The sequence below is a fragment of the Cytobacillus sp. Bva_UNVM-123 genome, from assembly GCF_046351715.2.
GTDB lineage: Bacteria > Bacillota > Bacilli > Bacillales > Cytobacillaceae > Cytobacillus.
The window spans coordinates 344,910-460,252 of the sequence record NZ_CM177772.1; the positions used below are offsets into that span (position 1 = coordinate 344,910).

The window sequence follows — 115,343 nt, forward strand, 5'->3', positions numbered from 1 at the left end:
AAACATTTTTGAGGTTTCGCTGGACTATCTGTTAAAGAATTCTGTGGAACCTAACAATGATAAGGAAGCGGGATATTATGTTAGCAAAGAAATGGCAGAAGGGTACTTGCTGTCTGCACATAGAATTTCTAAGTATCTCGCATTAGGGATTTTCCTAATTGCTTTATCCTTTATCCCTTATTCCATCTTTAAACAAAATCTAGGGATATTTATGATCCCGACCATCATTTTTGCTACATTAGGAATGGGGATGTTTGTGTCAGCGACATTTTTAGAAGAAGATCAATATAAAATACTAAAGACAGAGCCTTTGCTATTTGATGAAAAATATCTCAAAGAATTAACCATAAGTTACGAAAATATGAAAAAAAAATATTTCATTATAAATTTAATAGGTTCTTGTTTATTTGCTGTCGGGCTTTTAGCATTGGGAATAGAAAGAAAGTTTATTACTTCCGAATTTTTAGTGCCCTATTATCCAGTCTGTATTGGGTTGATCGCAATTGGTGTCTACATTTTAACGCGAACGTCATTTCCGCTTGAAGCATATAAACTATTGGTAAGAAATGAAGAGCATATTAATAAGCTAGGTTTTAAACTAAAGAAGAAAATGATGAAAAAGTTGAATGATCTTTAATAAATATGTTTCGCTTTTCTAAATCTTCCTCAAAATGACACACTAATGTCCTAAAATGGTTACAAGTAACAGTAGGAGTAATGATACAATGGACGCTGTTGGGGATTATTGGTGTAAATGCCAATTTGCTTCCTTTGCTTCATAAGTGGATTGATAGATAACAGTTCTTTATTATACCACTCAGTGCTTGAAGACGAGTCGGGCCCCCATCTAACTTAATAATGATCATACGTTATGATATGGGAGTGGTAAGATGTCTGTTGATTCTTTATTAGTTATTAGTAGTTCATCCCTATACTTTTCATTTATTGTGTACTTAATCGCAATTGTTCCGTTTGGGGCAGCTGTAAAGTCTAAGAAAAGCATTTATACTAAATTAGCCATGTCTTTGACGGCTATTGGGTTTTTGGCTCAGTTAAATTACTTTATTTTAAGATGGATTGCCGCTGGCCACGCACCGGTGAGCAACTTATACGAATTTTTGACATTCTTTGGAATAATGCTAGTGGGCAGCTTTTTTGTTATTTTTTATTTATATCGTCAAGCGATAATAGGATTATTTCTATTACCGATTTCGGTATTAATTATTGCATATGCAAGCATGTTCTCTAGGGAAGTATCTCCACTTATCCCGGCATTACAAAGTCATTGGCTGACGATTCATGTGTTAACGGTTGCAATAGCGAGCGCCGTATTATCAGTATCATTTGTCACGGGCTTAATTTATTTACTCAAGTCTGTAGATCCGAATAAAAAGGATAGCAGATCTTTCTTTTTAGAACTCATCATGTATTTCGTCATTGTCGTGATTGGATTTATTACGATTACCTTAACATTTAGAATCATGGATTATCAGGCAAGCTATCATTTTGAAAATAAAGATGGTCAAGCTCAAGTATATAACTATCATTTACCTGCTATTGTGATCCCGAGTGGGGCAACACCAGTCAATTTAGCTGATAAAAATACGAATACATATGAACCAGCCGATCATTATGAAGGCATGATTACCGTTCCTCCTATAATTGAAGCTGCTAAATTAAATACGGTCATTTGGTCATTCTTAATCGGTTCTATTATGTATAGTTTAATTCGTTTAATAGCTAGGAGAAAAATTTCTCAATTATTGCGTCCGTTGACTAATAAAGTAGACTTAACTTTAATGGATGAAATTTCCTACCGTTCAGTTGTCATTGGATTTCCTTTATTTGCATTAGGCGGGCTTTTCTTCGCCATGATTTGGGCGCAAATTGCATGGACTCGTTTCTGGGGCTGGGACCCTAAAGAAGTGTGGGCACTAATTACATTCCTATTCTATGCTGTGTTCCTCCATCTGCGGATTGGAAAAGGGTGGGATGGAGAAAAAACAGCTTGGCTAGCTATTATTGGCTTTGGGACAATTATTTTTAACCAAGTATTTGTGAACTTAGTCATTGCCGGGCTGCATTCATATGCTTAGATTTAGTTAATTTATTTGTGATATAAAAATTGATGTGAAGCTGACTAAAAAGGTCGTTAATAACAATTTTATTTGGCAAAGTTCATCCTAATTTTTGCGCTGAGTTGATTGGAGTGGAAGACGCGAAGACTCCTGCGGGAAAAGCTGACAGGTGAGACCCCGCAGGAGCGTGAGCGACGAGGAGGCTTACCGCTTGCTCCAAGGAAAGCGAAGCGTCTGGAACGGAAATCAACGGACAAGTTAAGAGAGTGCCCCTAAAAGTTATACTTTTGGGACACCCTCTTTTTCTATTAACCTTTTAATAATAAACGATCTTTCTTTCCGTGTAAGAAAAAGTAAAGAATCATGATAATAAACATAAAAATTCCTAACCAAACATATAGCTGGCTATAACCGAGAGAGGGAACTAAATATCCTAAGAAATAAGGACTGAAGCCAAGACCTACATCTAATCCGATAAAATATGTGGACGTAGCTAATCCCATATTTTCAAACGTCGTTACTTTAATGGCAAGGGCTTGAAGAGTAGAAGAAATATTCCCATAGCCAATCCCGATAATAGCCCCAGATAGTAATAGAAGGAAGGTGCTATGCGAACTACTTAAAAGCAGTAAACCTACTCCAAATAAAAGGGCACATGGATAAATAATATAGTTGGCTCCTTTTGTGTCGATAATGCGACCAGTAAATGGACGTGTCAGAAGAATTGCGATTGCGTATATAAAGAAGAAAAAGCTTGATGCGCGAACTAAATCACGTTCTTCCGCGAAGAAGTTAAGAAATGAGATAATGCTTGCATAACCTAGAGCAAATAATAACATGATGATGGCAATTGGGAGTGCTCGTCTATCAATAAACTGTGAAAAATGGAAGCCTTTCTGATCTTGTACTTTACTTACTTCACTTTTCGGTATTTTGGTAAAGAAGGCACTGATAAGAGCAATGATGGCCAAAAGCATACATAACATGAAAATAACATAATAAGTAGTATATTGACTTAACATGAGTCCGAAGAAAGGCCCGATCGCTGTACCAAGTGTTGTACTCATACTATAGTAACCAATTCCTTCACCTCGACGAGTGTTCGGTAAAATTTGTGCTACGACCGTACTTGTAGCTGTCGAGGCAACCCCAACAGCAATTCCATTTACTAGTCTGCTTATTAATAACACGGTAATCCCAGCTTGAATGAAGTAAAAGGACATAGTTAAGGCAAATAAAATTAAGCCGACCATTAAGATTTTTTTCGTGCCTACTTTTTGAATAATTCGACCTGTCACGACCCGTCCAATTAATGCTCCGACAATATAAATACCTGAAACGAGTCCGGCTTGTGAAACGGAAGCGTGATATTCTTTCACAGCGAAGGAAGCCATTGTCACCATTAATAAATAAAAAATAAGCATAAGATTAAAGTTAATGACGGACATGATAATAAAATCCTTCGTCCATAATTTTTCTCTTGTATTAGTATTACTCACTTAATTGTTCGCCTGCTCTCTTAATTAAATTTTGTTGAATTGTTTTTAATGTACTGTACATGCTGCGCTGTTCTTCTTCTGAAACTCCCTCTAACAGCTCTAATTCAAAGACGTTAATAGACGCTCGTAATGTGTGAAATAAGGTATATCCTTTTTCCGTGACTTTAATATTTTTTTTACGCCCATCACTTTGAGAGGGGGATAGTTCGATGTAATCTAACTCAACAAGACGTTTTATCGTACGTGTAACATTCGGTTTATCCATCCCTAATAGTCTGCCAATTTCAACTAAACGAATATGTTCATCAAGCATAAGGTAATACAAGATGGCCCACTCGGTACGATGTATATGATATTCCATTAGTTGTTCATTTAACTGTGTTTCAAATGGCCGAGTTGTTAAAGTCAACTGATGAAACATTTCTTGATATAACGGTCTCATAATTAACCTCCTATTTAGTTATCTTTGATAACTATTTTTGCACAAGGGTTATTATACGCTTATTTTTAAAAATAGCAAATGGATAAGTTTTATATGTTACATTAACAGTATTAATCTTTATTAGCGGGGGGAAAAATGAACGAGGAAGTTTTAAAAAAATTAGAAAAGAAGCTAAAAAAAGTAAAAATCGAAGGCTTCATTATTAATCAAGGGAACGAGAGAATATTCGAGTACTTTAAAAGTAAGAAAATAAAAGAAAAGCCGACCAAGGTTTTACTCGATTACAAAAAGTATTATTTCGATGTTAATCGAGGATTTTAGTGGAAAAGAAGCAACTAAACATTCACACTCCTATCCATCATTATTTCCCTGAAATGGGTAATAGTGTTGCGATTCAGAAAAAGGATATAACATTATTTCACCTTCTTACGATGACTTCCGGTTTAAAGGTAGTTAATTTCCAAGCGTCAAAAAACTGGGTTACGTCAATATTGAATCAACCTGTTATCAATGAACCGGGTTCAACATTTGAATATAATTCGGGAAATTCACATCTCCTTAGTGCCATAATCCAAAAAGTTTCCGGAGAGACGACCGCTTCTTTTGCAGTGGAAAATTTATTCAAGCCACTTGGGATTCATAAATATATTTGGGTTGCTGATCCTCAAGGTATACATGGTGGCGGCTTTAGTCTATCCATTCATATTGAAGATATGATGAAAATCGGAAAAGTTTTGCTTGATGAAGGTGTATATATGGGGAAAAGAGTTATTTCACCGAATTGGATTAGCGAGTCACAAACCCTTTATAAACAAGTAAGCGAATCAGAATATGGAACTTATGGATACGGTTATCAATTTTGGATAGCTAAGAGTAGTAACCATCCTAATTACTTTTATGCAAACGGTATATATGGACAAAATATATTCATCGTCCCAAAGTTAAATTTAGTGGCAGCTGTCAAAGGCCAGCTAGATAGCAAAAATCAATCACTACCCAACAGCTATTTTGAGGCATTTTTACGGGAGTATGTAACGAAGAATTAAAGGTAAACAAAACAGGTGGGTTGACCTATCAGCCTGAAATTACCGCAAAGGAATCATTTCGATTGTCGGAAGAGCTTACGCACTCCTATTGGAAGACGTAAGAGCGACATGGTATAAGAACTGATGGGGAAATTGATAATACTTTTTCACCTTCATGGCGAATTTATTCTGCCCTAGATGCTATAAAAAAGCATTTAGGGCTTTTTAATTTAAAATAAACGTTGAATATGGGTGTAAACAATGATAGACAGTGTATTGCGTACTTACACATGTTCATATAATCAAAACGCACAAAACATAACTTAATCATACAAAACATAACTATATTTAATTAAATCAAACTAAATATAACTTTTATCACAGATGTGAAAATAATATTCTTTTATAATGAAAATCGTAGAATTTCAATTGGGTAATTTTACATAACTTAGTGAGTATTTAGGATTTGATTGCTCCTTACACCGCTATAACAATGCTGGTGAACCTACAATCATGGGAAAGGATAAGATTTTGGAAAATACGGTTTTAATCACAACATGAAGGAAAGAGTGAAGCTTATGGGTAGAAAAGGAATGTTCTTTTCAAACGCTAGAATACTCCTTTTCATCTTAATTTTGTTTAGCCTCTCTATTGGGCAAATTGCTTCTGCTGAGGGTGGTACAGGTGGCGGAAAAAATGAGCCGCTAACTTTGAGTTCATCTTCTATCAGCGATGGTGCTACAGGGGTTTCGCTAAAACCAGAAATCGTACTTACCTTTAGTAAAAATATCGTCAATATGAAAGTAGTTGAAAATAATAAGAAATGTTTTTCGTTGCAAACGGAAGACGGAGTAAAAGTCCCTATCAACCTATTTCTTGCAGATGATCAAATTGAATTCGAAAAAAGAAATGATGCCATCATTACTCCCGTTGATAATCTTACTCAAGGCACCACTTATTTTATTGTCGTTAGCGGATCGCTCACTTCGAAAAGTGGAATATCAACAGGGAAGGAAACGAGGATTAGTTTTACAACTAAAGGAGAAAAACCAGAACCTAACAATGATGGTCTTCAAGAGGCTACACCGCAATCCGAACCATCTACTCCAGTGAATAAAGATACACCGAAAAGTGAACCGGTTGTTTCTAAAGATTCTCAGACAACTAAACGAGAAAGTAAAAATAAAACTGAAAACAAAAACACTGCAAGTACAACAAGTAAGGTAGATGAGAAGCCAGCTGCTGAACAGGCACCATCCGAAGAAGCTGAGGAAAATGTATCAGATGACGATAAACTAGATGCTAATCAACAGCTAGATGAAGATAGTGCTGAAAGCGAGCCGACTATTGCATCTGAGATAGAGGCGGCGAAATCAGTGCCATACGAAAAAGCTTCAGCACCAATTGTTGAGGCTGCTGAGACTCCATCAAGTAATAAAAATACATATATATATTTGCTTGTAATAATCGGGGTAGCTATGATTGCCTCCGTTATGATTTATTTTTATAAAAGAAAAAAACATGTAAAGCAGTAAACTTCTCTTCTATGTAAGCAGGTGAAGGAAATTAAGAAAAAGTTAATTTATAGTAGCTTAATCGCTGGGCCGTTCATTTGTATTTTTGTCTCCCTTTTATTAGGGAGATATCCATTGGATGTGGCTACTGTTTTTGCTGTCATTTTAAATAAGCTTGGCGTCACTAGCTATAGTACTGGGGAAATGGCTGCTTCAATTGTTTGGGATATTCGTCTACCCCGTGCATTATTAGGCGTTTTTGTAGGTGCAAGTCTGGCTGTAAGTGGCGCTGCTTTCCAAGGGGTATTTCGCAATCCATTAGTCAGCTCTAGTATTTTGGGTGTAAGCTCGGGCGCAGGATTTGGTGCAGCACTGGCGATTTTATTCTTTAATCAGACGATCATGATTTATTTGTTTGCCTTTGGTTTTGGTATTTTAGCCGTTATTTTAAGTTATTTTATTGGCAGAACCTATAATACTACTCCTACTGTCATGCTCGTTTTGGGTGGAACGATTGTATCAAGCGTATTTTCATCACTTATTTCATTACTTAAATATATGGCAGATCCGTATGATCAATTGCCAAAAATTACATTTTGGTTAATGGGAAGCTTAGCTTCTGCTAGCTATAAGGATATTATGATTGCTGGAATGCCCATGTTAATAGGGATTATCGGGTTAGTTTTGATAAGATGGCGAATTAATATACTCTCAATGGGTGATAAAGAGGCACGTGCATTAGGGGTTAATCTTCGCCTATTGAAAGGAATATTAATTATCTCCGCTACTTTAGCTACTGCAGGGGCTGTTTGTGTAAGCGGTGTTATTGGCTGGGTTGGCTTGATTATCCCACACATAAGCAGGATGCTCGTAGGAAATGACAATCGTTTACTAATCCCAACTAGTATTTCAATTGGGGCCTGTTATTTAGTCATGGTCGATAATCTATCAAGAAGTTTAACAGGGTCGGAAATTCCCCTAGGTATTCTAACGGCAATCATTGGTGCTCCATTCTTTGTTTACCTATTAAAAAGAAAAGCAGGGGGATGGTCATAATTAATCCAGTCCTTAAAATAGAAGATCTAAGCTTCGAGCATGGAAAAACCACAGTTTTTAAACAGATTAGCTTTGAACTGACAACAGGAGGAATTTTCTGTTTGTTTGGCCCAAACGGCTGTGGAAAATCGACGTTAATCGAATGTATCCTCGGCTATTTAAAGCCTTCAGGTGGACATATTCTTTTAAACGATAAACAAATTAGTAAAATCAAACCGGCTGATTTAGCAAAAAGCATAGGCTACGTTCCACAAAGTCATACGAAGAATTTCCCTTACAAAGTAATTGATATCGTTTTAATGGGGAGAGCAGCATACTCTCGTACGTTTTCTTCTCCTTCTGCCGATGACTTGGCAATTGCAGAATCGGCGTTAGAAACTCTAGGTTTAATTCATTTAAGGGATAAACCTTATACACAATTAAGTGGGGGGCAAACCCAGCTAGTAATGCTAGCAAGAGCACTAACGCAGGAAACCCCTGTCATACTAATGGACGAACCGACTGCGCATTTAGATTTTAGACATGAGTTAATTATTTTAGAAACAATCGTTAAGTTAATAAAAGAGAAAAACATTTCTATTATTATGGCAACCCATTTTCCTAATCATGCCTTCTATTTTGAAAATAGTGGTGTTAATACACAGGTTGCCTTAATGAATAATCATGTTTTTGAGGAGATGGGAAATCCAACAGACGTATTAACCGAAGCGAATATGCTAAGTACCTTTAGTATTTATTCGAAATTAATCTCCTCTATAACGATGAACAATGAACAGATTAGAGGGCTTATCCCTATTGAAGTCGCAAAATGATATACATGGAAAAGGTGATTAACATAGCATGAAGCTAAAAAAATATTACGTACCTTTTTTCATTTTATTGTGTGTCATAGTTTTAACAGCTTGTGATGATAAAAGTCGAATTCAAACGACCGCAAAGAATGAAAACAGCGACGAATTAATAGTCATTGATTACTTGAGTAGAGAAGTAGCTATTCCTAAAAAGATCGATCGCATTGCTTGCTTGTATGCGTATACTGGGCATGTTGTGACCATGTTAGGAGATGGAAATAAAATTGTTGCAGTCAATAATGGACTAAAACTCGATCGATTATTACATAAAATAAATCCTGTGATTAAGGATGCGGTTGTTCCAAATCAACAGACCAAAATCAATATTGAGGAGCTTGCTAATGCAAATCCTGATCTCATATTAATTCAAGAGGCTATCGCACAAGACGAAGGAGAAGTGAGAAAGCTTGAAGAAATGAAGATTCCCTATCTTGTCGTGAACTTCAATTCGATGAAAGAGCAACAACAATCCATTGCCATGATCGGTAAAGTACTTGGGAAATCCGAGAAGGCTAAACAGTTCAATGATTTTTATAATGAAATGATAGCTTTAGTGACTGAAAGAGTGAAGGATATTCCTGATGAGGATAAAGTGAGAGTTTATCATTCTGTCATGGAAGCTACGAGGACTGACCCTGCTGGCTCTTTACCAGCTGAATGGATGAAAGTCGCTGGTGCCATCAATGTTTCGGTTGGAGAGGACTTAAAGCTAGTTGAGAAAAAATACTTTGCAAGTATAGAGCAAATATTATTATGGGATCCCGATGTCATTCTTGTTAACCAAGATGGTGTTGCAGATTACATTCTTGATAGTCCACAATGGCAAACATTAAAGGCAGTCAAAGCGAATAAGGTGTTCCAGTTACCAAACGGTGTCTCTCGTTGGGGGCATCCAGGTGGATTAGAAACTCCGCTTGCTATTATTTGGACGGCTAAAACCTTGTATCCAGATCGATTTGCCAATGTTGATTTAGCTGAAATAACGGCAGAATTCTATGAAAACTTCTTTGATTATACATTACAACCAGATGAAATGAAGCAAATCCTATCTGGTAAAGATATGCGCGCACCGAAGGGAAATTAATTTAGGAATGAGGAATGGCAATGAAAGTTTTTATATGCATTGATGATACAGACAATATTGATAGCAAAGGAACTGGGGAAATTGCGGTTGAAATTGCAAAATCAATCGAATCCAATTATGGGGGGACATGCCAAGGTGTTACTCGCCATCAGTTGTTTATCCATCCGGATATCCCTTATACGTCACATAATAGTTCTATGTGCTTTGAGGCGGATATTAATAGCAACGACCTTGAAAAAGTCATAGATGAAGCAATCCATATTTTACATACAGAAAGTGCAGAAGGTTCTGATCCAGGACTTTGTGTATTCGTTCCAGAACGATTAACTCAGCACCAGCATCAAGAAATTGTTTATTTTGGACTTAAAGCAAAGCAAGAGGTTTTAACGAAAGAAGACACATACAAGTTAGCTAACTCTCTTTCTATTCATCTATCAGAGCATGGTGGTACTGGACAGGGTGTAATTGGAGCATTAGCAGGTGTGGGTCTACGATTAACAGGAAATGATGGACGCTTTAAAGGGAAACACAAGGTGAATTCTAACAAGAAAATAGCTACAGTCAAGGAAATACTTGAGGATACAACGATCGATATCGTTAGAACTGAGGCTGGGTTTATTCTAGATGACAATGAGTATATAACGTTAGGAGACAAGCTAAAAAGTGTGTTCCTCGATCATAAGTCTGTGCTTCTAGTTGAGTCAGTTAATGTGGATGGAAATGATAATTGGGTGCCTTGTGCAGGTAGTACGCTTAAAAAATATTAATCATGTTAGAAAAATAATCGAGGTATGTATGAAAAATACTTATTTGAGAGTACACAACGGAGTTGCAACGTTTTCTGGAAATGCGGATTGTAAGGAAGTATTTAAGGCAACGGTAGAAATGGCAGAAAGCTGCCAATTTTTTCAAATGGATGTAGAAGATGAGATTGTTTATGACAATCAGACGACTTGCTACAATTGTCGCTATCGTCGCTGGACTGCGGAAGGCTTCAGCTGTTACAAAGATTTCCAAGATATTTTATAACTGGGAGGAAAATGAACATGAACAAAAAGTTATTTAAATTTTTATTTACAGGAATATTAACAATCGGGCTTTTATTCGGTAATATTGCCATAACACTTGCCGCTGGTGGCGGGGGTGGTGGAGGCGGTGGAGGCGGAAAAGGTGGCGGTTCTGGTTCCGGTGGTGCTTTTGTAGGCGCCTATTTAACGACTATTTCCGACAATGCCTCAACAACAGGAAAAGATATTAAGGATAGCCAAGATGTAGATACGAATCCTATAATTAAACTAATCTTTAACAAAAATGTAGTGAGCTCAATAGTATGGGAAACGAATAAACAAGCTATTACTTTAGCTGATTCAGAAGGAAGCTCAATTGCTATTCAAGTAGATAGAATTCCTGATGAAGGAGAAAATGCTAACGAAGATGAGAAACGTCATATTTTTATTCGTCCTATTGCGCCTTTAACAGACGGAAAAACATATACATTAGTGATTAAAAGTAAGCTAACGGCAAACAATGGCACGGCATTAGGGAAAGAAGAAACGATTATGTTTACTGTAGCAGCGGCAAAAAAATCTCAAGATGCGGTAAAGGTTGTCGAAGACTTAATTACTAATCTACCAGCAGTTTCAGCTTTGAAAATTGAAGATAAAGCAGCGGTAGAAAAGGCTAGAAAAGAATACGGAAGCTTAGCTAAAGACCAACAAAGCTTAGTAGCAAACATTGAGAAGCTAGTAGAATTAGAATCTAAGCTTGCCGAATTAGCGCAAGCAGGGGCAGAACTTGAAGCTGTGAAAAAGGTTGAATCCTTGATTACGAATCTTCCAAAGGCTCAAGCACTTACAATGGCTGATAAAGCATTGGTAGAGGAGGCACAGAAGGCGTATGATGGTTTAACAGCTACTCAGAAGAAATTAGTTAAAAATGACAAGAAATTAGCTGAATTAGGGATAAACCTTAATGAATTAGAAGCTCAACCTATTGTTAAGGGTAATCAGGATAAAACAGTTCAAAATACAGAGCAAAAGACAGAACAAAACACTACAGGTCCAACAGATGACTCAGCTAAAGGTGATTCTAATAAACTCCCTAAAACTGGGGACTCATCTACAGTTTGGACAAGTCTATTCGGTTTAGTATTATTAGGAATGGGACTAGCCATGCTGAGAACAAAGAAAAGAGAACAAACAGATATTTAATCTAAAGAATGAGGGAGAATGGCTTCGGTTCTCCCTTTTTTAAAACTTGTGAGAGATGGTGAAGAAATGAAAAAGCGAATTTTGCCTATATGTTTAATAGTGATAGGGCTTATCTTTCTAATTACTCCAGCTATTAAAAACTATATGGTTTCTTCTCTATCTGAAAAATCCTATGAAAATCTTACAATCGAGCCCAAACAGGAATCAATCATAGAGCAAAGCAAGTCCATTGCAGATATCGATTTTGCAAATGATCAGGATGTATTAAAAGCCATGTTTTCTGATACTAAAAATAATGTCGGCATTGGCCTACTAGCGATTCCATCCGTAAATTTAAAGCTACCCATTTTTCGTGAGGCTACAAATACAAATCTATTAAAGGGTGCTGGGATGATGAATGAAGTATTTCAAGGATTTGATGTTGGGAATGTTATTTTGGCTGGACATCATATGAAAAAAGAAGGTCTTCTTTTTCAACCGCTTACGAAATTAACGGAAGGCGGAAGTGTCTATATAATGAATCATGAAAAAGTGTACGAATACCAAATGGAAAAGCCGTACATCGTGAATGAAGAAGATACTTCTGTTTTAACTGAACCGTTTGATGGATTAACGCTTATCACTTGCGATGTTCCAACACCAACAAAAAAGAGACTGATTTATCAAGGAAAACTGGTGAATATAGTAGAGAAGCATGAAATGGAGGAAATATTCCATTAAGAAAATGCTTTTCTAGATTTTGTAACTAATAAAACAAGGATTGATAATTAATAATATGGTGTGCATAAAAAACCTCTTTGGGTAGACGACCGTAAGAGGTCTTTTTGTGTTTTTTGGAAAAAGTTGTTTTCTTTGCGTATTGATGAAGATTTTTTTAAAGTGGGTGAAACAATGTACGAAGATACCCTAAATAGGCAAGCGTCGAAATAATCGGCACTTTTCTTACTGGTTCGTTCAATATTCACATTAAAATGACCCTTTTTGATATAATAATTGAAAACTAAAATATGAAAATATAATAGGTAGCATGGTGACAAAATGGAATACACAGCAACTTTCCAAAAAGTGATTGATTACATTGATGAACATATTCAAGAAGCCATATCAATAGACGACTTAGCAAAGCATATTAGCTATTCTCCGTTTCATTTCTTGCGGATTTTTAAAAACGTGGTTGGGGAAACACCTAGAGAGTATGTGACGAAACGAAAGCTGCAATTTGCTTTAAGAGATATGAGTCAACAGGCAAGCATCAATGATATTGCCTTTCATTATGGCTATGAATCGTATGCAGGTTTTTCAAAAGCATTCAAAAAAGTGTTTGGTGTATCACCAGCTACTTATCGCATGCATTGTCCAAATGCAGAACCACCTGTTATCAATTTAGAAGAGCTAAAGGTAAACAAAACAGGTGGAATGATCTATCAGCCAAAAATTATCACGAAGGATTCATTTGCAATAGTGGGAAGATCCTATGAAATCCAATTGGAAGATGTCAGAACGACAAGAGATGCACCAACCTATTGGTTTTATAGCGGATTAACGGATGGTGAAATTGAAAAGACCCTTTATGATACGTTCTCACCTTCGATCCATGGTGAATTTTGTTTAAATCGAGCGAATGAAAAGGATTGGTCCACGTTCACTTATTTTTTCGGAGTGCTTGATGACATGATTGATCGGCCGATAGGAGACAGCTTCCAAAGAATCATCATTCCTGCTTCTACCTTTGCTGTTTTCAGCACGCCTCCCGTTCAACCAGATGACTTTGTTGATTCAGTTAAAGGTACTTGGAATTATATCTTAAACTATTGGTTTCCGATGTCGGGCTATGAGATTGATGAGACAAGCTATGATTTTGAATATTACGATGAAAGATGTCATCCATGGGAATATGAAATGGTGATGATGGAAATTTATATTCCGATTAAGAAAAGCGCAAGCGCCTTGTTCAGCGACGTATAAACTGGACTGACCTCGACTGAGAAAAAGGAAACACGACGAGTGATAAGATTCGCAGGCTAAGATCGCCACGTCCTGTGGCAACGCCTGCATCTTTGGGCTTTAGCCCTTAGAAAACACAATCAGGCTTAGCGTGACTAGCATGTCCTTATGCGTCGGAAGTTTACTAGTCGCTAGTCGCTGGAGCTAGACACTCATCTAACTCCAAAGATATAAATTCTTGTATTATCAAAAAAGACGAGAGACTAATTTGTCTCTCGTCTTTAATCAGTAAGCGAGTAATCTTTTATCGATTAATTTCTAATCAGATAATCAAATGCGCCTAACGCTGCATTTGCACCTGATCCCATTGAAATAATGATTTGTTTATACGGGCTGTTTGTACAGTCGCCTGCTGCAAAGACGCCCGGTATGCTCGTTGCTCCACGACTGTCGACAACGATTTCACCCATTCTTGTGCGTTCAACATTGTCACCTAGCCAATCTGTATTAGGGACAAGACCGATTTGGATAAAGACGCCAGAGATGTCAATCTGCTTCACTTCTTCCGTATCACGCTCCATGTAAGTGAGTCCGCTGACTTTATCAGTGCCAGTGATTTCTTGTGTCTGCACATTCGTAAGGACTGTTACATTTGGCAAGCTGTACAGACGATCTTGGAGGACAGAATCTGCTTTAAGCTCAGGACTGAATTCAAGCACGGTTACATGCTTAACAATACCAGCGAGATCAATTGCTGCCTCGATGCCTGAGTTACCTCCACCAACAACAGCAACATTTTTTCCAACAAATAACGGACCATCACAGTGAGGGCAGTAGGCAACACCTTTATTTTTAAACTCTGCTTCGCCAGGCACTCCTATATTGCGCCAACGAGCACCAGTTGAGAGGATGACAGATTTACTCTTTAGAACAGCACCGTTTTCTAGTTCAATTTCAATCAGGTCCTTCTTCTCTAAACGCTTGGCACGCTGTAAGTTCATCACGTCGATATCGTACTCTTTCACATGTTCCTCAAGGCTTGCTGCTAGCTTTGGACCTTCAGTGGACTTCACACTAATAAAGTTTTCAATGCTCATCGTGTCCATAATTTGACCGCCAAAGCGCTCAGCGATAATACCTGTACGAATGCCTTTACGTGCAGCGTAGATGGCCGCACTTGCACCGGCAGGTCCGCCTCCAACAACAAGGACATCAAATGGATCCTTATTGGCGAATTCGGACGCATCTGGGGCACTGCCCATTTTTGCAAGGATCTCTTCTAGTGACATGCGACCGCCGCCGAATGATTCTCCATTTAGGAATACTGTTGGTACAGCCAAAATATTTTTGCTCTCCACTTCCGCTTTAAAGGCTGCCCCATCAATCATCGTATGTGAAATGTTAGGGTTAAGAACGCTCATCACGTTGAGTGCTTGAACGACATCCGGACAGTTGTGGCAGCTTAGGCTAACATATGTGTCGAAATGATATTCGCCCTTAATGCTTTTCACTTGGTCAATCACCTTTTGATCGACCTTTGGAGCCCTTCCACTTACTTGCAGTAAAGCCAATACTAATGAGGTGAATTCATGGCCAAGAGGGACACCAGCAAAAGTGATCCCAGTGTCTTCACCGATACGATTAACACTAAAGCTTGGAGTTCTCTGTAATTGTGTGTTTTCTACTTTAATTCTTGGTGACATTGTAGCTATTTCATCAACTAGAGCAAGCATATCACGAGAAACTTCATCGGATCCTGCGCTAACTTTGAGCAGCACATCGCCCTCCATCATTTGAAGGTATTGGGCTAATTGTGCTTTAATATCTGCATCTAGTACCATTGGTTCTTCTCCTTAAATCTTGCCTACAAGATCAAGGCTTGGTTTAAGTGTAGAAGCCCCTTCTTGCCATTTTGCTGGGCAAACTTCACCTGGATTGTTGCGCACATATTGTGCAGCCTTAATTTTGTTAACAAGAATGCTAGCATCACGACCGATGCCACCTGCGTTAATTTCAACAGCTTGCACAACGCCATCTGGATCAATGATGAATGTTCCGCGATCTGCAAGTCCTTCTTCTTCGTCCAGTACATCAAAGTTGCGAGTAAGTTTTTGTGAAGGGTCGCCAATCATAATATATTCGATTTTGCTTATAGCTTCTGAATGATCATGCCATGCTTTATGTGTAAAATGTGTATCTGTTGAAACAGAGAATACTTCTACTCCAAGGCTCTTTAGTTCAGCATATTGGTTTTGAAGGTCCTCAAGCTCAGTTGGGCAAACGAATGTAAAATCTGCAGGATAGAAGCAAACAACACTCCATTGTCCTTTCATGCTTTGTTCAGTAATTTCGATAAAATCACCGCTGCCAGCATCATAAGCTGATGCTTTAAATGGTAAAATTTCTTTTCCGATTAGAGACATAATTAATCTTCCTCCTAATATGGTTAATAAATGATAAACAATTTTTAGTTTGGACAGAAATCCAAACGATAATTAACAAAAAAATAATTCCTCTGTTAATTATAATAATTCTAATACGATATAAATTATTATATACAATTAATTTTTTGTCAAACAATATACTCTTTATTTTTATAATTAATTTTTTAATCGAATTGTATAATCTTAAATGTAATAAATTAACTGAATAGCCATGAGCTGATTAGGTAATTCGTTATTTTACTATAAAAGAGGCTATAATAACATTTTCAATTACGAATAAATTTTATCACTTAATAGGTAAAGGTGAAGCTTCTAGTGCTTCCAAAAAAATAGGAGATTCCAATTTAAAAAAGACGGGAGACAAACTAGTCTCTCGTCTTTGATAATTTTTGAAAGATAAATAAAACAGGTGTTAATAGGAAAGCACTTACAGCCAATCCAATCTTTATCGACGAAAATTGGCTGATAAACCCCGGTACTGGCCCACCCGCAATTTGGCCAATGGCATCCACTTGCCCTTTAAACGAGAAGAATGTGGCCCGTTTTGAAGAATCTGTGATTAATTGATTTAACCATATCGTTTCAAAAGTAGACGTTACATGCCGTATGACTTGAATGATTAAGAAAAAGATGATGAATCCGATTAAATTTGTTGAAAAGGCAAAACCGATTAACGCGATAATCAGAATGAAATAACTTAACCGCAACACTCTATATAAGCTAGTAAAATCAATCTTCTCCGACATTCGATTTAAAAATTGAAAAACGATAATCGTTACAAAAGATGTAGCAAATTGGAGACCTCCGACAAGGAAAATCATATTTTTTTCGGATAAAGCTCCCTCGATGCTATTCGTTATATGCGAAATCCAAAGCCGATCAAACCCTTCACTGTAAATCCCAACGATCAAGGCAATTAATAGGACATAACGTAATATTTGGTTCACTTTGAATGAAGAAAATACGCTAGTCAGCATTGATTTCATATCATGGATAAAAGATAGTGATTCTTTTTCCTCGCGTTTTACTACCTTGGTTTCAGTCATCGATTTCCGTAAGTAAAAAGATAAAAGGAAAAATCCAATCCCGCCAACAACGATGGAAGCTTGTAATGCAAGATAGCCAATTCCAATGGCAAGTAAAATGCCGAATAAAGTACCTACATTTTCATACTTTGCACTATTAATAAAAACCTTATCTACTTTGTTTAATCCAACTTCATCTGTAATCCATGCTTGCAATGCCCCACTAATACATGTATAACCAATTCCCCAAATGACTTGTGCAATCAAAATCATTGTGAATAGAGGGAATAAACCTTCTATAAGAAACCCTATTCCGATTAAAAAATAACCAAGTACAATGGAGAATTTCCTCCCCTTATAATCAGCAATAAGGCCAGTTGGGATCTCACAAATAAAAATGGTTAGTTCCAAAACTGTACCCGCTAGTACAAGTTGCAAGGCATTCATGCCGACAATTTGAACCTGGTATAAAAGGTTGACAGCGAAAACAGTCCAAAACAATAATTGTGCTAAAAAAGCTTGCGATAAATACAGGGAAGCAGGCCCCTTCTGTCTAATCATGTAGAACAACTCCTCTCATACATAAGCTTAATCAAAAAAGGAAAGAGATACCTATTCCAAAATTGCTATAGTTTACAATGTGAGAGAAGATTGGATAAAATCGGATATTCACTAAACGTTTGTTTCGGATTGCGATATGATAGTTATATAAAGTGAAACCCAATCATTGAGGGGTCTTACAGCCTGTTAATACAGGATAAATAAGTAGGTGGTGTTTAGGAAAATGGGCTTGATTCAACTAACCAAAAAGACGATTGAACATGAACACATATGCTGCGCCTTAGGTGCAAAACAATATGAAGAAGCAGTGAACGCGAAGAAAAAATGGTTGACGGAGCGAATGGATGAGGGATTAGTTTTCTATCGTTTAAACGAACGTGCAAAAGTATTTATTGAATATTTGCCTGCCGAAATGGCTTGGCTCCCTATTCATGCACCTAATTATATGTATATTAATTGTTTATGGATTTCAGGAAAATATAAAAACAATGGATATGGAAAACAACTGCTCGATAAGTGTATAGAAGATGCTAAAGCTCGAGGGATGGATGGAATCGTTCATATTGTCGGAAAGAAAAAATATCCTTATTTGAGTGAGAAACGTTTTTTTGAATATATGGGATTTGAACTCTCTGATCAAATGGCCCCTTATTTTGAGCTAGTTACATTATCGTGGAATGACCAAGCTATTAGACCATCGTTTAAACGGAACGGAAAATCTCCGGTTCCACAAAAAGGAATCGTTATTTATTATACAGCTCAATGTCCCTTTGCAGTAGGTGTCCTGGAAGACTTAAGGGCAATAGCAGTGAATCATGGTGTTCCCTTTACTATACATCAGTTGACAACGAAAGAAGAAGCCCAGAACGCCCCTGCGGTTTGGACAACCTTTAGTCTGTTTTATAATGGAGACTTTATTACACACGAGATACTGAGTGCTAATAAATTCGAAAAAGTATTAACGAATTTACTGCAAAACTAGTAAACTCCTTTAGAAATGAAGGACATTTTCTAGCAATCCATCTGGGAAATGTCCTTCGCCATCACCATGAAGGACAATTTTCAGCAATTCCTATGGGAATGTCCTTCATCATCGCTATGAAGGACAAATTCCAGCAATTCCTCTGAGAAATGTCCTTCATCACCACTATGAAGGACAAAGCAATCCCTCTGGGAAAAGTCCTTCATCATCGCTATGAACGACAAATTCTAGCAATTCCTCTGAGAAAAGTCCATCATTTATTCAGTTGGGGACGGGGCAGTCGAAAAACGCGGCGTCCTGTCGGAACGTTTGCACTAGCACGACCTGTGCATCGAAAAACCCCACTGAATGAAGTTTCTCTTTATTTATGAAACAAGTGAGCTAATTTGCTTTTTTTTAGTGACTCTACACCTTTCAGTTTCCCATCGACAACAATAGGAGGTATAGATTGAATACCATAGGCAGAAGCTTTTTCTTCGCATCCAGGGGGAACACTTTGTTTATTTAAATCATAAACAATTACCTCAGCCCTTTTACATACAGCTCCATTTACTTGATTAATAACGCCCTCACATAAATACGTTCCAGCCGTAAAAATCTCTATTTTCTTAGCTATTTTCTTCCACCCTTTCAGATAATATTTTTAGCAAAGGACATGATTCTTTAGGAGGTGGCAGTTCGGAAACTGGATAATCCATGGCATTCTCTAATAGTGATTTCAAATTGTTTAATTGGTTAATTTTTCCATCAATTTCTAGCATTTTCATTTTGTCAAATTGATACATTTCCTCTGTTGGAAAATAATCCTCAATCTTATAAATTAATATAAGTTTTTTGATTTCCTCAAGCGTAAATCCTAAATCTTGTGCATGTTTAATCATTTTAATATCTGCAACAGATTCTTGAGAAAACATTCGGTATCCAGATTCAGTTCGAGAAGGCTTCGCGATTAGCCCTCTTTTTTCATAATATCTAACGGTTGCAACCTTAACATTAGATGCCTTTGCCAATTCACTAATTGTTAAATGATTCATTTCCTGCCCCCCCTCATTTTATTATGAACCCTTAACTAAGGTACGGAGTCAATAGATTAAGTGAGGTTATTTCAATAATGTAAAATAATTCAATTCAAAGCTTATTTTCAGTTTTCCTTTATCTAAGTCGAGGTCAGTCCAGTTTATACACCGCTGAGCAAGGCGCTTCCGCTATTCTTATCTTTCTAGATTCCAGATACTTTAACAGGACCCAAAATAACGGTTTGCGATAAAATCCGTGCCACTTCCTCTGGTGGCCGATCCATCCCGCATTCGAGCCAATGTTGAATAAGACCTAGATGAGCAGAGCTGACATAAGCTAATAAATAATCAGAGGGAACCATCATATTTTCTTCTTTTAATAAATGGGAAAATCGGTGGAGGAGATTCTTTTTTATGACCTCTTTTAAACGATTCTGAAAAGAAGGATTTCCGTTTGGTCCTAAAATAACTTTCATAAAGATAAAATTCTCTCCCATAAATTCATATAACTTTATTGTTAAAGGTAGTAGATCATCAATTTTTATCACTTTTTGAGAATCATAATTTGCATTGTTCCAGAAATTAATGACGATTTTTTCCAGTCCGTCAAAAATTTCATTTTCGCTTTGCTCCAGCAAATCATATTTATCTTTGTAATGTTGATAGAATGTTCCTCTATTAATGTCAGCCTTTTCGGTGAGATCACTGACTGTTATTGCTTCAAATCCTTTTTCCTCTAACAATTGTGTAAAAGCATCCATGATCATCCGTCTTGTTCGCAGAATTCGGCGGTCTGTTTTCTTCAAAGTCATTTTGACACCTCTAATTTTTATGTTATTAAACATAATTATTCTATTTGTTGAGTACTGAACAACTTCATTACGATTGATTATTGATATTTATAGTCTGCTTATTATTATAATGAACATAAAGATTGATAATCAACAAAGTGTTCGTTATTTTTTGGATAATTGGAGGGAACTAAATGGAGCAGCCAGAAGCTTTAAGTCGGATTGCATTTGAATTAGGACCAATAACTGTTTATTGGTATGGCCTCATTATTATTACGGGGGTCATAATCGGTTTATGGATAGCTAATAAAGAAGCGATAAGAAAAAATTTGCGTAATGAAACAATATCAGATTTGGTTTTGTGGGCTTTGCCGATAACGATTATTACTGCAAGAATCTATTATGTCATTTTTAAATGGGACTACTACTCACAAAATGTGGGCGAGATTATTAAAATATGGGAGGGCGGAATTGCGCTTCATGGTGCTTTAATTGGAGGAGTAGCAACCATTATCGTCTACTCTAAGAAAAAAAATCTATCATTCTGGTTGCTTGCCGATATACTTGCTCCCAGCATAATCTTGGCTCAAGCAATTGGAAGATGGGGAAATTTTATGAATCAGGAAGTACATGGGGGACCAGTCTCTAGGGAATTCTTAGAGGGGTTAAAACTCCCTGAGTTCATCATCAATCAAATGTATATAGATGGCCGCCACTATCATCCCACCTTTTTATATGAGTCCGTATGGAATGTCATTGGTTTTATCATTTTAGTTTTCCTTAGAAGAGCCAATTTAAAAACCGGAGAATTATTTTTAACTTACTTAATTTGGTACTCCTTTGGTCGATTCTTTATTGAGGGGTTAAGGACAGATAATTTAATGTTAACAGACACGATTCGTATGGCACAGGTCATTTCAGTTCTAATTATCTTGATAGCCATCGGTTTCATTTGGTTTCGACGTGTAGCGAAACCTGAAAAGGTAAGGGCCTAAAAGAAAGTGCCCGTAGCTTGTATTGTTTAAAAGAACACTAGCAAACGATGTTGACAAAAGTCGGAGGGATTATATTGGAACAGAATCAGAAAATCGCTATTATCGGTGGTACAGGAAAGGTTGGGAAGCATATAGCTAAAATAGCAGTAGAACACGGCTATAACGTTCGTTTACTCATTCGAAATCCAGAAAAAGTGACCTTTCGTGATGATCGCATAGAGATTGTACAGGGAGATGCAAAGGACAATGCTGCTATTAAAGCTTTACTAGAAGGGTGCCAAATCGTTATCAATACATTTGGTCAACCTGTGAAAGCGGAACAGCTTTATAGCCGTGTAACTGAACAGATCCTAAGTGTGATGAATGAATTTGGCATCAGTAGATATATAGGAGTTACAGGTGGTTCACTCACTGTAGCAGGGGATCAGAAAAGTATCATCAATAAATTAGGGGCAAAACTATTTGAAGTACTCTTCTCTAAGATGATGATAGATAAGAAAAAGGAACTACATGCATTGGAAAAAAGTAAGGTGGAATGGACGCTTGTACGTCTGCCTTTTGTTGTTGAAGGTATGGAAAAGGGGATTATAAAAGAAAATTTATTCGATATGCCAGGCAGTACGATTACGAATACAGATATCGCTCGTTTCTTAATTCGGCAAATAGACGATAAAAAATACTTGCGAAAAATCCCTTTTATCGCGGGTTAGCAGCTTACGTTTACTAGAATTAGCGATCGGACAATTTAAGGAGGATTGGCTTGCCTAGATTTTTATTAACCGAAAGATTATTACATTCCAAAGTGGTCTTTCACATGTTAATCGCCATAGTCGGACTTATCAGTGTGCTATTACATATTCTTTTTTCTCCTGCACCATTCGTATCCATGACGAAATTCACGATTCATTCGAATATCATCGTCTCCTTGACTTTTACGGCTAGCGCACTTTTTATATTAATCAAGAAAAAAGAAAATCAGTTGCTTGATCTTAGTAAAAATGCAGCACTTATCTATATGTTTGTTACTTTTTTTACTTACCATTTTCTGCTCTCTAGTGGTGGAGAATATAGTGGTTTACGAATCATGACAAACTTTAACCTGCATTATTTAATCCCATTGTTTTAATGAACTGGCTGATTTTTGAAGAGAAAAAGGTATACAGTTATAAATCTGTTGTCTATTGGTTAATTTATCCGATTTGTTACTGTGTCGTTTCTTTAATAAGGGGAGCTTACGATGGTTTCTATCCGTATTTTTTTCTAAATCCAAATGGTTCTATTCCTGTTGGAGTTGGCAGCTATACAAATGTAGCTTTATTTATAGCAGCCTATACTCTTGTGTTTTCCATACTTGGATTTTTGCTAATCTTAGTGAATCGAGTGATTGTTAGCTATAAAAAGGCAGGCTTATTAAAAGATGATATAACTAATAAATGGGGGATGTTTTGAATAAGAAAATCGTAGGTTTGGTTAAGTAAATTATTAAAGGGAAGAATACCCATTCCCGAAAAGAGTGAACGTCCACTATTTCGGGAACCAAACCGGCTAACCAGTTCCCGAAAAGAGCAGGTCCCCACTGTTTCGGGAAACAAACAGTCCAACCCATTCCCGAAAAGAGCAATCTCCCGCCGTTTCGGGAACCAAACAGCCTAACCAGTTCCCGAAAAGAGTAAGCCTCCACCGTTTCGGGAACCAAACCGGCTAACTAGTTCCCGAAAAGAGCAATTCCCCACTGTTTCGGGAATCAAACCGGCTAACTAGTTCCCGAAAAGAGTAAGTCTCCACCGTTTCGGAAACCAAACCGGCTAACCAGTTCCCGAAAAGAGCAGGTCCCCGCTGTTTCGGGAATCAAACCGTCCAACTGATTCCCGAAAAGAGCAAGCTCCTCACCGTTTCGGGAATCAAACCGGCTAACCAGTTCCCGAAAAGAGCAATCCCCCGCTGTTTCGGGAATCAAACCGGCTAACCAGTTCCCGAAAAGAGCAATCCCCCGCTGTTTCGGGAAACAAACAGCCTAACCAGTTCCCGAAAAGAGCGAGTGTCCACTATTTCGGGAATCAAACAGCCTAACCAGTTCCCGAAAAGAGCAAGTCCCCACTGTTTCGGGAAACAAACAGCCCAACCCATTCCCGAAAAGAGCAATCCCCCGCCGTTACAGGAATCAAACAGGCTAACCCATTCCCGAACCGAGCAAGCAATCACCATTTCGGTAATCAAACGAGTAGAACAAACGTGAACAAAGTATTCGCGAATCCCTCTACGGTAGTCTCGTTCCAGAGATGAAAGCAAAATGCACAAGCTTGTTTTTACAAGCAAACCAAATATTGACACGCCTATTGTTTTACATTCAAGACTTGCTCATAAACAGGTCTTCTTTATTTTGAAAATTTCCCTTGACCTTCAAGTTACTTGAAGGTTTAACATTGAATCAAGGGGGTGAGTTCGTTTGAAGAAGTTCATGACGATACAGGATTTTTCGGAAAGAACGGGTATATCCAAAAGTACATTACGATACTATGAATCCATAAATTTATTATTACCAGCAGAAAGAAGTTCAAATGGGTATCGAGTTTATTCGGATAGTCAAATAGCAACAGTGAAGTTAATATCAACTTTACGTTTAGCTGATGTTTCGATAAACGAGATTCAAAAATATTTGCAGGAAAATGATGAGGCTGCTCGCCAAAAAATGATGGAAGTATGGATTCGAGATATAAAAGAGAAGCGTGATCTCTTAGATGTCAGCTTACGTTATTTAGAAAGTAATTCTATTCAGAATCAAGTTTATTTAATTGATAAAAGTGATGAGAAAATTATTTGGTTTCTGGCTGAATCCCAAACAGGGAAATTTGGAGAGCATTTTATGAAAAAGGCAAATGAGTTAAGGAAGTTAAACATGCGGATTACAAGTTATTATTTACATTATTTATCAGGTCAAGATTTAATCAAAGCACGAATAGGGTTCGGTGTGCCAGCTTCTATACACATTCATGATTTAGCTGAAATTGACGCTATAGAGCATATGCCTCCTTGTATATGCTTAGCATTACCATTTAAAGAACCTGTGACAAAAATTAAAGACGGCTATCAAAAATTACTACGATACGCAATTGAGCACCAATGGGTTCCGATCCGATCAATATTAGAATGGTATCGCGGAGAGGATTTTACAGAACTAGATCTATTGTTGCCAGTTATCCAAATGGAGAAAAGGAGTGAATGATAGATGAACGAAGAGTTAGTTGTCAAACTGGTAGATTTAAAAGGTAGTCATTATCAATTTGGTTTAAAACAAAGCAAAGAAATCCTATCATCAGCGCTTTCTAAGCAAATGGATTTTCTTAATGAGTTAACGATTGCCTCCAATTCGCAAATAGCTCAGCAAGTACTGCAGGAGGTTTCCCCAAACATATTGCAAGAACTGGAAGGTTTGGCGTTTGGTCTAAACATGCCGCTTCATAAAATTATTCAATTATTTAGTGGGTACGATATTATGTTTCCTGAAATGGGCTGCACAGCCCTTGTTCATGATGGATATTATGTGCGCAATTACGATTTTAGTCCGGATATGTATGATGCCAGACTTGTATTTTCGAATCCGCTTGATGGCTATGCAAGTGTCGGATTTAGTCAAAGCGTTCTAGGAAGATTAGACGGAATGAATGAAAAAGGGTTAGTTGTTGGATTGCATTTTGTAAATAATGAGCATAGAGGTGAGGGTTTTATCGCCCCAGCGATCGTTAGAATGGTGTTAGAGCAGTGTGAAAATATTGAAGAAGCCATCGAATTCATGACAAAGCTCCCTCATGGCTATTGCTACAATTATTCTCTTACTGATCGAAGTGGCAAGGGGATAGTAGTGGAAGCTACTCCTCGGAAGCAAGTGATCCATTCTGATTATCCACAAGTTTGTACGAATCATTTTGAAGCAAAAGAGTTAGTAGAAAAGAATAGGGCATTTATCGAGGGCTCAATGAAACGGAAAGAGTATGTTAACAGTTTATTATTGGAGAACCTATCTGCTCTATCTGCCTATCACCACTTTAATAATGGAGAATCCCCCGTTTTTTTCAAACATTATAAAGAATACTTCGGTACGCTGCATACCGTTCTCTATTCCCCAAAAGACTTAGAGATGATCGTTGGAATTGGAGAAAATTGCGAACCAATGAAATTTTCGCTTAAGAAATATATCAAAGGTACACTCATTCTTCCAGAATATATAATGGGACGAATAAATCAGCCAACATAAATTTCTTTCATTCCGACCTCCATTTTATGAGCCTCCAACATTTAGTGCTATATTAATAGTAGGACTAGTTTAGTATTTTGTTTGAAATCAGCCAAATAATCGTTTTCAACTGCATATACATTAATTGATTAGCCAAATGAATAATCATCGCTTTTTTTTCTTTTACTAAAAAATTGAAATCGAGGCATCGTATAAAAAATTAATGAGAAGGAGTAAATAGGATGGGGGATAGAAGAAAGGCGTATATCGCAGCGATTGTATATGCATTCATTATTGGGCTTTCATTTATGTTTGTCAAAATAACGTTAACTGCTGCAAGTCCATTAGATGTACTTGCACATCGGTTTACGGTTGCATGGATCGTTGCTACCATTTATGTACTGTTGAACAAAGGCAAAGTAAAGATTAGGTGGAAGGATGTACGACAAATTTTTCCTTTAGCACTCTTATATCCGATTCTTTTTTTTGCTTTTCAAGTGTTTGGATTAGCACGTACGACGTCTTCAGAGGCTGGAATGATTCAAGCGACTGTTCCTATTTTTACATTACTATTTGCCAGTCTAATTTTGAAAGAGAAAGCAACTCGCGGTCAGTTTGTTTTTGTCACTTTATCGGTGTTTGGGGTCATTTATTTACTCGTGATGAATAGTGCGGGAGCTAGCTCGACGAACTTAATAGGGAGTGGGCTCATATTACTTTCTGCTTTAGCAGCCGCACTTTATAATATTTTTGCAAGAAGGCTCACACAGCAATATTCCTTATTGACATTAACGTATGTAATGACATTATTTGGTTTTGTTATATTTAATATTATGGCGATTAGCAGTCATATAATCGATGGAACAACGAGACAATTTTTCCAGCCCTTCATGCAAGTTGATTTCATTCTTTCCATTTTGTATTTAAGTATTCTTTCATCCCTTTTGACTTCATTTCTAGCCAACTATGTGTTATCCAAAATAGAGGCAGCAAAAATGAGTGTTTTCAGTAATTTGGCTACGCTCATTACGATCCTTGCAGGAGTTATCTTTTTACGAGAGGAATTTCATCTCTATCATCTAATTGGAGCAATTATCATTATTATAGGGGTTGTTGGAACCAATTATTACGGCAGTCGGAGTATACAACGTAAAAAAATATAGTTGGATACGTAAAACGTTTATAAGCTAGAAAGAATGTCATAGAGTGCAAGTCAAAGTATATTCAGATTGGATGCTCTATTTTTGAATTCCTGACTTGCACTAGACATTTTTAGCTTTATTATTGATTTTATATTTTCCGATGTTTAACCATGATAATACTCTGCTAATGCATTTGCGGCTATAATTGCTTGATACACATCATCAGGGGTTACGGGATGTGGCATATTCCCCATTGTGTCGCCTTCAGCACATGCGTCCTCCGCAACTTTTCGCCATTCTTCTTCTTTAAATTCATCAAGACCTAGATCTTTTAATGTTAATGGTAGACCAACTTCTTTGATAAAATGAATGACGGTTTCAATTTCCTCTTTTGGTGCACTTTCTAAAACAAGTTGTGTTAATAATCCAAAGACTACTTTTTCACCGTGTTGTGCATGGTGGAGTGATGGAACGGCAGTCATTCCATTATGAATAGCATGGGCAGCAGCTAGACCACCAGCTTCAGCACCAACACCACTTAAGTAAATAGTCGCTTCAATTGTATTTTCAACAGCTGGAGTAGATATTCCATTATCAACAGCTATTTTTGCTTGAAGGCCATATTCTAAAATGGTGTCATAGCACATTTTGGCTAAACCTAATCCTGAAAGAGATGGTTTCAAATTGACTAAATTGTCTCCGTTTTTGCGGTAACATGCGCGCGCCTCGAAATAAGTAGCAAGAGCATCCCCGATTCCAGCTACAAAAAAGCGAGTTGGAGCAGCTGCTAAAATTTTCGTATCAGCTAATACAATATCTGGATTTGTTGGTAAGAATAAATAACGATCAAATGAACCGTCTGTATTATAAATAACAGCAAGTGCTGTACATGGTGCATCTGTTGAAGCAATGGTTGGGAAAATCACAACAGGTACATGTTCATAATAGGCAGTTGCTTTAGCTGTATCTAATGTTTTTCCACCACCAATGCCGACAATAACATTCGCCCCAGATTGTTTAACTGCTTCACGGTGCCTGTCGATTTCTTCTTGCGTAATTTGTAAATTAAATTTAGCAAATTCACTTTTATGTCCAGCATCATCGAATGATTTACCAGCTTCATTTTTTGCGCGTTCAAGAATGAACTCATCACAAATAACATAAGCGTGGTCGCCATATGTATTGGTATAAGTAGACAAGTCCTTTAATAAGTTTTGGCCGACAATGAATCTTTTCGGTGTTGTGATAGACTTTACAGATTTTGTCATTTTATATAAGCTCCTTTTATTGATCTACCTCCTTTAGTATCTACACGAAGCAACTTGTTATGTAATGATAGTGAGTAACTAAATTTTCAATAAAAGGTTTTAATGTAACATAGTAAGTTATCAAGTAGCTTCGGCTGCTTTTTTATTTTTGGAAAATAATCAGTAGGGCTCTTGTTGACGGGGATTGTAGGTATATTTCCCAAGTGGAAACCTCGTTCATCTGTAACAATGATTGCTTTAAAATGAAAAGATGACTAATAAAAAATAAAAAGGTATTATTCTAGGGTAGAGCGAAATTAGTTGTTGGAAATAAACCAAATTGTTTTAAAAAAAGTTGTGAGTAAGTAGGTTATAAAGAGAGATAGGAAGCTAGTATTTGTTGTTTAACTAGAACTTACGTAGAAAGGGGATTAATATGAAAATTCGTTCAGTAAAAGGTTCAGACTATTATACAGTATCTCCACTAATCAATGAGTGGTGGGGAGGAAGGAATATGTCTGATATGTTACCAAAGCTGTTTTTTGACCATTTTACGAATACAAGTTTTATTGCCGAAAAGGAAGGAGAACTGATAGGGTTTCTAATTGGATTTTTATCTCAATCTAAACCGAATGAAGCTTATATTCATTTTGTAGGAGTTCACCCCGACTACAGAAAACATAATATTGGAAAACAGTTGTACGACCAATTTTTTGAGGTAGTTAGTCAAAATGGGCGTAATATTGTACGCTGTGTAACGTCTCCTGTGAATAAAGCTTCTATAGTTTTCCATACAAAAATGGGATTTGAAATTGAAGAGGGAAATAAAAATAAAAATGGTATCCAAGTTAAAACTGATTATGACGGAGAAAATCAAGATAGAGTACTATTTGTGAAACATTTATTTTGATGGCTCTAACCATTCCGATTTTATAATAAAACTCCATGTCTTAAATAACCTTTACTTCTTTTCATTCCATTAGATTCTAATAGTAATGGTTCATTTAAGCATGGAGAAGAGAAATGCTTATCCACATTTCAGTAATCTATTACTTATAAATTAGTCATTGTTAAGGATTTTTTCTAAAATAAAGGAGACCGTCACAATTTATTCATTATCGTTATTGTTTATATTTACTATAATTAATCATGTGAAGAGATAAACAAAAGGAGCTAAAGTATAAAATATGAAATCGAAAAATAAACGTAGTTCTAATAAGGGTAGAATTATTGCCATAGCTTTAGGTCTTGTCACGTTAATCGGAATAATATTGGTGTTTACTTACACCCCTGAACCTGATAAGGAAAATGCTAAAACACTTAACATAGAGGGGCAGCCAACCATAGGTGAAAAGGATGCAAAGGTGCAGATTGTTGAAATGGGAGATATAATGTGTCCGGCGTGTAAGGCTTGGAGCATGAATTACTTTCCGTATATTAAAGAAAAATACGTTGACACAGGAAAGGTGAGCTTTTCATTTACAAATGTTTTATTTCATGGAGATGAGTCTAAGCTAGGAGCTCAAGCATTTGAGGCTGTTTATGCTTTATATCCTGATTATTTTTGGGATTATCTACACAATCTTTATGAAGTGCAGCCGGAAAATACTAACCATGACGAAGTATGGTTAAATGAGGATGTAATTATTGATGTTGCGATTAAAACGATTCCTAATTTCAATCAAGCTGAATTTATTGAAAAAATGAACAGTGAGGAAGTTTTAGAGCAAATAAATATTGATCAAGCATTAGTCGAGGAAACAGGTCTACAATTAACACCAGGTATTTTTATTAATGGTGTTGAATTAACAGACCCATTCGATGGAGACAAAATCATCGAATTAATTGAAGAGGGGTTAAAGTAATGAAGACGTCAACGTCAAATTACAATGTATATTATTATGCAGCTGCCCTAGTTGTAGCGATTGCTGCAACACTCGGAAGTTTATATTACAGTGAAGTGAAGAATTTTGTTCCGTGCAGCTTATGCTGGTATCAAAGAATATTTATGTACCCATTGCCGGTTATTTTAGGAATTGCGGTTTATTATAATGAAGCTGTCATAAAAAAATATATTTTATCCATCGCATTTATTGGATGGTTCATTGCTCTTTATCATGTTTTACTTCAAAAGATCCCAGCCATGAAGGCAATTGAACCATGTAAGCAAGGGATTCCGTGTTCTGTCGATTATGTAAACTATTTAGGATTCATCACGATCCCAATGCTGTCTTTAACGGCATTTACCTTAATTATCATATTTGTATGGCGTGTAAAAAAGTAGCTTCGGCTGCTTTTTTTTATTTAGAAGAACAGTGCTTGTCATCGCCTGTTTTTTTGAGTGTAAGAAAGTAAAGAATTGATAATCAATCTTTCCTTTAAAGAAGATAATTTTCTCTTCTCTCATTTTTATATCATGTATAATCAAACTATACTGTATTTTCCACGAAAGGGGTTTTGTTTGGCAAATTAGTCGCCAAACAACAATATGAAAAAACGCTATCTTTTTTTGTCACTCATCTTATTTTTGGTCTTTTTATCAAGTGTAAGGCTTTTTTGGATGGACACATTTTGGAATGAGAAACAACTGAAGATTGAACAAGGGAAACTAGATTTACGTCATTGGGATACTGAAGCTGGTGATATTCTTGTACTTGATGGAGAATGGGAATTTTTCCCGCATCAATTTCTGAATAATGGAAAAGGGAGAGAATTAACGAAGGAGAATCCGCAGTTTATTCAAGTTCCTGGACAATGGAACCATGAACTGCATCCTGAAGAGCCAGATCCATTTGGCTTTGCTTCGTATCGCCTGCGCCTTTATGTTCATCCCGACAAGGATTTAACATATAGTATCCGCATTTCAAGCATCCGAAGTTCTTCTGAGATATACGTAAATGGGCGATTACTAGCAAAGTCAGGACAAGTAGCAGAGACAAAGGACGAATATTCTGCGAAAAATTTACCGTATTCTGCGTCGTTTACCGCTGATGAAAACGGGGTTATAGAAATTGTCGTTCAAGCGGCGAATTATGTTGATGTACGAAGTAGCGGTATTATTCGTTCTATTAAATTCGGTACAGAAGCAACGATTATGAAAGATATAAAGCTATCTTCTTTCATGCAGCTGTCAGCCGTAATCATTTATTTGTTACATTCTGTTTATGCACTCATTTTGTTTATTCTAGGGAGTCGTGAGAAGAAACTACTCTATTTTTCTTTGCTTACATTCTGTATTACCATTACAAGCATATTGAGTAATGATGAGAAATTATTCCATGAATTATTTTATATCGGGTATGAGTGGGATTTCCGCCTAACAAACGCAATGCTTATTATTGGCTCTTATGCTTTATTGCAGTGTATAAATCACTGGGAGCTACAGTACTGGCGGAGATTCATTCCTTTTTATACAGTTGTCAATTTAGGTACTGCTGGGATTACGTTGTTTTTGCCCCCTCACCAGATAATTGCAATTTTTCCTGTTTATTATCTTTTAGTCGCTATTGCAATGGTTATTACAGTAATAGCAATTTATAAAAAAATCATCAAAAATATTCAAGACCATCCTTTACTGCTTTTTTCACTAGTAGCCTTTATCCATCATTATCTTTGGGTTGTCGCTTGGAGAGAGATGGGTGTTAGTGTTATTCACTATCCTTTCGATCTAATTATTTCACTCGGATGCTTTGCATCTGTTGCGTTCAAAGATTATTTCGACATGCATGCGGAGACAAAGAGGCTTGCTGCTACATTGCAGCGTATAAATGAGACGAAGGATCAATTCTTGGCAAACACTTCGCATGAGTTTAAAAATCCGCTTCATGGTATGTTGAATATGTCACAATCTGTTTTACAAAGAGAACGGCATTTGATCGAAAAGAAAAGTATTAAAGAGCTCGAAACAGTTTTATCTGTTGGACGGCAGATGACATTAATATTAGATGATTTGCTTGATGTTATGAGCTTACGTGAGGGTAATCCCCGCCTTCAAAAACGTGCTATTCTCATCCAGCCGATTGTCACAGGAGTAATCGATATGCTACAGTTTAGTATTGAAGCGAAGCCTGTGGATATCGAGATGAAAATTTCTGAAGATTTTCCTCCTGTTAATGCTGATGAAAATCGCTTAATTCAAATCGTGTTTAATCTTCTTCATAATGCTGTGAAATATACAAATGAAGGAGAAATAACCATCAAAGCTTTTATAAAAGAAGGCAGAGCATATATCGTGATAGCCGATACAGGAATTGGGATGGATGAAGATATGCGAAAGCGTCTCTTTCTTCCGTATGAACAAGCGAATGATCGTGAAACGATGATTGAAGGCGGCTTTGGTCTTGGGTTAAGTATTACGAAGCAGTTAGTGGAACTTCATGGTGGAACGTTGGAGGCATCCTCTGTATTAGGGGAAGGGTCACAGTTTACATTTTCGCTAGAGCTTGCCGATGATGGAATGAAGGAAGAAAAGATTTTAAACAGAAATGAAATGGTTCGTACGAGCTCCCGAATACGGATAGAAAATGAAGCACGATCATTTTTAACTTCTTTTGAGCAGATGTCATTGCAGACAATGACACGTGCAGAAAAAGCTGATAGTAAGGACGAGCTACTTTCAGAGATGATAAGGAATCCTATTTTTATAGATGGCAAGCGTGAATGTCCACGTATATTAGTAGTGGATGATGATCCTGTGAACTTGCACGTGCTTGAAGCCATCCTCCCACCGGACGAATATGAGGTTACGACAGTAACGAGCGGAAAAGAAGTACTCACTTTGATTGATAAGTCGGAATGGGATTTGGTTATTTCTGATGTGATGATGCCGCAAATGTCTGGCTATGAGTTAACAAGACAAATTCGTAAACGATTTACCTTAACAGAGCTGCCAATCTTACTCCTTACGGCAAGAAGTCAGCCGAAAGATATTCAAAGTGGTTTTTTAGCAGGAGCGAACGACTATGTAACAAAGCCAGTAGAACCAATTGAAATTAGGTCCCGGATTGAGGCATTAACATTGACTAAACAGATGGTTCAAGAACAGCTTCGATTAGAAGCTGCGTGGCTGCAAGCGCAAATTCAACCTCATTTTATCTTTAATACGTTAAATGCCGTTATTGCCCTAAGTGAAATTGATGTAGAGAAAATGCAACAGTTACTAGAAGAGTTTAGTCATTTTTTAAGACATAAATTCGAATTTCAAAATATGGATGAACTTATTCCGATCGAAGAGGAGCTAAGTATCGTGCGTTCTTATCTTTATATTGAAAAGGTTCGATTTGATGAACGGCTTCACGTTGATTGGGATCTTGATGAGTGTGATGAACTGAGAGTGCCATTTCTCTCCATCCAGCCTTTAGTCGAAAATGCAATTCGGCATGGCATTATGAAGCGAGCTCGGGGCGGTACGATTACGATTCGTATTTCTGTTGTTGATACAATTGCAACAATAGCTATTGAGGATGACGGAGTTGGAATCGATCCTGTCAAATTGCAAAACATTCTGGAAAGAAAGTCGAATAGTAGAGTAGGAGTTGGACTGATCAATACTGATCAACGGCTGAATCGTCACTTCGGCACAGGACTGCATATTCAAAGTGCAGAAGGGAAAGGAACAAAGATATCGTTCACAGTAAGACTAGAAGAAAATGCAAAAGTAAAATCAGATATGAAAGCTGATGATTTGGAGAATGGTGAAGTAAAAATGGTATAGCCTCATTTCTAGCAAAATGAGAGATTTACCAAAACAACAAGCACATTTAGTAGGAATACCAATGGTTCTAAGGCAAAAATTCCTTGTTCAATTAAAGGTAAATAAATCCATTGACATTGCACAAAGATGTTTTTATAATTTAATGGAATTTGATTATTTAATAAAACCTTTTTAGGACGTGGATTTTTCTAGAGAATACTCTATTTTCGCCACACAATTGCTGATGACAATTGTGTGGCTTTTTTATTTGCCCGCATTAACGGGTTTCACTTTAAGAAAGGGGTTAAACAGCATGAAAACTTGGCATTATGCATTCATTGTTTTTCTAGGTGGATGCTGTTACGGATTATTATCGACATTTGTTAAATTTGCTTACCAAGCAGGTTATACGGTGACAGAGGTCGCAGGCAGTCAATATTTATTTGGAACATTGCTTACTTGGGTACTGGTTTTGTTTACAAAAAAGCAAAAGTTATCTATAAATCAGACTATTAAATTACTATTATCGGGAATTCCATTTGGCTTGACAGGTGTGTTATATTATCAAGCATTACAAACACTAAATGCTTCACTGGCCATCATATTCTTATTTCAATTTGTTTGGATTGGTACACTTTTTGAGTGGATATTTAATAAGAAAAAACCAACAAAAGGGAAGTTGATTTCGATAGCCATTCTTCTTATTGGTTCTGTTTTAGCTGCAGGTGTTGTTTCGGAAGGTGGAGTCGCACTATCATGGGAAGGCATGGCTTGGGGTCTACTTTCAGCCTTTACATTTACAACCTCTATTTTTCTTAGCGGCTCAGTTGGGAAAGATACGCCGCCTGTACTGAAAAGCGCCCTTTTTACCACTGGTGGTTTGACAGTTGTCTTTTTATTATTGCCTCCCATGTTTCTATTCGATCTACCTGTATTAATGGGAGTTGCGCCGTATGGATTACTTCTAGGTTTGTTGGGTGTATTATTGCCACCACTTTTGTTTTCGATTGGCATGCCACATATCGGACCAGGACTTGGAACAATCTTAACAGCTTCTGAGCTTCCGGTTGCCGTTTCAATGTCAGCATTCGTTTTAGCAGAACATGTAGGCTTGCCGCAATGGATTGGTGTTGTTCTTATATTAATCGGGATTGTAGTTGGGAATGTATCGCGTTCAAAAGGTAAAATCAATTCCTTACATGCGCAAAAAAAGTATGTTTCGTAATGATTTTTGTATGAACAAATTATTTTTGCTACCTCAAAGTAGCTTGCTTAGTAAAATAACAAGCTGCTTTGTTTTTCTATTTTCAGCTTATCCAATATCAAACAAATGCCAAATTAATCTTCCAAACCCTCTTAGGAACCAAAAAGCTAATCTAAAAGGCAATAAAATCAATTCTGGTAACCAGAGTAGCAGATCTAAAACGAAGTCCCAAAATGTATAATTCTCGGTTCCCTTCTTGCTTTTTCTCGTTTTTTCTTTTTTTCTAATCCACCATTCTTTCATGTTTTATTCACCCTTTTTTAATGAAATAAGCTTCCGTTTACTAATCTCTGACAACCGCATATTTTATAACTTTATTACTATCATCGAAGTTGATAACTAGCCATTCACTATCAATCGAAATCAGTCCTCGTTCGTTACCGAGATAGTAGACAATATTATCATCATGTTTAAAATAGCTTGTTTCAGTTGGTTCACCTAATAATGTCGTCACTTCATCTATTGTCATTCCGTTTAAATTATATTTTTTAAATAAATCATCAACTATATAGACTCTTTCTGTCTGATTGCTCAACCATTTTTCAACAGAGAAATATGATTTGTATTCATTCATCCCTAAAAGGACTGTACAGTATAAAGGCGGTACGATACTAAGAATGGTAATAGCTCTAAACTTTCTTTTTACCTTCCGTTCGCTTTTTAATTGAACTGTTGTGTTTTTCCATAAAATGAGTTGAAACAATAGCAAAAGAAAATAAGGTAATAAAATAGCTGGAACACTAATAACACTAAACGAAGAATGTAAAACATGAATGATTAGGTTATAACAGAGATATAGAAATATATACATAAAAGCATAAATCCAGAAGATGCTCCATAATAGCTTTTGGTTAGAATTCAAAATTATTTGCTCCTTTAGAGTTATAAATCAGGCTTAGTGTGACTAATACGACCTGTATGTTGTAAGATCCCGCTGATTGAATTTCGCTTTATATTAATAACGTGGCTAATTGCAAAAGGTTTCAAATAATCCTAATTTTACCTGTATCTGGATATTGTTTTTTTATGAGCACCCTTAAACCCTTGCAAAAAAATGATTTTTTCCCAATATAATTAAAGAGGATCCTTTAAAATGCATAGAAAAGGATGCGGAGCTTCCTCTCTTTAGATATGATAGTTTTAAAGATGTTGTATGTTCAAAAGAACGTTTGAAAAACCAAATTAAAGTTCGAGGTATAGAGTATGAATTCGATTTTAGTTGTTGAGGATAACGAGGACTTAAATCATGTTTTGGCAGAAGCATTAACGGAGTCGGGGTTTAAGGTAACATCCGTCTATACGGGAACGGATTGTCTCGTAGAAATAAAAAAACAATCGTATGATCTAATATTGCTTGATATTATGCTGCCTTATAAAAGTGGCGACGAAATTCTTAAAGAGCTAAGATTATTTTATGATGCACCTGTAATCATCATATCTGCCAAAGATTTGGTTAGCACAAAAATTGATTTGTTGAAGATTGGTGCAGATGATTACATAACAAAGCCATTTGATTTGAACGAGGTTGTGGCGCGGGTGGAGTCTAATTTGCGGCGATCCAAAAAATATACCGAAGAAAGAAAATTATATCGGTATAAGAGTTTAGTATTAGATGATCAGTCAAAAAGTGTGGCGGTTGGCGGGGTCGATCTCGAACTAACGGCAAAAGAATATATGATATTAGAATTATTACTTAAATCAAGTGGGAAGGTTTTTACAAAAGCAAATGTATTTGAATCTGTTTGGAAAGAGGATTATCTTGGGGACGATAATGCGGTCAAGACGCATATTAGTAATTTGCGAAACAAGCTGAAAAAGGCTAGTCCACAAGAAGAATATATTGAAACGGTATGGGGGATAGGCTATCGCCTGTACAAAGATAAATTATCACTTTCTTGACACTTTTCGCTGAAATCTTAACCTTTTCTAAACCTTTAGTCATTACGATAAGTGATGAAAGGAAAGGTGAACAAACATGATAGCTCCTGTTTTGAAAACAAATCAATTAACAAAAAGCTATAAAAAAGTGAAATCTGTAAATAATGTATCCATCACACTAGATGTAGGCAAGATTTACGGTTTAGTTGGCCGAAATGGCGCTGGAAAAAGTACTTTAATGAAGTTAATTTCTGGACTAAGTTATCCGACGAGCGGAGCGATTGAGCTTTTTGGGCAGCAAGGTGATAAAGCTTTGCAGGCTGAAAGAAAAAGAGTCGGCTCCATGATAGAAACGCCTAGTATTAATCTCAATTTGACTGCAAGTGAAAATATGAAAATGCATCGGATTTTAAGAGGCATCCCAAATAAAGAAGTGGAGAATGAATTGTTAGAGCTTGTCGGTCTTAAAGATACCGGCAAAAAGAAAGCGAAAAATTTTTCATTAGGGATGAAACAGCGTTTAGGTATTGCGATAGCTCTATTAAATAATCCGGAATTTTTGATTTTAGATGAGCCTATAAACGGGCTAGATCCACTAGGTGTGATTGATGTACGAAATCTTCTTAAAAAGCTTTGTGAAGAAAAACAAATAACTATCCTCATTTCGAGCCATAATTTACCCGAACTATATCATGTGGCTACTAATTATATTTTTATCGGAGATGGCAAGATTAAGGAAACACTTACTCGTGAAGAGTTAGATGAGCGCTGCAGCCAGAGTATTCTCATTAGCTGTGATCAACCAGAGAAATTAGTCAGCATTTTGGAAATGAAATTAAATACAAAAAAATTCAAAGTTTTACCTGATAAATCAGTTAAGTTGTTTGACTACCTGAATGAGAAAGAAAAAGTAGCAAGGGCCATATTTGAAAGTGGAATTATGGTTACAAATCTTTCAAATGAAGGGGATACTCTTGAAGATTACTTTATTTCTATTGTAGGAGGTAGTCGGAATGTATAATTTGATTTTAGCTGATTTATATAGTTTAAGAAAATCATTAACTTTGAAGGTATTATTTGTTGCTTCGCTCCTGTGTGCTAGTGTCATGACCTATATTTCGAATCTTGTTACACAGGGAAAGATCGGGATCGAAATAAGTGGAATTGGTTCTTTTTTTACCGACGTTCATATGACGGCACTTCTAGGCTCAGTAGTAGCAGCTGTTTATATTGTAAATGACTTTGAAACGAAAACGATACATGATGCGATTTCGTCTGGTTCCAGCCGAAGTATGCTCGTTATTAGTAAGACCTTCGTCTATTTCTTCATAATCGCGCTCATCGTATTGCCTTATTCAATCGTCATAAATATGGCTATTATCACAGATAATATGCTTTCACCTGTATTGCCGTCAGCGTTTCTAAATATTATGGCGAATGAACCTCATTTAACATATACTGCAGCTCTATTTGTTAAGATGATGGTCATTACGTTAACCATTATGATTGTTTACGCATCCCAGTTAAGTTTCTGTGTGCTGATTGCATTCGTCTTAAGGAAAAAAGTGCTTGTTATCATGATTGGTTATGCCATCATGTTCATAAGTGGTCAATTAATAGCATTGCGTGATAAATATTCTATTTTAGATACCATTCTTTCTTATACACCATATGGGGTGAGCTTTTCTCAGTTCGTCATTGATGCTGAAGCAGGGGTATTTATAAAGGCGATTGTCATTAGTGTCCTATTTAGTGTCCTAATGATAGCTATCACATATGTTTCTTTTAGAAAATCAGAAATTAAGTAAGAGTAGGTTGGTGTTATTCATGTTAATGGTTGTTGTCGTTTTGACTAGTATCGTTATTTTATTCATTGTGTATCATGTCATCCTTCAGCGACAATTACATAATATGAATAAACAGCTTGATAAGAGGCTGGCGAAAAATACGCGTCAGCCTCTTAGTATTGAATTGTTTAACAAGGAATTAAGCAATTTGGCGATTAATATGAATAAATGCTTGAAGGTAGAGGAAAACCTTCGCCTAAATAGCATTCGTGAAGAAAAGCGTTTTAAAGAACTGATTGCCTATATTTCTCATGATTTGCGAACACCTCTCGCTGCGATTAAAGGCTATCAGCAGCTAATTGAAAAAGAGGGGCTTTCAGAAGAGCAGCATAAAAAAATGAAAACGGCCCAAAAACACGCTGATGAGCTTGAACGCTTGATTCATCAATTTTTTGAGTATTCCTACCTCTTAAACTCAGAATCAAAACCGAATCGAGAGCGAATAAATATAACTAATTTTCTAATGGAATGTCTTGTCACATCAATAGCAGTGTTTGAAGAAAGGAAGCTATCCGTCAAGTTTGAAGAGCAAAAACCAATTTTTGCTTTTGCCGATAAAGAAATGCTGACAAGGATTATTCAAAATTTAATCAGCAATTGTACAGCACATTCTAGTGGTGATATTGTCGTACAGGTCATTGCTGAAGAAACCGCAGTTATTTCATTTCGTAATCCGCTAAGTAACCCTTCCGAAGTTGATATTGGACATTTGTTTGATTGTTTCTATACAGCAGATAAAGCACGGAGTAAAACGACAGGGCTCGGGCTTACAATCGTAAAAGAACTTGCTGAGCAAATGGGTGGTCAGGCAAAAGCGATCTTACAAGAAAATATGCTGGAAATTCGAGTGGAACTTCCATTGTATGGTCATCATCATTAATTTTTATTGTACTCCCCGATTTTCATCATACTCGCCAATTACAATCCCTCTGTAAAGTTGTGATAAATATTATTGTTTATAATATGGATATGACCAGCATATTTTTAAAATATGTGTTCACGTGCGAAAACTTTCCTTAAATACAATTAAGAGGTGTCAAATGTTAATATCTAAATTAGAAAGTGCAAAACTGACAGATCATCAGATGACTAGCCTATTATTTAAAGGAATTGAAGATAATAAAAAAGATGGCGATTGTATCTTCGTTGCTGGCAGCAGTGCGGCAGTTCTTTACCGTTTGCCGAAAGCAGTGCAGCTTTATCAAGAAGGCAGGGCGAAGAAAATATTATTTTCAGGTGGAGTTAAATGGGAGGGAAGCCATGATCCAGAAGCGATCACATTAAAGAATGAAGCAATTGTACAAGGTATACCGGAGAAAGATATATTAGTTGAAGATATATCCTTACATACAAAGGAAAATGTACTAGCCTCTCTTTTAGTATTGGATCGGGCATTTTACTTACATAATATTAAAAGGCTATTAGTTGTAACGACTTATTATCATATGAGGAGATTACATTTAACTTTAAAAACATATATGCCTCATTGGATTGACTTTACCTTATGTCCTGTTAATGACAAGGTGACAAGAGAAGATAATTGGTTTCTTAGCGAAATAGGCAGAAAACGAATTGAAACAGAATCCAAAAAACTTATTAACTATGTTAAAATGGGCGTTCTCATTGATGAAGATATTGATATGTAAACGAAATAAACAAGTTCAAGTTTTGAAGTAAAAAAACTTAAATTCACACGAGCAAAATGGAATTTATCATTCAATTTTTGCTCGTGATTTTTTTTCAATGAAGAAGAAACTAGATAAGCACTTCTTTAATATCTATTCATTTTCTTTATTAATTTCCAGGTTATAAGTAAAACGTAATGTTAGTGCCCAAAATAAAAGAGCAAAAGCGCTGACAGAAGCACCTAATACACAGACACCATACCATCCAAAAATAGCATAAATATTTGTTGATGCAATGGATCCTACTGCACTTCCAATGGAATAAAAGGACATATAAGCAGCCGTAAGTCGACTTCGCGCTTCAGGGCGTACGGTAAAAATCATACTTTGGTTTGTGACATGCACGGCTTGCACAGCAAGGTCAAGAAGAACAATCCCAATGATTAATATGAATAGAGAGTAATTGATAAAGCTAATAAAGAACCATGAGACTAACAGTAAAGCAAGAGCTATACCTGTTGTTCGCTGCCCTAATCCTTGATCAGCTAATCGACCTGCTCGAGCAGCAGCCAATGCTCCCGCAAGACCGGCAAGACCGAATGCTCCAATAGCAGTATGTGAAAGGGAATGTGGTGCTGCACTTAGAGGCAATACCAATGAAGTCCACAAAATACTAAAGGAAATAAAAATAAGCATTGCCAATATTCCTCGAATTAGTAAAAGCCTTTCTTGTATGAATAATAAGAGGACAGATTGTAATAGCTTTGGATAGGACATAGATGTTTGTTTTTGCTCAAGATTTGGTAATTTCCTGAATAATAAACAAATGATGAAAAGCATGAGTACTGCAGAGGTAAGATAGACAAATCGCCAACCACCTATATCTGTTACAATGCCCGCAAATGTTCGTGCTAGAAGAATCCCTATTACAATGCCACTAGTTACAAATCCTACGATACGTCCTCGCTCTGCCGGTGCAGACAATGTCGCAGCATATGCGACTAGTGTTTGGGTAACGGTAGCCACCATTCCAACCATTGTCATCCCAATAAAAAGTACAGTACTTGAGGGAGCTAAACTAATCACAACGAGAGCAGTAACTGATAACAGCATTTGGCCAATAATTAGTCGCCGTTTGTTCAATAAATCACCAAGTGGAACGGAAGGAGTAATCCTAGCGCATAGCTGACTTGAGTAACAGTAATAATAAGGCCAATTGTTGAGTGGGTGATCTTGAACTCATCAGATAGAGAATCAAGCAATGGGTGGGCGAAGTATATATTAGCAACAGCCATCCCACAGGAGATTGCAAACAATAATGCCATAAAGCGAGACATCGTTGTGCTTGTTCTTGATTGCAACGGATCATTGCTCTGCTCAGCAATAATTACGTCTTTTTCTTTTAATATCACCATCATTTATCCTCCTTTGTGTACTTAATAGTATAATATACCGAACGGTACGAAATGATTATTATAAAATATAACGAATAAAAAGTTATGATGTCAAGTAATATTTGCCAACTTTTTTAGTTAGGGTTTTGAAAAATATTAAGATTTGACAAAACAATATGAATTAAATCATACTAAATGGTACATAAAGAATAGTGATTTAAATTTGGAAAAATGGAGGGATGTAATATGGTTCGACAGCGTGAATTTGATGAGGACAGGGCTTTGGATGATGCTATGCAGATTTTTTGGGAGAAGGGGTATAAAGCTACTTCATTAAGCGATTTGACAGCTACGATGGGAATACAAAGACCAAGTTTATATTCAGCTTTTGGAGATAAAGAGAAATTATTTGAAGCCGCATTACGCAAATACACAAAGATGCATGCTACCTATATACGAACAAAACTTCAAAACAATCAATCTGTTAAAGAAGCATTTCGCACTTTTTTTGAAGAGTTGGTGGAAGACGAGTATAAAGAAAGTCCGAGCAAGGGATGTTTTTGCATTAATACAATGGTTGAACTTGCCCCACACGATGAAAAATTTGAAATTCTTACAAGGGAACATCAGATGTATCTTTCAGTCATATTTCAAGAAACGATTGCCACAGGGATTAGCTCAGGTGAGCTAGACAGCAGCCTAAATGCAAAAATGTTAGCACAGACACTAGTCGTTTCATTAATCGGACTCACAGTGTTATTGAAATCTCGTCCGGATCGTTCATTTGTAGATCATTCTGTTTCGATGACATTATCATTATTAAAATAAATTCTTTTTTACAAGACCCTATATATCGAGGCGGCTGAGTGCTTCGCTCAATAAAGTGCAAACCTTTTCTCATGAGCGTCGTCAAATGAGTAGAGGGGAGGAACGAAAGTGGATGAATTGACGGTAGAATGGATTGCTGCCGAGAAATTAGATGAAACAATTCATGAAATTATCGGTCGTTATGGTCAGGGAGTTTTGCAGCTTGTCTATTCATATGTCGGAAACAAAGCGATTGCTGAGGACTTGACGCAAGAGATTTTTATTAAATGCTATCGCTCCTTACATACGTATAAAGGTCAAGCACAGTTGAAAACATGGTTGTGGAGAATTGCGATTAATCATTGTAAGGATTTTTTGAAAAGCTGGTACAACCGAAATGTGATCTCTACGGATAATCATTCGGTATTAGATTCTTCTCAGAAGAGAACGGTAGAGCAATCAATCATTCAAAAGGATGATGATGCGAAGTTAGCATTTGCTGTGATGAATCTGCCTATTATCTATCGTGAAGTAATCCTTCTCCATTATTACGAAGAACTAGCAATTAAGGAAATTTCCACAATTTTAGATGTGAAGGTAAATACGATTAAGACAAGATTGCGGAAAGCGAAAGCACTTCTGAAAGAAAGCTTGGAGGAATAAACCGATGGAAGAGCGTTTAAAACGATTACGGCAAGCAATGAATAACAATCCCTTTCACAGCCTTAGCTTTACAGAAACACATGAAAAACAAATTTTGAAAAAAATAAATGACATGGAAAAGGATGAGGAGCTCCTTTCTGCAGTTTTGCAGCTCCTCGTAAATGAGAGGACTGGTTATGAGTTAGCTAAGCTTTTGCGTGCTCGAGGATTGAAAAGCTTTGAGAGCAATGAGGGCTTTTTGTATACATTCGTTCATCAATTAGAGCAAAAAACATACTTGCAATCTCGTTGGGACGATTCAGGGGCTAAGTTGTATAAGTTAAATAATAATGGGAAAAAGCTTTTGCAATCTCTGTCATGTGAATATGGAAAAAAGCCGCTTCCATTCAAGGAATTGCTGGGAGGTTGGAGGCAATATGAAGGACAGAAACTTTAATCAGCATGAAAATGGACAGGTAAATGTACGATGCTGAGCAAGGGACAATCTTACATAACAGAAGTGCTCGAACAAATTAAATCAAAGGAAGCGAAGAAGTATGTTGCTGCTGAACTAGGCTATCATTTAAAGGAGACGAAGCATGCCCTTATGAAGGGTGGATTAACAGAGGAAGAAGCAGATGAGAAAGCGACTGTCCAAATGGGGAGCCCGACGAAATTAGGGATGGAGCTTAACCGGCTTCACCGTCCGCTAGTTGATTGGTTCATGCTCACAATTCTGTTCGCTACGTTCATCTTTAGCTATCTCCCAATGCTGACAATTCCAGCCGTCATGAATGGCGGTATTATTGTTGGCAATTATTATATTGTCAATAAAGCCATTATCATCTTCCTCGGAATGGGTGTAGTCATTAGCCTTATGTTCTTTGATTATCGGAAGCTGAGAAATTTGCAATGGGTATTCTTCGGACTTGCTATTGTTGTCTTACTATTACCTGTTTTCATGCCAACTACTTATATGCTTGGGGTTCCAAGGCTTAAAATCAGCCAAGTGACGAATCAACTAACGATTGAAAGCTCAATGGTCTTACCATTCCTTTATCTTTTTTGGGCAGCATTTTTGAAAAATAAGCATGTGAAATTGTGGCAAGCAGGATTGATTTTTACTGTATCCTTTTTTCTTTTGCAATTTTTAGGCTCCCCTACGACATTGCTTATATACGTCTTGATGGTTATTTCGATGGTTGTGTGGAGGCTGAGGAAAGCAGCTGGACCGTTGATCGGTATAGTAGTATTTGTTAGTTTACTAGGGATTGTCCAACTATTTTCTACTCGTGGTTACTGGCTAGAAAGGGTGGTATCCTTCATGCATCCAGAACGAAATAAGGACAATATGTATGAGCAAGTGAAAGAGTTAATGAACAATGCAGGCTTGTTTGGCAATGCTGCTAAGATTGATTTTTTGCCAGAGCCACATACGGATTTTGTGTTTGTTAATTTTACTTACCATTATGGCTGGGTTTTAGCAGGCTTGCTTGTGCTCCTATTAGCATTGTTATTAGTACGTATGGTTATGAATTTAGGGAAAATTACCGATCCGTTCGGAAGCATACTGATTATTGGTGGGGCAGTCATTTTTTCTGTACAATTCATTTTCAATATCGCGATGACAATCGGTCTATTGCCAATGACAGCTATGTCACTGCCGTTTATTAGCTATGGACTAATGCCAACACTCTTAAATTCGCTTATCGTCGGACTTTTCCTTAGCATTTATCGCCGGAAAGATATTGTACTTAAGGAGGAGTATGGCAATACTTCTGTGTAGTTTTCCATTTTATGGGCGGGTTGGCTGATAAAAGACCAAATTCGGCTGATAAACAGACGAACTTGGCTGATAAATGATCGAATATGGCTGACAAACGAGCTAGTCCGGCTGATATGGCTCATTTGTTAGCTTTTTTCGCGGAAAATTAGAAATGATTTTCCTTTTGTTTTCCATAAAGTTAGATATTCTTATACGTAAGGGTGTTCAAATTATTAATCTAGGGGTGATGAGATGTTCCTAGCCTTTTTTGGCTAATAGGAAAGTTAAAGTTTATTAACGTGCTAATGTAATATTAGATTCAAATAAATTACTACTAATAATACCGCATAAGAAAAGCTAAGGCATTCGCTGAAAGACTTGGCGAATGCCAAGCTTTTCTAATCACTTTTATATATGTATTTGCATTAGCTCTGTTCTAAATATCCTTTTTAAGATGACGAAAAAGACAGATTGGCTTATGACGCTTGCCATTAGTATTATTTTTTCAATGATCATACCGGCTCTATTTTAAAAAATAATGGACGACTATCAAAAATGGAACCATTTATAGAGAAATATGGCAAATGAACGGGACTTATCCATCCAAAGGGATCGAGTGTATGGGCTACAAGGAAGAGATCTTTGATGAAGGTAAAATGCAGGAGAAATTCGGTTTATCGGAGAATTGAAATAATAATAATAATAAAATGGTGCCAGGTACCGAAAGGGTTTTCGCTGAATCAAATTAAATAAAAAGGTGGCAGAATGGGCATGAAAACAATCGGTCTAATTGGTGGAATGAGCTGGGAATCTTCCGCCGAATATTATCGTATTATTAACGAAGAAATCAAGTCGGTGTTAGGGGGCCTGCATTCTGCTAAATGTATTTTATCTAGTGTCGACTTTAGTGAGATTGAACATTACCAATCGATGGGAAATTGGGAGATGGCAGGTCAGCTATTAACAAATGTCGCGATAGGTTTAGAAAAAGCAGGTGCTGATTTTATCGTTATTTGTACGAATACAATGCATAAGGTCGTTCCAATTATTGAGAAATTCATTTCCATTCCTATCCTTCATATTGCAGATGCGACTGCTGCTGAAATTAATAAGCAACATATCCAGAAAGTCGGTTTATTAGGTACGAAATATACGATGGAGCTAGATTTTTATAAAAATAAATTGATCGAACAAGAAATTGCAGTCATCACGCCATCAGAACAAGAACGAAATGAAGTAAATCGAATCATTTTTGAGGAATTATGTTTAGGCGATTTACAAGTACAGTCTAAGGAATATTATAAACAAGTCATTACTGGCTTGATTGAAAAAGGCGCACAAGGAATTATTTTAGGCTGCACAGAAATTGGACTATTAATTAAAGAACAGGATGTTTCCATCCCTATTTTTGATACAGCTATTATCCATGCGAAAAAAGCTGCCACTATCGCGGTAACAAATAGCTGAAACGAACTATTTTTAAATAACTAACTCGCTGTTGTTAATGGGAATATCTTTTAGTGCAATTGGAGTAGTAGCATCTTTAAAATTGAAATAAGCCCTATTTTTGTGTATGCTTGTTTAGAAGTATTTATCTTGTCATTTACAAGAAAGGAGTATTCAACCATCATGAAAAAAAGAACGTTAAAATTTTTATCTAGTGGAATTGGATACTCGACTGCTGTTTTTTTCTAATATTCATTTTTACGGGTGAAGTGTGTCTAAAAATGAATAAAATAACAGCAGAATATTAAAGTGGCGAGGTAAAGAAAATGGAAAGAATAACGAGGAAAAATCCTGTAGGAATTCCTGAACCAGTCGGAAACTACACACATATTACGAAAATTCCGCGGAATGCTGAGCTTTATGTTACATCTGGTCAGATTGGAATAGATCAAGAAGGCATATTCCCAGAAAATATGAATGAACAAATTAGCAATACGTTTCAAAATATTAAATCAGTATTAGCTTCTGAAGAATTAACTGCTGAAAATATTATTAAAGTAAATATTTGGGCAACTGAAAAAATAGATTGGGATTACTTGGATATGAAATGGGAAGAATTATTCGGTCATGAATATCCAGCAATGACGATAGGCTATATTTCTGAATTAGGACTCCCAGAAATTAAAATCGAAATGGAACTATGGGCGGCTAAAATCTAAAATCACTCACTTCATCCATATCCCCACAAAAGTCATAAGCTGTTTGGCTTTTGTGGGGATTTATATTTAGTAATTTCAATTGGGAATGTTGATTGAAGCGAAGATCGACAACTAAATTAAATAAAGCCATTATTAAAAAAACGTTATAAGGATTCGTATTAATAATTTTTTATTAATATGGGTTTTTTATTTTTGTAAGGAAAGCAGTCATTCCATTTGTAAATTAATCTGTTACGACGACTATCCAAAGTGATTATATCAAAATATCAACAAACTGGATTCCAGTATATATGGAGAAGGCTGCTTTAATATTCCTAGATGATCAGCTAACAGTAGATTTTTGTTCAAGTGGATTTTTGATTAAAAGCACAAACCAAATATATGGTTATTCAATGCGAATAGAAAATGAACAAGACCATTTTGTTTAATGAGATTGAAAACAATAACGCAGTTTTAAAATGAGAAATGTACATCTATTGAATGGCTATCCTTTCATTAAGGAGATGTTAAAGCGATCAGGTTATGAAAACGCTCATCATTAGGTTCCTCATCTGTAATTTTTATATCGATAAGACTTCCTGGTGTAGCTGTAATAGAAATGAATACATTCTCAAGCTCTAAAACAATGGAGACTAAATATTCACTTTGATTATCCATAAACCCGTATCCCTTCACTTTTTTAATTAATTTATCTTTATGAACTAAAAAACTTGAGCCCATTACAATGTGTTTTTGATAGGGGTGATCTATTAATTTGTAATCAAGTGGGTCAGGTGTTTCTTGTTCTTTAAATATAAGTAAATCATCTCCTAAGTCATCTTCTACCGACTCTAATTTCCAATACTTCTCTTCGGCTGAATTTGGTTTTCTTATTTCTATAATAGGTTCGGTAGAGAGAAGGAGAAGGTCTTTATTCTTTTGTAGTATAGTAAATCTATTGGAGTAAATACCTATTAACAAACATCCTTGAGCTTCCTTTAAAATATCCCATTCTTTTTTCATAGTAAGTGCTGATCCTTTTCATATTATTGACGTACATTATATTCAATAAAAAGAGCATTAATCCTTTCGTAGATTAATGCTCTTTATCGTCATACATAAATACTCGCCCCTTAGAATATGTAAGTAAATTACTATTTTAACAGGAGGCTTTAGCTTTCGATTAAACTCGTTCCAATTTTTTATATGGCTTTGATGGGAATGTAATACGAATTGAATCACTAGGTTTTACTTCTCCACTTTGTAAGACGATACCCATTATTCCTGCTTTTCTGATGAGATTCCCTTTAGCATCCTTGTCTAATACAGCCTTTAAAAGACCAGGTTTAAAATGATCGATTTGCGCACAAGGATTTCGCAAACCTGTTATTTTGACGATTGCTGTTGTACCAATGTACATTAATGTGTCAGTAGGTAAATCTAGAAGGTTTATTCCAAAGGTTGTAATATTTTCGCCCATTTGTCCAGGTTCAATCGTAAATGCGTCTTTTAACTCATCGAACAACTCACTATGAATCAAATGCACTTGTCTTAAATTAGGCTGATTAGGGTTTTGTGCGACTCTTGAACGATGTTTAACAGTAGACCCGAAATGAGCATCACCTTCAACCCCAAACCCTTCAACTAAGTTAATACTTTGTTTATTTTCTTTACTAAATAAGTGTTTGCTACTCGAACTAACGGCTACAACTTTTCCTAAAATAGCATTTTCTTCATTCATTTTTCCTCACCTCGGAATTTATCATAGCACTTATTTTTGCGTTTTTATCAAAGCTGACTTATTTAAATAAAAAGAGATCCCACAGCAACTTAGCGCTTAATATCTTGTTTAATCACTTCATAAAAAGAAATAATATTGTCTTCGATTCCATTCATTAACCTTTTACGAACTTTATCAATTGGGGAAATTCTATTTTCGCCATCTTTAAGATGAATGATTTCTCCATCACCAAATACATCCTCTTCAACCCAGCATAATGCAGGATTCACTGTTTTTTTAACAGTTGACCTAAATAGCTTCCCCATATTAAAGACAAGGAATAAATTTGATTTTCAGTTGGCATGGTTTTATTTTCAAGGGCACTATCCTTTAAATCATTTGAATAATAATCTAGTATCTCATCTAAATGTTTAATATCTTCCTCTGAGTAGTTAAAAACCTTACTGAAAGATTTAGCCTATTCAACTGCTCTGCTGCTCATATGTTGTGTGATTTCTTCAATCGTTTCTTGCATCGTTTTCTCCTTTAGAAAATACATTTATATTTTGGATGATTTTTTCCACAAGCATAATCCGTTTTTTTAATACTTGTTTATCTCGTAAGCTTATAAGAAAATCTAGGAAATTCGCTTGTGTTGGAAAATCTACTATTATATGAGGAGGTTTACTTGAATTCTTCTCGTCTGTATAGATTTCTAAAGCATGTATGACTGTTACTTCATGCTTTTCATCTAGCAGGGTCCACCTTTTTAAGTCAGCCCATGAAAAGTTTGATTTGACGAAGAGCTCGTCCCAGCCTTCTGTCACAGGAAATGTAAGATGATTTTCCATCCATGGGATGACATCTCTTGAATGAAAATCCATGAGATGGACGAGAGCTTCATAGCCATTTATCTTTTTAGTAGATACTTGCTTAAGATAATCAAATACTAAACGTAATCCCTCATCCTTACTCATACACATTGATGTGAGGAAGGAACGTAATCTAGCATCCATAGCATTTTGTTTATTTTTCCATAGACTTCTAACCCAAGTCTCTGCGTCTTTTCCAAAAATTCTTCCGATTATCTCACATATAATCTTTTGTTCACTAAATGCTTCCTTTTTGCTTAATTCTTCTAAACAGAAGTCAAACAACTCTTTTCGATTAAACTTCTGGAGAAGACTGAGTGTTTCGCCATCCAGACTATTACGATAAACAACAAAAGCTATTAGTTGTTCCATATTATTTTTCACATCATTTAATGTAGTCTCTGAAAATGATGTAAACCAATGTTTCCACTTTATTGCTGCAGGACTTGACGTTACTAAGCCTACGTTACTTAGAAAGTATTCAAATTGCCATTTCTCACTGCCAATACACCCTAGTTCTGTGATCTTTAATAAATAATCAATAAATGAATCTGCAATATATGTAACGGTATCTTCTTCATGATCCCAATAAATTACTGGTTTCTCTTCGCTCTCAACAGACATATCAAATGCATACACATCGCCATTTCCAGCATGAGAAAACTCTAATTTCCCTCTAAGTGTCTTTCCATAATCTTCGCCATCTTCCATCAGATCGTCTGCTAATGCTTCTAAATTTTGAAGGTAATCTATATCCCAATTAATCTCTCCAGAAAATATTTCATTAAATTCTCTTGGAATCATCGTATCTTCAGAAAAGGAGTAATAAAATGAAAGTGATTTTCCGATGTTTTGTAATATGTATTTATACGAAGGTGGTAATGAATATCCTAACTCTTTTTCTTTAGCTTCTATCTCCTGTATCGTTGCTTTTTTTCCTATTTTAATTGGATAGACACTACCGTGATTGTTCTGTAATTTTTGGAGAATTTCCTCCCAGCTTGTTAAAAGAAATTGACAATCCACCATATTTTTCTTCACCTCTACTTATTGTTACTCTGATTAATTTGTCTAGCTATCTTTCTAATTTATACTTAATAGACAATGAATGAGATCTCGATTTTCTACCCATAAGGGAAACTCTTACTTATCAAATTACCGATAAATAACCTTTAGTATGATTAAATGGCATTGATAAAATGGTCTTTATGCAAAATTGGAACTGTTTGATAAACGTTTAAGCGGCTGCAATGTTTTACATCATCTTCAAATCCTCGTTCACGTAATTCCCGTCCACTTCCACAGTCCCAAATGAATTCATTTAATTTTTGTTTCGCACTTTGAAATGCACCAATACATACTTCTACTTCAGGTGATTTTTCACCCTCTAAGTTAGAAAGGATAGCACCAGCACCTAGATAATCTTCAATGGAAGGACGAAGAATATCTTCATATTCTCTTACATCACTCCATTGTTCTCCACAGGGGACAACCGTAATATTTACTTTCATTTTTAATCTTAATTGATTTACATAGGAAGCAATTGATGAAGCATTAAGAAAAGAACCAATGAGGAGAGCAGGGACTTTAGCTGCGATCCAAGTACAAAATGCACCATTAAGTGAAGTAAGAACATACTTCTTTTTATAGTGTTCTTGATTAAAAGAAACAGGGGATAACGTCGGTTTTCCTATTTTAGCAGCTTCGGCTCTTCCTAAGATATATTCAGCACCAATTTTTTCTGCAAAATCTTTCCCATTTAAATGGGGAGGGGAAGGATATATGATTGCTCCGTAGTTTAAAGCTGATATGACAGTTGATGAAAAACTAAGGACATCAACAATTATGATAATGTCCCCACGTTCAGCAGCTTCTCTTGCCCCGCGCTTTCCCCATTCTACTCGACAAACATAAGGAGATTGATTTAACATAAAATCACCAAGCCTCTATAAATTTTTTACATACTATTTCCATCTCTTAAAGGATAAATCCTTCTATGATTTGACTTCACTGTGAATGGAATAATATAGTTGTAGCTTGTTTTATGATAGAAATACTTGTTTATCCATTTTATGGGGGCTTTGGCTGATAAAAGGCCGAATTCGGCTGATAAATAACCTAACTTGGCTGATAAATGAATGAGGATGGCTGATAAACTAGCTAAATTGGCTGATAAAACGATTAATATGTATTTCAATCAAAATTTGCCTATTAACGGTTTCAATTTGTGATGTTGGCCCTCCTATTATTTAGTACAATACAATTAGGATATTGATTAGAAATGATAAAGGACGGTGTTACTTATTAGTAATCGATGTGCATGGGTAAAAACTAGTGAGCCCCTCTATATGGAGTATCATGATAAAGAATGGGGAGTACCTGTTTACGATGATAGGCTCCTGTTTGAAATGCTAATCTTGGAAGGGGCACAAGCGGGGCTTAGCTGGTGGACGATTTTACAAAAAAGAGGAAATTATCAAGAAGCATTTGATCAATTTGACGCAGAGAAAATTGTTACGTACACAGAAGAAAAATTACAGTCATTACTAGAAAATGAAGGTATTGTGCGTAATAAATTGAAAATCCATAGTGTTGTTGCGAATGCAAAGGCATTCTTAAAAATTCAAAAAGAATATCAGTCATTTTCTGCTTATATATGGAGTTTTGTCGACCATAAACCAATAGTGAACAATTGGAAAACTATACAGGATGTACCGGTATCAAACGAAATCAGTCTTAATATGAGCAAGCAGTTAAAAAAAGATGGATTTAAATTTGTCGGCAGTACAATCTGTTATTCTTATATGCAAGCGGTAGGGATGGTAAATGACCACACGTTAGATTGCTTCTGCCATCCTTCTAATCATAGTGAGTCCCAGGCATCCAATCAATCTTGATGCCACAAAGAAGAAAAGTGATCCGCAACAAGCCCAAATTTTTTAATGGCGTGCTGCGGATGTCACTTACTCAATTGATTAACTCGAATGGTAATTTTTAGAGCAATATGTGTGTCAGCGCAAATGTTGTTGAGGCTCTATAGACAATTGATAGCTACTAACGGTTATTAGCGAGTTGATTATGTTTAGCAGTTCGCTCAAAAGCAAATAATATCATCGCCATTAGTAAAGCAAGAACGATAATACCAGCTCCCATCCAACTAAGATTTAATATAGATGAATGGTTTATAACTAGACCTCCTAAACTTGAGCCTAAGGCGAATCCAAATTGGATGAAAGATGTGTTCACACTTAAGGCAATATCAGGAGATTTCGGTACGAGAGTGACTAAATAGAGCTGCTGGGCTGGAGATGTACTCCATGTAGCCAACATCCAAATCATGATGACGGTAATAATGCCAACTAAACTCCCACCAATACTCGTTAGAAAAAGTAAGGTTAAAACTTGTATGGTTAGCCCTGTATAAATTGTAAACTTAGGACCTTTTTTGTCCGCTGCAAGTCCCCCGACCCTTGAGCCTATAAAACTGCAAATACCCGCCAACAGCAATATGGCGCTAATTTCCGTTATTGTAAGGCTTGATGAAGCTTGTAAAAAGGGTGTTAAATAAGTGAATAACGTGGAGTAGCCTCCTACGTATAAAAGTGTCACAATAACCGCAATTACAATTCTTTTGTCTCTTAAAATGAGAAGTTGCCTACTAATCGTGACAGGTTCTTGCTCCTTAATCGTAGGAACGCTTTTATAAACAACGATAAGTGGAATAAGTGTTAATAAGCTAATTAAGATAAATAAGAATTTCCATCCGATGATATCACTAAGAAATGTTCCGATCGGTACGCCAAAAACGAGGGAACTGCTTAGGCCCATTAAGATAATCCCAATAGCATTTCCTCTTTTTTCTTCCTCAACTAGTCGAGTAGCGACAGCCATTGCTACAACGGTGGCAACTCCTCCGCTTAATCCCTGTAGGATTCGTGTAAAAAGGATCATGTCATAAGAGTTACTAAAATAGGTAATCATATTGCTCAGGATAAAAAGGGTAAGCATCAATAGCAATACTTTTTTGCGATCAAAGTTAATAGTCAGAGCGATGACAATAGGGGATCCTATTGCTGCCGAAAGAGCAAATGAAGTAACAAGAAGACCAGCAACAGATGTAGATACACTTAAATCTGTTGCTATCATCTGAATGATTCCTGTAATAATATATTCAATCGTTCCGATTAAAAAAACGGCAAGGGCAAGTAAATAAACAATCGTTTTGTTTTTCAATGAAACATCTCTCCTCAAGTGTAATGGCAACGAATTGGAGGAATGTAACCAAAAAAGTGAGTCTCGTTTTATTACAGATTAATCGGAAGTAAGAAGCCCACTTCAAGAAATTAGCTTACTTTATGGCTCAATCGGAATTTGAATTTCGATCACGCTGCCTTCTTGCTCCTCAGACAAAGGTAAATATACTTCTCTGCCAGGTTGATCTGCTTTTATCCGATAGCCATTTTTTTCAATCCATGTGGCTAAATCGATGCAGGCTGTTTGAGCAAAGGTTGAATCAGAACGAAAGAGAAGCGTGGCCATTGCTGCTTCGGCCGGCAAATCACGCAGATGAAGTTCTTTTGGAAGGGAAGAAATATCTCGCTTGATTGAGTATCCGACTTCAAATTCAAAGTCTCCCTCTTTTTCAATTGATTCTCTCCATAAAACGATTTGAGGCCCTGTTATCAATGTGCGGTTATGTTTCTCTAGCAATTGATCAAGCATCTGAAAGAGAGAAGGGATGTCTTCTACTGCACCATGAGAAGCAAAAGAAATGAGTTGCTTGCTTTCAACTGATTTAATAATAATTTCTTGTTCTCTTTCTACACAGCCTTCTCTTTCAATTAGCTGCATGCGTTCTTTAATGCGAGTCAGTTTTGCTTGCTCTCTATTTAGTAACTGCTGAATCTCACTTTCTTTAAGTCTAAACATTCCCCGAATCTGCTCTGAAGATATTTCTTCACGAAGGAGCTGAGAAATTTGTTGTAAAGTAAAACCTAATTCTTTGTATAGAAAGATTCGGTTTATTTCAAGAAGCTGTTCTGCAGAATAATAACGATATCCAGTATCCTTGTCGGTATTCACTGGCTTTAATATTCCAATTAGATCGTAATAGCGTAAAGTTTTTACAGGAACCTTACTTAGCATAGAAAATTCACTGATTTTGAACAACTGAACCCCTCCAATTCGTTTGCTTGCTTGAGTATAGACCCTCCAGTATACGGGAAAGTCAAGATGTTGCATTTCATAAAATAGAATAACCTTGAGGTGCTTCATTTCCTCAAGGTTATAGTCATGTCCAAGTTTATCAATTTGTCTTTTAATAAAAAGGCTATGTTAAACATTGCTGTTGATTTCCGCTGCAGGCATTCGCTTTCCGCGGGCGATCCGGGAGCCTCCTCGTCGCTGTCGCTCCTGTGGGGTCTCCCTTTGACTCGCACTCCCGCAGGAGTCTCATGCCTTCCACTCCAATCAACAAGATGGAAATATCAACAATAAACTTTAACAAAGCCAATAAAAATGCTCAAGCTTTTTTCCGTTGCTGATGGCGGGTAACTTTCTCCCGATTCCCGCATATTTTCATTGAACACCATTTACGCCTACCACGTGTATCAATGAATAACAAGACACAATCTGGATTTGCGCATCGACGGATATGGCTTAATTGACCCGATGTAAATAGTTTTAAGGTATCGAATGCAATTAATGAAACGATTGCATCTGCAGGCTTCCCGATTGGAACCGGAATTAATTGATCATCCAGCAATTGAAAAGAAAAGGGGGCTTGTCTAATTAATAATTCTAAATGAGTGCTCCAATTAGATGGCAGCTCTTTTCCATCCGCCATTTTTTCAAAAAATTCTCGAAGAAATGAACGTACTTCACGTAGAGCTGGCAGTGCTTCTTCTGCCCAGTCCTCTATAACCTCACTAAATTGCTCTTTCATTAAAATGTTCTCTTTCGTTAACGTGTGAAACCATGCGATGACATGCCCTGGATTTACTAATAAATCATGTCGGGTTCCATGTCGAACCACATTTGTATTTACTAAATCGAGAGAAATTTGTCCTGAAATGAGTGGAAACTTTACTCCATCTGCCACTTAAATCATCTGCCTTTTTATTTTTAACCTATTATAACACGATTGACAGGTTAAACATAACAAGTTATGATTTAACTACTAAATACCATTTTTAATGGTTAATTTAAAAGGAGGTAGGTTCTATGCGACAATCTTTTTTAGGTTCAAAAATTGTGGTAGTTACTTTCTTAACGCTGATGGGCGCATTTGGCTTAAATTTAACAGCAGGACAATTTTTTGCTCCGTTAAATGATACATATGGTTGGGATTTAACGGTTTTGAGCTTAGCCGTTTCACTTAATATGATCACTTGGGGAATCTTTCAGCCAGTAATGGGGAAATTGATTGATCGATTTGGGCCGAAATCTGTCATTGCAAGTAGTGCAGCTTTAATGGGGATCGCGTTTATTCTTTCAGCAACAATTACGCAATTATGGCAATTCTTTCTTTATTATGGAATACTGACAGCTATCGGTTTCGCTGGTTGTGGATCGATGGCAAACTCTGTATTAGTTTCTCGCTGGTACGTTAAAAAACGAGCCAACATGCTTTCGAGAAGTTCTATGGGAATGAATATTGGTCAGCTTATACTGCTGCCGCTAACAGGATTTTTAATCGCTAGTTCAGGTTTTCAAACGGCTTTTATAGTACTCGGGTTAATCATGCTCGTTATTGTCGTTCCATCCGTATTAATTGTCATAAAGAATAATCCGATAGATGTTAATCAAATGCCAGATGGAGACTCTACTTCTTTATTTACGGCTACTAAAAGTGCTTCATTATCAGAAGCATTAAGAAGTAGGGAGTTCTGGATTGCTACCTTAGGATTTGCTACTTGTGGATTTACTTTATACTTAGTAGCTATGCACCTTCCTAATTTTGCAGTTGACTTAGGGGGAGGAAAATCACTTGGTGGTCAGCTACTGGGGATCGCCGCCTTGGCAAGTGCATTTTCGATGTGGATTACAGGTCAGTTGACACGTGTGATGGGGAAAAAGAATTTACTCGTTATTCTGTATATCGTTAGACTTCTAGCTTTTATATGGCTTGCTGTGTCACCGGGCATTTGGCAACTGTATGTTTTTGCTGTCGTATATGGAATCTCTTCCATGCCGATTATCCCACTTGTTACGGGCGTAATTGGTGATAAATTTGGGAAAAACGCAATGGGAAGTATTCTCGGATTTAGCTGGTTCATCCATCAAATATTTGCAGCATTAGGGGTATTTCTAGGTGGTTACTTCAGATCATTGACAGGAGAATATTCTTCTGCATTTTGGATGGGCGCAGCATTATTAGCAATTGGAGTAGTATTAACAACATTAATTAAAGAGCACCCTATATCTGAGGAAAGTACAATAGTGGTGCAATAATAGTTTATAATTTAACTAGGTGATGATCAGTGACTATACTATGCAAAAAATTTATTAATATACAAAATAACCAAAGACTGTATTGTAAATATTCACGGAAGGGTGATCTGAGTGTTATTTTCATTGCTGGATTAGGTGATAGCTGCGAGACTTGGAATGAGATTCAAGATAGGATATCGCAGGAAGCATCAACCCTTTCCTATGATAGAGCGAATATTGGCAAGAGCCAAAAAGCGCCTGTCCCACGAACTTGTCGAGATCTCGTCGAGGAGCTTTCCGAATTATTACTAGTGCTAGATTTAGAACCTCCTTATATATTGGTAGGGCATTCTTTTGGTGGTTTGATCGCTAGATTATATGCAAGTCTTTATCCGCGGTTCATTTCTGGGATCGTACTTGTTGATGCTGCTCCTGAATATAAAGAGTTTGCATATGAAAAGGTTTTACCTGAAAAACTAGTTGCAGGAAATAGGGAATATTACGAGAACCCAATGCTAAATAGTGAGAAAATCGATAAGATTCAGAGCTATAAGCAAATTGTAGACCATTTCCAAGAAAGTGATATTCCTCTTTCGATTATTACAAGAGGTTTGCCAGACATGGGTGAAGGGGAATGGCCTTCTCAAGAGATATTAGAAATTGAGCAAAGGCTGCAAGCTGAATTCTTACGGCTATCGACCTCCAGTAAGCAGCGAATAGCTGGACGCAGTGGACATTATATTCATCATGATGAACCAGAAATGGTGATTGATGAGATTATGGCAATGCTGGAAGCAAAATAAAGAAAAAATTACTGCATTATTTTTTAAAGTTGTTTTATCAATTTTAGAAGGACAAGTACTAGATTCATAAACTCCTAAAAACAGGATGTCCTTTGTCGAAAAGTCTACATTGGGCATCACTTGTTCTAATTCAAATAAGCAACCCCAACTTTCTTCAAAGTCTGCTTGATCTTCGACTTTCCTCAATAAATATTGAAAATATGGAGATTTCCCCCTTTTTATTGCAACCTCTTCACTAGAACGTATTTAAACATTAAATTCTCCTTTCGTTGCACTATTCAACTGTTAGTTGAGCAACTATGTTTCCTAAGCTTGCACAATTATTTGAGAAATCGATCTTAAATTTGATGAACGCAGGTGAAGAAACAAAAGATGAAGCAAGTGCCTCTAATGAGATGCTATTAAACGCTATTGCTGAAAACAAGACAACACAAGCCACACATTTAATTAATGAAGGCAAAGCAAATATTGAAAAACTAGTTTCTGTTGCACCGATTGTAAAGACTAGTACATTAGATGAGTGTCAGAGGGACTGGAAGAACAGTACCTAAACTTAACTATTTTGACACAGCTCGCTCCCTTTATTAGTCAAGAAAGCTTGTTCAAAAAATAGATAGCGACAAGTTAGAATGGGACATTATTTCCTCCATTGTACCGTTTATTGGTCAGGAAACATTATCTTATCTTGTCAATCAATCGATTGATGGAAAACTTGATGCAGATCGGTTAGGGGGATTAGCTCCTTTTCTATCGAATGTAGATTTAGAAAAACTATTGAATGCAGCATTACAGGGGCAAATAAATATGGAAGTGATTGCACAGCTTGCTCCCTTTCTAAAAAGTAAAATGCTTGAGAAATTTATTTAGATTTTAAAAAGATATAGATCTAGTTAAGGTATTCATCTCAATAGTAGAAAAAAGAGGAATACCTTATTTTATGTTTGATGTGAGAGAAATGAAATGAATAATGTAGCAAGATTTCATTTTATAGTAATCAGTATTTATTTTAACTAAATTTTATCTCAATTATATATGTAGCGATAGTATTTTTACTATTCGAAAAATGAGAATAGTATTAAAGAATAAATTGTGAATATTATCCAAATAATCTTTTTTTTGTAAAAACTAAATGTTACGATAGGCTTGTACTTAATAAGGAAGTATTTTACAGAAAAATTATCTGATTAATAAGAAAATACTTTCCGCAAGAAAAGAGGTGAAATTCATGACAAACGTAAAGGAGTTACCACTAGAAGTTATGCAAGAATTACAATCTTGTGCTTGTGCTTGTGGAAGTGTCACAGGAAAAGGTAGTGGAGCATAATGAATTTATATTTTCTTCAGAAAAGAGGTGAAATTCATGACAAACATAAAGGAGTTACCGCTAGAAATTATGCAAGAATTACAATCTTGTGCTTGTGCTTGTGGCGAAAAAATTGGAAGTGGTGGCGGAGCATAAGAGCAAAATAATATTGTCAAATTCCAATTAGCTATACTTTATTAATTACTACTATCTACAAGATAGTAGTAATTAATATTTATATTTGAGGGGGAGAAGAAAATGAAGTTATCAAACGATTTAATAGTTATCAATAAGAATCAAGATTATCTAGTATACAATTCTGAATTCAATAAGGCTCTAATTATTAATGAAATTACATATCATAATCTATTTTGTGAAGATATAAAAGAGTTTACTGGTAATCAACTAGCATTTTTAAGTAAAGATGAAATTGAAGTTATGATTAAAAATGGTGTTTTAATAAGAGATGAATTTGAATATGAAAAACATAAATTTGTTGAAATTCTTAATAATAGAGATACAGAGGTAGGAATTAAAGTTGTGTATTTTCATGTTACTCAAAGATGTAATTTAAAATGTTCGTATTGCTATAACAAAGAAAATTTAAATAAAAAAGATTTATTATCTACAAGTGAAGTAAAAGAGATTTTATTTAATCTTGCTGAAATGGGAGTAAAAACTATTAATTTTACAGGAGGAGAAATCTTATTAAGAAGAGATATTGTAGAAATTTGTAAACACGCAAAATCATTAGATTTACGTACTTATATTTTATCTAATGGCATGTTGCTTAATGAAAGAATGGAGTTATTAAACTATGTAGATAACTTTATTATCAGTTTAGATACTCTAAATGAAAAAAATAATCTAAGAGACGGTTTAAACATTCCCTTTCTTTTGAAAAATTTAGAAGATATTCCTTTAGAACATAAACATAAATTCTCGATACGTTCAGTTTCTTCAAAAAGTAACGAAAATGATTGGAAAGATGTAGAGGATTACACACGAAATATTTTGAAAATGAATCATATTTTAGTACCTTTCATTCCAAATAAATTAGAAGAAATGCCATATATACCGGACTTGAGTTGTTTTCCATTAGATGGTGAAGATTGTTCATTAAATAGTAGTCTTTGTGGCGCTTCATTTAAAATAATTGCTATTGATTCCGACGGTACTATTTATCCATGTCAAACTTTAATAAACTCCAAATATAGAATTGCTAATATTAAAGAAGAAAATTGGCTACAAAAGTTAAAAGAATCATCAATTACTTCTCAATTTCAAAGGAGAACAGTTCTAAATATTAAAGGTTGTGAAACTTGTAGTATTAAATATTTATGTGGTGGTGGTTGTAGTGCTATTTCAGATAATCTATTTGGAGATATTAATGTAAGTAATGAAGTGTTATGTGGTTTCCAAAAAAGAATAGCTATGAATAAATTAGAAAATATTTTAGTCAAGTATGCATAAAGATATTCAAAATCTTCTTGAAAAAAACTATTTACATACTTATCGCTATTCTGAAATAAGTGACCCTATTCATAATATATTTTTTCAAAATGATAAATATTTGAAAATCTCCTTTGATAAAAAATATTTTTGGAATATTTTCGACTTATTAGGCATTGAATATGAGATAAAAAATACGGGGCTTCATATAACTAGAAATAATTCCAATTATAAAGAAGTTATTGAAAACTCTAAAATTATATCAATAAATAATAATAATAATGTGTTACAAGAACTTATTTCTCCAAGAGATTTTTATGAAGTTGGTTTAGAAACAGAAAAAGGAGTACAAAGAAATATTACTTTAATGAGTCCTATACTTAATAACGAGTATATTCAAAATGAATTTAAATTTGTAAAAAAAAATCTCTTAATTAAGCTACGTGATCTAAGTGATATAAGTTTTTTAGATAAAATATTTAATCAAAATAATGAAACAGAGTTACTAGTAATAGATTTGAGGGATAATCAAGGTGGTTCTTTTATCAATGCTATTAAATTTTTAGAGTATTTTATTTCAAAACAAAATATTATTCTATTTTTAAAGGATAGAAATAATAATAAATATAAAGTAACTTCAAAACAATCTGAAAAAATAGGTTTTAAAAAATTGTCAATTTTATGTAATAATAATACTATAAGTTCTGCCGAAGTAATTATTAAATCTTTGTTTACCGCATATCCAAATAGTGTTTTAATAGGTGAAAAAACAGGTGGAAAAGACGTTGTAACGAATGTATTTTCTTTAGGTAAGTACTTTATTAAAATACCTCAATACAAATATATATTTAATAATTATTTAGATGAAAATCCATATGTGGCACCGTACTTTCATTATAAGAATGTGAGAATTAGGGATATTTTGAAGGGAGTTGAGTTAGAAGTTGAAGAGTTTGATTAAAAATAATATGGGTTTCGTAATTGTTACTTTCTCTTTGACTCTTTTTACAGCTCTATTAACGGTTTCTGTTCCATTATTATTATCTAACGTTTTCAAAGAGAATTACCAATTGAATTATCAATCTTTAACGGTAATTATTATATTTATGTTTTTTACATATGCTATACAAATATTTATGGTGATTATAAGAGAAAATTTTGCTAAGAAGTTCAATGTTAATTATGCTAAAAACCTATATGGGGAACTTCATAAAATGAAATATGATTCGATTCTCTCAAAAGAATCTACTTATTTAATTGAAAGAATAGGACAAACTATAGATTCTTTTTACATGTTTATTTCTAACAGTTTAGTTGGGATTATTAGTAATATTATTATTATTATGGTATCTCTTTTTCTTATATTTGAAATCAACATACTATTAGGATTTATGTTATTGTTCCTGATTCCCCTAAATTATTTAGGATTTAAATCTATTAACAAGAAATTGCATATGAAAAGTATGATAATGCAAAAGGAAACCGCACAAGGTTATAAGGAGCTCATTTCTGTTTTTAAAAATGTGGATATGATAAAACAAGAGAGCGATATCGAGCGTATTAATAGATTAATTGAGCCATCATTGGAAAGAATTTATCATACGAGGGCAAAGGTTAATAAATTTGGTCAAAGTAGTAGTTTGATAATTAGATTAATCAATAATTTTGTGCAAAATTTATTATTCTTTATATTAGCCTATATGATTTATACAAATCAAACGTCTGTTAATGATTTAATTATTGTTAGTATTATACTGCCTATCTTTTTTATGGCACTTCAAGGTTTTACAAATGTAAATTTAGAATTCAGGGATATACAAGTTTCTAAAGAATTTATTACAGATGAATTATTAGCAGAAAAAGAGCTGAATGGTGAGACAAAACTTGATGAAATTAATTCAATAGCACTCCATTCTATTGTTTCAAATATAGGAGATAGGCATATTTCTTATAATATTAATAATGAATTTAAAAAAGGAGATGTTGTATTTGTAAAAGGTGCTTCAGGGGCAGGGAAAAGTTCTTTAATGAAACTACTGTTAAAGTTTCGAGAATCTGAAGGTATTTTAATAAATGGCACTCCTATAAGAGATATAAATAATTACAGTCTAAGAGATAAAATTTTCTATCTTTCACAGGATACAGCAATTTTGCCTTTTACAATAAAAGAGAATATTTTATTTGGAAAAGAAGGTTTGAATATTGACTGGAATAAAATAGAAAACTCTAATTTATTAAAATCTATTTTTAAAAATGATAATACATTAGATATGAAAATATATGAATATGGTACGAATTTATCCGGAGGAGAAAAACAAAGATTAATGCTTTCTAGACTGTTAGTAGAAGATTTTGATGTAATCATTTTAGATGAAGTAACAAGTAATATTGATAAAGAGAGTCAAGAATTGATTTACAAAACATTATTAGATGATTATAAGGAAAAAATAGTGTTTATTATATCTCATGATCTATACAATGAAAATTACTGCAACAAGACAATTAATATAAACACTCAATACGCATTAAGTAACTAGTATAATAACCATCTATCTGGTTGTAGTCGATAGATAGTCATAATTGACAAGTAAAACGGAACAATGAAAGTTTAATATTTTTGTAAAAGTAATTTACGTAAAGTGAAAGAACTACAACACTATTTATAAATTAGTCCAATGAATTTAGATTTGGTGAAACAATTTATGACTGCGTAACAAAATCATAATTAATATCCAAAAGAAGGAAATGCCATGAGCGTTTCTTTTTTTGAATACAAAACTATACGAAAATGTAAGTTATTAGTGTGTAAATAAAATGCTTTTATTTAACGATGTACACAAGAAATCTTAAATTTAATGGAGGATGCTAGGACTTCCTTTCTAGTAAAACTGCACGATCTGTTGCTTGAACTTCTATGTAAAGACACAACGCTCTCTTAATCATGTAGGTTCTTCTCTTAGCATTAGTTATATTCTACTAGACCTTAATAATTCCGTCCATTTAGGTATAGCATATCCACTTTTATTTTAATTGTTTATTTCGAATTGATTATAAAATAATTAAGAAAACAGTTTAATTATAAAATCTGGATTTTTTTAATCTCTATTAAGATGCTCCTTTGAAAGTAACGGTGCTTGCTCCCTTTTTAACAGGTAAAATGCTTGAGGAAATTATTTAGAATGTAAAGATTGAACAACAATAAACGCCTTTTTCTCCATCACATAAGATAGGAGAGGATGGAGTTTTTATCTTATAATCATATTTTCATAATGTACGCTTTAATCGAGATCATTCTTAAATTAAAATGATTCTTGAAGAGGTTGGGGAAGAAGCTACTTTAATCATTCGATCTGTAAAACAAACTGGCCTAACGATTAATGAACAGCCGGAAGTTAGGCTTCAAATTACCTTTTCCTATCGGTTTGAAACTATTGAAAAAGAAATTAAAATGATTGCTAATTTACTTGCACCGCCACAAGTTGGAGATTGCATTCAGATTATTTATGATTCAAATGATAAAGTTTATTTGCTAGAGAATTGAAGTGCTGTACTAGCTAACTGTCAATCATTCGATTAACAATGCATTGCTCTCTTAAAAAACGTTAAATAATCCCAATTCTAGTTGAGTTTGTACATCCGTTTGTCTATGATTGAGAGATAGGCGGGGGTTTTTTTGTTGCTCCAAACGACGGCATGAACATCGTAATCGAGGTGAATTTTTTATTCATGAATGAAAAGATAGAGAAAAATAGATTTGTTAAAAAAGCAACTATTGTTGTTTGGGCAGGAGGATTGTTCGGAATCATTATCCTAATCCTCTCAAATATCCTTCATTACCCAATTGGAACTCTTGCTTTACTAGGAATAATAAATTTAATTGGATTTTTAGTATATCGCTGGGTTTCTTCCTTTTCAAATAAAAAACTGCCTTTTGAGTCATTAATGAAAGACGTTGAATTTCCTGACATTATTTTGAAAATGAAAGAAATTGGCTTTGAACTTGTTTTTGCACTGTTATTATTGGCAATTGGCATTGATCCGTTAAAAGATTTGACTGAACTAAAAAAACCGACCTTTTCAATCAATTATCTATTTTTAGATTTAGCGATCATATTTGTCTTTTTATCGATATTACCGATGATTGGATGGTACATTTATCAAAAATATAAGAAGATAGAATGAGTTTTTATCATAGAACTTTGGGGTGAATGGGGATGCCATTTTGTAAAGTGAATCATGCTAATTTCTACTACGAAGATTTTGGGGTTGGGAAGCCGATCATTATGATACATGGGTTTTCTCCAGACCATAGATTAATGAGCGGCTGTATGGAACCGATTTTTAAAGAACGGGATGGGTGGAGACGTATCTACATTGATCTTCCCGGAATGGGTCAAACGAAAGAATATGAACAAATAAATAACTCTGATGAAATGCTAGATGCTGTCATAAACTTTATCGAAACGTTAATCCCAAATGAACCGTATTTAATTGCTGGAGAATCTTATGGGGGTTATCTCGCAAGAGGAGTCATAAAGAAACATGAAGAAAGAGTTTTAGGTGCTGCCTTTATTTGCCCGATGATTTTACCTAGAAAAGAAGATAGAGTGCTTCCAGGACATACAATTATTTATTCGGATGATGAGTTTTTAACGAAATTAACGAAAGAAGAAGTAGAGGCTTTCAGTTCAAATCAAGTTGTTCTTGATGAATATAATTGGGAGCGATATTCGAATGAAGTATTAGCTGGCTGTCATATAGCTGATCAAGAATTTCTAACTAAAGTCCAGAAAAAATATGGCTTCTCTTTCAGCTTGGATAAGGTTACGTTCGATAGACCTAGTGTATTTTTGCTAGGAAAACAAGATTCTGTAGTTGGCTACAAAAATGCGTTTGAAATTCTTGATCATTTTCCAAGAGCCACATTTGCTATTTTAGATAGGGCTGGTCATAACTTGCAAATTGAGCAATCAAGCTTGTTTCATGCCCATATGAATGAATGGTTAGATAGGGTGCTAGAATACTTGAGATTAAGTTGAGTTGGATGTGAACAGATGCAGGAATGGATTCTCACTTTCCTAGGGACAGTAGATCTACGATTAGCCGTTGTGATCAGTATATTGCTCCAAGTAATCATAGCTATATTAGGGATTGTCCCTTCCATTTTTATTACGGCGGCTAATGTCGCCGTTTTCGGTGTGATGAATGGATTTATCTTATCAACAGTCGGTGAAGTTCTTGGTGCACAAGTGACTTTTTATCTTTATCGTTACGGATTTAAACAGCCACTTCAGAAGCGTATTAACAATCGCTGGTTCGAGCGCCTTTTTAATCACCGTCAGAATATAGGTTATGCAATCATTTTACAAGGAAGGCTTATTCCTTTTATTCCATCTGGGTTAGTTACGTTTTACGCTTCTGTAAGCTCAATCAGTGGGTTGCATTTTTTTATAGCGTCCACACTCGGAAAACTCCCAGCTATGCTTCTAGAAGTGTTAGTGGCTTATGGGGTGCTGCAGTTGGATGCTATGTATCTCATAATTTGTTTAATCGTTGTTGTTTTTGGGATTTTCCTTTGGACAATAATGAAACGCAAATCAGCTTGAACCAATGGGTTTTAGTTTAATAAAAAAATAACCTTATGCAGGAGAAGTTGTACAGCTTCTCCTGCGTAAGGTGTTAATTATGACCCTTTAGTATTGTCATTTAGAGCGAATGTCACTTCTGCTTCACATGCGATTTCGCCATCTACAGTCGCAACAGCATTAGCTTTAGCAATGAAACCGCGAACTCTTGTTATTTCGACTTCAAGACGTAGCTGGTCACCAGGGTGGACTTGTTTTTTAAAACGGCAACGATCAATACCAGCAAATAACCCAATCTTTCCCCGATTTTCATCCTTCATTAACATAATCACGGCACTCACTTGTGCTAATGCTTCAACAATTAGAACACCTGGCATTACTGGGTAACCTGGAAAATGACCATTAAAAAAAGCTTCATTAGCAGAAACATTTTTTATTCCGACTGCACGTTTTCCTTCCTCTACTTCGAGAATTCGATCAACTAATAAAAAAGGATAACGATGTGGAATTATTTCTTGAATTTGTTGCGTATTGAACATGAATTTCTCTCCTTTAATAATTATTCTTAAATTCCATTATTTACATTATGAGTCATTGACATTAATTAAGACTTGATACTGATATTAAATCATATAATCAGGTATAAACATAGTGAAAAGTACAAACATATGCTATCATGATCGGCTCTAATACGAAGTTTGTTATGTTTTATTTCACTTAAAAAAACGTGCAGAATCCGGATGCCTCATCCAGCTACTGCTCGTGCTTTTTAATAAAAATAGAGATTTTACTAGAATTATAAATTTATCTAATCATGCCCTTGATAAATGTTATCTCAATTCTTTTGAATAGTTTTCCGAATTTGATAAAATAAAAACTGATACTAAAAATAGGGAGGAAAAATATGATTAAAAGATTAAAGGAGAAGAGTAGATGACGGCAAAGAAAAATTCTTCAATTAAATTCATCGTTATTATTACATTATTTATTTTTGCATCTTTGACTGCTCTCGTTATTTTAAATAATAAGAGCACAGAAAAGAATAATGATATTAGCTTTAATAAACAACCATCTCTAGAGGGACAGCCAATATTAGGAGATTTAGATGCACCTGTAACGGTTGTTGAATTTGGTGACTATAAATGTCCAGGATGTAAATCATGGAGTGAAACGCATTTTCCACAATTAATGAAAGATTATGTTGATAAAGGAGATGTTAAATTTTCGTTTGTCCACGTACTTTTTCATGGTGATGAATCGAAAGTGGGCTCTTTAGCTGCTGAAGCAATTTATAAACAAAGCCCAGAAAGCTTTTGGATCTTTAATAAAGAGCTATTTAAAGCACAGCCAACAAATGCAAATCATGATGAGCCATGGTTAACGATGGATAAGGTTAATGAGATTGCAGGAACGATTCCTGGGATTGATCTAGAACAGTTGAAGAAAGATATGCAGGATCAATCAGTAATCGATGAAGTAAATAGAGACACGAAGCTAGTGGAAGAGTTTGATGTTCAAATGACTCCAAGTATTATGGTAAATGGTACTATGCTCGAAGATCCATTTGATTATAATAAGATAAAAAGTCTGATAGAAAAAGCTTTAGAAGGTAAAGACAAGTGAGGAATAGAAATCAAATATATTTATATATAGCTTGGATCGTTTCAATTGTAGCGACACTTGGAAGTTTGTATTTTAGTGAAATTAGAGGTTTTATTCCTTGTGAGCTTTGCTGGTATCAACGAATTTTAATGTATCCTTTAGTTCTCATACTTGGAATCGGAACATTCCAAAGTGATTTTTCGATTAAAAAATTCGTTCTGCCGATGGCACTGATAGGCTGGCTTATTTCTTTCTATCATTATTTAATACAAAAGGTGCCTGGCTTTGCCGAGATAAAGCCTTGTGTGAATGGGGTCCCATGTAGTGCCCAATATATTAATTGGTTCGGTTTCATTACGATTCCTTTTTTAGCCTTAACAGCATTCACTATTATCATCATTTTAATGTTTCTTTTGAAGAAATCATCAAGCAAGTATTATTAAAAACGAACCGTTTGACACATAAGAAAAACGAAGCATCTGCTAAGAGGACTTGGCGAATGCTTCGTTTTTTTAATAATATCAGAATTTATATATTTAAAGTTTGAGAATTGTCTAGCATTCGAAATAAATACGGTAAAACCGCCATTCTTAGAGCCGCATCCTATACAAAAGGTGGTACAGCTATACAACGTGCTGGCATGATTGGTGGACATAAACAATAGCTCTCGTAAGAGAGCTATTGTTCTTTGCGTTTTAAACGCTTATAAAAAAAACCGACTAAAGTCGGCTTTTCTTTCTCATCTTCTCTTTTTCTAAATTAGTTTCTGCGAAGAGTTTATTTTTTCAAACTCTTCTTCTGAAATTTTTACTAATTCCTCATAACCGCAATCTGCACATTGTCCAAACTCAGTTTCTTCTTGTCTACCTTTGCAATTTGAACATTTATAAAATTTCATTTTACATTTTTCCAATCTTTTTAGGTTTTTCATGCTGATCCACCGTGAGTTCTTATATCAAAAATTTGCTGTGGATTTTAAAAAAAGTCGCGTTGTTTGTAAAAAAGTCGCGTTGTTTGTAAAAAAGATGCGATGTTTAAAATAAAGTCACGATGTTTATAAAAAAGTTACGAATCTTTGCCTATTAGAATGTAATTTGTCTGATGAAAATGAGGTAGAAGCACTTTCTTTTAGGAGAGTGTGTGTTTTTACTCTTTGATTAGAATAGGAAATGGATTTAAGGAAAATTTCATTTTAAATAGGAAAAACAGACCAAGGTAATAAATCGGTCTGTTTTTTTATCTATCAAATCTGTTTTTCAGTAATGTAAGTTTTTACAGTTGGTGGTTCATATGTATTAAATTTATCAAGTATCCCTTTTGGTTCACTATCTACTAGTGTCATTGTACGGTACTTTTCATGTAAAAACTGTTCGTCTGACATATGATTAAATAACGTAATAAGAGGATCATAATAATGATTAATATTTAAGAGCCCACATGGTTTATTATGAAGTCCTAATTGAGCCCACGTAAAAATTTCAAAGAACTCTTCTAAAGTTCCTGGCCCACCAGGCAAAGCTAAAAATCCATCTGCCAAATCTGCCATTTTCGCTTTTCTCTCATGCATAGAATCTACGATGATAAGCTCTGTTAAGTTTTTATGGGCTATTTCTCTATCATCTAGAAAACTAGGCATAACACCAATTACATATCCTCCTTCTTCTAAAACTGAATCTGCAACAGCACCCATAACTCCAACACTCGCTCCACCATAAACAAGTGCAATATTTCGTTTTACTAGTTCTTTACCAAGTTTTTTTGCAGCTTCTATATAGATATCAGATGATCCATTACTTGATCCACAAAATACGGCTAACCTTTTCAATATATTCCCTCCTAAATCATAACTATTAAATATTATATAAAACTTTCAATTTTTTGTTAAACTTAAGATATTAAATTGGGGGTTAGATGAAAATGAATGTCACTGAATTTCAACAATGGGTAAAGGAGTATTATGAAAGTAGGGGCTGGTCTGAATTAGACATTTTTATTCGTATTGGTTTTTTAGCAGAAGAAACGGGTGAAGTTGCACGAGCTATAAGAGCCCTTGAGATAGGTAGGGATAGACCTGATGAAATTAAGGGATCTTATGAGGAAAATAAACAAGAGTTAACTGAAGAATTAGGGGATGTATTAGGTAATTTAATTGTGATTGCAAACAAGTACAATATCCCTCTAGAAGAAGTTTTTCAATCGCATAAAAAGAAACTATCAGAACGTTATTCAAATAATTAGTAGTATAGTGGAGTATCTTACTTTAAAAAGTAAACAACTATTGTGGCTTTAAATAAAATTATTCGATTAGTTTGAGCGAAAGTTTCAATCAATCTTTTTTATAAAAATCAAATTAGCAATTAGAATAGAGGCAACCATTTTGATCAATCTTTGTTCAAAATGGTTGTCTTTCATCTACCACAAAATAAAGCTTCATCCAATCTTTTTAATCAAAATTCTTTCATTCTTCTTTTATCAATATTCTGATGTAAATATGATTTTTCAAAAGCATTTAAAATATTTGTATTCCTTACATTTGCATCAAGTGATAGTGCAGCTGCCTTTGAGGGTGTTACATCTGATGTGGCGCATTTTGCCTGCCCTCCCTCTCCCTACGATAAGTCAACATCAACTCGTTTTACTCGTTTTGTTTCCTTTACGTCGCTGGGCAAGGCGCTTGCGCTTTTCTAATTAAAAGCGTCTTTAATGCCATTAAATAGAATATTGACAGATTCAATGAGAGATTCCTCAATTTCCGCCAGGCGATTATGACGATAAAAATGTGTATCTAATACATGAAAATAAACCGTTACAATTAAATCTGCAATTAAAGATTCATTAAATGTTTTTGATTTTTGTCCAGCTATTAATAGATCTTTATAAATATTTGACAAATCTTTTCTATTCTTCAATTCAAACTGATAAACAGCTTCTCCACCTTCTGAAATCCCTTTTAAGGCGGTTTTTGCATCGAATTCAGATTTTTTGACTAATCTTATATCCTCTAGCAAAACGGCGATAATTTTTTCCTTCGTACTCATAGATGGAGAAAGCTTGTCAGCAAATTGTTTCAATACGATAGCTTGATTACGGCCAAACTTTGCAAGGATATCTTCTTTAGAGGAAAAATAGTTAAAGATCGTTCCTTTAGACACACCTGCTTTTTCGCATATATCCTGCAAAGTTGTATTAATAAAGCCTTTTTCTTGAAAAAGACTCATACCCGCTTCGAATATTTTTTGTTCCATTTGATATTTTTTTTTAGCAGCTCTCCCAACAATCATCTCGATCTCACATCACATCCCGTTAATAAATTGTTTATTTAACTATACCAAATTTCAAGTGACTATTTTATGAATATTGATAATATATTTTTAGCATAAGGAATGTATCACAAGTTCTAGGTTAGTAGGAAAGTTTATTAACGTACTAAAGTAAAATAAAGTTAAATAATAGTAGCGTTTCTAATTTAAAAACGTTTTTTTATTAGCTGTTTCCTTCTCTGCAAGCCATAGTTGGATATGGGAAACAATCGTATATAGAAGGAAAAAATTCATTGCCCATATATTTATAAAAGGTCCAAGCCCGCCGATTTCAATCGTATGATAGCCCTTTATGATGACAACTATGTATATCTCTATGAAAACAAGAAAAAATCCTCCAATACTTGCAATCGCAAATCGAACCATTTTCCATCTTCCTTTTTAAATTTATTTTTATCATTTTGCTACTATCACAAGTTGTTTGATTAGAGTGAACGGAGTATAAATTGTGTAGACAATTTATACTATATTTATATAATATAAACAATTTAGACGGTGGTCAATATTTAATTCGTTTTTTATTGTTTTACCTTACTAAAATTTGCAAGATAGTTTAGAAGAGAATTTTTCTTCGTAACGAAGTATAATAAGTATGTGTAATTTGAAAAAAAACAATAATAGTCGAATTGTAGAGGAGTAGAAAGAGTGCAGGTCATAAAAGGCATAATTGATTTTATCTTACATATAGATAAACATTTATTAGAAATTGTAAGTCAATATGGTACTTTGACATATCTTATTTTATTTTTAATTGTTTTTGGTGAAACAGGATTAGTCGTGACTCCTTTTCTTCCAGGAGATTCACTATTATTCGTAGCTGGTACAATTGCAGCACAAGGCTCCCTTAATATTTGGCTACTGTTAACTATTTTGTTCGTTGCAGCTGTCATCGGAGATACGGTTAATTATTGGATAGGGCATTATATTGGACCAAAAGTATTCGAAAATAATCGGTTTAAATTAATTAATAAGAAGTATTTACTGAAGGCCCAAGATTTCTATGAACGAAAAGGTGCGATCGTAATTGTAATTGCTAGATTTATTCCTATCATTAGGACGTTTGCACCGTTTGTAGCTGGCGTAAGTAAAATGAATTTTCGGGTATTTGTCATTTTTAATATTTTTGGAGGAGCTTTATGGGTGCTTACGATGACATTAGCTGGATTCTTCTTCGGAAGTATACCGATTATTAAGGAAAATTTTAGCCTCGTTACGATAGCTATTATTATCGTTTCACTCATTCCGGTTATCAAAAGCGTTATTGAAATGAAAACTAAAAAAGAATAATAGTAGGGACAATGGGTTTGACCTAATGTTTTTTACTAACGAAAGAAAAGCCATCTGATCCATAAAGAGGGCTTTTTTCATGTGTTTATTAAAGTGTTTAGCTAAATTAAGCCTAATAGGGAATAGATATGCCGAGGGAAAATAACAGAAAGTATCCTTGTAAATTTGGAGTTTTAGGGACACTTTCCAGTTTACTTGTTCCTTCGCCACTGGGACTGCCCCCGTGGCCTTTATAGATTTTCCATTAAGCGTTTTGCGATTTTTGCATATACATCGGGGTCGATTCCGGGGGCAAATTCCTCAGGTAGATTATCTAAATTTGGAATGGGTGCTCCTTTTGGTGCACCTTCTTTCACAATGAGTGGATTACCGCTTTCTGGATTCTTCCCCTTCCATATTTGCCGAATATCAACGTAATCACCGACGTCATTCCAAGTATACAAAACGTCTGCTAATCCCTGTTCTTCAAATTTTCTAGTATGGTCAAACTTTGTATTTGATAAATCAGGAATTGGAATCATTTTCTTTACATCTACACCTGTGGCAATTTCTAAAGCCTTTGCATAGGCCAACACATGTGTTCCACCACGAACTAATAAATACCCAATCATTTCTCGGGCAGTTTCATGCTCGGTCATTTCATATACTCTCATCTTATGTGTGCGAGCGCCTATCTCTAAGAAGAAGTTATGAAGTAAATCTAACACTAAGTTTCCACTATTAAACACATTGTCCCCAGTCCAAGGACGTCCCATCGAATCCCCAGCTAAAGCGGTTTGTGCGGTTGCAATGAAATGATATGTACTTCGATTATCCTTTCCTTCTCGTAATGGTGCAACATCTGGATCACCCGTATAGAATGTATTGCCTCTCGATAACAAGTTGATTGTATTGGCAACTAGCTCCACATGGCCAAATTCCTCCGCTGTAATACTTGCGACAAGATCATAAAAAGGCTTCAGCTTATCTTTTTGGCGGAAGTTAAACGATTGATACATATAATTATTCAACGTAGACATTTCTCCGAATTTTCCGCCTAAAAGCTCTTGAACGGCTGCAGCTGCATTCGGGTCTCCATGATCTGGAATTGGAAGGTTGATTAACAGGCGATTCTCACGTTTAAACATTGAATTTACCTCCTATCCTTTAGGAATAACCCAGACAATTTGTTGTGTGCGAATAAAGAAAGAAGATCCACCTGATTCAACGATAATGTGATCAGGCATAACAGATTTCAGACTACCTGAAACAGTCCCCTTTGTTGTTTCCACGATAACCATCGATTTGATAATACTTTGAAGAGTATGATACACGTAAGGATCAATATGACTCACATAAGACGACGTTTCTTGATTCATGCTCATGTCACTCCTTTTTCTGAAAAAACTTAACCAATTCAATATATGAGTTTAGGATGAAAGTTATGTTAAAAGTGGTCTCTGCTGACTATTTGGTTCAGTTGGAACAGATTTAATTGTTATGTATTTTTCGAGTGTTAAGAAAAACTCCCCTAATTTTAAAATTATAGTAAACTTCCCCTGTTTTTTTAAAAAATGTAGTCGTAAATGTATACAAGTGTGCTAAAATACTCTTAATATTCACACTTCTATTTTAGGTAAAGGATTTGAGACTAATTTGTACAGAATTGCTATAGAACGGGAAGATGATGTATACATGGCAAGTACAATAGGAAGAAGAGTGGCAAAAGAGTATGACTTAAATAAAAGCCAACAAACTAAATTAATTGTTTCTATTATGGAGCTAACCCGAAACATTGTGTTTTATGCTGGTAAAGGTGAGCTTCAAATCAATCCAATTCCTCCCTATAGCATTGAGATCATCGCCATTGACCAAGGTCCAGGGATTCCAAACCTAGACCAAATTTTTACTCAATCATTCACCTCTAAAACTGGTTTAGGGTTGGGTCTATCTGGAGTGAAGCGCCTAATGGACGAATTTGAAATTACGAGTATCATGAACAGTGGCACGAAGGTGAGAGCAGTAAAATGGCTCAATAAGGGAGGGACCCAAAAACGATGAAATCGCCTTCCTCAAATCAAGTTTCATACGGAATGATTGAACTCAATCCTGAAGGAGCCATTCAAAAAATAAACAATGAAGGAAAAAGACTATTAAGTTTAGATGAGAGTGACTCTAGTTATCTATTTCACAGAATAACAAATAATGAAATTAAGACAAAGCTGCATGAATGTTTTATGGGGAAATGCAATGAGTTTATCGTGACCATTGATACACAACCGCACTTTTTTTTATTTCACCGTACATTTAAAGAGCAACGACTAGACAAGATTCATATATACATATTTAATGTCAGTCATATACAAAGCTCTCATGAACATAACAACTGGAATAATCAATTATTATCCTCCATTGGTGAAATGGCAGCCGGAATTGCTCATGAGGTGAGAAATCCTTTAACGGCAGTAAAAGGGTTTCTTCAATTAATGGAACAAAGCTTTAATCAAGAATATGCTCAAATTGCTAAAAGTGAATTGGACAGGGCAATACAAACGTTAAATGATTTAATGAGCGTATCGAAGCCAGAGTTTTCTCAAGAAAAACATTCTACCTTCAATATTTGTTCAGAAATCGAAGCAATTTTACTTTTATTTCAAAACCAGCTTTATCATATAAATTTAATTAAGAAGTTTGAACATGAAAATGCTATGATCAGCGGCAGAAAGGATCAAATAAAAAAAGCGCTGTTTAATTTAATAAAAAATGCGATTGAAGCGATGGCCGAAGGCGGTACGTTAATCTTTGAACAATATGAAGATGCTCATGGTGTTCATCTTAGCATCTCTGATTCTGGAATGGGGATCCCAAAAGACAAGCTGCGTTTACTTGGCACTCCCTTCTTTACATTGAAACAGGATGGAAAAGGAATGGGTCTTGCACAAGTTTTTAATGCGATACAAAGCAGCAACGGAAAAATTAGCGTCTCAAGTGAGACAGGTCTTGGAACGACCTTTTTTCTTTCATTTACGAAAACACTGCAGCATTCAAACTCATATACAGGGGGTCATTCGATGATACAATCAGTCAATACAAAGAGGGAATTAGCACAGTTTTTAATCGACAATTTAGATTTTTATAAAAAAGAATGGATTCAATATATACATACGAATAAAAGCTATTTAACATCTTTATTAAAAGAAAGCGGCCTTATAGAAGAGTATGAAGAAGAAGGGAATCCGATTATTAAAGTTGTAACGGAAAATATTCTTGAGCTAAAAACAGAGGAAATTATGGATCAGGCAAAGGAAAGAGGCTATAGAAGTGCAAAAAAAGACTTTCCAATCCATTTATCCTTGGAGCTTTTCCAATCAGCCCGTGGGATCATTTGGAATGCCATCAAGGTATTTTATGTTGAGTCCAAACATGCTCTTAGCATGGAAGAGTTTTTTGCTTTAACGTTATGTAAACGATGTCATCGATTTATTTATTGATTCGTATACGGCATATTATGTAAATTATAAAAATGAATTATTAAAAAGCCATCGTGAAACCGTAGACGAATTATCTGTTCCGATCATTCCGATTGCTGAGAGAGTGAGTATTCTTCCAATAGTGGGCAATGTTGATACATATCGAGCAAAGAAAATCCGTGAAAAGACGCTGCAAAAGGTAAAAGAATTAAAATCCGAGCAATTAATCATTGATATTTCAGGTGTTCCTTTTATTGATACATCTGTTGTTAATCATTTATTTAAAATTGTCAAAGGTATAAAATTATTAGGCTGTTCAACCATTTTAACAGGGATCAGCCCTGATATTGCAGATACGATGATTGAACTCGGAATTGAAATTGATAATGAGTTAAAAACAAAGTCTGACCTTCAGCAAGCATTACAAGAAATAAAGCATTAACATTTTCAAGTGGTAACAGGCATTTTTCTAAAACAGTGTGATTTAAGAAATTAGATCATGCTGTTTTTTCTGTGTAAAAACAAAATCGTCGTCGGAATCATTGAGCAAGCCTCGCCGTGAACGAAGTAGTCGCCAAGCGCAGTGAAATGAAGCCGACGACATTTTACATTGAGGGTTGAGAGCAGATGTTTATGACTGTTTTTTTATATTTTTATGGATTTATCTGACAATTGTTGTATAATAAGTATGAAAAGTATAACTAATCATACTAAAATGAATTATAGGAGGGAATTTCAATGAAAGGACCAGATGGAAAATACATTTTTGGAACAGTAAGGGTAGGAGAAAAAGGGCAAATTGTCATTCCAAAAGAAGCGAGAGATGTTTTTAATATTAAACCCGGCGATACATTGCTTTTATTAGGTGATGAACAGCAGGGCATTGCAATCGTAAAAAATGAGATAATGTTCAAATTTGCGCAAGATATTTTAAGTGCACAAGAAATACGAGAGGATGAGGAATAATTGGAAGCAATCATATTAAATCATTTGACGAAGAAATATGATGAACATCCTGTTGTGAACGCTCTTAATTTCTCGATTGAAAAAGGAGAGTTTTTCGCTTTGCTTGGAGAGAATGGTGCTGGAAAGACAACATTAATCAATATGCTGTGCTGTTTATTAACTCCGACAGCTGGTGATGCTCTTGTGTTCGGGAATAGTATTCGTACTAAAGTTGATGCGGTGAAGCAAAAAATTAATATTTCCCCTCAAGAAACAGCAGTTGCACCGAATTTGACGATTCGAGAAAATCTTGAGTTCATTGCAGGTATTTATGGCAGTTCCAAGATGGAAGCGAAAGAAAAAGCGACGGAAATGCTTCAAACATTTGGACTTGCGGAACGGCAAAAGGATAAGGCAAGAACATTATCTGGTGGTATGCAGAGGCGATTAAGTATTGCGATGGGGCTAATTACAAATCCTCATATCCTGTTTCTTGATGAACCGACATTAGGGCTAGATGTTCGCTCAAGACGTGAATTGTGGGCGACGCTTTCCAAATTAAAAGGAAAGATGACGATTGTCTTAACGACACATTATTTAGAGGAAGCAGAAGCACTTGCCGATCGGATTTGTATTTTACAGAAAGGCTCTGTAAAAGCGATCGGCATTGCAAAAGAAATGAAAGACAGTACAAATACAACATCATTTGAAGACGCGTTTCTGGCTATTTGTGATCGCGAGGTGACATATGAGCATGCTTAATTTTGCAGAAAGAAATCGAAAAGAGATTTTTAGGGATCCACTTTCTATTATTCTCGGAATAACGTTGCCCTTGCTGCTTCTTATCGTTTTTACAACGATTGAAAAAAATGCTCCACTCGATACATTTAAAGCGAATAACTTAACACCAGGCTTGATTGTATTTAGTTTTGCCTTTTTAACGATGTTTTCGGCAGTGTTAATTGCGAAGGATAAGCAAAGTGCATTTCTAACTAGATTGTTTGCCTCACCATTAAAGATAGTGGATTATATAAATGGCTACGTCTTGCCGCTAATTCCACTTGCCTTTTTACAAGGAATTATTTGTTTTATTGTAGCCAAATTCCTCGGATTAACGTCTAATCTAATAGAAGTTCTGCTGAGTATGTTAACTCTTCTACCCATTGCTCTTATGTCCATCTTCTTTGGACTATTTTTAGGTGCGTTGTTTACGGAAAAACAAATTTCTGGTATTGGTACAATTTATATTACAGCAGTGTCTTTCTTAGGAGGGGCATGGATGGATATAAGTATGCTAGGCGAGACATTTGAAAAAGTGTGCAATGCCTTACCTTTTGTCCATTCTATTCAATTAGCTCGTGATGTATTAGCTGGGAGCTATCATACATTTCATGTTCATTTTTTGTGGAGCATTGGATATGCTGCACTCGCCCTACTAGTTGCTGGATTAGCATTTGTTCGTATGTGTAGAAGATAATGTTGCTTGAAAAAGGAGGGAAGTCTAATGAACTCAGGAATAGCAGTCATGGCGTTAGTTTGTGGGATATTAATGATTTATTTTTTAACCCCGTTAAAACGGGAAGCGAGGATAGAATCTCAACAACATTCTAAAATGAACTTTTCCATCGCTTTTAAGAAGAGTTTAGTCAAAACTACATTTCACATTAAGGCAATTTTTGCTTTTCTACTGTTGCTGCTTACCTTGATAGCAATTTGGTGGTATCATGTCGATCTTGAATGGTATAACAGGGAACATGGAATTACTATGTTGATTGATCCAACTGCACAAGCATTTCGCTATATGATAGCCGTTACAGCATATGCAGGGCTAATCTATTTTCTTTTAATCGTAAGAAGATCATTTATTCTATTAAAGAAGTCTCTTTAAGGATGAGGGGGAGAAGCTTTGGAACTTGGCACTATGACACATATTGCGATCATGATGGATGGGAATGGAAGATGGGGAAAGCAGAGAGGACTTACAAGAAGTCAAGGTCATTATGCTGGTTCTAAAGCAATGGAAAGATTAATTGAGGCTGCATTAGAATTGGGTATAAAAACTTTAACATTATACGCATTTTCGACGGAAAACTGGACGAGACCAAAAGAAGAAGTTAATTATCTTATGGATTTACCTGCACAATATTTAACTGAAAAGTTACCAGAATATAGGCAGAAGAAAATAAAAATTTGTATTTCTGGTGATGTAGAAGGACTTCCGAATCATACACGAAAAGCAGTCATGACTGCGGTAAACGAAACAAAAAATAATGATAGATTAATTGTTAATTTCGCGCTGAATTATGGAGGAAGAAACGAAATATTGTTTGCTGTTAAGTCATTAATAAAAGATAGTAGTCATACGAAAATAACAGCTGAAGATATAAATGAGGAGCTTTTAGAAAACTACCTTTATACAAAGGGATTGTCCGATCCTGATATTATTATTCGAACTGGCGGAGAAAAAAGGCTTAGTAATTTTCTGTTATGGCAATCTTCTAAGTCGGAAATGTGGTTTACCGATACATATTTTCCTGACTTTAACAAACATATGTTAATTCAAGCAATTAATGAGGTTAATCAAAGAAAAGTGATGAATAAAATATAGGTACTATTTCTTCTGATTGGATAGATTTTATTTGTCCAAGCAATAAAGATAGGGGCAAAGAGATGAAAGCTGTTTTATTTGATTTGGATGGCACTTTACTAGATCGGGATGAATCGATAAAATCCTTTATTGCTAAGCAATATGAAAGATTTAAAATATATTTTAACCACATAAAAAAAGAAATGTATTGTAAAAGATTTATTGAACTAGATCATCATGGCTATGTTTGGAAAGATAAGGTGTATGAACAGCTAATAGATGAATTCGACATAAAGGGCATATCTCATGAACAGCTATTGCATGATTATCTTGAACAATTTAAATATCATTGTATTGCATTTAGCAATCTTTACGAGATGTTAGAAAAATTAAAGGATATGAATATTGTTTTAGGAATCATCACGAATGGTAAAGGGCCATTTCAATTAGATAATGTGAAGGCATTAAATATAGAAATGTACTTCGATGTCATTTTAGTATCTGAATTAGAAGGAATAAAGAAGCCTCACCCACTCATCTTTTCACGAGCGCTTGAAAGGTTAAATGTTTCACCATCGGAATGTATTTTTGTTGGTGACCATCCTGAAAATGATGTTATTGCTGCACAAAGTGTAGGAATGGTGGGCGTTTGGAAGAAGAATGACCATTGGAGTGGGGTAAAGGCTGATTATGTGATTGATGATTTAGGTGAGTTATCATTAATCATTAGAGATCTATACAATAAAGTTAGTAACAAGTTCTTATGATACATTTATATGTGAAATGAAAAAACACAATTCGGTTGGTAGTCCGGATGCATTAATTTAGTAATGTCAGTAGCCTTCCCCTCCTCGGGATGTCCATCATTTCATTGAAATTATTAGAGGGGGGAATCGTTATGTCATTAACGATTTACTATGATGGCCAGTTTTGGATTGGAATTATTGAAGTTGAACAAGATGGAAAATTAAAAGCATTTCGTTATGTGTTCGGAGCTGAACCTAAAGATATTGAAATCCTTAATTTCATCCATAATAAGTTACTGAAGATTATTAATAATGCTCATCAAGCAGGGGTAGCTTCAAAAGAGCAACCGATTAAAAGGATAAATCCTAAGCGTTTGCAGCGCCAAGTAGCTAAAGAAATGAAAAAAGTGGGTATTTCTACTAAGGCTCAAGAAGCGTTGAAGCAAGAATATGAAGAGAGAAAAGAGGAAAAGAAAAAATTTAATAAACAGTATTATGATGAAATGAAGGAAAAGAAATATCTTATTAAAAAGCAAAAAGCGAAAGCTAAGCATAAAGGAAAATAGATCAAAATAATGTAAAAAAAAGAACCGTTCAAAATAATTGAGCGGTTCTTTGAATGTTTCTGCATCCATTAATATAATGTGACGAACAAGAAAAGTAGGCTAAACATATTTATAATTCTTTAGTGAGAAAACATAAATCATGTACATGCTTAAAGCCGATCTTCTTGTATAAGCTAATGGCTTTATCATTACTTGAGTTGACACAAAGCGTTATGGAATTAATCTTCTCAAATGTAAAAAGCCATTTAAGCGCAACTGTCAGCAATTTTCCTCCAATTCCTTTTCCTCTTTCAGATTCTCTAACAGCAAAAAATTCTATGCTCCCTTCCCCAAACTTTGGTTCTGCCTCTACGTAAATATATCCAGATAAATCATTTTGATTCGTAAGAATAAATACTTTTCTGTTTGAATTTATTCTATGAACAATTTGGTCCCCGTTAAAATAAGTATGAGGAAATACTTCGTTATGCAATTTTTTCATTGCCGGAATATCCCTTTTACTTAATTCAATCATCTCTATATCTGCTAATTCATTCTTATCTTCTTGATGGAAGGTTAGGATTGTTTGTTTACTTTGTTTACTAAAGCTATGATATTTAGCAAAATTTCGGGCATTATGATTTTTGATGTTAGGAAACATACTTAACGAACGAATGTCAGAAGGAAGCAAATTGCTCATCTTTCTCCATAAAGCATGAACCACATCCCATTTATCTTCATGAATAAACGGTCCCCAAATCTCAGCACTATTATTTTCAAGGCATGCATCAAAACCTAACAGACCGATTAATTGATTTTGTTCATATGCCCCAACAAAGCTATCCGTGTATTTAATATCTGAAAGATCATTAAGTAAGGAATTCGCAATTTCTTTGCTATCTTTACCACAATAACCGATATGTGATTTCTCTTTATTGTTTAATTGCGAAATAAATTTCGAAATGATTTCAACATCTTCTATTTTCATTACTTTTATTTCCATTTATACTAACCCCCTGTACGTACTAAGTCATCAATATTATTTAAACATAAGATTCAAAAAATTGATAAAATATCTTAGAAAATTCCAAATTTATATTCATTCACAAAGCCTATGGGGAATGAGATGAAGAATTGCAGCCCATAGGCTTTTTAATGAATGAGGTTTTATTTTATGGATAATAACCGGCGTGCTAGAGCCAATTTCCGCGATTTGTGCGCGTTACTCTAATAAGTTGCTTTATTTTCAATACAAAAATGAAGGTAAAATAGAGAATAATAAGGACAATTCAATTAAAAATAAATAAATTGATTGACTCTCCCCTTGGGGGAGGCTTTAAATTATATTTTGTAGGTAAAAAAAAGGGGTAGAGTAGCATGAAGAAACACAACATAATGTTAGGTATCGTATTAATGAATTTATTCATTGCTTTTTTAGGGATTGGTCTTGTTATTCCAGTTACTCCTACAATTATGAATGAGTTAAATATATCTGGGACAGTTGTCGGTTATATGGTTGCAACTTTTGCTCTCGCACAGTTAATTGTCTCGCCTATAGCAGGTCGCTGGGTTGACCAATTTGGACGTAAAAGAATGATTATTATAGGTCTAATCATCTTTGGACTTTCAGAGTTTTTATTCGGAATCGGAAAAACAGTTGAGGTGCTTTTTATATCGCGGATGTTAGGTGGAGTTAGTGCGGCATTCATTATGCCAGCTGTGACAGCGTTTATTGCAGATATTACAACCATTGATACACGCTCAAGTGCACTCGGTTATATGTCAGCTGCGATTTCAACAGGATTTATTGTTGGACCTGGTATTGGCGGATTTTTAGCGGAATTCGGCTCTCGTGTACCGTTCTTCTTTGCCGGCATTCTTGCTGTATTTGCGGCAATCTTATCCACCATTTTATTGCATGAGCCAGAAAGAAATCCAGAAAATGAAAAAGTGGCAGTACAGAAAACAGGAATTAAACGTATTTTTGCTCCAATGTATTTTATCGCTTTTTTGATTATCTTAATTTCGCAATTTGGTTTAGCCGCTTTCGAATCGTTATTTGCCCTATTTGTCGATCATAAATTTGGCTTTACACCGAAGGATATTGCTATCATCATAGCAGGCGGCGGCATTGTTGGAGCCATTTTTCAAGTTGGATTATTTGCTCGTTTAACAAAATGGATTGGTGAAATTCGTTTAATTCGGTATAGCTTAATTGTTTCGACCATCCTTGTTTATTTCACAACTATGGTGAATTCATACTTTAGCATTTTGCTTGTTACGGTAACAGTATTTGTCGGATTTGATTTAATGCGACCAGCAGTGACAACGTATTTAACAAAAATAGCAGGCAATGAACAAGGCTTTGTTGGTGGTATGAATTCAATGTTTACAAGTATTGGAAATGTATTTGGTCCAATAGTTGGCGGAATGTTATTCGATATTGATTTAAACTATCCTTTCTATTTCGCAACGGTTGTTTTAGCAATTGGGATTGGATTAACACTTGCTTGGAAAGAGCCTGCATATCGAACAGCAAATTGATCAGAAAAGAAGCTGACCCAGAAGGTCGTTAATTAATATTAGCGTTTATAATACCGCATAAGAAAAGCTAGGGCATTCGCCGAAAGGACTTGGCGAATGCCGAGTTTTTCTAATTAAAGTTCATTCTAATTTTTGCGCTGAGTTGATTGGAGTGGAAGACGCGAAGAGTCTGGAATAGAAATCAACGGACAGATTAATAAGAATATAAAAAAAGATAGTGCTCCTAAAAGTTATCCTTACTTTTGGGACACCATCTTTTTTACTAGTTTCATGTAGGGGACGTGATAGAAATGAATGAGAAGCTTTATACAATTGGTGAAGTCTCTAAGCTAATGGATATATCCATTAAAGCCCTTCGTTATTACGATAAAATCAACTTATTTAAACCTGCTTATGTCGACCCTGAAACGAACTATCGCTATTATGAAGACTCTCAAATTTACCAACTAATTTTAATAAAATCATTAAAATATATTGGTACTCCATTAGAAGAAATAAAAAAAGTATACAAATTAAAGGCAGATGATTTTCTCGCATTTCTAACAGAGCAAGAATTACTCGTAAGGGAAAAAATAGATTCCTTATTAGAAGTGGAACAAATTATCTTGAATGCTAAAAAGGGAATTCAAAGACAAAAGAAATATCCTCCACTTGGCGAAGTATTTCTTTCAGATGAAGAGGAAATACAAATTATCCAATTAAAAGTCGAAGGAATTGGGCCTAAAAACATTATTAATGCCTCTTACAGTCGATTAATGAAATTTGCTGCACCAACAGAAGGATTTCGCAATAATGGCTACGGTACGATCTTTCCATATCAGCCTTATTCACATATTGATGAGATTACGTATCAATATTTATTTACCCCCGTTTTAACAAAAAAACAAATTTCGTTGCTTGCACAAGATACTGAAGTCGCGATCATTCCACAAGGTAAATACGTTTGCATTACCTTTAGTAGCCTCTCACATGAAGATTATTTTTCGAATTTACAAAAACTAATTCATTATGTGGAAGAGAATCAATTAACGGCTATTAGTGATATATACGACTCGATTGTACATATTCATTATTCTCCAAATGGATATGAAGAATGCATGCTTGAATTGAAAGTACAAGTGAAAGATAGCACGGATAACTTGAAGTAAAAGGGATAAAATGGTTATTAAAGGGATTTAGTGCCTAATTGAAGAATAGTAGACATATAAAGCCTTTTGGAGGTATTTATATGTCACTGTCTATAACGTCAATACATGAATTATGCTCACTCTGGGGTTTGGGAGAAGTGGAAGCGAAAAAACTTTCAGAGCGAGCGACTTTATTGGAAACGGAAAATGGAGAAAAATATATTTTAAAGCTAAAGGCTAGTACAGAGAATGCAGCAAAAGAAATTGAACTATTGAAACAAGTAGATAAAGTGCTAAATGTTCAGTTTCCGCTATTGAAAAATAATGAAGAATATATTGTTACTTATAAAAATGAGAATTACTGTCTCTATCAATATATTGAAGGAACGGTATTGACAGCAAAAGTTGTCATTACAAGTGATCTTCCTCCTAAATTGTTAGGCAATTCGTTAGCTATTTTACATAAAGCGATGAATATACCCGAACTACATGTGAATTTCCCTAGCAAAGTTTTATATGAACAAGTTTACAATTGGGCTATTCATGAAATCTCTTCATTAAGTGAAAATGACCAAATTACATACATTTTTTCTAAATTGCACTTAGAATTAAAACGACGTATTGAGTGTTTGCCTACACAATTAATACATAGAGATGCACATATCCATAATTTCATTTTTCGAGAAGATGAATTTTCTGGAGTTATTGATTTTGACCTTGTAGAGCAGAACGTGCGTATTTTGGACTTATGCTATTGTTCCACTAGTGTTTTGAGTGAAATATTTCCTGATGCACTCTTAAGGGGATCTTGGATTAAATTTGTTGGCAATTTGTTTAAACATTATGATCATGAAAATCCTTTATTAGAAATGGAGCTTGAAGCAGCATGGTATGTAATGTTATGTATTCAAGCGATTTTCATGGCTTATTTTGTGAAGTATCCATCTATATTTGAAATAAATAAAGCTATGTTTATATGGATATATGAAAATAAAGGAAAGCTTGAAAACGAACTAGCTCAAATAAAATTAAACACCCTCGATAAAAGAAAAAATTAAGTACCTAGAGGGTGTTTTTTGAATAATATTATAGTTTTGTTCCCTCGAATGAGAGCGATTATAATTTGAATTTTCCGATTAAAACATTAAGTTCGTCCGCTAATTTTGTTAAGTTTTCTGCAGCGGATTCGATTTCGATGGTGGAAGCTAATTGCTCTTCTGTCGAACAAAGGACCGATTGATTTTTTTCTACTGAATCTTTGGCAACTTCTTCAATCGATTGAATGAATGTCACTACTTGACCAGTTTCAGCCGCAAGTTCATTTAAGTCTCTACAGACGGTGTTGATTTCTGCGACAACATCCTTAATAGAGACTTCTATTCTTTCAAAGGCATTTCCAGCAGTTTTTACAACGTCAAGTCCTGCGCTTACTTCTCTTGTAGCAGAGTCCATAGAATCAAGTGTTTGTTCAGTTTCAAGCTGAATCATTTGAATTAATTGATTAATTTGTTCTGCAGAGTCTGCTGATTGCTCTGCTAATCTACGCACTTCATCTGCCACTACAGCAAATCCCTTTCCATGCTCACCAGCTCTTGCAGCCTCAATGGCAGCATTCAATGCAAGCAAATTTGTTTGGCTGGAAATGGCCGTAATAACTTCATTAATGTTTCCAATTTCTACAGAGCGCTCATTGAGACTTGCAAAAGCGTGGCTTAATCCATTGACATTTTTTTCGATTGTATTCATCTGCAGTAGAACCTTTTCTATTGATTGTTTCCCATTAATGGAAACCTCCGTTGTTTTGTGGGCACTTTCTGTCATATGTACTGCATTCTGTGAGATTTTATTAGCGTAATTGGCAATCGTATTCATGGTGGTTTTACTTTCTTCTACACTATAAAGCTGTTGCTCAGAACCTCTTGTTATCGATTGGATGGAGTGGGAAATTTGCTCACTTGCTTGTGTACTTTGTTCTGAAGTAGCACTTAATTGCTCCGCAGAGGAAGCAACTAATTCCGATGTTTCGTTCACCGTCTCTATGATACCCCGTATTCCATGTATCATGTTATTAAAGGAAGATACGAGCTGACCGATTTCGTCTTTGGAAACATAATCTCCCTTTATGGAGAAATCCCCATCTTCAGCCTTGCGCATTAACATACGAAGGTGTTTAACGGGGTTAATAATTATTCTTGTTATATACAAACCAACTAAGCATGAAAGGACAATTCCAATAAGAATAGTAAAAACAAGAATAGTCATCGTTGATTCCATTTTTTTTAAATTCTTTTGATACATTTTTTCGGCTGATTGTTCATAAAAAACTTGAATATCGGTGACGGTTTTGTCAAGCACTGCTCTTTTTTCAGCAACCACATCGGAGTAGTACTCATAGGCTTTCTCTCTTTTATTTTCTTTAGCTAAGTCTAAAGCTATTTGCCTTGCATCCTTGTAATCTACTATCACTTCACCATATGCCTCTAAATCTATGATTTCCTTTGGGAAAAGCTCAGGTTTCTCCGCTCGAATGTTTTGCTGCATTTTCTCTTCAATCTTTTCCATCAGCTGTTGATACACAGCAGGTTTGTCAGTAAGGATCGCCTCTAATGTATATGAATCGATAGAGTTATTATTAGCTTGCATATGGCCCAATGTTTGAATAGACTTCAAATATCTTTCATAGATAACATTAGTGTCCCGTATCATATCATTCATATTTTTATAGCTGACGAATCCAATAACCCCAAGTAATAGAGTAGAAAGAATGGATAATAATAATAACTTTTGGCTGATCTTTAAATTTCGTAGCATTCTCATTTTAATTAGCTCCCCATATTTTTTCCATTTTTATTCAGGCTGTTTTCGATTGTTTTATGGACGAAGGAGATCAACCAATTCTTGGGTTAACCTCCTTTTTAACTATATTGTTATATTGTGCTTCTAAAAAGTGGTGGGAAAAGGGACCTGTCCCCTATTTTGTTCCGAAGAGGCGGTCTCCGGCATCACCTAGTCCCGGTTCGATGTAGCTTTTCTTGTTTAGTATTGGATCGATGGCTGCAAGGTAGAGATCAACATCTGGATGTTCTTTTTGAATGACGTCAATGCCATCTTGAACAGCACAAATACACATTAATTTGATGTTTTTGGCATTGTGCTTTTTGAGAGCTGTGATGGCTGCTGCTGCTGAACCGCCTGTTGCTAACATGGGGTCAAGCACAATGAGCTCACGTTCTTCGACGTCTGTTGGTAGCTTTACATAGTACTCAACAGGAATTAATGTTTCTGGGTCATGATAAAGGCCTATGTGTCCAACCTTTGCAGATGGGATAAGCTTAATAATTCCTTCTACCATCCCAAGTCCAGCACGCATAATAGGGATGATTCCTAGTTTCTTTCCTGAGATGACATGAGATTTAGTTGCGCAAATAGGTGTTTCAATCGTTGTTTCTTCCAGCGGAAGCTCTCTTGTAATTTCATAAGCCATGAGGGCTGAAACTTCGTCGACTAATTCGCGAAATTCTTTCGTGCCTGTGTTTTTATCACGAATGTATGTTAGTTTATGCTGGATTAATGGATGATTAAGTAAGAAAACTTTTCCCATAATACTCTCCTTACAAAATGTATTTAGTAGAAGTCTTTCATCTTTTCCTTCCCCTCATTATAAAAAAGCGACTACCTATATTCCTTATCACTTGTTTACAATTTTTTTGCTAGTTTTCGGCAAAAGTTTACAAACGCTTCTTTCACTCGAATCGAGTCAGTCTATAAAAAGCTAGTCACAGTACAGGTTACAGTGGCTAGCATGGATCCATCTTTTAAAGGAGTTAAAAGAAAGAGAAGGCTCCTAAAAACTCTCTAAATTATTTGTGTTAAGATTATGTCGAATAAAATAACTTTTTCTTGGGAGGGGAAGAAAGCAATGCAGACAACAGTAGAAGAAATATTAGCCTTAAAAGGCTTTGAGGATGTAAAAAATGTTGCCGGAGAAAAAGGGCTGTCACGGGTTGTAAACAATGTGTACTTCATGGAGGTCCCAGATATATTTGAATACGTAGATCCGGACGGTCTTTTAATTACAACCTTATATCCCATAGCAGATGATCAAGAAGCAATTGAGAAGTTTATTCCAGAGCTTGTAAACAAAGGGATTTCTGGAATAGCTGTGAAGCCAGGTCGTTTTATTGAACAGATTCCCGAAATTATGCTTGAGCAAGCAAATGAATATGATTTTCCGATTTTCACACTCCCGATTAGTGCGAATCTATCCGAATTGAGTAACAAAATTCTCGATCTTTTATTAGGGAAAAAAAACAGTACGCTTCAATTTCGCGATGAGCTTCATAATAAGCTGATGGCGCTTCTGTTAGAAGGGACGAGCTTAGATCATTTAGTTCAGTCATTAGCAAGCATGATTCGTGCTCAAGTCGTTCTAATCGATCGACATTTGGATGTATTAGGCAGCTCTTTTAAGAATAAGGAAAAAATAAAAATACAAAAAGCAACACGAAAACCTCATGCTTTGTATACTGTTGGGAATCAATTAAAGATTAATATTAACGGCCAGGAATTTGATAGATCACACTTATTTGTGAATCCTATTACCGTCGGTGGAGAGTGCATGGGTTATTTAATTGCTTTGTCAGAGGATCGTGATTTCGATTCGAATACGATTATTGCTATTGAACAAGCGTCTATCTTAATTGCAATCGATTTTCAAAGGGAAAGAGCGATTCAGGAGAAGGAAAGAAATTATCTTGATTCCTTTATTAGAGATGTACTGAATCGTAAATTCCAATCTCAGTTTGATGTGATTCAGAAGGCAAAGATCTTTAAATGGGATCTTGATTTCCCAATGGTTCTATTAAATATCAAAATGCTAGAGCAAGAGGATGAACAAAAAAGAAATGTTTACACAGAATTAATGGATTCCCATAATATCGGAAATCTTATCGCGGAGAAATTAGATATATCTCCGAGAAAATGTAAGGTTGTCTATTATGATGATGCACTTATCTGCTTTATGAGTGTGGTGTTTGAGGCTAGTAGGGAGGAGCGTCTCGACAGAGTATGTAGCTATTTGCTTCGGTATTTCAAGAATAAATACAAAATTGGCATCGGTATATCCGATATGATCACTTCTGTGCAACAGCTATCAAAGGCTGTTGAGCAAACACAATTAACCACTCAAATTTCTGCGTTAATCTCAAAGGGGAGTCCCTTTGTTAAGAGGTATCATGAAATCGGAGTTTACAAGCTTCTATATCAAATAAGAGACGAAAATATTTTGAGTGAGTATGTACAAGAAAAATTAGGTAAAGTAATCGAGAACAGCAGCAAGGATATGGATTTACTCGAGACGTTAGCAACGCTCATCTCTAATAATCTGAATATCCAGAAGACCGCAAAGGACTTATTCTTGCACTACAACACATTACGCTATCGTGTAGAAAAACTTAAAGAGCTTGGGATTAACCTGAATAATGGATTTGAGTTAGGTGAACTGACGATTGCTTATCAAATCTATCTTATGCAGCACCGCAAAGATTAGAGAGAAATGTTTTCTAAAGTCATAAAAATTTGTAAACGCTTTAAAGGTTGATTTAATCGACTTTTTGCTCTCGTATTATGAAGTTTTACTAATCATAACTCTTTTTTTTAGCGAGTTGTGACAATGATTCGTTCATTCAACGATGATACGATAAGTGTGCATCGAGCAAGTACATTATCCGGATAATAATGTTAGAAAATGAGCTCACTGATCCGAGTGAAAAAAAGTGAGGGATAGCGATGCTGCAACCACAAGTAAAGTTATGGACAAAAGGTGATATAGATGGCTTTTTTGGCCTTTTCACTAATAACTTAACAAATCTCCTTGTTATGGGAGGATTGTTGAATTTATCAATTGGCTTACCAGCAACACTAGTATATGGAAGGATCATTCCAGCTGTCGGTCTCTCTATTTTCCTAAGCAGTTTATTCTATACGTATATGGCGTACAGGTTGGCACAGAAAGAAAATCGGCTCGATGTAACGGCTTTGCCAACCGGAGTAAGTGTACCCCATATGTTTCTAATTGTGTTTCTTATTATGGGACCTGTTTATTGGAAGACAGGAGATCCACATTTAGCCTGGATCACTGGTCTTACATGGTGTTTGATTAACGGGTTAATTGCTATGAGTGGTTCGATTATCGGTCCGAAACTTAGAGATATTCTTCCAAGACCTGCGATGCTTGGAACTTTGACTGGTGTATCGTTAACATTCATCGTAATGACACCAGCAATGAATACTTGGGAAGTGCCTTATATAGGATTTGTTTCCTTTGTCATCATCCTACTGGGATGGTTTGGAAAGGTAAAAGCTCCATTCCATTTACCGATTGGACTTGTAGCGATGTTAATTGGTACGATTATTGGCTGGACAACTGGCTATATGGATATAAAGCTTGTTGGGGAGTCTCTTGAGCAGGTGAAACTATCCTATCCTACCTTCTCTATTAGTAGAATTGTAGATGGATTTCATGTAGCTCTACCATTCCTTGCATCAGCAGTTCCATTAGGAATCTATAATTTTATGGAAACAATTGATAATCTCGAAAGTGCATCGGTGGCGGGTGATCATTATAATACTCGCCAAGCACTTGTGTTGGATGCAACATCCACGATTACTGCAAGCTTATTTGGAAGTCCTTTTCCGATTGCAGTCTACATCGGACATGCAGGTTGGAAAGAGGCTGGTGCGAGAATAGGGTACTCATGGATGACTGGTGTCACTATTTTGCTACTTACCTTTTTTGGGATCACGTCTCTCTTATACACCGTTATTCCGTTAGTTGCTATTGTCCCAATCCTTATCTATATAGGGTTAGTAATAGGAGCACAAGCCTTTCAATCGACAGATAAAAAATATGCACCAGCCATTATATTAGCGATGATTCCGTGGATCGCCAACTGGGGACAAGGAATTGTAGATAATGGCTTAAATGCTGCTGGAACAACAGCTCATGAACTTGGCTTTGATTCTATCGTCAAAGCAGGATTGAATTATCCCGGTATGGTCAGTCTAGGTGCCGGAGCAATTATTGTTGGAATGATATGGGCAAGCATTCTTGTCTTCATCATCGATAGAAAATTCATGAATGCAGGTATAACAACTATTATTTCAGCGGTCCTTTCGTTTTTTGGTATTATCCACAATGAAGCTGTTAGCTGGGCTGCTGGTAGTGAAATGGCACTAGGTTATTTTCTCATTAGTATCATCTTTATGATGTTACACATAAATACTAAGCGACAATTACTAGGAGGAATAAAACATGAGTAACACACTATCCGTTGAGGCAAAGCCTTATAATTTTGAGTTTAATCCAGAGACAACAGCATTGGTCATTATCGATATGCAACGTGACTTTTGTGCTCCAGGAGGATTCGGAGAAAAGCTAGGCAATGATATTTCTTTAACTCGTGCTATTATCCCACAGCTACAAACGGTACTTGGGAAAGCGCGTGAGGCAGGATTAACGGTTATTCATACTCGTGAAGGTCACCGTCCAGACCTATCTGACTGCCCTCCAACAAAGCTGAACAGAGGTCGTATTCAAGGTGCAGGAATCGGTGATGAAGGGCCAATGGGAAGAATTCTAGTTCGTGGAGAATATGGCCATGATATTGTGGATGAACTAAAGCCAATTGAAGGCGAAATCATTATTGATAAGCCAGGAAAAGGTGCTTTCTACAAAACAGATTTAGAACTTATTTTACAGAATAAAAGAGTCACACATTTATTTATTGCAGGAGTTACAACACATGTATGTGTTCAAACAACTCTACGTGAAGCAAATGACCGTGGGTATGAGTGCCTGCTATTAGAAGATTGTGCAGCAGCATTTGACCCTCGCGATCATGAAGATTCTATCCGCATGATTCACCAACAAGGCGGGATTTTTGGATGGACAGCACCATCTAAAAATTTACTTGATGTGCTGTAAGCCAATAAGGAGTGAAATACAATGAACGCAAAAGCTGGAACACCTTGGTTTGTAAAAGGTGACTTAAACGGGTTCTTTGGTTTATTTAGTAACGTTCTAACCAATTTTTTGGCTGCGATTGGATTACTAGTATTTGCCATTCAAATGCCAGGAGATATTGTTTATGGACACATCGTTCCTGGGACTGCTGTTGCGGTAGGTCTAGGTGGTATTATCCTTGCTATTCAAGCAAGAAGAAAATCCTTAAAGGAAAACCGTAATGATGTCACAGCGATGCCATACGGAATCAGTGTTCCGCACTATTTCGTTGTTGCGTTTGCCGTTATGCTTCCTGTCTATGCACAGACTAAGGACTGGACACTCGCGTGGTCAGTTGGTATCGCTTGGAACATCGTTCAAGGAATTGTTATGACGATTGGTGCCTTTATTGGGCCATTCATTCAAAAATATATCCCGCGTTCAGCGATGCTTGGCTCGCTCGCAGGGATTGCCTTAACTTATATTGCAATGAACCCAATAGGTGAAGTGTATTCAACACCATATATCGGTTTAATCACACTTGTTATCGTTATCGCAGGTTGGTTAGCTCATAAGAAGTTCCCTTTCAATATGCCGGCAGGATTAATGGCCATTATTATTGGGATGATTATCGCCTGGGCAACAGGCTTTATGGATATGAACGAAGTGAGAGAAGCAGCTAAAGGTTTCTCAGTTGCATTTCCAAGTGTAGCGATTGGCCATATTGCTGAAGGATTTGCTTATATTTCACCTTTCCTTGCTGCTGCTATTCCACTTGCCATCTATGACTTCTTAGAAAGCTTAGATAATATTGAGAGTGCTTCAGCAGGTGGGGATCATTATCCTACAACGATTACAATGCTTATTCCAGGTCTTTTGACATTATTAGGAGCAGGATTAGGAAGTGTATACCCAACTATTATCTACATTGGTCATCCGGGTTGGAAAAAAGCTGGTGCAAGAGTAGGATATTCAATGGCAACAGGTATAGGAGTCATAATCTTAGCATTCCTAGGATTGCTGCCACTTGTGTTAAAGATTATTCCACTTGTTGCGTTGCTACCGATTCTTGTGTATATTTCAATGGTTATCGGAGCACAGGCCTTTGGAGAAACAAAGCCAAAGCATATTCCGGCTCTTATCATCGCCCTAATGCCCTTTATTGCAAGTTATATTGTTACTCAAATTAAGAATGCACTCGGGGCCATAGGCACGACTCCAGCAGAGGTTGGTTATGACGTCCTCGCTGAAAATGGTATCCCATTCTTAGGATGGCAAACATTAGGGTCAGCGGATATATTAGTATCAATGCTACTAGCTACAATCGTCATTTATATCATTGATAAGAATTATAAGCTTGCAGCTGTTTATACGTTAATTGCTGGTATACTTGCTTACTTTGGTATTATACACGGGGTTGCAATTGGTATTGGAGTTGGATTGAAGGTAACCATTGGATATCTTGTAATGTTCGCTGGACTTGTTGGACTTCACTTCTATCGCTCTCATGAAAATGAGGATGGCGATCCAGTAAAAGAAGAGACAGTCTAATGTGTGCACAGAGGCTTTTCGCTGAGAAAATGGATACAAGCTTAGCGATTTGGCTTACCAATCAACAACATGAACCTCCCATAATTGCATATGTACACAGTGTCTTTGAGAAAGTGATAAATTTCATTTCAGTGGATCAGAAGCGGCTATTCTCAATTGGAAATGCGGCTGTAATGATGTCGCCGCAAATGATAAAAGTTAGGGAAGTGTCAAACTTTCTGTGGTTCGATGAATCTATAAATCCTAGTAAACCGATTTATTTAATCGATAATAGATTAGTGATTGTTGATACGTTGGAACTTTATTTTGAGAAAGCGGAAAGATGGAATGGCTCCATTTACCGCTTTTCTCCTTTTCCATTTAGTCGTCTTATTTTGCTAAAAATCATTCAGGAAATAACCTTGGTGATTGAACAAGAAGGAAAAGACGGTGGGTTTAGGACGGTTTGGCTTTCTTTTATGAAAAAAAAGAATCTCCCAATGACTCATACACATGAGCGTGAAATTGCTAAAAGGTTTGAGAGACTATGCTCCTTGACAGATGAAGAAAATTGGGAAGCTGTCTATGGTGCTGCAAAACAGTTCGGCGGACTCGGACTTGGCTTAACACCCTCGGGAGATGATTTTCTTACTGGCTGGCTTCTAACTTTGATGGCGTTTGATCATCCAATCATCACGATTTTTATGGAGAAAAAAGAAGAATGGTTGAGATTTTTGAAGGATCGAACAACTGACATAAGCTATTTTATGCTTGAGGCAGTGATGAATGGTCAAGGAAATGAGGCCGTCATCGAATTGCTCCAGCGACATACGGAAAAGGAAGCTATCATTAAAAAGCTATTGCGCAAGGTCCTTTCTTTAGGTTCAACCTCAGGTACAGATATGCTCGCTGGGATTGGTTTTGCTCTAGAGGTGATGTTAACTACACGAAGGAGGGAATTAAATGACATCCAAGGTCATTATTAAGAAGAATTCATATTATGATTCAGTCACGTTAATGTCTTTATCAGGAAAAATGAAGCAGCTTGAAGGTGTTGAGGAAGCCATTGTTTCCATGGCAACGGTCATGAACAAGGAGCTTCTTGAAAATGTTGGAATGTTAACAGAGGAAGCAAAAAATAGCTCAGAGAGTGATTTAATCATTGCGGTTAAAACTGAATCGGATGAGCTTTTAGAAGAACTTTTGCAAACAATTGATGAACAGCTAAATGCAAAGAAAACAAGTAAGAAAAAAGGAGGGAGAGATGTAAAGACACTGAAATCTGCTCTTGATGAAATACCTGATGCAAATGTTGCTGTTATTTCTGTGCCTGGAGAATTCGCAGCTCGTGAAGCAAAACAGGCGCTAAAGCAAGGCTTGCATATTATGCTATTTAGCGACAATGTCTCTATTGAAGAGGAAAAATCTTTAAAGGAATATGCTGCAAAAAACGACTTATTCGTTATGGGACCTGACTGTGGGACAGCTATTATTAACCAAGCCGGTCTATGCTTCGCAAATGAAGTAGCGAAGGGAAGCATTGGTTTAGTTGGGGCTTCAGGAACAGGGCTTCAAGAAGTATCCGTACAAATTAATCGTCTAGGATCAGGGATTTCACAAGCGATTGGAACAGGTGGCCGTGATCTTCATGAAACAATTGGCGGTATTATGATGCTTCAAGGCTTTAGAGCACTTCAAGAGGATGAAAATACAAATGTCATCGTACTTATTTCTAAGCCGCCGGCTTTATCTGTTCAGGAGAAGATTTTTGCTGAAGTAAGGAATTCGACAAAACCAGTTGTTATTTGTTTCATTGATGGCGATGCAGAAGAAGTTGAAAAAACAGGTGCAGCTTTTGCCCCAACCTTACATGAAGCAGCTAAGCTTGCTGTGAAGCTTGAAAACAAATCCTTAACCTTGCCGGATGAAGGAAGTGAGAAGCTACAAGCATGGGCAGATGAAGCAAAAGCTAAAATGCAATCTTCTCAAAAATATGTAAGAGGTTTATTCTGTGGCGGAACGTTAACCTCTGAAGCACTTTCCATTTTGAGAAGATATACAAACGAACTAAAAAGCAATGTAGCCAAGAAGAAAGAAGAAAAACTTAAAGATGTTTCTATGAGCATCGGAAATACTCTTCTTGATTTAGGTGATGATGCCTTCACGGTTGGAAAGCCTCACCCAATGATTGAGCCTTCTTTACGTAATAGCCGACTTCTACAGGAAGCTGCAGATCCAGAAACAGCTGTTTTACTTTTAGACTTTGAGCTTGGATACGGATCACACGAAGACCCAGTGGGTGAAACATATGACACGATCAAAAAGGCTCAAAAATTAGCTGAAGAGGACAATCGATATCTTCCAATTATAGCATATATTCTTGGGACTTCAAAAGATAAACAAGTATATGCAGAGCAAGAAAAACGACTACTTGAGTTAGGTGTCTATGTTACAGTGAGCAACGAGGAAGCAACTGTTCTTGCAGCCATGTTTTTAGACAAGGAGGGTAATAATGAGTCAGTTATTTAATCAACCATTGAAAGTAGTCAATATCGGGACATCCAAATTTAAAGATGATCTCGAACTACAAAGAGTAGAAACAGTTCAGGTGAATTGGCAGCCGCCAGCTGGTGGTAAAATAGATCTTGTTAAAGCTTTAGATGTAGTTTCAGATAATGAAGCAATTGATGCAGCAAACGAAGAGGCTATTCGAAAAATAAAAGAGGCCCATCCGATTTTAGTGGATATCGATCATGCGCTAAATGTTGTACCAGGCATGCACCCTAAAAAAATCCTTCATGCAGGCCCTCCTGTAAAATGGGAAAATATGTGTGGACCCATGCAAGGAGCGGTTATCGGAGCACTTATTTATGAAGGACTAGCTTCTGATGAAGAGACTGCAAGAAAGCTAGCAGGATCTGGAGAAATAGAATTTTCTCCATGTAACGAACATTCTGCAGTAGGGCCAATGGCAGGAATTGTTTCTCCATCGATGCCAGTGCATGTGATTGAAAATATTGTCCATGGAAATAAAGCTTACTGTACGGTGAATGAGGGGCTAGGAAAAGTACTACGATTCGGTGCATTTTCTGATGAAGTCATTGACCGTTTAAAGTGGATTGAAAAGACGTACATGCCTGCTTTGAAAAAAGCATTAAAGGACAGTAATGGTATTGACGTAAAATCAATCATTTCTCAAGCGCTACATATGGGAGATGAATGTCACAACCGTAACAAAGCAGCGACAAGCCTGTTCCTTCGTGAAATTTTACCTTATTTCCTTGAAGCTGATATTGAAAAGCCTGTCTTAAAAGAAGTGCTCGGCTTTATTAAAGCAAATGAGCACTATTTCTTAAATCTATCTATGCCTGCATGTAAGGTGTCATTAGATGCTGGACATGGCGTGAAGCATTCTACCATCGTAACAACGATGGCTCGTAACGGTGTGGAGTTCGGAATTCGTGTAAGTGGTATGGGTGAGAAGGAATGGTTTACAGCACCTGCAAATTATGTTGAAGGACTGCTTTTCCCAGGCTTTATAATGGATGATGCAGCGCCAGATTTAGGTGATAGTGCGATAACAGAAACGATGGGAATTGGTGGTTTCTCAATGGGAGGAGCACCTGCGATTGTTCAATTCGTTGGTGGTGTTGTAGAAGATGCCATTGAATATAGCACGCAAATGTATGAAATCACAGCAGGAGAAAACTCAAATTATTCACTTCCTCCACTTGACTTCAGAGGTTCTGCGTTTGGTATTGATATTCGTAAGGTGATTGCAACAGGAATTCTACCAGTCATTAATACTGGAATGGCACATAAAGTAGCTGGTGTTGGTCAGGTTGGAGCTGGTATTGTTCATCCACCAGTGGCGTGTTTCGAGAAAGCACTGTTAAGCTTTGAAAAGTTATACGTTCAGGAGAGTGGCCAAGGTGAGTAAAATAATGATCGCGCTTGGAGGAAATGCATTAGGCAATTCACCAAAAGAACAGCTAGAGCTTTTAAAGGAAGCAGCAAAACCTATTGTAGACCTTATTGAGCAAGGTCATGATGTGGTGATTGCTCATGGAAATGGTCCACAGGTGGGAATGATTAATATGGCATTAGAGCTTGCCTCAAAAGAAAATCCATCTATCCCATCCGTACCAATGACTGAATGTATTGCGATGAGTCAAGGCTATATTGGCTACCATTTACAAAATGCCATTCGTGAGGAGCTACTCAACCGTCAAATAAATAAAAATGTTGTATCGTTAGTGACTCAAGTAATTGTCGATAAAAATGATCCGGCATTTGAAAATCCAACCAAGCCAATTGGAATTTTCTATTCCGAAAAGGAAGCGAAGCAGATGCAGGAGAATGGGATCCCAATGGTTGAAGACTCTGGGAGAGGGTATCGTCAAGTTATCGCTTCCCCAACCCCTTTGAAAATTGTAGAAGCTGATTCTGTCAGAGCATTAATGAACCAAGGCTATGTAGTAGTAACTGTCGGTGGTGGTGGAATCCCTGTAATGGAAGAAGGAGATGCTATTACAGGAGTAAAAGCGGTTATTGATAAGGATTCAGCAAGTGAAAAAATTGCTGATGAGCTTGATATGGATTATTTGTTTATTTTAACAGCTGTTGAGAAGGTTGCCATTAATTTTGGCAAGCCAAATCAGCAAGAGCTTGATGTTATTACCGTTGATGAAGCAAACGCATGGATAGAGGAAGGCCAATTCCCTCCAGGTAGTATGCTGCCGAAAGTACAATCTGCCATCCGCTTTGTCCAATCGAAGAAGGGAAGAAAGGCCGTTATTTCTTCATTAGAAAAAGCAAAAGATGCCATTATCGGCAAAACAGGCACGACAATCGTAACAAACAATCAACAATAAGTAGAATCGAGTAGGAGGGGGGATTAACACCCGACCTCTCATACTACCGTGCATACCGTTCAGTACACGGCGGTTCAATTAAGTATGACGTAAATATTCATATCGTTCATATAAATTTTTGGCCCTTGGCTTTTCCAATAGGAGATGTCAAGGGTTTTGTGTAGGAGTGGACTATTTGAAATTCTCCAGTACTCTTTCGAGCATTTCCCCATTCATAAGCTTTTGCTCTGGATCACCAAGACCAATTAGATGGACTACAGCACAGGCCCAAATAAAGATGCCTTCCTCGTTTATCGTGCCTACGCATCTTTCAAGGTTGATCTTCATAAAATAAAAATATATCATACTGACAGAGGAACGAGTTAAAAAATAAACTGCTTGACGACCCCCTAGAAATGTTTAATATTCAACGATCCTTAAGCATGAAAGGCTTCCTACATGACAATCCAGTGGCTGAAACAACATTCAAGATTATTAAAACAGAGTTTGTTAGAGGAAATCCAGTTGCCACTTTTTTTAGTAAATTATTATATTATTTAAAATTCTATAGATAGCAAAACTATCATAGAATATTCTTTAATAATTATATTATGAACTGTATTTTTAGTTTTTAATTATACTCTTAAAAAAATTATCTAAAGGATGTGTTCAATATGAAAGCAATCATTTTCGATTTTGATGGGACTTTAGCGAATACGTTGCCAGTATGTTATTTTGCATTTAATCAAGTTTTTAAAGAATTTGATCATAAAGATCTTTCATCAGACGAAATAAAGGCAATGTTCGGGCCATCTGAAACAGGGATTATTAGAGAGAACCTTTTGAATCAAAACAAGGAACAAGCGATTGAATTATTTTATAAAGCATATTCGGAAAATCACGAAAATCTAGTTGAACCTAATAAAGACATTAATGAACTAATCACGTACTTGAAAAATAACGGCGTAAAATTAGGAATTGTTACAGGCAAAGCCAAAAGGAGTTTAGACATTTCATTGAAGGTATTACAAATGGAAAATCTTTTTGATGTCATCGTTACGGGTGATGATGTAATCAATCCGAAGCCACATCCTGAAGGGGTAATCAAGGCTTTATCCACTTTGCAAATTGAAAAGAATGAAGCCATATTTGTAGGAGATAGTGATGCTGATATCCAGGCAGGTATGCAGGCGAAAGTTTATACCGTAGGAGTTCAATGGCTACCTGACTATCAATCATTGGAATTTTCGATTGAACCTGATGCAATCTTCAAGAGTGTTGCGGAATTCCATGAATCTTTAAAAATAGGTGAAGAAAAAAGTTTATAGTTGCTATCTCGGGAATAGAAGTATCTAGTGCCTTTCATAGATGTGAAAGGCACTTTCTTTTCATTTGAAGGGCTTGAGTCTATTCTACTCTACGGAAATAGTAATCTCCCTTTTTCGCTTTCATTTAAAGGAGGTATTTCATTTACGAAATAATCTAACCACTCTCTTTCAACATCTTCAATCAACCATTTTTGAAAGGAGCTTAGCAAATGGTTCCTCCGACTTCGCGAATGTCTTCCCCCTCGTTTGCTGCGGTAATCGCTGCAATTTCAAGTGCTTTCACAATCATATCCAAACTTAGTGAAGGTGCTTGATTATGAATCGTTTGTTCTGGAATAAAAGGAATGTGAATAAAGCCCCCACGGACGGTTGGTGCATTTTTAGCTAAATAATTCATGACTCCGTAGAAGAGATGATTACACACAAATGTTCCAGCTGAATTAGACACAGCAGATGGAATGCCAGCTTCCTTCATATTATGAACGATACGCTTAATCGGCAATGTTGACCAATAGGCAACAGGTCCATCTGGAATAATCACTTCATCAATTGGCTGATTTTGTTGATTATCTGGAATTCGTGCATCATCAAGGTTAATTGCAACGCGCTCGGGAGTTATTTGCGTTCGTCCACCAGCTTGGCCTATACAAATAACAACATCTGGTTGATGTACTTCAATGGATTTTATTGCTACTTTTAATGATTCATGAAAAACAGTCGGTATTTCCTCTGTTACGATTTTTACATGCTCAAACGTCTTTTCATTTATTTGTTTAATCGCCTCTAAAGCAGGATTAACTTGATCCTTTCCAAATGGATCAAATCCTGTTATCAATACTTTCTTCACTGTTTTCCCCCCTTTGCACTTAACTTACAGGATTATCTTAGGAAATGATAGTGCCTATGAATAGGTATATTATTTATCGAGAAAATAAAGGACAAATCCCAATGGAAAATGCAGTGAAGTGTCCTTCAAGGTGGTGAAGAAGGACAAATTCCAGTGGAAAATGCATTGAAATGTCCTTCAAGGTGGTGAAGAAGGACAAAATGCCAGTGTAAATGCAGCGAAATGTCCTTCAAGGTGTTGCTGAAGGACAAATCTCAGGGGAAAATGCAGTAAAATGTCCTTCATCGTGCTAATGAAGGACATTTCTCTGACGATTATTGTGTAATATTTCTTGTATGGACTTTTTCGCCTTGTACCCACACTTCGCGAATGTTTTCTGGTCGAGCAAGATACATGATCTTTTGGAAGATATCATGTAATTCTTCATCTGTATGATAAATGGGCAGCTTTGCAGACGCTATTGTCGTATCGATAATTTGAACATCCCAAGCATAGTTTTCGGTTAAACGACCAATTGGTAGGCTTAAGCTTTCTCCTCCACCAGCAGTTGCAAGGTAGAAGGCTTCATCGATTGTAATGCGTGAATTTGGCACCCCGCGTTCTTCCGCTGGTAAAGCCGTGTTTACACCATCTTCTAACATTCTAGATGAGATGACAGCCTGTCTTACATTATCGAAAAGACTAGGGGAAAAGCCGCCCGAAATGTCTGAGCCTAAACCAATTTCCACTCCTTTTGCATGCAAATGAGCGATTGGAATGACACTATTGGCAAAATAAGCATTTGAGATGGGACAATGACTAACAGCAGTTCCTGTTTGTGCAAATAAATCTGCATCATCATCATTTAAGAAATTACAATGCGCCATGACAGACTTATCCCGCAATAATCCAAAATCATGTAAGGCAAATGCATCGTTTTTATTAAAGCGATCTTGCACATAATGATGCTCCCAATCACTTTCACTGCAATGTGATTGGACGTATGTATCATACTTAGCCGCTAACTCTCCTAAGCCTTTTAAAGCCTCATTCGTACAGCTTGGGATAAAGCGTGGGGTTACGACGGGATAAACCCCTTGTTTAGTTGATTTGGCTAAGCCTTTAACAGCTAAAATAAACTCCTCCGTATCCGCTAAGGCGGTTTGAGTATTAGCATCACGATAATATTCCGGATTTTGTTCAGGATTATCCATGACTACTTTGCCGACTAATCCACGCTGTCCCTTTTCAGCACATATTTCTGCTAGTAATAAACTAGCTTCTTTATGAATCGTTGCAAAATAGAGTGCTGTCGTTGTTCCGTTTGCAAGAAGGGTGCTGACAACATCTTGATAGATATTTTTCGCAAAATCCAAATCGGCAAATTTCGACTCAATTGGGAACGTGTACGTATTTAACCAATCATAGAGCGGAATGTCTAATGCAGTTCCAGCTTGAGCCCATTGTGGTGCGTGAACATGCAGATCGACAAAACCAGGTAAAAAATACTGACCATCAGCTAAACGATAAAAATTCTCTTCGTTCTGATACATATTTAGTAATGCATCATAGTCAGCATCTTTTGGACCAATGACCTTTTCAATCATTCCGTTATCATTAAGACAGAAAAGACAATCTTTTAATATTTCGACTTCTTTTGGTGACTTGCTGGAAAAAGCAGTTCCTTGAAAAATTTGCGTATATTTTTTCATATATTACACCTTATTGTTCGTGTTTTTAAAATCATATTTGCTATTATAAAGTATCTTAACAGCTGGATGCAATAGGATAACGACAGTAGCCCTCCTCGCTTTACTTCGATTTTTTACAGTTATAAAATTAAAGAATAGGGTTGAAAAACGAAAGGAGACATAAACATGCTCGCAACAATACAAAAGAGTGGTACTGGTTATATTGCACGATTTGAACGTCTTCTAAATCATTCGGTTGAAAATGTTTGGTCGATGTTGACGGATAATGAGAAATTAAAGAAATGGTTTTCCGAGCTCCGAGTCGAGGATTTGCGAAAAGGTGGAATCATTTCGTTTGATATGCAGGATGGAACTTTTGAAGAAATGGTTATTACTGAGCTAGTAATGAATTCTATTTTGGAATTTACATGGGCAGAAGACATCGTTCGCTTTGAATTATTTCCAAATGCAGACGGCTGCCTCTTCGTTTTTAGTGAAAAAATCAATAAAATAACGAATCATACACCTAAGGATTTGGCAGGCTGGCATGTATGTTTAGACGTTATTCGTGAATTATTAGATGGGAGGACAATGGAGTCACGAGAAGCTGAATGGAAAAAGTGGTATGTGAAATATGTTGAGGCTGTTGAAAAAGTTACTGAAAATCAAAAATGACAGAAGAAAAAATTTAATCCAGTCCCTACCTTTTCTTTTGGAAGAGGTAGGGCTGGACTATTTTTGTTAAGAGGAAAGGTTTTAGACTAATTTATGCCCACAATTCGAGCAGAAGTTTGCTCCCTCAGTCTTTGTCCCACAGTTAGGGCAGAAGTTCGGTCTTTGATTACCTTGAGCAGGATTGTTTGACTGTGTATTTGATTCTTGATTTTTATTCATATTTTTCATCATCTCATTTGCGATGTTCATGCCCATCATCATGCCAGCCATATCAGAAGCTGCTCCACCTCCTTTAACTTTTCCTGAAGCTATCCCATCTGTCATCGAGACTTGCTGGTACTTGCTTAAATCACCGATCATTTCATAGGAGGCCGTTTTTGTAATCATATTTTGAATTTCTTCTGGATAGTTGAAGCTATTAATATGAAAGCCTGTAATTGTCATGCCGCTATCGATTATTTCCATATCAAGATCTTCACGAATACCTTTTGCAATATCAGAAGCATTCGCCTGTAAGTTAAACATATCCTTACCTTCTCTTGAAATCCACTTCATGAGCAGCTGGTCAAGAACAGAAGTAATCCGAATTTTTATATCCTCGACGAGATAACTGTTTTTAACGCCTGCAATTTTATCAATGAGAGCTATATAGTCATTAACTTTAAAATTAAAGGTTCCATTCGCACGAACTGGCATGCCTCCTGGCAGCTGTGGAGTTGGGATATTTATCGCGTTTTTCGTACCCCATTTGACGATAAACTCTTTCGTATTTACAAATAAAACTTCTACTCTCATGCCGCTGTTGAATCCGAATTTAAAGCCTTTTAGCGTTGATAGGAACGGGATAATATCAGATTCAATATTATAATCACCTTCATCCTCAAAAATCCCTTCAATTCTCCCGTTATTAAAAAAGACCGCATCTTGACCAGAACGAATAATTAACTTACTTCCTTTTTTTATCTCCCGATTGCTCCACTTCCAAAAAATCATATCATCTCTGAATTCTTCCCATTCCACAACGTTCGCAAATTGATTTTTAAAAAAGACCATTTATCTTCATTCCTCCCAATATAAATTTAGATTTCATTTTGCACTAAATAGGACAAGGAATCTGTCCCTTAAAATTTCCCTCTGCTGCCGCTATGGGAGTGACCGCCGCTTGATATTCCGCCGCCGAAGCCGCCTCTGCTGCCGCCGCCTCCACTGTTATTATTCGTTGGTTTTTTGCGGCGTGTAGTGGTTGTTCTAATAAAGTTGTCTCTTCTTTGTCGGACTCCCGATGTATCTGCTGCGTGGTACGTACGAGCTGTAATTGTTACTTTGCCGCCTGAGTGATAGGCCATTATACCGACAACGATTCCTGCGAATCCAAGTGAAGCCAAAATTTGAAACCATAGATTGAATATAGGGTTGTCAGGATTTACTCCTGGCTTTATTCCCATATATTTATAAGAAGTAATAATAAAAGTTTTGAATGCATCATAATAGTTTCCATTTGATAAGTCTGGGGTAATTTTATCTCGAACACGATCAAGCCGTCCGTCATCCAAATATTCTTTTCCTTTATAAAAACCAGCTAAGTATACATCCCGCTCCTTCATATCAAGCGTAAGAATCGCAGTATTGCCATGTGGTTTATCATATCCTAAAGCATTTTCATCATAAAAGTCTTCCATATACGGGATAATGTCTTTGCCTTTCGTATCATTCGTCGTTAATATAATGAAGTCGGTCTGTCTCTTCTCGCTATATTTATAAGCAAGCTCTTCAAGCTTGATGATTTCTTCTTTATTTAGAAGACCAGCAAAGTCATAAACGAGTCGCTTCGAATTTTTTGTAGCTGCTTCTCCTTTAGTTGTGGCAAAAGGAAGAATGAGTAGGAAAATAAAAAAGAGCAATAATCCTTTTTTCCAATTCACCAAAACCCACCTCCCATGAAAAAGGAGATTAGTTTTAGTGTAACAAACGAAGTGCCAGCAATTCCCGTAAACCACATCGCGACTTTCCCAAAGCTAGTTGGCGGCTTGCCAACAACCTTGCCTGTTTGTCCGTTCATAGCAAATGTATGCTCTGAATGGTCATAATCATAGTAAACCATCCAAACAGGTAGCAACACATAATGAGCATGGATTTTTCTTGTATCAATTAATTTGTTGCGATAACTAACTGTGGTGTAGCCTGAAATAGTAGAACGAATATATGAATCGATAAAATCACTAATTTTAGCTTTAACTCGTGGGAAAAGCTCCTCATCATTATAATTATATTTTTCAGCTATATAACCTGCAAGATAAGGTGTTTTAAAGCTTTTTAAATCTTTATATTGATAAGGTTCTAGTTTATCCATAATTTGATCATTCATTTTTTCAGACGCATCGACAGGAACCTTTACATAATTTAAATTAATATCTCGGTACACATCATAATGATTTGTTTCTGTGTAAATATAATCCCCTTTCGTATAGGTCCTTACTTTCGTACAATTCGCTTCTACTTGAATTTGACTATTTAAATCATATAACCAAAAAGGAACATAGATGCCTGTAATCCCTTTAATCCGATCAGCTGTCATAAATCCCTTTGGGGTAAAAAGGCCATTTTTACACCAAGAACGAAATTTTCTCATTGCTTCGTCTTTACTAATTGTAAAGGGAATGACCTTTGTCGGAGCCATTACTCCGGAAAGGCGATCTCCTAAAACGACACCTGCACCGCAAAAGCTGCATGTCGTAGCCGTTGTTTCTGCTTCGGTCATAATGATACCGCCACAGTTATTACAATGGTATTCATGTACTTCATCCCCTGAAAAAGTGGCAGAAATTAAGTCTTCTGCAAATTCTTCAATATTGTCTTCTCTTCCGCAGCTATGGCAGGATAATTTACCTGTATCACTATTAAAAGCCATATCGTCACCGCAGTTTGGGCATTTATATTGGATGACCATGATTTATTCACCTCTCTTTTCAAATCAAATCTGTCTTGGCATTATGAAGGGGCAGTCTTGTTAGTCAGTTTTTCGACTAAAAAGATGCCCCATAAGCATGTTAAAAATGTTGATATGCATTTTATCTAATCGTTTTACTCTTTATTTTTTATCTTCTCTTTAAGTGCGGCAAGCTCATCCTCTACATCTGAGCGCTTGTCATACTTAGCCGTTAAGTCTTTCATATCATCTTGGGGAGGTGTATTTAATTCTGCCATTGCATTGGCCTCATCTAAAGCTCTATTCACCTTTTCTTCCATTCTTCCGAAAGCGGACATAGAATGACTAGCACCTGTAAGGGAGGAACCGATTTTATTTACTCTTTCTTGTGTTCGAGCTACGGCCATTTTTCCTTTCAGCATTGTTCTTCGCGATTCTAATTCTTTAATATCGGAGACAAGTTTATCATGCATTTGTCTCATTTGAACAGTATTTGAAGAAGCGAGTTCATAAGCTTGTTGTAATTCCGTTTCTTTTGTTGCTAAAGTTGATTTCTTCTCTAAAAATTTTCTAGCATCGCCTTCATTGCCTGCTTCCAATGCTTTAATGGCGTAGCTTCCCATTTTTTCAATTTCTGATTGGCATTCATCTAATGTCCGTTTGGCTCTTTGTTCTTCGGCCATAATTGAAGCTGTTTCGGATTTTACTTTCCCTAAATCATAATTCAGATTTCTTAAGTATTGATCGATCATTTTCTCTGGATTTTCAGCCTTATCTAACAGTGCGTTAATATTACTTGCCATAATATCTTTAAACCTGGTTAAGATACCCATAACGACCTCCTGTTTATCCTTTTATAAATATATACTTTATTTATGAAAAAAAGGATTCAATTTTTCTAAATTAATTTTAGCTAGTAGGAAAGTTTAAGTTTATTAACGTACTAAAGTAAGAAGAGGTTCGAATAATGTTAGCATTTACAATACCGCATAAGAAATGCTAAGGCATTCGCCGAAAGGGCTTGGCAAATGCCAAGTTATTCCAATCATATTGAAAAAGTTGGTCTCGTGCAAAAAATGTTTACGAAGTCAAGAAATGGTGTTAATATATTTAAAAAAATAAACAAATGATTTTACATGAAAAATTAGGTTAGCGAGAATAATTGAGATTAAGGAAGGTTTTAGGAGGAACAGTCATGGTTACTCGGTCAGATGAGGAGACAGAAGAGCGTGGTTGGTTAAAGCGTAGTGCGAGTGTGAGCTTAGAAGAAGTAAACAATACGGTTAAGATTCCGAATAAAGGTGGCTTCTGGCGTAAGTTTTTTGCCTTTGCAGGCCCGGGTTCTTTAGTTGCAGTTGGATATGTTGATCCTGGAAACTGGGCAACATCTATTGCAGGAGGAGCACGGTTTGGTTATACATTGTTAATTGTTATCTTAGTAGCGAATTTAGTGGCGATGCTGCTTCAGTCGTTATCAGCAAAGCTTGGGATCGTTACGGGAAGAGATCTTGCTCAAGCAACGAGGGATGCGACTGGGAAGAAAACAGCTATGATTCTATGGGTTTTAACGGAACTTGCTATCATCGCAACAGATTTAGCAGAGGTTATCGGTTCGGCAATCGCATTGAATTTATTATTCGGATTGCCTTTATTAGTAGGAATTGCGATCACTACATTAGATGTGTTGCTATTGCTTTATTTACAAAAGAAAGGCTTTCGTATTATTGAAGCAATTGTTATCGTATTAATGGCAACGATATTTGCTGTTTTTGCATTTGAAGTGATTATTTCAAAGCCAGAAATATCCGCATTGTTCAGTGGATTTATTCCAAGAACGGAAATTGTCACAAACCCGGATATGCTGTTTATTTCTCTCGGTATTTTAGGGGCAACGGTGATGCCGCATAATTTATATTTACATTCTTCCATCGTACAAACGAGACAATATAAAAGGACGATAGAAGGGAAAAAAGAGGCACTAAAATTTTCTATCTTGGATTCTACAATCTCTTTAACATTAGCTTTTTTTATAAATGCTGGGATTTTAATTCTTGGAGCTGCTGCTTTTTATGGAACAAACCTAGACGTATCAGAACTTGAAGCAGCCTATGAATTATTAAGTCCAACATTAGGTGTAGGAATTGCAAGTACATTATTTGCGGTTGCTTTGCTTGCTTCAGGACAAAATTCAACCATTACGGGAACGATGAGTGGGCAAATAGTGATGGAAGGCTTTATCCAATTGCGAATTGCCCCTTGGCTTCGTCGCTTAATTACACGATTGCTTGCAGTTATTCCCGCGTTCATCGTAACATGGCTTGCGGGCGCTAAAGGAACTGGTGAATTATTGCTCTGGAGTCAAGTTGTTTTAAGTCTTCAACTCCCGTTTGCCGTCATCCCTTTAGTGCTATTTACAAGTGATAAGAAAAAAATGGGGAAATTCGCTAACAAGTTACCGATCAAAATTACCGCATGGCTATGTACGGTCGTCATTGTGATTTTGAACATATTTTTAATCGGTTATATTGTTGTGACAGGTCAAGATATTGGCTAAATCGGAGGATAGTATTTTGCTATCCTCTTTTATGAGCCTGAAACATTGTTATTTTACAATTTATGGAGGCGTTGGCTGATAAACGGGCATATTCGGCTGATAAATGATTAGAACGCGCTGATAAATGATTAAATATCGCTGATAATATTCAAAAATAAAGGAATTCGTTGCTTCATGGCGAATGAATCTAATGGAAAAGGAGTGATATTTTGATAAAGAAAGCGAGAAAGAAGCCTATACAGCTTAAAAAATTGGCCGTTCTAAAGAAAAGGCTGCACATTAACCATCCTAAATGGCAATTGGTCTCAGAAAATTTAGCTAAAAGTGAAGCAGGATTTCGTGGTGAAGTGGCACTAGATTATCAATTATCTTTTTTACCTGATAAAGATCACTACATTTTTCATGATTTGAGATTAAAAGATAATAAATTACGTTATTTTCAAATGGATACCCTCATTATTTCGCTAAAATTCTATTTGCTCCTCGAAATAAAAAATATAGTCGGCACTTTATTCTTCGATCAAGAATTTCATCAACTCATAAGAACATATCAAAATGAAAATCAAACATTCCCAGATCCGTTACTACAAATTAGACGACAGCAAAGGCAATTACAATCTTGGATTAAACAAAATAAGCTGCCACAAGCCCCGATCATTCCGTTCGTCATCATCAGCTCACCCTCCTCAACGATACAAACTAATTCAAAATCTCCCCATTTACTACGAAATGTCATTCATTCAGCTGCACTCCCATTTAAAATAGAAGAATTAGAAGAAAAATTCCATAAATCGCTCTTCACGAAAAAAGAATTGAATACTGTGACTAGAAGACTATTAAAAACTCACGAGCCGTATAATCCTAACATTTTGGAAACATATCAGCTAAGTAAAAAGGATATTATTAAAGGGGTTTACTGTGAAAAATGCTCGTCTTATTCAATGAAAAGAGAACGTGGGATTTGGCGGTGTCCGATCTGTTGGACAACCTCAATGAATGGACATCTATATGCCCTTAATGATTATTCATTATTGTTTGGACAAAAAATTACAAATGCTGAGTGTCGCGATTTTTTAGGAATTGAATCTGAGTCTATTGCGAGAAAAATCCTTACCATCATTTGTATTGATAGCGAAGGGGAAAATAAAAATAGAAGTTATATTCTTCCTATAGACGATGAAGGCTAATGAAGGGGAGTGCGCTGATAAATTGGCGAGGTAGGCTGATAAACAATTAGAATTGGCTGATAAACAATTAGAATTGGCTGATAAACAATTAGAATTGGCTGATAAACATAAATATTTGGCTGATAAACAATTATATTCGGCTGATAATTGAGAAATTTTCTCCAGTAGCTCAGGTCAGTGGCCTACTGGAAAATAGCCTAATCATCAATCGATTGAATAAAGAAATCCAATTATTATTTAAATTAAAGCAAGCCTTTGGATGTGGGGACAAACAGTTTTTGAATAAAGCCTATCATCAATTGACTAATCATCTGGAAGTACTTCGTCAGGAAGAAATGGAGATTCATAATCGAAGAATTCAATTGCAAAATGAAATTGAAAAAATAAGGAAATTGATAACTTAATAGCTATGGAATAATAAAATTAAAATCTTTTGCTCAGAGCGGAGGATTTTTTTTGTTTACCTCTTTCATCTTAATTGACATAAAACCGTCCAGACGGTACAGTAAAAAGAAAGATAAAGGTAAGGAGCTAAAGCGATGGAAAATCAAACTTCGAAAAGAAAGCAATTGCTTATTTCAGCTTCAACGATTGTAAAAAATGAAGGGGTTCATAAACTAACTTTAGAGGCAGTGGCAAAAAAAGCAGGGGTTAGCAAAGGGGGATTACTATATCATTTTCCATCGAAGGAAGCGTTAATTAAAGGGATGGTAGACGAGCTGACAGCTAATTATGTAAGTGAAATGAATAAATTAGTTGAAACGGAAGAGCAACTAAATGGAAAGTGGACAAAAGCGTATGTGAAATCAACATTTAATGAGCTGGAAGATGATTTTGAGATGAGTTCTGCCCTTATGGCAGCCATATTTGCAAATCCTGAGCTATTGAAAGACTTTCAATTACAATATGAAGATTGGCAAACGAAAATTGAAAATGATGGTCTAAATCCAGTGCGCTCAACCATCGCAAGGCTTGTAGCAGATGGTTTATGGTATGGTGAAATATTTGGATTAGCACCATTGGAAAAGGGGCTTAAGGATGAAATTTATAAAGAATTGCTTAGCTGGACTAGAGAGGGGAAGAACTAATGGCGTATGTATATTTAGCATTAGCAATCATATTTGAACTTATAGGAACGTCACTGTTAAAAGCATCTGAGGGCTTTTCGAAGCTAGTCCCTACTTTAGGTGTCGTAATTGTTTTTACCCTATCCTTTTTCTCACTTTCATTGTCTTTAAAAACGATCCCATTAAACGTGGCTTATGCTCTTTGGTCTGGTTTAGGAACGGTCGCAACGGTTATCATTTCAATTTTAATATGGAAAGAGAAAATTAATGCGGGAAGTATTATTGGGATAGGGCTCATTATCATAGGAGTTGCTGTCTTAAATCTGTTTGGTCCAGGACATAGTGATTCGGCTCAAGTTGATATACCTGTTCAGGAAAATAACCTGTCGAATTAAAATGGAAGCTGGAAAAATTCATAACAATGAGATGAAAATGCTTGGTGACATATCTAACTCTGTCGGGGGCAAGATTACGTTGTCAAATCTTTATAGTTCGGGTTAAAAAGAAGAAACGGCTAGCTGCTTATGAATGCTAACACGCTTCTTCTTTTTTTATAATTGTTTTTTGTAGCTTTATGATGCTTGATTTACCACTTTTTATAGGGGAGGAACTTTCCGTTCAGTGTAATAACGACGCGATCGCCTGCTGGGTCCTCTTCTTTATCAATATCCATCTTAAAGTCAATCGCACTCATAATGCCATCTCCAAACTTTTCATTAATGATGGCTTTAATGGTTGTCCCATACACTTGAGTTAACTCGTGAAAACGGTAAATCAATGGATCAACAGGAACCCGTTCATCTAAAGAGCCCTTTAATGGAAACTCTTGCAAGGCAGCTGAAACGGATGACTCCACACCTAATAATTCCACTAGTTTATCTGCTTCTTCAGCATTCATTGTTGCTTGTCCCATAATGGCTGAAGCTACCCAAACAGGATGGCGTCCAACGACCTCAGCGATTTCATCAAACGTTAGTCCCTTTTCTTTTTTAGCGAGTAAAATGATTTCAGTTGCTTGCTCTCTCGTTATTTTTTGTGAAAAACTCATTTTTCTCTCTCCCTTTTCATCATATTAACAACAATTCAAGTGTATCATTTATTTGGTTAATATTAGGTGATATATAACATAGTTAAAAATTCAAAACTGAAACAAGTTCGTTCGAAATGCTACAAGGGTAGACGATATTCTCCACGACTTGATGTTTTCCTCTTCCACACCAAATTCAAAGAGTTAAGTTCGTTTAAAAGGGAATATTAACGATATTGGGTAATGGTTGGAGAGGTGCATGATGAAAAATATTTTCTACATCTATCAAACAGATATTAAAAATATTGCCAAGAATTGGACGGCACTTGTTGTTATACTCGGGCTTGTATTTCTACCATCCCTTTATGCATGGTTTAATATTTTAGCTTCATGGGATCCGTATGGGAATACAGGAAACATAGCTGTGGCTGTAGTGAATGAAGATAAAGAAGCTATTTTTAAAGGAAATAAATTGAAGATCGGGGATGAAATCATTTCACCTTTAATGAAAAACAAGAACATTGGCTGGGTTTTTACAGATGAAGCAGACGCATTGAGAGGTGTAAATCACGGGGACTATTATGCAAGCATATTAATTCCAGCTGATTTTTCGAAAAACATATCAAGTTTTTTAACGGACACTCCGCAAAAAGCAAAGATCATTTATACCGTGAATGAAAAGATTAATGCAATTGCTCCAAAAATTACGGCAAAAGGTGCAAGTGGAATTGTGGAGCAGGTTAGAAAAAATTTTATTGAAACGGCAAATGGAACGATATTTAAGATTTTCAATGAAATTGGTCTTGAGCTAGAAAAGGAAAGACCAACAATTGAAGAGGTTTCTAGCCTTATTCTTAAAATAGAGGGGATGATACCTGAAATTAATGATGTTGTAAATGTATTAGCTAAAGATATGAAGTTAGCTGACAACTTAATTTCGAGAGCACAGTCAAATCTAATAACGATTGCAGAAGAAACGAAGAGGTATCAAGGAATAGTCAATCAATTAGGCATTTGGTTAGATGAAGGATCGGATGTATTCGCATCGACCGCAGGCCCCCAAATTAAAAATAATCTGATGCTAATGAAGGAAACATCAAGTGCAATTAATACGTTAAATACAATGATAATGGATAAAAACATTGACCCTACCGTTCTAAACTCAGCAATTGATCGATCGCAGGACCATCTTTCCAATGAAATTCGTGATATTCAAATTTTGACCGAACTTTTTGATCGACTAAACCAACTGGCAGGGGAAAATAAACTTGCATTTGTTAAGGAAAACTTGAATAAGCTTAATAGGAATCTTACGCAACAATTGTCATTACTTAACAATACTAAAGATAGTATAGCTCGGGGTAAAGATCTATCACAGGAGTTAATGACTGAGCTAGATCGGTTGGCGAAAACATCAGATGCTTTGTTAGAGGACCTAATCCAGCGTTATGATGACGAAATTATGCCTAGAATTCTACAGGGATTTAGCGTGGTTAAATCAACAACGAATCATGCATTAAAGATTTTGCAGGATGTAAATCATGATATGCCAGATGTCCAGAAAATTGTAACGGATGCCAAAAAAGGATTGACGATCGGAACGAAGGAACTTCATACGATTCAAAAGAGACTTCCTATAATAGAAGGGAAGATGAAGAGTTTAGCAAGTATTATAAGAAAGCTGGAAAAAGAAGGGACCCTCAATCAGCTTATCGATCTGTTGATAAACAATGCAGAAAGAGAGGGGCAATTTTTTGCAGAGCCGGTCACACTCATAGAAAATAAACTATTTCCAATTCCGAATTATGGCTCTGCGATGTCACCGTTTTTCACTACATTATCATTATGGGTAGGAGCCTTGCTTTTAGTTTCGTTGCTTACCGTTGAAGTTCATGAAAATACGAGGAGCTACAAAAGCTTTGAAATCTATTTAGGCCGATTTCTTATCTTCTTATCATTAGCAATACTGCAATCATTTTTTATCACAATAGGTGATATGTTTCTTTTAAAAACGTATGTTGTAGATAAATTATGGTTTGTCCTATTTGCCATGCTCCTAAGTTCTATTTTCATGTTAATTGTTTATACCCTTGTCTCAGTCTTTGGAAATGTAGGAAAAGCCTTGGCAATCGTGCTTCTTGTATTACAGCTTGCTGGCTCAGGAGGAACTTTTCCAATACAAGTGACACCACCTTTTTTTCACATGATTTATCCGCTCCTTCCATTTACTTATGGGATTAGTTTAATGAGGGAAGCAGTAGGAGGAATTCTATGGGATGTCATCAGCCATGACCTTCTATATTTGTCTGGTTTTGTTGCAGCCACGCTTTTACTTGGCCTCACGTTAAAGAATATTGTCAATCGTTCAACAGAAAAATTAGTTAGAAAAGCAAAAGAAAGCAAGCTCATTCATTAGCAAGTAAATATTGGTTCTAGCCAGGCGAAAGCGACAGAACGTGGCGCTTTGAGCGTAATTTTACCCCAAATTAATGTACTTATTCCGAAATTTGGTATAATATGTTTGTCAAAAGAGGAGAAATGGAGAGAAATAATGTCAAGTGAATCTGTTTTAGGAAAGAATCGAATTGTTACGTTAGATGTTATTAGAGGGTTTGCTATTTTTGGGATATTTTTGGTGAATATGCCGTCGTTTAATGGCAGTGAATTTATGGTTTATACAGGAGCGGATAAAATAGTTCGGCTGTTGTTTGATATGTTCATCCAAACTAAATTTTATACGATTTTTTCGTTTCTATTTGGTCTCGGATTTTATATTTTTATGACAAGAGCGGAAGCGAAGGGAGAAAAGGTATTTCGCCTATTTTCGAGAAGATTGTTGGCTTTGCTCCTATTTGGGATTTTGCATCTCGTATTTCTTTGGCAGGGCGACATTCTTCATACATATGCGATTATGGGCTTCTTCTTATTATTATTTTATCGCCGCAAAGCAAAAACGGCTCTTATTTGGGGTTTAGTCCTTATCATCTCGTTCCAATTTCTTATGGGAGCTTCAGCAATATTGACATCTTTCGCTGAAAAATTTGATGATTCCATGAATTTCACAGAGTCAATGCGTGAGGAAACATTAACACAAGGGAAAGAATCGATAGAAGCTTATACCACTCTATCATATACGGAGTTAGTAAAATGGCGGATACCTAATG

The 115,343-nt window shown here is 35.9% G+C and carries 117 protein-coding genes and 3 pseudogenes (2 of these 120 cut by a window edge); 83 read left to right on the top strand and 37 right to left on the bottom strand.

The window, feature by feature from the left end:
• Together KDN24_RS01805 and ccsB are read left to right on the top strand one after the other, a co-directional pair.
• On the top strand, positions 1-637 hold the 3' portion of the coding sequence (locus KDN24_RS01805; RefSeq protein ID WP_409974991.1) for a helix-turn-helix domain-containing protein. The gene continues 152 nt to the left of window position 1, outside the view; 637 of the gene's 789 nt are visible here — the last part of the coding sequence; its start codon lies beyond the left edge, outside the window; its stop codon occupies positions 635-637.
• Positions 638-890: 253 nt separating this feature from the next.
• A complete protein-coding gene (ccsB, locus tag KDN24_RS01810; RefSeq protein WP_409974992.1) occupies positions 891-2,096 on the top strand; it encodes a c-type cytochrome biogenesis protein CcsB in 1,206 nt (401 codons plus the stop codon).
• Between the two features lie 290 nt (positions 2,097-2,386).
• Here ccsB and KDN24_RS01815 read toward each other — a convergent pair whose 3' ends face one another.
• A complete protein-coding gene (locus KDN24_RS01815) occupies positions 2,387-3,577 on the bottom strand; it encodes an MFS transporter (protein ID WP_491348266.1) in 1,191 nt (396 codons plus the stop codon).
• The gene (locus tag KDN24_RS01820) at positions 3,570-4,019 is read right to left on the bottom strand and encodes a MarR family winged helix-turn-helix transcriptional regulator (RefSeq protein WP_409974994.1); all 450 of its coding nucleotides are present in this window, start codon (positions 4,017-4,019) and stop codon (positions 3,570-3,572) included. The genes KDN24_RS01815 and KDN24_RS01820 overlap by 8 nt, the downstream gene beginning before the upstream one ends.
• 135 nt (positions 4,020-4,154) lie before the next feature.
• Between KDN24_RS01820 and KDN24_RS01825 the strand changes: the two genes are divergently transcribed.
• The 11 genes from KDN24_RS01825 to KDN24_RS01875 all read left to right on the top strand — a co-directional run bounded on the left by KDN24_RS01825 (position 4,155) and on the right by KDN24_RS01875 (position 13,724).
• The gene (locus KDN24_RS01825; protein ID WP_409974995.1) at positions 4,155-4,340 is read left to right on the top strand and encodes a hypothetical protein; all 186 of its coding nucleotides are present in this window, start codon (positions 4,155-4,157) and stop codon (positions 4,338-4,340) included.
• Complete coding sequence (locus KDN24_RS01830; RefSeq protein WP_409974996.1) at positions 4,340-5,065, top strand: serine hydrolase domain-containing protein; 726 nt, start codon at positions 4,340-4,342, stop codon at positions 5,063-5,065. Before KDN24_RS01825 ends, KDN24_RS01830 begins: the two co-directional genes overlap by 1 nt.
• Before the next feature lie 557 nt (positions 5,066-5,622).
• Positions 5,623-6,579: an Ig-like domain-containing protein gene (locus KDN24_RS01835; protein WP_409974997.1), complete on the top strand. Its 957-nt coding sequence runs from the start codon at positions 5,623-5,625 to the stop codon at positions 6,577-6,579.
• Positions 6,580-6,699: 120 nt separating this feature from the next.
• The gene (locus KDN24_RS01840; protein ID WP_491348457.1) at positions 6,700-7,614 is read left to right on the top strand and encodes a FecCD family ABC transporter permease; all 915 of its coding nucleotides are present in this window, start codon (positions 6,700-6,702) and stop codon (positions 7,612-7,614) included.
• Positions 7,605-8,426, top strand: coding sequence for an ABC transporter ATP-binding protein (locus KDN24_RS01845; protein ID WP_409974999.1), 822 nt, complete (start codon positions 7,605-7,607; stop codon positions 8,424-8,426). The genes KDN24_RS01840 and KDN24_RS01845 overlap by 10 nt, the downstream gene beginning before the upstream one ends.
• A gap of 28 nt (positions 8,427-8,454) precedes the next feature.
• Entirely contained in the window at positions 8,455-9,549 is a 1,095-nt protein-coding gene (locus tag KDN24_RS01850; RefSeq protein ID WP_491348267.1) for an ABC transporter substrate-binding protein, read from the top strand.
• 20 nt (positions 9,550-9,569) lie between these two features.
• Entirely contained in the window at positions 9,570-10,316 is a 747-nt protein-coding gene (locus KDN24_RS01855; protein WP_409975001.1) for a hypothetical protein, read from the top strand.
• Between the two features lie 28 nt (positions 10,317-10,344).
• Positions 10,345-10,578: a hypothetical protein gene (locus KDN24_RS01860; RefSeq protein ID WP_491348268.1), complete on the top strand. Its 234-nt coding sequence runs from the start codon at positions 10,345-10,347 to the stop codon at positions 10,576-10,578.
• A gap of 17 nt (positions 10,579-10,595) precedes the next feature.
• Positions 10,596-11,759, top strand: coding sequence for an LPXTG cell wall anchor domain-containing protein (locus KDN24_RS01865; RefSeq protein WP_409975003.1), 1,164 nt, complete (start codon positions 10,596-10,598; stop codon positions 11,757-11,759).
• A 66-nt stretch (positions 11,760-11,825) separates the two neighbouring features.
• The gene (locus tag KDN24_RS01870; protein ID WP_409975004.1) at positions 11,826-12,479 is read left to right on the top strand and encodes a class A sortase; all 654 of its coding nucleotides are present in this window, start codon (positions 11,826-11,828) and stop codon (positions 12,477-12,479) included.
• Positions 12,480-12,797: 318 nt separating this feature from the next.
• Positions 12,798-13,724, top strand: coding sequence for an AraC family transcriptional regulator (locus KDN24_RS01875; protein WP_409975005.1), 927 nt, complete (start codon positions 12,798-12,800; stop codon positions 13,722-13,724).
• 290 nt (positions 13,725-14,014) lie between these two features.
• Here KDN24_RS01875 and ahpF read toward each other — a convergent pair whose 3' ends face one another.
• The 3 genes from ahpF to KDN24_RS01890 form a co-directional block, all read right to left on the bottom strand.
• Positions 14,015-15,544, bottom strand: a complete 1,530-nt coding sequence (gene ahpF / locus KDN24_RS01880; RefSeq protein ID WP_409975006.1) for an alkyl hydroperoxide reductase subunit F — start codon at positions 15,542-15,544, stop codon at positions 14,015-14,017.
• A 12-nt stretch (positions 15,545-15,556) separates the two neighbouring features.
• A complete protein-coding gene (gene ahpC, locus KDN24_RS01885; RefSeq protein ID WP_409975007.1) occupies positions 15,557-16,126 on the bottom strand; it encodes an alkyl hydroperoxide reductase subunit C in 570 nt (189 codons plus the stop codon).
• Positions 16,127-16,512: 386 nt separating this feature from the next.
• Positions 16,513-17,733 (bottom strand): MFS transporter, encoded by a 1,221-nt coding sequence (locus tag KDN24_RS01890; RefSeq protein WP_491348269.1) that lies wholly within the window; start codon positions 17,731-17,733, stop codon positions 16,513-16,515.
• Positions 17,734-17,956: 223 nt separating this feature from the next.
• Here KDN24_RS01890 and KDN24_RS01895 point away from each other — a divergent pair, with 223 nt between their 5' ends.
• Positions 17,957-18,715 (top strand): GNAT family N-acetyltransferase, encoded by a 759-nt coding sequence (locus KDN24_RS01895; RefSeq protein WP_409975010.1) that lies wholly within the window; start codon positions 17,957-17,959, stop codon positions 18,713-18,715.
• Positions 18,716-19,323: 608 nt separating this feature from the next.
• Here KDN24_RS01895 and KDN24_RS01900 read toward each other — a convergent pair.
• Together KDN24_RS01900 and KDN24_RS01905 are read right to left on the bottom strand one after the other, a co-directional pair.
• Positions 19,324-19,749: a MerR family transcriptional regulator gene (locus KDN24_RS01900; protein ID WP_409975011.1), complete on the bottom strand. Its 426-nt coding sequence runs from the start codon at positions 19,747-19,749 to the stop codon at positions 19,324-19,326.
• A 185-nt stretch (positions 19,750-19,934) separates the two neighbouring features.
• Entirely contained in the window at positions 19,935-20,543 is a 609-nt protein-coding gene (locus KDN24_RS01905) for a TetR/AcrR family transcriptional regulator (RefSeq protein ID WP_409975012.1), read from the bottom strand.
• Positions 20,544-20,716: 173 nt separating this feature from the next.
• Here KDN24_RS01905 and lgt point away from each other — a divergent pair, with 173 nt between their 5' ends.
• The 6 genes and pseudogenes from lgt to KDN24_RS01935 all read left to right on the top strand — a co-directional run bounded on the left by lgt (position 20,717) and on the right by KDN24_RS01935 (position 26,911).
• Positions 20,717-21,517 (top strand): prolipoprotein diacylglyceryl transferase, encoded by an 801-nt coding sequence (gene lgt / locus KDN24_RS01910; RefSeq protein WP_409975013.1) that lies wholly within the window; start codon positions 20,717-20,719, stop codon positions 21,515-21,517.
• 74 nt (positions 21,518-21,591) lie between these two features.
• Complete coding sequence (locus KDN24_RS01915; protein ID WP_409975014.1) at positions 21,592-22,227, top strand: NAD(P)-dependent oxidoreductase; 636 nt, start codon at positions 21,592-21,594, stop codon at positions 22,225-22,227.
• 176 nt (positions 22,228-22,403) lie between these two features.
• Positions 22,404-22,966, top strand: a pseudogene (locus KDN24_RS01920) (Pr6Pr family membrane protein).
• Between the two features lie 997 nt (positions 22,967-23,963).
• A complete protein-coding gene (locus KDN24_RS01925; RefSeq protein WP_409975015.1) occupies positions 23,964-24,740 on the top strand; it encodes a MerR family transcriptional regulator in 777 nt (258 codons plus the stop codon).
• 3 nt (positions 24,741-24,743) lie between these two features.
• Positions 24,744-25,769, top strand: coding sequence for a C45 family autoproteolytic acyltransferase/hydrolase (locus tag KDN24_RS01930; protein ID WP_491348270.1), 1,026 nt, complete (start codon positions 24,744-24,746; stop codon positions 25,767-25,769).
• A 221-nt stretch (positions 25,770-25,990) separates the two neighbouring features.
• A complete protein-coding gene (locus tag KDN24_RS01935; protein WP_409975017.1) occupies positions 25,991-26,911 on the top strand; it encodes a DMT family transporter in 921 nt (306 codons plus the stop codon).
• A 143-nt stretch (positions 26,912-27,054) separates the two neighbouring features.
• Here KDN24_RS01935 and KDN24_RS01940 read toward each other — a convergent pair whose 3' ends face one another.
• Positions 27,055-28,158 (bottom strand): glycerol dehydrogenase, encoded by a 1,104-nt coding sequence (locus tag KDN24_RS01940; RefSeq protein ID WP_409975018.1) that lies wholly within the window; start codon positions 28,156-28,158, stop codon positions 27,055-27,057.
• A 415-nt stretch (positions 28,159-28,573) separates the two neighbouring features.
• Between KDN24_RS01940 and KDN24_RS01945 the strand changes: the two genes are divergently transcribed.
• The 5 genes from KDN24_RS01945 to KDN24_RS01965 all read left to right on the top strand — a co-directional run bounded on the left by KDN24_RS01945 (position 28,574) and on the right by KDN24_RS01965 (position 35,054).
• On the top strand, positions 28,574-29,047 hold the full coding sequence (locus KDN24_RS01945) for a GNAT family N-acetyltransferase (RefSeq protein ID WP_409975019.1): 474 nt from the start codon (positions 28,574-28,576) through the stop codon (positions 29,045-29,047).
• A gap of 277 nt (positions 29,048-29,324) precedes the next feature.
• Positions 29,325-30,002 (top strand): thioredoxin domain-containing protein, encoded by a 678-nt coding sequence (locus tag KDN24_RS01950; RefSeq protein WP_409975020.1) that lies wholly within the window; start codon positions 29,325-29,327, stop codon positions 30,000-30,002.
• The gene (locus tag KDN24_RS01955) at positions 30,002-30,421 is read left to right on the top strand and encodes a disulfide oxidoreductase (protein ID WP_409975021.1); all 420 of its coding nucleotides are present in this window, start codon (positions 30,002-30,004) and stop codon (positions 30,419-30,421) included. Before KDN24_RS01950 ends, KDN24_RS01955 begins: the two co-directional genes overlap by 1 nt.
• A gap of 204 nt (positions 30,422-30,625) precedes the next feature.
• Positions 30,626-33,850 (top strand): hybrid sensor histidine kinase/response regulator, encoded by a 3,225-nt coding sequence (locus KDN24_RS01960; protein ID WP_491348271.1) that lies wholly within the window; start codon positions 30,626-30,628, stop codon positions 33,848-33,850.
• A gap of 292 nt (positions 33,851-34,142) precedes the next feature.
• The gene (locus tag KDN24_RS01965) at positions 34,143-35,054 is read left to right on the top strand and encodes a DMT family transporter (protein WP_409975023.1); all 912 of its coding nucleotides are present in this window, start codon (positions 34,143-34,145) and stop codon (positions 35,052-35,054) included.
• Positions 35,055-35,141: 87 nt separating this feature from the next.
• On the opposite strand, the gene KDN24_RS01970 is transcribed toward KDN24_RS01965, so the two are convergent.
• Together KDN24_RS01970 and bamE are read right to left on the bottom strand one after the other, a co-directional pair.
• The gene (locus KDN24_RS01970) at positions 35,142-35,336 is read right to left on the bottom strand and encodes a hypothetical protein (RefSeq protein WP_409975024.1); all 195 of its coding nucleotides are present in this window, start codon (positions 35,334-35,336) and stop codon (positions 35,142-35,144) included.
• Between the two features lie 40 nt (positions 35,337-35,376).
• Positions 35,377-35,955 carry an outer membrane protein assembly factor BamE domain-containing protein gene (gene bamE, locus KDN24_RS01975; protein WP_409975025.1) on the bottom strand — a complete coding sequence of 193 codons (579 nt, stop codon included), beginning with the start codon at positions 35,953-35,955 and terminating at the stop codon, positions 35,377-35,379.
• A gap of 341 nt (positions 35,956-36,296) precedes the next feature.
• On the opposite strand from bamE, the gene KDN24_RS01980 reads away from it, so the two are divergent.
• The 5 genes from KDN24_RS01980 to KDN24_RS02000 all read left to right on the top strand — a co-directional run bounded on the left by KDN24_RS01980 (position 36,297) and on the right by KDN24_RS02000 (position 40,464).
• Entirely contained in the window at positions 36,297-36,992 is a 696-nt protein-coding gene (locus KDN24_RS01980) for a response regulator transcription factor (protein WP_409975026.1), read from the top strand.
• 76 nt (positions 36,993-37,068) lie between these two features.
• Positions 37,069-37,992, top strand: coding sequence for an ABC transporter ATP-binding protein (locus KDN24_RS01985; protein WP_409975027.1), 924 nt, complete (start codon positions 37,069-37,071; stop codon positions 37,990-37,992).
• Complete coding sequence (locus KDN24_RS01990; protein WP_409975028.1) at positions 37,985-38,779, top strand: ABC transporter permease; 795 nt, start codon at positions 37,985-37,987, stop codon at positions 38,777-38,779. Before KDN24_RS01985 ends, KDN24_RS01990 begins: the two co-directional genes overlap by 8 nt.
• A 19-nt stretch (positions 38,780-38,798) precedes the next feature.
• Positions 38,799-39,698: a histidine kinase dimerization/phospho-acceptor domain-containing protein gene (locus KDN24_RS01995; RefSeq protein ID WP_409975029.1), complete on the top strand. Its 900-nt coding sequence runs from the start codon at positions 38,799-38,801 to the stop codon at positions 39,696-39,698.
• A gap of 160 nt (positions 39,699-39,858) precedes the next feature.
• Positions 39,859-40,464, top strand: a complete 606-nt coding sequence (locus KDN24_RS02000) for a YdcF family protein (RefSeq protein ID WP_409975030.1) — start codon at positions 39,859-39,861, stop codon at positions 40,462-40,464.
• 132 nt (positions 40,465-40,596) lie between these two features.
• Here the strand turns inward: KDN24_RS02000 and KDN24_RS02005 are convergent.
• Positions 40,597-41,855 (bottom strand): annotated as a pseudogene (locus KDN24_RS02005) (MFS transporter).
• Positions 41,856-42,083: 228 nt separating this feature from the next.
• On the opposite strand from KDN24_RS02005, the gene KDN24_RS02010 reads away from it, so the two are divergent.
• The 7 genes from KDN24_RS02010 (at position 42,084) to KDN24_RS02040 (ending at position 47,644) form a co-directional block, all read left to right on the top strand.
• On the top strand, positions 42,084-42,665 hold the full coding sequence (locus KDN24_RS02010) for a TetR/AcrR family transcriptional regulator (protein WP_409975031.1): 582 nt from the start codon (positions 42,084-42,086) through the stop codon (positions 42,663-42,665).
• A gap of 108 nt (positions 42,666-42,773) precedes the next feature.
• Positions 42,774-43,307: a sigma-70 family RNA polymerase sigma factor gene (locus KDN24_RS02015; protein ID WP_409975032.1), complete on the top strand. Its 534-nt coding sequence runs from the start codon at positions 42,774-42,776 to the stop codon at positions 43,305-43,307.
• Between the two features lie 4 nt (positions 43,308-43,311).
• Positions 43,312-43,743 carry a PadR family transcriptional regulator gene (locus tag KDN24_RS02020; protein WP_409975033.1) on the top strand — a complete coding sequence of 144 codons (432 nt, stop codon included), beginning with the start codon at positions 43,312-43,314 and terminating at the stop codon, positions 43,741-43,743.
• A 30-nt stretch (positions 43,744-43,773) separates the two neighbouring features.
• Positions 43,774-45,072, top strand: a complete 1,299-nt coding sequence (locus tag KDN24_RS02025; RefSeq protein WP_409975034.1) for an FtsW/RodA/SpoVE family cell cycle protein — start codon at positions 43,774-43,776, stop codon at positions 45,070-45,072.
• A gap of 750 nt (positions 45,073-45,822) precedes the next feature.
• Positions 45,823-46,518, top strand: coding sequence for an aspartate/glutamate racemase family protein (locus KDN24_RS02030; RefSeq protein WP_409975035.1), 696 nt, complete (start codon positions 45,823-45,825; stop codon positions 46,516-46,518).
• A gap of 305 nt (positions 46,519-46,823) precedes the next feature.
• Positions 46,824-47,216, top strand: coding sequence for a RidA family protein (locus KDN24_RS02035; protein WP_409975036.1), 393 nt, complete (start codon positions 46,824-46,826; stop codon positions 47,214-47,216).
• A gap of 290 nt (positions 47,217-47,506) precedes the next feature.
• Positions 47,507-47,644, top strand: a complete 138-nt coding sequence (locus KDN24_RS02040; RefSeq protein ID WP_491348272.1) for a hypothetical protein — start codon at positions 47,507-47,509, stop codon at positions 47,642-47,644.
• A 67-nt stretch (positions 47,645-47,711) separates the two neighbouring features.
• Here the strand turns inward: KDN24_RS02040 and KDN24_RS02045 are convergent, their stop codons facing one another.
• The 6 genes from KDN24_RS02045 to KDN24_RS02070 all read right to left on the bottom strand — a co-directional run bounded on the left by KDN24_RS02045 (position 47,712) and on the right by KDN24_RS02070 (position 51,984).
• The gene (locus KDN24_RS02045) at positions 47,712-48,218 is read right to left on the bottom strand and encodes a hypothetical protein (protein WP_409975037.1); all 507 of its coding nucleotides are present in this window, start codon (positions 48,216-48,218) and stop codon (positions 47,712-47,714) included.
• Positions 48,219-48,378: 160 nt separating this feature from the next.
• Complete coding sequence (locus tag KDN24_RS02050; protein WP_409975038.1) at positions 48,379-48,936, bottom strand: MOSC domain-containing protein; 558 nt, start codon at positions 48,934-48,936, stop codon at positions 48,379-48,381.
• An 89-nt stretch (positions 48,937-49,025) separates the two neighbouring features.
• On the bottom strand, positions 49,026-49,241 hold the full coding sequence (locus tag KDN24_RS02055) for a hypothetical protein (RefSeq protein WP_409975039.1): 216 nt from the start codon (positions 49,239-49,241) through the stop codon (positions 49,026-49,028).
• 192 nt (positions 49,242-49,433) lie between these two features.
• Positions 49,434-50,816 carry an SMI1/KNR4 family protein gene (locus tag KDN24_RS02060; RefSeq protein WP_409975040.1) on the bottom strand — a complete coding sequence of 461 codons (1,383 nt, stop codon included), beginning with the start codon at positions 50,814-50,816 and terminating at the stop codon, positions 49,434-49,436.
• A 152-nt stretch (positions 50,817-50,968) separates the two neighbouring features.
• On the bottom strand, positions 50,969-51,718 hold the full coding sequence (locus tag KDN24_RS02065) for a 2-phosphosulfolactate phosphatase (RefSeq protein ID WP_409975041.1): 750 nt from the start codon (positions 51,716-51,718) through the stop codon (positions 50,969-50,971).
• A 26-nt stretch (positions 51,719-51,744) separates the two neighbouring features.
• Complete coding sequence (locus KDN24_RS02070; RefSeq protein WP_409975042.1) at positions 51,745-51,984, bottom strand: hypothetical protein; 240 nt, start codon at positions 51,982-51,984, stop codon at positions 51,745-51,747.
• A 151-nt stretch (positions 51,985-52,135) separates the two neighbouring features.
• Here KDN24_RS02070 and KDN24_RS02075 point away from each other — a divergent pair, with 151 nt between their 5' ends.
• On the top strand, positions 52,136-52,684 hold the full coding sequence (locus KDN24_RS02075) for a DNA-3-methyladenine glycosylase I (RefSeq protein WP_491348273.1): 549 nt from the start codon (positions 52,136-52,138) through the stop codon (positions 52,682-52,684).
• Between the two features lie 157 nt (positions 52,685-52,841).
• Here KDN24_RS02075 and KDN24_RS02080 read toward each other — a convergent pair whose 3' ends face one another.
• The 3 genes from KDN24_RS02080 to KDN24_RS02090 all read right to left on the bottom strand — a co-directional run bounded on the left by KDN24_RS02080 (position 52,842) and on the right by KDN24_RS02090 (position 55,887).
• Complete coding sequence (locus KDN24_RS02080) at positions 52,842-54,020, bottom strand: MFS transporter (protein WP_491348274.1); 1,179 nt, start codon at positions 54,018-54,020, stop codon at positions 52,842-52,844.
• Positions 54,021-54,140: 120 nt separating this feature from the next.
• Positions 54,141-54,956 (bottom strand): MerR family transcriptional regulator, encoded by an 816-nt coding sequence (locus KDN24_RS02085; RefSeq protein WP_409975043.1) that lies wholly within the window; start codon positions 54,954-54,956, stop codon positions 54,141-54,143.
• 352 nt (positions 54,957-55,308) lie between these two features.
• A complete protein-coding gene (locus KDN24_RS02090; protein ID WP_409975044.1) occupies positions 55,309-55,887 on the bottom strand; it encodes a CGNR zinc finger domain-containing protein in 579 nt (192 codons plus the stop codon).
• Positions 55,888-56,009: 122 nt separating this feature from the next.
• On the opposite strand from KDN24_RS02090, the gene KDN24_RS02095 reads away from it, so the two are divergent.
• From KDN24_RS02095 to KDN24_RS02140, 10 genes are all read left to right on the top strand, one after another.
• A complete protein-coding gene (locus KDN24_RS02095) occupies positions 56,010-57,239 on the top strand; it encodes an MFS transporter (RefSeq protein ID WP_409975045.1) in 1,230 nt (409 codons plus the stop codon).
• A gap of 29 nt (positions 57,240-57,268) precedes the next feature.
• The gene (locus tag KDN24_RS02100; protein WP_409975046.1) at positions 57,269-58,021 is read left to right on the top strand and encodes an alpha/beta fold hydrolase; all 753 of its coding nucleotides are present in this window, start codon (positions 57,269-57,271) and stop codon (positions 58,019-58,021) included.
• A gap of 299 nt (positions 58,022-58,320) precedes the next feature.
• The gene (locus KDN24_RS02105; protein WP_409975047.1) at positions 58,321-58,572 is read left to right on the top strand and encodes a hypothetical protein; all 252 of its coding nucleotides are present in this window, start codon (positions 58,321-58,323) and stop codon (positions 58,570-58,572) included.
• A 1,010-nt stretch (positions 58,573-59,582) separates the two neighbouring features.
• Positions 59,583-60,797 carry a radical SAM protein gene (locus KDN24_RS02110; RefSeq protein ID WP_409975048.1) on the top strand — a complete coding sequence of 405 codons (1,215 nt, stop codon included), beginning with the start codon at positions 59,583-59,585 and terminating at the stop codon, positions 60,795-60,797.
• Entirely contained in the window at positions 60,790-61,737 is a 948-nt protein-coding gene (locus KDN24_RS02115) for a S41 family peptidase (protein ID WP_409975049.1), read from the top strand. The genes KDN24_RS02110 and KDN24_RS02115 overlap by 8 nt, the downstream gene beginning before the upstream one ends.
• Positions 61,721-63,313: an ATP-binding cassette domain-containing protein gene (locus tag KDN24_RS02120; protein ID WP_409975050.1), complete on the top strand. Its 1,593-nt coding sequence runs from the start codon at positions 61,721-61,723 to the stop codon at positions 63,311-63,313. Before KDN24_RS02115 ends, KDN24_RS02120 begins: the two co-directional genes overlap by 17 nt.
• A gap of 767 nt (positions 63,314-64,080) precedes the next feature.
• Positions 64,081-64,317 (top strand): hypothetical protein, encoded by a 237-nt coding sequence (locus KDN24_RS02125; protein ID WP_409975051.1) that lies wholly within the window; start codon positions 64,081-64,083, stop codon positions 64,315-64,317.
• A gap of 185 nt (positions 64,318-64,502) precedes the next feature.
• Complete coding sequence (locus KDN24_RS02130) at positions 64,503-64,958, top strand: hypothetical protein (RefSeq protein WP_491348275.1); 456 nt, start codon at positions 64,503-64,505, stop codon at positions 64,956-64,958.
• 32 nt (positions 64,959-64,990) lie between these two features.
• Positions 64,991-65,815, top strand: a complete 825-nt coding sequence (locus tag KDN24_RS02135; protein WP_409975054.1) for an alpha/beta fold hydrolase — start codon at positions 64,991-64,993, stop codon at positions 65,813-65,815.
• Between the two features lie 15 nt (positions 65,816-65,830).
• Positions 65,831-66,382 carry a TVP38/TMEM64 family protein gene (locus KDN24_RS02140; protein ID WP_409975055.1) on the top strand — a complete coding sequence of 184 codons (552 nt, stop codon included), beginning with the start codon at positions 65,831-65,833 and terminating at the stop codon, positions 66,380-66,382.
• Positions 66,383-66,459: 77 nt separating this feature from the next.
• On the opposite strand, the gene fabZ is transcribed toward KDN24_RS02140, so the two are convergent.
• The gene (fabZ, locus tag KDN24_RS02145) at positions 66,460-66,900 is read right to left on the bottom strand and encodes a 3-hydroxyacyl-ACP dehydratase FabZ (RefSeq protein ID WP_409975056.1); all 441 of its coding nucleotides are present in this window, start codon (positions 66,898-66,900) and stop codon (positions 66,460-66,462) included.
• A gap of 394 nt (positions 66,901-67,294) precedes the next feature.
• Here fabZ and KDN24_RS02150 point away from each other — a divergent pair, with 394 nt between their 5' ends.
• The 3 genes and pseudogenes from KDN24_RS02150 to KDN24_RS02160 all read left to right on the top strand — a co-directional run.
• A complete protein-coding gene (locus tag KDN24_RS02150; protein ID WP_409975057.1) occupies positions 67,295-67,984 on the top strand; it encodes a DsbA family protein in 690 nt (229 codons plus the stop codon).
• Positions 67,981-68,406 carry a disulfide oxidoreductase gene (locus KDN24_RS02155; protein WP_409975058.1) on the top strand — a complete coding sequence of 142 codons (426 nt, stop codon included), beginning with the start codon at positions 67,981-67,983 and terminating at the stop codon, positions 68,404-68,406. Before KDN24_RS02150 ends, KDN24_RS02155 begins: the two co-directional genes overlap by 4 nt.
• A 107-nt stretch (positions 68,407-68,513) precedes the next feature.
• Positions 68,514-68,627, top strand: a pseudogene (locus tag KDN24_RS02160) (DNA polymerase); the annotation flags it as partial.
• Between the two features lie 90 nt (positions 68,628-68,717).
• On the opposite strand, the gene KDN24_RS02165 reads toward KDN24_RS02160, so the two are convergent.
• On the bottom strand, positions 68,718-68,894 hold the full coding sequence (locus tag KDN24_RS02165; RefSeq protein WP_409975059.1) for a hypothetical protein: 177 nt from the start codon (positions 68,892-68,894) through the stop codon (positions 68,718-68,720).
• A gap of 312 nt (positions 68,895-69,206) precedes the next feature.
• Positions 69,207-69,788 (bottom strand): LOG family protein, encoded by a 582-nt coding sequence (locus tag KDN24_RS02170; RefSeq protein ID WP_409975060.1) that lies wholly within the window; start codon positions 69,786-69,788, stop codon positions 69,207-69,209.
• A gap of 92 nt (positions 69,789-69,880) precedes the next feature.
• Here KDN24_RS02170 and KDN24_RS02175 point away from each other — a divergent pair, with 92 nt between their 5' ends.
• Positions 69,881-70,201 carry a MazG nucleotide pyrophosphohydrolase domain-containing protein gene (locus KDN24_RS02175; protein WP_409975061.1) on the top strand — a complete coding sequence of 107 codons (321 nt, stop codon included), beginning with the start codon at positions 69,881-69,883 and terminating at the stop codon, positions 70,199-70,201.
• Between the two features lie 446 nt (positions 70,202-70,647).
• Here the strand turns inward: KDN24_RS02175 and KDN24_RS02180 are convergent, their stop codons facing one another.
• Together KDN24_RS02180 and KDN24_RS02185 are read right to left on the bottom strand one after the other, a co-directional pair.
• Positions 70,648-71,244: a TetR/AcrR family transcriptional regulator gene (locus KDN24_RS02180; protein ID WP_409975062.1), complete on the bottom strand. Its 597-nt coding sequence runs from the start codon at positions 71,242-71,244 to the stop codon at positions 70,648-70,650.
• Positions 71,245-71,424: 180 nt separating this feature from the next.
• Positions 71,425-71,649: a hypothetical protein gene (locus KDN24_RS02185; protein WP_409975063.1), complete on the bottom strand. Its 225-nt coding sequence runs from the start codon at positions 71,647-71,649 to the stop codon at positions 71,425-71,427.
• A gap of 279 nt (positions 71,650-71,928) precedes the next feature.
• Between KDN24_RS02185 and KDN24_RS02190 the strand changes: the two genes are divergently transcribed.
• Positions 71,929-72,570, top strand: a complete 642-nt coding sequence (locus tag KDN24_RS02190; RefSeq protein ID WP_409975064.1) for a DedA family protein — start codon at positions 71,929-71,931, stop codon at positions 72,568-72,570.
• 230 nt (positions 72,571-72,800) lie between these two features.
• On the opposite strand, the gene KDN24_RS02195 is transcribed toward KDN24_RS02190, so the two are convergent.
• Together KDN24_RS02195 and KDN24_RS02200 are read right to left on the bottom strand one after the other, a co-directional pair.
• On the bottom strand, positions 72,801-73,697 hold the full coding sequence (locus KDN24_RS02195; RefSeq protein WP_409975065.1) for a manganese catalase family protein: 897 nt from the start codon (positions 73,695-73,697) through the stop codon (positions 72,801-72,803).
• A gap of 12 nt (positions 73,698-73,709) precedes the next feature.
• Complete coding sequence (locus tag KDN24_RS02200) at positions 73,710-73,934, bottom strand: YuzF family protein (RefSeq protein WP_409975066.1); 225 nt, start codon at positions 73,932-73,934, stop codon at positions 73,710-73,712.
• A 271-nt stretch (positions 73,935-74,205) separates the two neighbouring features.
• On the opposite strand from KDN24_RS02200, the gene KDN24_RS02205 reads away from it, so the two are divergent.
• The 10 genes from KDN24_RS02205 (at position 74,206) to KDN24_RS02250 (ending at position 80,863) form a co-directional block, all read left to right on the top strand.
• Entirely contained in the window at positions 74,206-74,610 is a 405-nt protein-coding gene (locus tag KDN24_RS02205; protein WP_409975067.1) for an anti-sigma regulatory factor, read from the top strand.
• Entirely contained in the window at positions 74,607-76,040 is a 1,434-nt protein-coding gene (locus KDN24_RS02210; RefSeq protein WP_409975068.1) for an ATP-binding protein, read from the top strand. Before KDN24_RS02205 ends, KDN24_RS02210 begins: the two co-directional genes overlap by 4 nt.
• A 121-nt stretch (positions 76,041-76,161) precedes the next feature.
• The gene (locus KDN24_RS02215; protein WP_409975069.1) at positions 76,162-76,461 is read left to right on the top strand and encodes an STAS domain-containing protein; all 300 of its coding nucleotides are present in this window, start codon (positions 76,162-76,164) and stop codon (positions 76,459-76,461) included.
• A gap of 296 nt (positions 76,462-76,757) precedes the next feature.
• Positions 76,758-76,985 (top strand): AbrB/MazE/SpoVT family DNA-binding domain-containing protein, encoded by a 228-nt coding sequence (locus KDN24_RS02220; RefSeq protein ID WP_409975070.1) that lies wholly within the window; start codon positions 76,758-76,760, stop codon positions 76,983-76,985.
• Positions 76,986-77,726: an ABC transporter ATP-binding protein gene (locus tag KDN24_RS02225; protein WP_409975071.1), complete on the top strand. Its 741-nt coding sequence runs from the start codon at positions 76,986-76,988 to the stop codon at positions 77,724-77,726.
• Positions 77,719-78,441 (top strand): ABC transporter permease, encoded by a 723-nt coding sequence (locus KDN24_RS02230; RefSeq protein WP_491348276.1) that lies wholly within the window; start codon positions 77,719-77,721, stop codon positions 78,439-78,441. The genes KDN24_RS02225 and KDN24_RS02230 overlap by 8 nt, the downstream gene beginning before the upstream one ends.
• Positions 78,442-78,468: 27 nt before the next feature.
• Positions 78,469-78,852, top strand: coding sequence for a hypothetical protein (locus tag KDN24_RS02235; RefSeq protein WP_409975073.1), 384 nt, complete (start codon positions 78,469-78,471; stop codon positions 78,850-78,852).
• An 18-nt stretch (positions 78,853-78,870) separates the two neighbouring features.
• Complete coding sequence (uppS, locus tag KDN24_RS02240) at positions 78,871-79,572, top strand: undecaprenyl pyrophosphate synthase (protein ID WP_409975074.1); 702 nt, start codon at positions 78,871-78,873, stop codon at positions 79,570-79,572.
• 62 nt (positions 79,573-79,634) lie between these two features.
• Entirely contained in the window at positions 79,635-80,318 is a 684-nt protein-coding gene (locus KDN24_RS02245; RefSeq protein ID WP_409975075.1) for an HAD family hydrolase, read from the top strand.
• A 131-nt stretch (positions 80,319-80,449) separates the two neighbouring features.
• The gene (locus KDN24_RS02250; RefSeq protein ID WP_491348277.1) at positions 80,450-80,863 is read left to right on the top strand and encodes a YjdF family protein; all 414 of its coding nucleotides are present in this window, start codon (positions 80,450-80,452) and stop codon (positions 80,861-80,863) included.
• Between the two features lie 109 nt (positions 80,864-80,972).
• Here the strand turns inward: KDN24_RS02250 and KDN24_RS02255 are convergent, their stop codons facing one another.
• On the bottom strand, positions 80,973-81,845 hold the full coding sequence (locus tag KDN24_RS02255) for a GNAT family N-acetyltransferase (RefSeq protein WP_409975076.1): 873 nt from the start codon (positions 81,843-81,845) through the stop codon (positions 80,973-80,975).
• Positions 81,846-82,219: 374 nt separating this feature from the next.
• Between KDN24_RS02255 and KDN24_RS02260 the strand changes: the two genes are divergently transcribed.
• From KDN24_RS02260 to KDN24_RS02270, 3 genes are all read left to right on the top strand, one after another.
• Positions 82,220-83,386, top strand: coding sequence for an MFS transporter (locus tag KDN24_RS02260; RefSeq protein WP_409975077.1), 1,167 nt, complete (start codon positions 82,220-82,222; stop codon positions 83,384-83,386).
• Between the two features lie 290 nt (positions 83,387-83,676).
• Complete coding sequence (locus KDN24_RS02265; protein ID WP_409975078.1) at positions 83,677-84,534, top strand: MerR family transcriptional regulator; 858 nt, start codon at positions 83,677-83,679, stop codon at positions 84,532-84,534.
• A 137-nt stretch (positions 84,535-84,671) separates the two neighbouring features.
• Positions 84,672-85,571, top strand: coding sequence for a phosphotransferase enzyme family protein (locus tag KDN24_RS02270; protein ID WP_491348278.1), 900 nt, complete (start codon positions 84,672-84,674; stop codon positions 85,569-85,571).
• A 58-nt stretch (positions 85,572-85,629) separates the two neighbouring features.
• On the opposite strand, the gene KDN24_RS26330 is transcribed toward KDN24_RS02270, so the two are convergent.
• The gene (locus KDN24_RS26330; protein ID WP_525931269.1) at positions 85,630-87,330 is read right to left on the bottom strand and encodes a methyl-accepting chemotaxis protein; all 1,701 of its coding nucleotides are present in this window, start codon (positions 87,328-87,330) and stop codon (positions 85,630-85,632) included.
• Positions 87,331-87,484: 154 nt separating this feature from the next.
• A complete protein-coding gene (gene upp / locus KDN24_RS02285; RefSeq protein ID WP_409975080.1) occupies positions 87,485-88,114 on the bottom strand; it encodes a uracil phosphoribosyltransferase in 630 nt (209 codons plus the stop codon).
• Positions 88,115-88,432: 318 nt separating this feature from the next.
• Between upp and KDN24_RS02290 the strand changes: the two genes are divergently transcribed.
• The 9 genes from KDN24_RS02290 (at position 88,433) to KDN24_RS02330 (ending at position 100,226) form a co-directional block, all read left to right on the top strand.
• The gene (locus KDN24_RS02290; RefSeq protein WP_409975081.1) at positions 88,433-90,061 is read left to right on the top strand and encodes a PucR family transcriptional regulator; all 1,629 of its coding nucleotides are present in this window, start codon (positions 88,433-88,435) and stop codon (positions 90,059-90,061) included.
• Between the two features lie 239 nt (positions 90,062-90,300).
• Complete coding sequence (locus KDN24_RS02295; protein WP_409975082.1) at positions 90,301-91,833, top strand: xanthine permease; 1,533 nt, start codon at positions 90,301-90,303, stop codon at positions 91,831-91,833.
• Positions 91,826-92,497 carry a cysteine hydrolase family protein gene (locus KDN24_RS02300; protein ID WP_409975083.1) on the top strand — a complete coding sequence of 224 codons (672 nt, stop codon included), beginning with the start codon at positions 91,826-91,828 and terminating at the stop codon, positions 92,495-92,497. Before KDN24_RS02295 ends, KDN24_RS02300 begins: the two co-directional genes overlap by 8 nt.
• Positions 92,498-92,518: 21 nt before the next feature.
• Entirely contained in the window at positions 92,519-94,066 is a 1,548-nt protein-coding gene (locus tag KDN24_RS02305) for a xanthine permease (RefSeq protein ID WP_409975084.1), read from the top strand.
• Positions 94,066-95,031, top strand: coding sequence for an oxamate carbamoyltransferase subunit AllH family protein (locus tag KDN24_RS02310; RefSeq protein WP_409975085.1), 966 nt, complete (start codon positions 94,066-94,068; stop codon positions 95,029-95,031). Before KDN24_RS02305 ends, KDN24_RS02310 begins: the two co-directional genes overlap by 1 nt.
• Complete coding sequence (gene fdrA, locus KDN24_RS02315) at positions 95,009-96,574, top strand: acyl-CoA synthetase FdrA (RefSeq protein WP_409975086.1); 1,566 nt, start codon at positions 95,009-95,011, stop codon at positions 96,572-96,574. The genes KDN24_RS02310 and fdrA overlap by 23 nt, the downstream gene beginning before the upstream one ends.
• Positions 96,558-97,985: a YlbE family protein gene (locus tag KDN24_RS02320; RefSeq protein ID WP_409975087.1), complete on the top strand. Its 1,428-nt coding sequence runs from the start codon at positions 96,558-96,560 to the stop codon at positions 97,983-97,985. The genes fdrA and KDN24_RS02320 overlap by 17 nt, the downstream gene beginning before the upstream one ends.
• The gene (gene arcC, locus KDN24_RS02325; protein ID WP_409975088.1) at positions 97,978-98,919 is read left to right on the top strand and encodes a carbamate kinase; all 942 of its coding nucleotides are present in this window, start codon (positions 97,978-97,980) and stop codon (positions 98,917-98,919) included. Before KDN24_RS02320 ends, arcC begins: the two co-directional genes overlap by 8 nt.
• A gap of 653 nt (positions 98,920-99,572) precedes the next feature.
• Positions 99,573-100,226, top strand: a complete 654-nt coding sequence (locus KDN24_RS02330) for an HAD family hydrolase (protein WP_409975089.1) — start codon at positions 99,573-99,575, stop codon at positions 100,224-100,226.
• A 202-nt stretch (positions 100,227-100,428) separates the two neighbouring features.
• Here the strand turns inward: KDN24_RS02330 and pcp are convergent, their stop codons facing one another.
• Positions 100,429-101,073 carry a pyroglutamyl-peptidase I gene (gene pcp, locus KDN24_RS02335; RefSeq protein WP_409975090.1) on the bottom strand — a complete coding sequence of 215 codons (645 nt, stop codon included), beginning with the start codon at positions 101,071-101,073 and terminating at the stop codon, positions 100,429-100,431.
• 314 nt (positions 101,074-101,387) lie between these two features.
• Positions 101,388-102,764 (bottom strand): guanine deaminase, encoded by a 1,377-nt coding sequence (guaD, locus tag KDN24_RS02340; RefSeq protein WP_409975091.1) that lies wholly within the window; start codon positions 102,762-102,764, stop codon positions 101,388-101,390.
• A 165-nt stretch (positions 102,765-102,929) separates the two neighbouring features.
• Here guaD and KDN24_RS02345 point away from each other — a divergent pair, with 165 nt between their 5' ends.
• Positions 102,930-103,418, top strand: coding sequence for an SRPBCC family protein (locus KDN24_RS02345; protein WP_409975092.1), 489 nt, complete (start codon positions 102,930-102,932; stop codon positions 103,416-103,418).
• An 81-nt stretch (positions 103,419-103,499) separates the two neighbouring features.
• Here KDN24_RS02345 and KDN24_RS02350 read toward each other — a convergent pair whose 3' ends face one another.
• The 4 genes from KDN24_RS02350 to KDN24_RS02365 form a co-directional block, all read right to left on the bottom strand.
• The gene (locus KDN24_RS02350) at positions 103,500-104,471 is read right to left on the bottom strand and encodes an SPFH domain-containing protein (RefSeq protein ID WP_409975093.1); all 972 of its coding nucleotides are present in this window, start codon (positions 104,469-104,471) and stop codon (positions 103,500-103,502) included.
• 68 nt (positions 104,472-104,539) lie between these two features.
• Positions 104,540-105,340 carry a TPM domain-containing protein gene (locus KDN24_RS02355; RefSeq protein WP_409975094.1) on the bottom strand — a complete coding sequence of 267 codons (801 nt, stop codon included), beginning with the start codon at positions 105,338-105,340 and terminating at the stop codon, positions 104,540-104,542.
• Complete coding sequence (locus tag KDN24_RS02360; RefSeq protein ID WP_409975095.1) at positions 105,337-106,365, bottom strand: TFIIB-type zinc ribbon-containing protein; 1,029 nt, start codon at positions 106,363-106,365, stop codon at positions 105,337-105,339. The genes KDN24_RS02355 and KDN24_RS02360 overlap by 4 nt, the downstream gene beginning before the upstream one ends.
• 134 nt (positions 106,366-106,499) lie before the next feature.
• Positions 106,500-107,177, bottom strand: coding sequence for a PspA/IM30 family protein (locus tag KDN24_RS02365; protein ID WP_409975096.1), 678 nt, complete (start codon positions 107,175-107,177; stop codon positions 106,500-106,502).
• A gap of 362 nt (positions 107,178-107,539) precedes the next feature.
• On the opposite strand from KDN24_RS02365, the gene KDN24_RS02370 reads away from it, so the two are divergent.
• The 5 genes from KDN24_RS02370 (at position 107,540) to KDN24_RS02390 (ending at position 111,547) form a co-directional block, all read left to right on the top strand.
• Positions 107,540-108,898 (top strand): Nramp family divalent metal transporter, encoded by a 1,359-nt coding sequence (locus KDN24_RS02370; RefSeq protein WP_409975097.1) that lies wholly within the window; start codon positions 107,540-107,542, stop codon positions 108,896-108,898.
• Positions 108,899-109,107: 209 nt separating this feature from the next.
• Complete coding sequence (locus KDN24_RS02375) at positions 109,108-110,085, top strand: nuclease-related domain-containing protein (protein ID WP_409975098.1); 978 nt, start codon at positions 109,108-109,110, stop codon at positions 110,083-110,085.
• A 278-nt stretch (positions 110,086-110,363) separates the two neighbouring features.
• Positions 110,364-110,489: a hypothetical protein gene (locus KDN24_RS02380; protein WP_409975099.1), complete on the top strand. Its 126-nt coding sequence runs from the start codon at positions 110,364-110,366 to the stop codon at positions 110,487-110,489.
• 135 nt (positions 110,490-110,624) lie between these two features.
• Complete coding sequence (locus KDN24_RS02385; RefSeq protein WP_409975100.1) at positions 110,625-111,173, top strand: TetR/AcrR family transcriptional regulator; 549 nt, start codon at positions 110,625-110,627, stop codon at positions 111,171-111,173.
• Positions 111,173-111,547 (top strand): DMT family transporter, encoded by a 375-nt coding sequence (locus KDN24_RS02390; RefSeq protein ID WP_409975101.1) that lies wholly within the window; start codon positions 111,173-111,175, stop codon positions 111,545-111,547. Before KDN24_RS02385 ends, KDN24_RS02390 begins: the two co-directional genes overlap by 1 nt.
• Positions 111,548-111,738: 191 nt before the next feature.
• Here KDN24_RS02390 and cynS read toward each other — a convergent pair whose 3' ends face one another.
• The gene (cynS, locus tag KDN24_RS02395; protein ID WP_409975102.1) at positions 111,739-112,200 is read right to left on the bottom strand and encodes a cyanase; all 462 of its coding nucleotides are present in this window, start codon (positions 112,198-112,200) and stop codon (positions 111,739-111,741) included.
• A gap of 238 nt (positions 112,201-112,438) precedes the next feature.
• Here cynS and KDN24_RS02400 point away from each other — a divergent pair, with 238 nt between their 5' ends.
• Positions 112,439-114,595: a YhgE/Pip domain-containing protein gene (locus KDN24_RS02400; RefSeq protein WP_491348279.1), complete on the top strand. Its 2,157-nt coding sequence runs from the start codon at positions 112,439-112,441 to the stop codon at positions 114,593-114,595.
• 135 nt (positions 114,596-114,730) lie between these two features.
• On the top strand, positions 114,731-115,343 hold the 5' portion of the coding sequence (locus KDN24_RS02405; protein WP_409975104.1) for a DUF418 domain-containing protein. Its footprint extends 596 nt past the window's final position; 613 of the gene's 1,209 nt are visible here — the first part of the coding sequence; it begins with the start codon at positions 114,731-114,733; its stop codon lies off the right edge, out of view.

Bases quoted from the DNA above. Each gene is read 5' to 3' on its own strand.
- ccsB (WP_409974992.1), top strand. From the start codon at position 891: ATGTCTGTTGATTCTTTATTAGTTATTAGTAGTTCATCCCTATACTTT.
- KDN24_RS01820 (WP_409974994.1), bottom strand. From the start codon at position 4,019: ATGAGACCGTTATATCAAGAAATGTTTCATCAGTTGACTTTAACAACT.
- KDN24_RS01825 (WP_409974995.1), top strand. From the start codon at position 4,155: ATGAACGAGGAAGTTTTAAAAAAATTAGAAAAGAAGCTAAAAAAAGTA.
- KDN24_RS01835 (WP_409974997.1), top strand. From the start codon at position 5,623: ATGGGTAGAAAAGGAATGTTCTTTTCAAACGCTAGAATACTCCTTTTC.
- KDN24_RS01845 (WP_409974999.1), top strand. From the start codon at position 7,605: ATGGTCATAATTAATCCAGTCCTTAAAATAGAAGATCTAAGCTTCGAG.
- KDN24_RS01850 (WP_491348267.1), top strand. From the start codon at position 8,455: ATGAAGCTAAAAAAATATTACGTACCTTTTTTCATTTTATTGTGTGTC.
- KDN24_RS01855 (WP_409975001.1), top strand. From the start codon at position 9,570: ATGAAAGTTTTTATATGCATTGATGATACAGACAATATTGATAGCAAA.
- KDN24_RS01860 (WP_491348268.1), top strand. From the start codon at position 10,345: ATGAAAAATACTTATTTGAGAGTACACAACGGAGTTGCAACGTTTTCT.
- KDN24_RS01865 (WP_409975003.1), top strand. From the start codon at position 10,596: ATGAACAAAAAGTTATTTAAATTTTTATTTACAGGAATATTAACAATC.
- KDN24_RS01870 (WP_409975004.1), top strand. From the start codon at position 11,826: ATGAAAAAGCGAATTTTGCCTATATGTTTAATAGTGATAGGGCTTATC.
- KDN24_RS01875 (WP_409975005.1), top strand. From the start codon at position 12,798: ATGGAATACACAGCAACTTTCCAAAAAGTGATTGATTACATTGATGAA.
- ahpF (WP_409975006.1), bottom strand. From the start codon at position 15,544: ATGGTACTAGATGCAGATATTAAAGCACAATTAGCCCAATACCTTCAA.
- ahpC (WP_409975007.1), bottom strand. From the start codon at position 16,126: ATGTCTCTAATCGGAAAAGAAATTTTACCATTTAAAGCATCAGCTTAT.
- KDN24_RS01890 (WP_491348269.1), bottom strand. From the start codon at position 17,733: ATGATTAGACAGAAGGGGCCTGCTTCCCTGTATTTATCGCAAGCTTTT.
- KDN24_RS01895 (WP_409975010.1), top strand. From the start codon at position 17,957: ATGGGCTTGATTCAACTAACCAAAAAGACGATTGAACATGAACACATA.
- KDN24_RS01900 (WP_409975011.1), bottom strand. From the start codon at position 19,749: ATGAATCATTTAACAATTAGTGAATTGGCAAAGGCATCTAATGTTAAG.
- KDN24_RS01905 (WP_409975012.1), bottom strand. From the start codon at position 20,543: ATGACTTTGAAGAAAACAGACCGCCGAATTCTGCGAACAAGACGGATG.
- lgt (WP_409975013.1), top strand. From the start codon at position 20,717: ATGGAGCAGCCAGAAGCTTTAAGTCGGATTGCATTTGAATTAGGACCA.
- KDN24_RS01930 (WP_491348270.1), top strand. From the start codon at position 24,744: ATGAACGAAGAGTTAGTTGTCAAACTGGTAGATTTAAAAGGTAGTCAT.
- KDN24_RS01935 (WP_409975017.1), top strand. From the start codon at position 25,991: ATGGGGGATAGAAGAAAGGCGTATATCGCAGCGATTGTATATGCATTC.
- KDN24_RS01940 (WP_409975018.1), bottom strand. From the start codon at position 28,158: ATGACAAAATCTGTAAAGTCTATCACAACACCGAAAAGATTCATTGTC.
- KDN24_RS01945 (WP_409975019.1), top strand. From the start codon at position 28,574: ATGAAAATTCGTTCAGTAAAAGGTTCAGACTATTATACAGTATCTCCA.
- KDN24_RS01950 (WP_409975020.1), top strand. From the start codon at position 29,325: ATGAAATCGAAAAATAAACGTAGTTCTAATAAGGGTAGAATTATTGCC.
- KDN24_RS01955 (WP_409975021.1), top strand. From the start codon at position 30,002: ATGAAGACGTCAACGTCAAATTACAATGTATATTATTATGCAGCTGCC.
- KDN24_RS01960 (WP_491348271.1), top strand. From the start codon at position 30,626: ATGAAAAAACGCTATCTTTTTTTGTCACTCATCTTATTTTTGGTCTTT.
- KDN24_RS01965 (WP_409975023.1), top strand. From the start codon at position 34,143: ATGAAAACTTGGCATTATGCATTCATTGTTTTTCTAGGTGGATGCTGT.
- KDN24_RS01970 (WP_409975024.1), bottom strand. From the start codon at position 35,336: ATGAAAGAATGGTGGATTAGAAAAAAAGAAAAAACGAGAAAAAGCAAG.
- KDN24_RS01980 (WP_409975026.1), top strand. From the start codon at position 36,297: ATGAATTCGATTTTAGTTGTTGAGGATAACGAGGACTTAAATCATGTT.
- KDN24_RS01985 (WP_409975027.1), top strand. From the start codon at position 37,069: ATGATAGCTCCTGTTTTGAAAACAAATCAATTAACAAAAAGCTATAAA.
- KDN24_RS01990 (WP_409975028.1), top strand. From the start codon at position 37,985: ATGTATAATTTGATTTTAGCTGATTTATATAGTTTAAGAAAATCATTA.
- KDN24_RS01995 (WP_409975029.1), top strand. From the start codon at position 38,799: ATGTTAATGGTTGTTGTCGTTTTGACTAGTATCGTTATTTTATTCATT.
- KDN24_RS02000 (WP_409975030.1), top strand. From the start codon at position 39,859: ATGTTAATATCTAAATTAGAAAGTGCAAAACTGACAGATCATCAGATG.
- KDN24_RS02010 (WP_409975031.1), top strand. From the start codon at position 42,084: ATGGTTCGACAGCGTGAATTTGATGAGGACAGGGCTTTGGATGATGCT.
- KDN24_RS02020 (WP_409975033.1), top strand. From the start codon at position 43,312: ATGGAAGAGCGTTTAAAACGATTACGGCAAGCAATGAATAACAATCCC.
- KDN24_RS02025 (WP_409975034.1), top strand. From the start codon at position 43,774: ATGCTGAGCAAGGGACAATCTTACATAACAGAAGTGCTCGAACAAATT.
- KDN24_RS02030 (WP_409975035.1), top strand. From the start codon at position 45,823: ATGAAAACAATCGGTCTAATTGGTGGAATGAGCTGGGAATCTTCCGCC.
- KDN24_RS02035 (WP_409975036.1), top strand. From the start codon at position 46,824: ATGGAAAGAATAACGAGGAAAAATCCTGTAGGAATTCCTGAACCAGTC.
- KDN24_RS02040 (WP_491348272.1), top strand. From the start codon at position 47,507: ATGGAGAAGGCTGCTTTAATATTCCTAGATGATCAGCTAACAGTAGAT.
- KDN24_RS02045 (WP_409975037.1), bottom strand. From the start codon at position 48,218: ATGAAAAAAGAATGGGATATTTTAAAGGAAGCTCAAGGATGTTTGTTA.
- KDN24_RS02050 (WP_409975038.1), bottom strand. From the start codon at position 48,936: ATGAATGAAGAAAATGCTATTTTAGGAAAAGTTGTAGCCGTTAGTTCG.
- KDN24_RS02055 (WP_409975039.1), bottom strand. From the start codon at position 49,241: ATGGGGAAGCTATTTAGGTCAACTGTTAAAAAAACAGTGAATCCTGCA.
- KDN24_RS02060 (WP_409975040.1), bottom strand. From the start codon at position 50,816: ATGGTGGATTGTCAATTTCTTTTAACAAGCTGGGAGGAAATTCTCCAA.
- KDN24_RS02065 (WP_409975041.1), bottom strand. From the start codon at position 51,718: ATGTTAAATCAATCTCCTTATGTTTGTCGAGTAGAATGGGGAAAGCGC.
- KDN24_RS02075 (WP_491348273.1), top strand. From the start codon at position 52,136: ATGGAGTATCATGATAAAGAATGGGGAGTACCTGTTTACGATGATAGG.
- KDN24_RS02095 (WP_409975045.1), top strand. From the start codon at position 56,010: ATGCGACAATCTTTTTTAGGTTCAAAAATTGTGGTAGTTACTTTCTTA.
- KDN24_RS02105 (WP_409975047.1), top strand. From the start codon at position 58,321: ATGTTTCCTAAGCTTGCACAATTATTTGAGAAATCGATCTTAAATTTG.
- KDN24_RS02110 (WP_409975048.1), top strand. From the start codon at position 59,583: ATGAAGTTATCAAACGATTTAATAGTTATCAATAAGAATCAAGATTAT.
- KDN24_RS02115 (WP_409975049.1), top strand. From the start codon at position 60,790: ATGCATAAAGATATTCAAAATCTTCTTGAAAAAAACTATTTACATACT.
- KDN24_RS02125 (WP_409975051.1), top strand. From the start codon at position 64,081: ATGATTCTTGAAGAGGTTGGGGAAGAAGCTACTTTAATCATTCGATCT.
- KDN24_RS02130 (WP_491348275.1), top strand. From the start codon at position 64,503: ATGAATGAAAAGATAGAGAAAAATAGATTTGTTAAAAAAGCAACTATT.
- KDN24_RS02135 (WP_409975054.1), top strand. From the start codon at position 64,991: ATGCCATTTTGTAAAGTGAATCATGCTAATTTCTACTACGAAGATTTT.
- KDN24_RS02140 (WP_409975055.1), top strand. From the start codon at position 65,831: ATGCAGGAATGGATTCTCACTTTCCTAGGGACAGTAGATCTACGATTA.
- fabZ (WP_409975056.1), bottom strand. From the start codon at position 66,900: ATGTTCAATACGCAACAAATTCAAGAAATAATTCCACATCGTTATCCT.
- KDN24_RS02150 (WP_409975057.1), top strand. From the start codon at position 67,295: ATGACGGCAAAGAAAAATTCTTCAATTAAATTCATCGTTATTATTACA.
- KDN24_RS02165 (WP_409975059.1), bottom strand. From the start codon at position 68,894: ATGAAAAACCTAAAAAGATTGGAAAAATGTAAAATGAAATTTTATAAA.
- KDN24_RS02175 (WP_409975061.1), top strand. From the start codon at position 69,881: ATGAATGTCACTGAATTTCAACAATGGGTAAAGGAGTATTATGAAAGT.
- KDN24_RS02180 (WP_409975062.1), bottom strand. From the start codon at position 71,244: ATGATTGTTGGGAGAGCTGCTAAAAAAAAATATCAAATGGAACAAAAA.
- KDN24_RS02185 (WP_409975063.1), bottom strand. From the start codon at position 71,649: ATGGTTCGATTTGCGATTGCAAGTATTGGAGGATTTTTTCTTGTTTTC.
- KDN24_RS02195 (WP_409975065.1), bottom strand. From the start codon at position 73,697: ATGTTTAAACGTGAGAATCGCCTGTTAATCAACCTTCCAATTCCAGAT.
- KDN24_RS02200 (WP_409975066.1), bottom strand. From the start codon at position 73,934: ATGAGCATGAATCAAGAAACGTCGTCTTATGTGAGTCATATTGATCCT.
- KDN24_RS02210 (WP_409975068.1), top strand. From the start codon at position 74,607: ATGAAATCGCCTTCCTCAAATCAAGTTTCATACGGAATGATTGAACTC.
- KDN24_RS02220 (WP_409975070.1), top strand. From the start codon at position 76,758: ATGAAAGGACCAGATGGAAAATACATTTTTGGAACAGTAAGGGTAGGA.
- KDN24_RS02230 (WP_491348276.1), top strand. From the start codon at position 77,719: ATGCTTAATTTTGCAGAAAGAAATCGAAAAGAGATTTTTAGGGATCCA.
- KDN24_RS02235 (WP_409975073.1), top strand. From the start codon at position 78,469: ATGAACTCAGGAATAGCAGTCATGGCGTTAGTTTGTGGGATATTAATG.
- KDN24_RS02245 (WP_409975075.1), top strand. From the start codon at position 79,635: ATGAAAGCTGTTTTATTTGATTTGGATGGCACTTTACTAGATCGGGAT.
- KDN24_RS02250 (WP_491348277.1), top strand. From the start codon at position 80,450: ATGTCATTAACGATTTACTATGATGGCCAGTTTTGGATTGGAATTATT.
- KDN24_RS02255 (WP_409975076.1), bottom strand. From the start codon at position 81,845: ATGGAAATAAAAGTAATGAAAATAGAAGATGTTGAAATCATTTCGAAA.
- KDN24_RS02260 (WP_409975077.1), top strand. From the start codon at position 82,220: ATGAAGAAACACAACATAATGTTAGGTATCGTATTAATGAATTTATTC.
- KDN24_RS02265 (WP_409975078.1), top strand. From the start codon at position 83,677: ATGAATGAGAAGCTTTATACAATTGGTGAAGTCTCTAAGCTAATGGAT.
- KDN24_RS26330 (WP_525931269.1), bottom strand. From the start codon at position 87,330: ATGAGAATGCTACGAAATTTAAAGATCAGCCAAAAGTTATTATTATTA.
- upp (WP_409975080.1), bottom strand. From the start codon at position 88,114: ATGGGAAAAGTTTTCTTACTTAATCATCCATTAATCCAGCATAAACTA.
- KDN24_RS02290 (WP_409975081.1), top strand. From the start codon at position 88,433: ATGCAGACAACAGTAGAAGAAATATTAGCCTTAAAAGGCTTTGAGGAT.
- KDN24_RS02295 (WP_409975082.1), top strand. From the start codon at position 90,301: ATGCTGCAACCACAAGTAAAGTTATGGACAAAAGGTGATATAGATGGC.
- KDN24_RS02300 (WP_409975083.1), top strand. From the start codon at position 91,826: ATGAGTAACACACTATCCGTTGAGGCAAAGCCTTATAATTTTGAGTTT.
- KDN24_RS02305 (WP_409975084.1), top strand. From the start codon at position 92,519: ATGAACGCAAAAGCTGGAACACCTTGGTTTGTAAAAGGTGACTTAAAC.
- KDN24_RS02310 (WP_409975085.1), top strand. From the start codon at position 94,066: ATGTGTGCACAGAGGCTTTTCGCTGAGAAAATGGATACAAGCTTAGCG.
- fdrA (WP_409975086.1), top strand. From the start codon at position 95,009: ATGACATCCAAGGTCATTATTAAGAAGAATTCATATTATGATTCAGTC.
- KDN24_RS02320 (WP_409975087.1), top strand. From the start codon at position 96,558: ATGAGTCAGTTATTTAATCAACCATTGAAAGTAGTCAATATCGGGACA.
- KDN24_RS02330 (WP_409975089.1), top strand. From the start codon at position 99,573: ATGAAAGCAATCATTTTCGATTTTGATGGGACTTTAGCGAATACGTTG.
- guaD (WP_409975091.1), bottom strand. From the start codon at position 102,764: ATGAAAAAATATACGCAAATTTTTCAAGGAACTGCTTTTTCCAGCAAG.
- KDN24_RS02345 (WP_409975092.1), top strand. From the start codon at position 102,930: ATGCTCGCAACAATACAAAAGAGTGGTACTGGTTATATTGCACGATTT.
- KDN24_RS02350 (WP_409975093.1), bottom strand. From the start codon at position 104,471: ATGGTCTTTTTTAAAAATCAATTTGCGAACGTTGTGGAATGGGAAGAA.
- KDN24_RS02360 (WP_409975095.1), bottom strand. From the start codon at position 106,365: ATGGTCATCCAATATAAATGCCCAAACTGCGGTGACGATATGGCTTTT.
- KDN24_RS02365 (WP_409975096.1), bottom strand. From the start codon at position 107,177: ATGGGTATCTTAACCAGGTTTAAAGATATTATGGCAAGTAATATTAAC.
- KDN24_RS02370 (WP_409975097.1), top strand. From the start codon at position 107,540: ATGGTTACTCGGTCAGATGAGGAGACAGAAGAGCGTGGTTGGTTAAAG.
- KDN24_RS02385 (WP_409975100.1), top strand. From the start codon at position 110,625: ATGGAAAATCAAACTTCGAAAAGAAAGCAATTGCTTATTTCAGCTTCA.
- KDN24_RS02390 (WP_409975101.1), top strand. From the start codon at position 111,173: ATGGCGTATGTATATTTAGCATTAGCAATCATATTTGAACTTATAGGA.
- cynS (WP_409975102.1), bottom strand. From the start codon at position 112,200: ATGAGTTTTTCACAAAAAATAACGAGAGAGCAAGCAACTGAAATCATT.
- KDN24_RS02400 (WP_491348279.1), top strand. From the start codon at position 112,439: ATGATGAAAAATATTTTCTACATCTATCAAACAGATATTAAAAATATT.